Origin of the sequence: Bremerella sp. JC817, from assembly GCF_040718835.1 — a bacterium.
Classification (GTDB): domain Bacteria; phylum Planctomycetota; class Planctomycetia; order Pirellulales; family Pirellulaceae; genus Bremerella.
The window spans coordinates 57,672-154,598 of sequence record NZ_JBFEFG010000240.1; the positions used below are offsets into that span (position 1 = coordinate 57,672).

The following is a 96,927-nucleotide window of genomic DNA, read 5'->3' on the forward strand; positions in this document are numbered from 1 at the left end:
AACTGGGTGTGGCATGGTGTCTCGATGCTGCGGCCAGACTATACCCACGCGATCGTGAAGTTGTCGCGAGGTGGTGCCGATGCCGACATCAAACGCGAATTCAATGTCGAGACGCGTGAGTTCGTCGAAGATGGTTTCTACCTGCCCGAAGCGAAGAGCCGCATCTCGTGGAAAGATAAAGACACGCTACTGGTCGGCACCGATTTCGGCGAAGGTTCGCTCACCGACTCGGGCTATCCACGCATCGTCAAAGAATGGAAGCGTGGCACGCCCCTGACTGAAGCCAAAACGATCTTCGAAGGCGAAAAGACCGACGTCAGTGTCAGCGGTGTTTACGACGACACTCCTGGCTTTGAACGTGAGTTCGTTAGCCGTGGCATGACCTTCTGGACCAGCAAGTTGTACCTGGTCGAAGATGGCAAGCTGATCGAGATCGAAAAGCCAGACGACGCCGAGGTGAACGTCCATCGGGATTGGATCTTCGTGCAGCCTCGCAGTACGTGGGAAGTCGGCGGCAAGACCTACGAGCCAGGCGCGCTGCTGGTCGGAAACTTCGACGACTACATGCAAGGGAAGCGTGACTTCACCGTCTTGTTCGAGCCAACCGATCGTAAGTCCATGGAAGGCTACAGCCCGACCAAGAACTTTCTGCTGGTCAACGAACTCGACAACGTCCGCAACAAGGTTTATCAGTGGACACCGAACAAAGATGGCACTTGGGAGCGTAAGCCACTGCCAGGCGTGCCTGAGTTTGGTTCGGTTTCGGTTGGTGCGGTCGATGAAGAAGAGTCGGACGAGTTCTTCCTGACGGTGACCGACTACACGACGCCGACCACGCTGTTCCTGGGGACCGCAGGCGATCCGGCGATCGAAAAGCTGAAGTCGCTGCCAGCCTTCTACGATGCGACTGGTATCGTGGTCGAGCAGTACGAAGCGACCTCGAAGGATGGCACCAAGGTTCCTTACTTCCAGGTTTCGCACAAGGACATCAAGCTCGACGGCACCAATCCGACGCTCCTGTATGGCTACGGTGGCTTTGAAGTTCCGCTGACGCCGAACTACTCCGCCACAACCGGCACTGCCTGGTTGACTTCTGGCGGCGTGTTCGTGGTGGCCAACATTCGTGGTGGTGGCGAGTTCGGTCCGAAGTGGCATCAGGCCGCGTTGAAGGAAAACCGTCACAAGGCTTACGAAGACTTCATCGCCGTTGGCGAAGACCTGATCGCCCGCAAGGTGACCTCGTCGGAACATCTCGGCGTGATGGGGGGCAGCAATGGTGGTTTGCTGACCGGCAACATGCTGGTGCTGCGACCCGACTTGTTTGGTGCCGTCGTCAGCCAGGTTCCGCTGCTGGATATGAAGCGTTTTCATCTGCTGTTGGCAGGGGCAAGTTGGATGGGTGAGTACGGCAACCCAGACGATCCAGAGCAGTGGGAGTTCATCCAGACCTTCTCGCCTTATCACTTGGTGAAGAAGGATGTGAAGTATCCCAAGACGCTGTTCACCACCAGCACCCGCGACGACCGCGTCCACCCAGGCCACGCTCGCAAGATGGTTGCCCGGATGAAGGACATGGGGCACGATGTTCTATACTATGAAAACATCGAAGGTGGCCACGCCGGCGCCGCCGACAACAAACAGCGAGCCTTCATGACCGCGCTGACCTACGAGTTTCTCAAGCAGCAGTTGATGAACAAGTAAGGCCGGTTGTCGGACTCACTTATTGTTGTGCATTAAAGCACTTAGCTAACGTTTTTGTTTGGCTAGGTGCTTTTTTTGTAACTGAATTGTATGACTAATGCTGATTTCTTTAGAGCCAGTCGCCTTTGATGGAAGTGTGGAGGCAGTCTGGTATTCCAGCGATTTTAAGCCAGTTCATAGATTTGGAGAAGGCAGAGCCAGGCTTCGCCTATTAGATCTTCTAATTAGGCCCGCATTCCTAGTGCTGGAGGAGAATCTTCCACAATAAATATGCTCGACTGAAGCAGGAATGTGTATGTAAAACGTTTGATACAAATGTCCCAGGTGGATGACGTTGCCCCTGCCTACATAGGGTGAACCAATGGTTAAAGATACACGCGAATCTCAATCGGAATTTGTAAAGAAGTCAATAGCTCAAAGTATCGTTGTTGCAATCGCAGTAGTCGGTGTTCTATACCTGCTCAAAGCCTACTTTCTGGCAATCAAGGGAATTAGCTTTCTAGAAATTGCAGAAAATCTCAACGAGGTTGGCGACTCTTTTGGGGTAGTTAATGCAATGGTTTCGAGCATTGCAATTCTTTTTATTGTGCAGTCACTTCAGGAGCAGGTGACTGCAAATCGAATTAGCAAAGAAGAAGCAGAGACGAATCGAATCGACGCCGAAATCGCCAAGTTGCAAGCTGAAAAGGAGCACCAAGATTTGCTCCTAAACAGGGAGTCGACTTCACGAATGGTTCGACTTCAGGAGTTTTCGATGCGTATGCAATGGCTAAGTACAGTGAATAGGCTGAGCCGTGAACTCGATGAGATCATGGATTGCGACAGTCCCGTGGGCGATTTCAACTCACTTGAAAGCGAAAAGTTGTTCTCATGGTATCGACGTGGTTTGGCAATATGCGCTGAAAGACTAATTGCAAATCGATTCATGGAAAGCGACGGAAAAGTTGTTCAGATCGTTGGTGAGGAAAGCAAATTCGCTGAAGATTGTTTGTTTGTGGGCAATCATGTTTTAGACGAGTGGGTGGAGGTGCATCGCCGGCGAAGTGATCCTGCTTTGCATGAACCAATGGAAAATTTGGGGACCGTAATTTCGGAGCGGATAAGCGATCTCGATCAGAAATGGTCTTCTGTCGTAAGGGTCCAGAACGGTCTGCAGACGATTTCAAGACTTTCCAAGAGTTGTGAAGAAGTGGAGAGGAATGAAGAGCGTGAATCGGAGATTTGTAGAGGACTATTTCGGGCAATCTTTCAGGTGTGTTCTATTCAAACTCGTCGTTTAACTGAGGCCGTAGTGTTCTTGTCCTAATGGTGACACTGCTCGGAGGATGTGATTAATGCGCGCATATATCGGGGTGACACGACGTCGTTATCCATCGAAACACTTTACAATGGCTGACGAGAATCTCGCTGACTGGGCTAATAGTCAGGACACTTCGAAGGGCTATCGAGTGAGGAAGGTGTGTACTCTCTACGGTCAGTACGATTTTATGATTGTGGTCGAAGCCAATGATCTTCACTTACTTCATCTTGTTGTCCAAGAAATTGGATCACAGAACGGTATTGGTGATACTGAAACGTTTATCGCGAGCTCGAAAGACGATGTAGGTAGAGAGACTTCGCTGATTAATGATCCAGGTTGTGTTGCTCTATGCTTCAATGTCGACTTCGGATACGCAGCAGAAGATGGGATCGACCGTATTAAAGAGCAACGCCTCGGTATGCCTGCAAGTCCAGAAGCTGCAATTCATCGCGGAAAATTAACTAAGTGTGAGCATTTGGCTGAAACGCTGCGGAATGAAGATCGCGTACTTTTTGCCGATGCCGTATTTGGCAAATTTGACGTGATAGCGATTATTAAAGAAGGTGTTCAGAAGAGCAGTTCGGGAGAGATGCAAACGCTTCATCAGTTTCTTGTGTATCAGGTGGATAACCTGGACCATATTTTGAAGACGGCAACTCTGATGAACTGCCCAAAGATGACGAACAAGTCGTAGTGAGCGTCGTCACTTGTTTTATGACCAAAAGAGATATCGTTACTTAGCTGTACGGTGTGTTTTTGCTTAGAAATGCAAATGATTGAGTTAACTGATTGTTGTGGAAGATAGAAAACCTGCCGAAGATCGCCAGAAAACCCAACCCGAGATCGACACCAAAGTGCGGATTTTCGGGGCGGCCCTGGTCGTGATTGTTATCGTTACAGGGGTCCTGTTTTGGTCGGTGATGCTGATGGTGGTTTCGTCGGTGAAATCAAAGCCTTCCTCGTCCAGCGGGAAGCTGACCCCGGCCGAGGCTCTTTTTCTGGAGCAGACCACACGCGATTGATCGCTTTGGTGACTTCTGATTGAAGGCGGTCCATAAAAAAGTGCGTGCCCTGGGATAGAGCACGCACTTTCGTTGTTGGTCGGATTGGCGTTTCGCTTAGTGCAGTTCGACTGGTTGGCCAGGAACGGGGAACGATTCGCACAGCGAAGCAACTTCGCCGCGGATGCGGGCATGAACGGAAGCGTCCTCGGGAGCCTTGAGGGCTTCGAGGATCCAGCCGCCGATCATCTTCATTTCTTCGGTTTTCATGCCGCGAGTCGTCAACGCTGGCGTACCAATGCGGATCCCGCTTGGGTCCATTGGCTTGCGTTCGTCGAACGGGATCATGTTCTTGTTGACCGTGATGCCGCAAGCGCCCAGGGCGTTTTCGGCTGGCGTGCCGGTCGTGCCGACAGCGGTCACGTCGACCAGCATCAAGTGGTTTTCGGTGCCGCCCGAGACAAGCTTCAAGCCGCCTGACATCAGGGTGTCGGCCAAGGTCTTAGCGTTGTCGACCACCTGCTGAGCGTATTGCTTGAACTCTGGCTGCAAGGCTTCGTGGAAGCAGATCGCTTTGCCGGCGATCACGTGCATCAACGGACCGCCCTGGGTGCCAGGGAAGACGTTGCGATTGATCATCTTCGCGTTCTCTTCCTTGCACAGGATCAGACCCGAGCGAGGGCCACGCAGCGTCTTGTGACATGTCGTCGTCACGTAGTCGGCGTAAGGAACCGGGCTGTTGTGGATGCCACCGGCAACCAGGCCAGCGTAGTGAGCCATATCGACGAACAGCTTAGCACCGACGTCGTTGGCAATTTCGGCAAACTTTTCGTGCGGGATTTCACGCGGGTAAGCGGAAGCACCAGCGACGATCAGCTTTGGCTTGTGTTCTTTGGCCAGCTTGGCGATCGCATCGAAGTCGAGGCGATGCGTTTCGCGATCGACGCCGTAGCTAATGAAGTTGTAGAGGATGCCGCTGACGTTCAGCTTCATGCCGTGGGTCAAGTGACCACCATGGGCCAGATCGAGCCCCAGGATCGTATCGCCTGGTTCGACAGCCGTCAGGTAGACCGCGAAGTTGGCTTGCGAGCCAGCGTGGGGCTGAACGTTGGCATGCTCGGCACCAAACAGTTGCTTGGCTCGGTCGATCGCCACTTGTTCGATCACGTCGACATGTTCGCAGCCGCCATAGTAGCGACGGCCTGGGTAACCTTCGGCGTACTTATTGGTCAGCACGCTGCCGACGGCCTGTTGAATGGCCGCGCTGGTGTAGTTTTCCGAGGCAATCATTTCCAGGCCGTCTGCCTGACGAACCTGTTCCGCCTTGATGGCTGCCCAAATTTCGGGATCGTTTTGCTTGATTAAGTTCATGCCAACGTCGTGGTTGTAACCATGTGGGGACCCCAGAGCGAACCAATGCCCCGGAAAGAATATTGAATTGTCGGAAAGCGTGTAGGGTTCGTCAACGGGCACAGATGCCCCCAGATTTAAGGCATACAGATATCGCAATTTGCAGGGAAATATCGGAGAATTACTCCCCTGCCCCCCGCACCATTTCGATACCGTGGCATTGCGAACCAGGAAACACCGACGATGAGCCAGCCCAACCCGTTTGAAGCTCCCCGGCCAGATGCCCCGCTGATCCCTGCGGATCGGCCGCCATTGGATACCTCGGGCGATGCCACGGGAGGCTTGATTCCTTATAAAAATCCATCCGCGTTGGCGGCGTATTACCTGGGGATTATCGGGATGTTCCCGGTGATTGGGATCTTCGCTTCGATTCCGGCGTTCGTCCTGGGAATCATGGGGCTGCGAGCCCGTAAGAGAAACCCGGCGATCAAAGGCTCCGTCCATGCATGGATCGGAATCGTGCTCGGGTTCTTGGCGACGTTGGCCAACTTGTCATGCATCAGCCTGATGGTGATTGGCCTGGTCGGCGGGGCTGTGCGATAAAGCCTGCGGGAACTGGTTAGTCGATCGGTTCTGCCAGATAGTCTACGAAGCCTTGCTTGGCTTGCTCTTCGGTCGGGCGTACCAACTGAGCGACTAACTCGCCATCGAGTAGAAATACAAACGTTGGCCAGAGCTTCACGCGGAAGGTCCTTCCCAGGCGTTTTCCGCGACCATCGGCGACCCGAATATGGTTGATCTCGGGGTGTTCGGTGAGCAGAGCCTGAACGGTATCAGAAAGCTTCTGGCAATGCTCACACCAGTTCTGGCCGAATTCGATCACCAGGCGTCCTTGCGACTGGTCGATCTCTTGCCGCGACGGGACAACTTCCCGGTATTCACAGTCAAAAGGCATGGGGCGAAACTCGATATCAAAGCTAGGCGGAAACCACGGGTAGTCCATGGTCAGTGTAGCATATTTGCGCCCAGCTCTTCCGATTTCGTGCGAGGATCGTCTCGAGTTCGCCCCCCAGACCAACGATGCCGTTACTCGGCACCCATTTGCGTTTCCGCCGAATCGACCGACTTGGGTTTGCTCTTGGGCGGGTTGCTCGAGATGTCGACATCGATCACCGATGTCGGTTGAGTGGGATCGATGGTGACCGACTTGTAGCCAGATCGGCTGTAGACCTCGGGGATCTCGGTGGTCGTTCCCTTGCCATTGTTGGCGTTGGCGGGCACCGGATGAATCTTCAGCATGTACGTACCAGGGACCGCGCCCAAACCATAGCGACGCGTGCCGAGTTCGTAATAGCCATTCTCGTCAGTGATGCCGAACGCGTTGGGATGGGTCTCCGATTCGAAGGCGACTTCGACAAACGGAACCGGTTTCCCTTCCATTCGCACGACACCACTCACGTTGACAGTTTTTAACGTGTAGCCGCCGCATCCCAGAGAACTGGCCAGCACGATGGCCAGAATAGTCAACAGGCTGGATCGAATCATGACGTTTCTTACGCCTCGTGTTGGAACGGAACTAAATCAGCACGTGGTGAAGATTGTGAAGTTGGCGTGAACCAAGATCGACCGCCTGCCTGAAGCCTCGGCAGGCGATCGCTTCGCAAGGAAAGATCGGCGATTAATACTCAGGAATGACCTGACCATCGTCACGCTGGCCAATGTTGCCCAGCACGGCCCGGTCGATCGTTTCTGGAATCATCCGTACGCTACCGTCGCCATAGACGAACATCGCACCGCCAACATGGTGCGAGCCGAAGCTGTAGATGCTTTGGCCATTGATCAGGTAAAGATCGTTGGCGATGCCGCTACGTTCCTGTCCACGCAGTGTCGACATTAGGTTGTAAGCCGTCGGCGAACCGGAGGTCGAAGCGCCGTTGCGAGTCTGACCGACCCAGACGCTGCCGTTGTAGTCCATGAAATCGCCGGTACTTTCGTCGATGGTACCGTTCGGGCCATAAGCCGTTTCGCCGACCATTACCGTATTGGAAAGGCCATCGGTGGCATCGCGGAACTTGACGTTGCTATTCGCGCCGAACATGCCGTTGTTAGCATGTGGGCAACTGCCGGCAACGATGCCGGAGCAAGCGTCGTCGGTGTAGGTGATCTGCATGTTGCGTTCGCCGAAGACGGCTTTATACGTGTTAATCGCGTGAGCAGGAGCGGTCGACGAACTCGGGATTGTTTCGTTCAAGTTACCGCCAGGGGCACTCGGGCAGCGATAGGCCGAGATGAAGGTCTGCGAGTACAGCACGATGTCGGGATCGTCCGAGCAGTGTTGTTCATTCATTCGCAGGCCTTCAAACACGTTGTTCTGTTCGATCTGTGGCAGAATCATCGCTGCCCACGACCAGCCAGGTCCAGACAAAGCTGTGCCAGAGTTCGAGGGAGATCGCGAGAAGGCCATCGGCAAGCAGCCGCGGCTGTCGTGATAGGTGTGCATCGCGAGACCAATCTGCTTCAGATTGTTGGTGCATTGCATTCGGCGGGCAGCTTCACGAGCCTGTTGCACAGCCGGCAACAATAAGGCGATCAAAACACCAATGATGGCGATCACCACGAGTAGCTCTACCAGCGTGAAGCCCCGGGTGTGATTGGAACGAGGTGACATGACAACTCCATCGTATAACCGGATCGGATAAAAACAGAGGGTTCCTGCGCACGATGGAGATGTCTTTTTTCGTTGGGTTTGTGGGGGTAGCCTTACTCTAGAAAACGCCTTGTTGGTTCGAAATGACTAAAAGCGCAAGTTTCTTAATCGTTTACGCAATTAGACTTCCAGGGGACCGTAATCACCGCAGAAATGAGGCTCAGATAGCCTGATGGCCCAGATAAAGCCCCTTGGCAGGTGGGGGGCGATGGGCGAAGCGTAACCGCCGTGGCGTGCCATATCTTAGAGAGCCACGGCGGAGATTTCTTCGTGATCGAAGCGAGGAATTAGGTGTATTCCTGCTTCGTTGGCTTGATGATCAATTCTGCAACGTGCGCTCGCGGTGGAAGGTGACAGATCGCCAGAACCACTTCACTGAAGTCTTCCGGCTGCAGCATGCGGGCACGGTGCTCTTCGGTGACTGGGTTGGGTCGCTGAGCGAGGATCGGCGTGTCGACTTCACCTGGGTAGATGTTCGTGATGCGAACACCATCAACGGCGACTTCGTTGCCGGCCGCGGTGCCGAGAGCGGTCATGGCGAACTTCGAAGCACAATAGGCGATGCCGCCGAGGGCATAGGCCCGTTTGCCCGAGATCGACGAGATGTTGATGATCAGGCCATCCTTCTTTTCACGCATCGAAGGCAACGCTGCGTACATCAGGTTGTAGCCACCGGTGGCGTTGATCTGCATGACCTGGTCCCACTGCTCTGGCGTCATCTCGGCCATGCTGCGGGTCTTGATATTCACACCGGCGGCGTTCACCAGGATATCGACTGGGCCGAGCGTCTTGGTGACGAAGTCGAACAGTCCGTTCACGCTGGCTCGATCGGCGACGTCGACGCTGTGGCAATGGATTTCCGCTTCGCTTTCGCCAGCGACTTGTTCCAGTACTTCAAAGCGACGGCCAGCGATGGCGACCTGGGCCCCATCGGCGGCGAGAGCCAGGGCAATGGCCTTGCCGATACCACTTCCACCACCAACAACCAGGGCAACTTTACCTTCTAACGACATCAGCGACCGCCTTCCAATATTTGACTTCCAGGGATGCGAAACGGGGATTTGAGGGTCGAAGCATGGGTGAAATCGACCCGTTTCCCACGGAGCCAGACGCACGAAGGTCCATTTTGTGGACAAAGACCCGTCGGATGGGGCCGGAGGGGTCGCCTTTTGCGGCTGGCGGTTTGCCGTTATCCTAAACGCTGCGCAATCGTTAGAAAATCGGTTGTGTGAACGTCATCAATTCGACCAAGACTTATTTCCCCCAGGGTTAAGAGCAATGGGACTATTCACGGGTAAGAAGGGCCTGATCGTCGGCGTCGCGAACGATCGATCGATCGCATGGGGAATCGCGCAGAAGATCATGGAAGAAGGTGGTGAATGTGGCTTCACCCATCTGCCCGATAAACCAGAAGACGAACGCCAGAAGAATCGCCGTCGCGTCTCGAAGCTGACCGATGAGTACGATAACGCCAAGTTCCTGGTCCCGCTCGACGTTCAGTCGGACGAAAACATCGCCGAAGTGATGAAGACCACTGAAAGCGAACTGGGCAAGATCGACTTCCTGTTGCATTCGGTTGCTTTCGCCACGATCGAAGACATCCGCGTGCCAACGGTTCAGTGCAGCCGCGATGGTTTCAAGCTGGCCATGGATATCAGCGCTTACAGCCTGATCGCCCTGACTAACGCCGCTCGCCCACTGTTCAACGAAGGGGCTTCGGTTTGTGCGATGACCTACTTCGGTGGCGAAAAGGCCGTGCCCGGCTACAACATGATGGGTGTCTGCAAGGCAGCCTTGGACAGTATCGTGAAGTATCTGTCGTTTGATATGGGTGCCTACAGTGTTCGTGTCAACGCGATCAGTGCCGGTCCTTTGAAGACGCTGGCCGCCAGTGCCGTCGGGTCGAAGGAAATGGAAGATCTGTACGCCGCTGTTTCGCCGCTCAACCGTAATATCTCGATGGAAGAAGTGAGCAACTCCGGTGCGTTCCTGCTGTCGGACATGGCCAGTGGTATCACCGGCGAAATCCTGCACGTCGATGCTGGTTACAACATCATGGGCAGCCCAGGCCGTATGGCGGGCGAGTACATGAAGCTGAAGAAGGAAGCGGAGGGGAAATAGTCCCCCCGCCCTGCACCAGTCGATTCAAAACGAAAAACGCCGCGAGATCTCGCGGCGTTTTTTTATGATCAGATATCGCTCAAGCGGGAGATGGAAAGCGGCTTCGCATGAATAACTTCTCCCACAAGTTCGCCGGCCGCAGTCGAGGATCATCGGGTGCGATCAGATGCGTCTTGCCGCGCCGCGTTCGGCAGTGGATGCCTTCCGCATCGACTTCGGTCACCAGCCAGTACTTGTCTACGGCGTAGGTATAGTACTCCCCCCGCGATTCCGGTTCGACATCGTGCGCCCTGGGGCCAGGGCTCGTCGTGTGTTTGGTCTTCGTATAGACGACCACATCGCCGGGGCGGAACATCAACAACTCTCCGAGTTTACGCGTTGGATCAGGGCCATTTTTCGAGAGAAATGCCCCTGATTTCAGAGTATCGCTTGCCCTGAGTTTCGTCAATCTGAAGCCGCTTTCAGGAGGTATTTCCACAAAAGGCATAGCAGTTGCACCGTTAGGGGGAGGCCCCTTTTTGTTGGATAAACCTGGAATTCGTGAAAAAATTGCTTGGCAATTCCGTAGAATGAAGGTCTTGTCTTAACAAACTGCGTGGTTCTTTACCCCACTTCTCGCAGGAGGATTTCGTATGTCGATACCGACTTCGACGACCGTGCCAACGGCTCCAGCACTCACGGCACGTCAGATTATGGCTACCAAGCTCGTCACGCTGAGCCCGGACGAAGATGCTTTGGCTGCCGTACGTAAGCTGCTTCAGTACCGGATCTCTGGTGCTCCTGTGGTCGACAGCGAAGGGAATTTCCTGGGGATCTTTTCGGAAAAGACTTCCATGCGATTCCTGCTCGACGCCGCCTACTCGCAGCTTCCTTCCAATCGCGTCAGCGCGTTTATGAATACCGACATCGCTCGGTTGATCACCGCCGATACCGATTGGCTCACGTGTGCTCAGATCTTCTTGTCGACCCCTTACCGGCGGTTGCCGGTGCTAGAAGGGACCAAATTGATCGGCCAGGTAAGCCGCCGGGATCTGCTGAACGCCGCCATTCAAATGATTGATAAGCCTGATCGACGGAATGGCAAATTTGTGATGTATTTCAGCGCCCTCGTTGAATTAAACGACAATCCGGTCGAATAAGCTTCGATCGGAGCCAGCGCATTCCACGCAGGTCGCCGAGTGACCACTATTCGACGGCTGCGTGGAATTACCATAATGACGGCTCCTTCCCCCATTCACTGGATGAAAGAGCGTTATGTTGGTCGCGGCCGGTTTGATTTTGATTGGTCTCGTGGCGTTGGTCATTGGGGGCGAACTGCTGGTACGCGGAGCCTCGCAACTGGCTTCGTTGATCGGCGTTTCTCCGCTGGTCATCGGTCTGACGGTGGTGGCCTTCGGTACCAGTGCCCCGGAACTGGCAGTCTCTTTAAAGGCCGGTTTCGCTGGCAATGCCGACATCGCCGTGGGCAATGTGATCGGCAGCAATATCTTCAATGTTTTGCTGATTCTCGGGCTTTCTGCCCTGGTGGCACCTCTCGCGGTGAATTCGCAACTGATTCGCCTCGAACTCCCTTTAATGATCGGTGTTTCTGTCCTGGTCTGGGTAATGGGGCTCAATGGCAATATTGGCCGGATCGAGGGCGGTTTACTATTTGCCGGGCTGGCGGCCTACATCGTCTGGTCGGTGGTCCAAAGCCGGCGTGAATCCAAAGCGATTAAGGAAGAGTTCGCCGAGGAGTTCGCTAAGGCCCCTTCGTCGACTGCCGGAACGATTTTGCAGTTGGTTTGGATCGCCCTGGGGCTGGTTGGGCTGGCCTTCGGCTCGAAATGGCTGGTTGACGGTGCGGTGATGATTGCCCGGCAGCTTGGAATGAGCGAACTGCTGATCGGTCTGACCATCGTGGCAGCCGGAACCTCGCTGCCAGAAGTGGTCGCCTCGGTGATGGCCTCGCTGAAAGGCGAGCGTGATATCGCTGTCGGAAATGTGGTCGGCAGCAATCTTTTCAACCTGATGTGCGTCCTGGGGCTGACTTCGGTCATAATGCCCGACGGAGTTCCAGTCGCGTCGACGGCAATCTGGCAGGATATGCCCATCATGATCGGGGCGAGTTTGCTCTGCTTACCAATCTTCTTCACGGCCCGTCGCATCGATCGCTGGGAAGGAGGAATCTTTTTAGGTTGGTACGTTCTTTACACCACCTACCTCGTGTTGAAGGCGACGAATCCGACGTTGGCCTATGGGTTCGGGCTGGTGGCGGTTTGGGGACTGATCCCGCTGACAGTGGTCGTGCTGCTGGTCTCAGTGGTCCTGACTCGTCCTGCCGAGCCTGAATTGCCACAAAATGAAGGTGCAAGTGGCTAGTTCTGCCGGATGGTGCCTCATTGCCGCTGGGACTAACGTCTAGTAAAATCCGCGGTTTACCCTAACTTGCCGTCCCGACCTGGTAGTAGGAAGGGACTGTCGGTCTCCCATACGGTTTCGGTGGAAAGCATGAGCACCAAGAAGAACTTGATTGTTGCCCAAAGCGGTGGCCCCAGTCCGGTAATTAACAACACACTTCGCGGCCTGGTCGAAGCGGCCCTGCAGACCGACAACATCGGTACGGTGTACGGTGCTCATCACGGGATTGAAGGGGTTCTGAAAGAAGAACTGATCAATCTGACCAATCAGCCTGCCGAAGAGATCTCGCTGCTGCGATACACGCCAGCCGCCGGTTCGATCGGTACCTGTCGCTATAAGCTTAAGGACTGGCAGAACGAAGACTTCGATCGCTGCATTGAAGTGTTCAAGGCCCACAACATTGGGTACTTCGTCTACATCGGCGGCAACGACTCGATGGACACCGCCAATAAGATCGCCAAGATGGCCCAGGATCGTGGCCTCGATCTGGTCGGCATCGGTGGTCCCAAGACGATCGACAACGACGTCGGCGACAGCGAATTCAAGCTGATCGACCATACGCCTGGTTATGCTTCGACCGCCAAGTACTGGATGCACATGATTCAGTACGCCAACGAAGAAAACCGCGGTAGCTGCCCAGCCGACCCGGTTCTGGTCATGCAGGCCATGGGCCGCAAGATCGGCTACATTCCGGCTGCTGCCCGTCTGGCCGACCCGAAGCGTGAAATGCCGCTTCAGATCTACATGGCCGAATCGCCTTGCTCGCTGGAAGAGCTGCACGAAAACGTCAACAAGCAGCTTCGCGAAGATGGCCGCTGCATCGTGGTTCTCAGCGAAGGCTTCGACGTCGGCGATATTGGTGCCCGTAAAGACTCGTTCGGTCATACCAGCTTCAGCGCCAGTAGCATCACCGTGGCTCAGATCGTCACGAACTACCTCAACGAAAACGGTCTCGCCGTGAAGGGTGCGGCTCGCTGCAATGTGAGTGGTACCGATCAGCGTCACGCGATGGCCTACGCCTCGTCGGTTGACTTGGACGAAGCTTACCACGCCGGCGAGATGGCCGCTGTCTTGGCCTCGACCGGTCAGTCGGGCTACATGTCGACCATCCTTCGTAACGAAGGGGACGTCTACAGCGTTCGCTACGACAAGGCTCCATTGTCGGAAGTCGCCAACAGCGAACGTACCTTCCCGAAAGAATGGATTACGGCCAATGGCTACGACGTTACCGACGAGTTTGTAAAGTACGCCAAACCGCTGCTGGGCGAAGGTATGGTCAGCTTGCCGATGATCGACGGTCGTCAGCGGATGACCCGCTTGGAGCCAATGTTCGCCGAGCAGAAACTGCCGGCCTACGTGCCTCAGGCCGACCGTCAGGAAGCTCCGAAGAAGTAACCGACGCCTCGCGTTCCTCTCAGCCAGCAACGAATCCATTTAAGAGCGAGATCCAACAACATGGTCTACCAGATTGAACCGAAGAACGAATTTCTCGTCGGTATCGACTCGGATGGTTGCGTGTTCGATACGATGGAGCTGAAGCACAAAGAATGCTTCATCCCGAACATCATCAACTACTACGAGTTGCAGGGCGTCAGCAAGTATGCCCGCGAAGCCGCCGAGTTTGTGAACCTGTACTCGAAGAGCCGCGGTATCAACCGTTTTCCTGCCCTGGTCGAAGCGCTCGAATGGTTGCAGAAGCGTCCCGAAGTGATCGAACGTGGTGCCAAGATCACCATTCCTCCATCGCTGACCAAGTGGATCGCCGAAGAAACCAAGCTTGGCAATCCAGCCCTGGAAGCCAAGGTTGCTGAATCGGGCGACGCCGATCTGGCCCACTGCTTAAAATGGTCGAAGGCAGTCAACGAAACGGTTGCCGGCATGGTCCGTGGCGTGGCTCCTTTCCCTTCGGTTCGCAAGTGCCTGGAAAAGCTGACCGGCAAGGCCGACATGCTGGTCGTTTCGGCGACGCCAAACGATGCTCTGAACGATGAATGGGAAGAGCACGACATCCGCAAGTTCGTGACCGAAATCTGCGGTCAGGAAGCGGGCAACAAGAAGGAAACGCTGACCAACGCCACCAAGTACAAGCCAAATCAGACCCTGATGATTGGCGATGCTCCCGGTGACTACAAAGCAGCCGTGGCCAACGATTGCCTCTTCTACCCGATCAATCCAGGCGACGAAGAAAACAGCTGGAAGCGATTCTACGACGAAGGAATCGATAAGTTCCTGAACCTTGAATTCGCTGGCGATTATCAGAAGGCATTGCTGGAAGAATTCGACCGCTACCTGCCCGAAAAGCCAAGCTGGCCTGTCGTCGGTTAGGTTGCCTGCTGGCTTCGGTCAGCGCTCCATTTCAAGCGAGCCCCTCGCAATCGAGGCCGAGGGGACGAACGGTTTCGAGTCGACTGCCTACGAAACACGACCCGCGAATACACAACTGACCCGTTAATTCTCGAGAGGAACGAAACATCATGTCCGATGCTTCCTGCGATTTTGGTTTGATCGGTCTCGCCGTGATGGGCGAAAACCTGGCCCTGAACGTCGAAAGCCGCGGCTACAAAGTGGCCGTCTACAATCGAACCACCGAGAAGACCGACGAGTTCATTCAAGGCCGTGCTGCTGGCAAGCAGTTCATTGGCTGCCATGACCTGAAAACGCTGGTCAAGTCGCTCAAGCGTCCTCGTAAGGTCATGATGCTGATCAAGGCTGGGCCAGCCGTCGACGCCGTGATCGAAGAACTGCTTCCGCTGATGGAACCAGGCGACATCATCATCGACGGTGGTAACACCCACTACGCCGACACGGAACGTCGTACCAAGTACGTCGAAGAAAAGGGCCTGCTGTTCGTTGGCTCGGGCGTTTCCGGTGGTGAAGAAGGTGCCTTAAAGGGCCCCAGCCTGATGCCAGGCGGTAGCAAGGCAGCCTGGCCATACATCAAGGAAATCTTCCAGGCCATCTCGGCCAAGGTTGGTCCCAATAACGACATCCCATGCTGTGAATGGGTTGGTCCTCGTGGTGCCGGTCACTACGTGAAGATGGTCCACAACGGCATCGAATACGGCGACATGCAGTTGATCTGCGAAGCCTACTTCCTGCTGAAGCACGGCCTGGGGCTGACCAACGACGAACTGTACGACGTGTTCGATCAGTGGAACAGCGGCGACCTGCAAAGCTACCTGATCGAAATCACCCGCGACATCTTCAGCGTGAAAGATGACGAAGGGGATGGCTACCTGGTCGACAAGATCCTGGACGTCGCTGGTGCCAAGGGTACCGGTAAGTGGATGAGCCAATTGGCTCTGGATCTGGGCGTGCCAAGCACCCTGGTGACCACCGCTGTTTACGCTCGTGCTTTGTCGGCTGCCAAGGAAGCTCGCGTTCGTGCCAGCAAGGTTCTGACCGGCCCAAGCGGCAAGACCACGACCGAACGGACCAAGTTCATCGAACAGGTTCGCGAAGCGTTGTACGCCTCGAAGCTGTGCAGCTACGCTCAGGGCTTCGTGCAGTTGCAAGCCGCTTCGGCCGAACATGATTGGGACTTGAACTACGGCGATTGTGCCCTGTTGTGGCGTGGTGGCTGTATCATTCGTGCCCAGTTCCTCGATCGCATCAAGGAAGCCTTCGACAAGGACGCCAACCTGGAAAACTTGCTGTTGGATCCGTACTTCACCGAAGCCGTCACCAAGGGCCAGGCCGGATGGCGAGAAGTGGTCAAGACCGCCATCGAACTCGGTATCCCAACGCCAGCGTTTGCCGGTGCTTTGGCTTACTACGATGGCTACCGCAACGATCGCCTGCCAGCCAACTTGCTGCAGGCCCAGCGCGATTACTTTGGTGCTCACACCTTCCAACGCACCGACAAGGAAGGTACTTTCCACGCCGAATGGCTGCACCGTCGCCGCGAGCCAAAGGCTTAGTCCTTTACGCTCTTTGCGTCTGATACCTCACCCACCCTGCCACAAACCCTTGGGCCAGCCTGGCCCGAGGGTGCTTTCTGGAAGATCGACCACCGAATGGCCGCTGATTACTTAACCAAACTGTTCGGGCTCGATGGGCAAGTCGCCATCGTTATCGGTGCTTCTGGTGTTCTGGGTGGGGCAATTGCAGAAGGTTTGGCCCTGGCCGGAGCGACGGTTGTTGTCAGTGGCTTAAATCCGGAACGGGGCGAAAGCCGCGCCGAACGGATCCAGGCAGCCGGCGGCAAGGCAGAGTTCATCTCGGCCGATACCCTCTCGCGGGAATCGCTCGCCGAACTTCGTGATCAGTGTCTCGAAAAGTTCGGCCGGATCGACATGCTGGTCAACTGTGCCGGCGTGAACTCGTCGGTCCCTTACGAAGAGATTAGCGACGACGATTGGCAACGGGTAATGGATACCAACCTGACCGGTACCCATCTGGCTTGCCAGGTCTTTGCACCTTACTTTGCTTCGCGCGAAGAAGGTGGCGCGGTGCTGAATATCGGCAGCGTGACCGCTCATCTGCCTCTTTCCCGCGTGTTCGCCTATTCCGCCTCGAAGGCGGCTGTGTTGAACCTGACCAAGAACCTGGCTCGGGAATATGCCACCAAGGGTGTTCGCTTCAATGTCTTATGCCCCGGATTCTTTCCGGCTGAGCAGAATCGCAAGATTCTGGACAAAGAGCGAGTCGATAACATCATCGGTCAAACGCCGATGGCCCGGTTCGGTGAACCGGAAGAGTTGGTTGGGGCATCCATTCTTTTGTTGTCCCGTGCTGCGGGCAGCTTTATTACCGGAGCGACGGTTTACGTCGACGGTGGTTTCACGGCCATGCGATTTTAAGCCGCCGCTGCTTCGGGGGGAGTTCTCCCAACTTTTTTGCGCAGGCATAATTGGCCGTCAGAGTCTTTGCCGTTAGGTTGGCTAGTGAGGAAGTGAACGCGCACGTTCAGACTCGCTGCGAAAACCTCAATGCGCTGCGCTAGGAAGCAGGAAAAGCCAATGTCTCACACGATTGTCATCTTCGGTGCCTCTGGCGACTTGACCAGCCGGAAGCTGATTCCCGCCCTCTATCTGCTCTCCCGCAAGGGACGGCTGCCTGAGAACACCCGGATTGTCGGGATGTCTCGAACCGAGTTCTCGCATGATGCGTGGCGGGCCGATCTGAAAGAAACCACTGCCAAGTTTACCGACAACAAGTTCGACGAAGAGACATGGGCCAAGTTTGCCGCCAATGTCTACTATCACCCGGGCGACTTGACCAAGCTGGAAGATCTGAAGGGACTGAAATCGTTCCTGGAAGAAGTCGAAGCCGGCCCAGCGGAACGCGTCTATTACCTGTCGACGGCACCTCGCTTGTACATCTCGGCGATCGATTGCCTCGGCGAATCGGGCCTGGCCAACCAGGAAGAAGGTTCACGGCGAATCGTTCTGGAAAAGCCATTTGGCTACGACCTGAACACCGCCAAGCAGTTGAACAAAGATGTGAACCGTGTTTTCCCGGAAGACACCGTTTACCGCATTGACCATTACCTTGGCAAAGAAACCGTGCAGAACCTGTTGGTGATGCGGTTTGCCAACTCGATCTTCGAGCCGCTCTGGAATCGTAACTACATCGATCACGTCCAGATCACGGTGGCCGAAGAAGTGGTCGTCGGGCGCCGTGGTGGCTACTACGATCAAGCGGGTGTGCTGCGAGACATGTTCCAGAATCACTTGCTGCAGCTGCTGATGGTGACCGCCATGGAAGCTCCGGTGAAGTTCGATGCCGACATGGTCCGCGACGAAAAGGTGAAGGTCCTTCGCTCCATTCGTCCGATGACGCACGACGAGATCGTCAAAGAAACGGTTCGTGGCCAATACGCCGGATACCGCAAAGAAGAAGGCGTTCCGGCCGACAGCCAGACCGAGACCTTCGCCGCGATGCGTTTGTGGGTCGACAACTGGCGTTGGAATGGCGTGCCGTTCTATCTGCGAAGCGGCAAAGGAATGTCGTGCCGCACGACGCAGATCGTCATCCAGTACAACCAGGCCCCGCACACGCTGTTCGATAAAAAGAAGTGTCACCTCGATGCGTGCCGCCTCGTGATGCAGATTCAGCCTGCCGAAGGGATCCAGCTCCAGATTCAGAGCAAGGTCCCTGACGAAGGCATGGTCACGCGAATGACTCCCCTCGCCTTCCGCTTCCGGCAAGAGTTCCAAGGCGAACTGCCCGACGCCTACCAGCGTCTGCTGCTGGATGCCTTGCAAGGAGATGCCAGCTTGTTTGCACGCAGCGACGAAGTCGAACTGGCCTGGGGGATCATCGATCCGATCATCGAAACATGGCGTTCCGAGAAGCCACCGACCCTGCACACCTACGAGACCGGTTATTGGGGGCCAAACGAGTCAAACGACTGGATGGCCGAGCATGGCCGGCTGTGGTTCGACGTCTGCCCGGTGTTGCACTAAGCACCGGCGGGCCAAGAAATAAAAACGGGGTCGAACGGTTGGGGCAGGTAACCGGTCGACCCCTTAAGCATCGCTGGTGATCTCAGGAACCAGCGATGCAGGCTGAGTCATTAAGGTGATTTTGAAGGTTGTTAATCGGAGATAAACAACTTTATAGGAGCAGTTATCGACCACCCATATTCGGGACTTAAGCGAAGTTCGGAAATTTTCTCGGTCCGTTTTCGCCTGGGCTTGATGGAAAAATGATTTCCCGTGGGAAGTCGCACTTTTCACGCAAGCGGATGTGGTTATTCTGGGTTGAAATTGCGACAGAACTAATAGAATCTGAGGTTTTCTCGATCCATGCCCCTACGACTTGGCAATTTAGAGCTCGATTTTCCGCTGGTTCAGGCCGCTCTCTCAGGCTACAGCGATATGTCGATGCGGGTGATTGCCCGCCGCATGGGGGCCCCTTACACAATCTGTGAGGTGATGCTCGACAAGTTCCTGGTCGAGCTGAACGATCGCAAAAAGAACAAGCACTTCCTGGCGATCGCCGATGAAGAGCACCCCGTAGGTGGACAATTGATGGGGGCCGAGCCCGAGCAGTTCGCTGCGGGGGCGGCACGTCTGGTCGAAGCGGGTTTCGACGTGATCGATATCAACTTCGGCTGTCCGGTCAAAAAGGTGCTGGGGCGGTGCCGTGGCGGCTTTCACTTGAGTCAGCCAGAGGTGGCCTTGGATATCGTCCGTCGCACGCGCGATGTCGTTCCTGCGGATATGCCACTGACGGTCAAAATGCGTCGCGGGATCGACGACACCCAAGAGAGCCGCGACAAGTTCTTCGAGATCCTGGACGGGGCCTTCGAGATCGGCGTCGACGCGATCACCGTGCATGGTCGCACCGTGCAGCAGCGCTACATTGGCCCAAGCCGGTGGGAATTCCTCTCGGAAGTCAAACGGCACGTCGGCGACAAGACCATCCTGGGAAGCGGTGACTTGTTCTCGGCTCAGGACTGCTTCGACATGATGAATCAGACCGGCGTCGATGGCGTGACGGTCGCTCGTGGGGCGATCGGCAATCCGTGGATCTTCCAGCAAGCCCGGGCGCTGGCCGCGGGCGAACCGTTGCCGCCGCCACCGACCACGTTCGAGCAGTTGGAAATCATCGACGAACATCTGCGATTAGTCGTCGAACTGTATGGCGAAGCGAAGGCGATGACCAACTTCCGCAAGTTCGGCGTGAAGTATTCGTTCCTGCATCCGCAGATGGAAGAACTGCGAGCCCGCTTCGTTCGCATTCGAGAGATGGCGGACTGGTTGGCTCTTCGCGAAGAGTTCTACAGCGAAGATCAGCCAGGGAAATATCTCTCGGCCGAAATTCACAACGGCCAGGTCAACTGCTCGGCAGGTTAGCGATCGCACGCTTCAGTTCTGCCTGAACATTGTCGTGCGGCTCGACGGGTAAACGTTCCTTCAGCGTTCGCGGAACCTGGGGAAAATCGTGCTGGCCTAACGCCCACGCGGAAGCTCCCCGGACAAGCCATTCTTCGTCGGTTAGTCCCAACTGAAGTGCGGGCAGATTGTCTTCGTGCGGCTGATTACCGAGCACGATCGCGGCGTTGCGTAAAACACCTCGGCGACGCGTTCGCCAGAGCGGCGTTTTGCGAAAGCGTTCGCGAAAGTGTTCTTCGGTCATCGTGAACAAGCTGCGCAGTTCGAGCGGTGCCCGATCGCTTGCCGGAAAGAACGCGTCGTGCGTCGAGACCGGCGACTTGTTGTTCCATGGGCAAACGTCCTGGCAGACATCACAGCCGAACACCCAGTCGCGCATCCCGGGCCGCAGATCGGCCGGGATTTCGTCGCGAAGCTCGATCGTCAAATACGAGATGCAGCGTGTCGCATCGAGTTGTCCTGGGCCAACAAACGCATCGGTCGGACATGCATCGAGGCAGGCCGTACACGTTCCGCAGTGACTGGCGTTGAATGGCTCGTCGTAGGTCAGTGGCTGGTCGATCAAGATCGCGGCGAGAAAGAACAAACTGCCAAGTTGCTTGTTGAGCAGCATCGTGTTCTTGCCGAACCAACCAAGCCCTGCCTGTTGCGCGAACTCCCGTTCCAACAGGGGCGCCGTATCGACCACGCCACGAATCTGGGCCTCGGGCGCCCACTCGGCGATGGCTCGTTTCAACTGCTTGAGGCGGGCATGAATCCAGTCGTGATAATCGAGTTCGCCAAAGGCATACCGCGATACCCTACCCTGCCCGGCTGCCAAGGGCGGGATCGCTTCGCTTTTGTAGTTGAGGGCCAGCATGACAATGCTTTGGGCCCCATCCAGTACGTAGCTCGGGTGGGAATACGCTTCGCGGCGTTCTTCCAGATACTGCATTTCACCGGCGTAACCGGCGTCGAGCCACTCGTGAAATCTATGCAGCCCCGTCGGCGTCACGGCTGGGCAGACCCCCACCGCGGAGAAGCCTATCTGATAGGCCTCCTGACGGATCAACGAGGTTAAATCATCCATCGAAGCTGACACGTGTACAAAAGCGGCAAATGAATTTGCGTTCGTTCGGAAGCGTAATTAGGGTGAGATTATAGGGACTGAATCACCAAGGAGGGGTTCGACAGTATGGTTACGCAAGGTGTTCTGAGATGCGCAAGGTATTTTTGGTGTTGTTGGCTGCGGCGATCTCCGCAGGCTTGTTTTCGGCTCGCGAGGCGATGGCGGACGGCAACATCATCGTCCATCGTACTTCATCGGTTGCCTTTGGTAACAACGGCGGCATGGGCTACGGCGGGAATTGGGGCTGGGGACCGTTCAATGTGAACCGTTCGCTCGGCTACATTCCGGTTCCTCCGTACTATGCACTGCACCCCCCGGTGTATTACTCGCACAACGTCGCTGTTCCTTACGGCGTGAGCCCCTACGCGATCTCGGCGATCAGCTCCGGCTCGTCGGCAAGTGCCAGCGTCAGTGGCGGCTCGTACTCGGCTCCAGAGCCCAAGATGGTGATCAATCCGTATTACGAAGCGGAAGAAACCGCGGAGGCCCCAGCCGCCGAAGAGCAGCCAGTCACCAAGGTTATCGATGCGAAGGGCTCGGAACTCTCGCATCAGCCACAAGTCGTGCACAACGCTTCCTAAGCGATTGCCGGCCAACAAGACGTCTTACGCCCTGCCAGCGGCCTCGCTAGCGGGGCGTTCTTATTTCTTGGTCGGCTTGGTTGCGGCAAAGGGTGGCGGGAACTTGAGAGATTCTTGATTCGTTTCCCCGATTCGTCTTGTCGCTGGCTAGCAGTCTTTGGTAACTTCCCCCCGCCGTCCGCCAAAGCGAGCGTGACGGGCACGATCTATCGATTTCGGGAGGATAGCCGTTCTGCTTGGCATTGGCCGGCGAAGAAGGCTGTATCCGGAAAAGGATTTCCCATGAGAAGCCTCGTTACAGCAAGTGTGTTGCTGCTTTTGTTTGTCGGCTGCCAGAATCGGCAATCGCAGGTGAATCCGTTCGCGGTCTATGGTCCGCAGCGGTTGCCACCTCCCGGTACGCAGACCTACGGGCAGCCTGCGCAGACCGCCCCTTATTACCAGGGACCAGCCGCCAATACGGCTCCGACGCTCAACGGTGGCTATCCTCAGCAGAATGCTCCGGCGCAATTCAGCCCGCCTGCGAACACCTATCCGGCTCCGACCGGGCCATCGTCCTATCAACAGGGGCAGTGGCAGAGCGTTAGCCAAAGCGGAGGAACGACCGGCGGGGTGGTTCAAGCGACACATACCGAGGCGGTCAGCAGTTCTTCGGCGACCACTCCGTCGGTTCAAGCGACGACCAATGGCAATGTTGGCGTGACATCAGAGGACTCGAATCCCTATCTGCGTGGCATGCGTGTGAACGAGGTTTCGACCACCGCCGAGCCTATCTCGACGCCGATTGCCCCGCCAGCGACCTCGACTTTGCCGAGCAACGCCGGTTGGGCGACCAATCCGGCGATGACCAGCGGAAGCACGACTGTCAGCCAGCCGACGCCAAGCCGTATCCCCTAACTGGGGATAAGCTTGCCGATTGCCACTTGACGATTTCGGTCGTACGGGAAACCATGGAGCCCATGGATACACTGCAAAACCCCGCACAAGCCGGCGATCAGCCGACGATGACCGACCTGAAGGTTCCTCCTCTGCGCATTGGCGATCTCGTTATCGATCCGCCGATTCTGCAAGCGCCGATGGCTGGTTTCACCAACTTTGCCTTCCGTCAGATCGTTCGCGAATACGGCGGTGTCGGCCTTTTGGCGACAGAAATGGTCAATGCCCGTGGGTTCCATTGGCTGGACGAGAACGAAGCCGAATTCCCCGATCGCTTGTGGGGTGTCGAAGACGAGCCTCGTCCGTTGGCCGTTCAAATCTGGGACAATCAGCCCGACGTGATGGCGAAGGTTGGCCGTCGTCTGGTCGAAGAGTTCCAGGTCAGCGTCGTCGACATCAACTTCGGCTGCCCGGTCAAGCAAGTCACTGAGAAGGCCCACAGCGGGTCTTACCTGTTGCGGGTGCCCGATCGAATGGGGCAGATTATCTCGCGACTGGTAGAAGCATGTGCCCCGACTCCGGTGACCGCCAAGATTCGCTTGGGCTGCAGCGAGAACACGATCAACGCCAACGAAATTGCCCAGGTCGTCGAAGAGAGTGGCGCTTCCGCCCTTACCGTTCATGGCCGCGTGGCAGAGCAGTACTTCAAAGGGGAAGCCGACTGGGAGCGGATCTCAGAGATCAAATCGTATCTGAAGAAGATCCCTCTGATTGGCAACGGCGACCTCGATTCGGCCGAGAAGGTTTATCGTGCCTTCCGCGACTACAATGTCGACGGCGTGATGATCGCTCGGGCGTGCCTCGGTCGCCCGTGGCTCTTTGCCCAGGCCGCTGCCGCGATCCAGGGCCGACCAATTCCGGCCGAACCGACATTGGTCGAGCAGCGCGATTGCATGCTGCGGCATTACGACCTGGTGGTCGACCGCTTCGGTCCGAGCAAGGGAACGCTGCTGATGCGGAAGTTCGCTTGCTGCTATGCCCAGGCCAAGCCAGGGGCACGCCATTTCCGTTCGGCCGTCGGCAATGTTTCAACGCCGGCCGAGTTCTATGAAGTCGTCGAGAAGCACTTCCCGATCAGCCCGGTCCCGTTGCCGGTCTAAGTCCGATCGGGCTGTCGATTACCAGTGGCATGTCCGTTGGCAGCTCCAACTGGCATGACGATGGAAAGTCTCGTGCGTTTCGATCGGCTCGGCCAAGCCTCGCTGCGAACTAAGCATGCGAATGTCGTCGGGCGTATCGAAGTCGCCATCAGGACCGGCACTGCGAATGGCAAACTGGTTGCCATCTTCTGGCTCGTAGCGAACGGCGTTGCCAAACGCGTCTTCGATTTCGATCACCAGCTTGTTCCCTTCGATCCCTTCGGGAAGCTGGCCGTTCTCTTGACGGTACGATTCGACCACAACGCAGGCATGATCCAAAATCTGCTGCGTTTTCGCGATCTTAGGGGCTTTGACGCTGTAGTAGTGGGCCGCCGAGGCTGCCATGGCGATCGAACCGACACCGACGGCAACGATCATCGTACCCACGCCGCCAATAATCAGACCGGCGATGGCCATACCGCGGCGACGCGAGAACAGCCCTAGAAAGCTAAGCAGCAGGCCCAGCGGGCAGAGCAGGCCGAACGTAGCGATCAGCCCAAACAACGAAATCCCAAAGCCCCAGGCCCCCAGCACGTTGGCTTTGGGCTTTTGATAGTGGTGGCATTGGGACGAATGGTTTTGCGGATGAGAACACATCGGACGGCTTCCTTTTTCCGGGGGGAACAGCGGGAGATCGGTACGGATCTCCCGCTTGGGAAGTCATTCGCCGACTAGTGGAATTTCTTGAACTCCCCAGCCTTATATTTTCTCCAGTATTCGTTCACCGCTCGCTTGACCGTTGGTGCTAAGAGTAGGCATCCCATAATGTTAGGGAAGGCCATCGAGAGGATCATGAAGTCGGAAAAATCAAGCACGTTGTTCATCGTGAAGATCGGTCCGAGGAAAACAGCCACGATAAAGATGATCTTATAGAGCACCACGCTGCGGGCACCGAAGAGCCGTTCCCAGGCCCGTTCGCCGTAGTAGCTCCACGAAATGATCGTCGAGAAAGCGAACAGCACCACCGCCAGGGTCAGCACCCATGGGAACCAGGAGATCTGGCTTTGGAATGCTTCCGAGGTCAGCTCAACCCCTTGGTACCCCTTCTCGTAGACCCAGGTATGGTTGTCCCAGGCACCGGTGATCAAGATCACCAACGCGGTCATCGAGCAAACCACGATGGTATCGATAAACGGTTCCAGCAGCGCGACGAAACCTTCGCGGACAGGTTCGTCGGTCTTCGCGGCACTGTGGGCAATGGCGGCACTACCGACACCAGCTTCATTGCTGAACGCAGCTCGGCGAACACCCAGCACGATCACGCCCAAGATCCCGCCTCGCACGGCGTGCGGATTGAAGGCCTCGGTGAAGATCATCGAAACCAGGTCCGGGATCTGCGTGAAGTTCGTGAAGATGATGTAGAGACACGCGAGCATGTACATGACGCACATGGTCGGCACGATCTTGCTCGCCGCGGCACCGATGCGTTTGATACCGCCGATGATCACCAGGCCAACCAGCACGGCCATTACCAGCCCGAAGCCAACCTTGAAGTTGGTGCCGAAGTCGTCGACTTCTTTCTGCAGGCGGGTGCGTTCCGCCATCAGCTCGGGCAGGCTATCGAGATCGTCCGCAGCGGCGGCCTCTTGAAGCTTGGTTTGCACCACCGAGAGCTGTTCAGCACTCGAGTTGGGAACCATCTTCAGAACCTGCGACGCGGCCTGATTTCCCTGGAACATGTTGCCACCGCCGAAGCTGGCCATGACGCACATGATCGCGAAAATCACCGAGAAAATCACACCAACCGGCTTCAAACCGAACTGGTCGAAGGCATTCACGAGGTAGTTCATCGGACCGCCCTGGACGGTGCCGTCGGGCTTCACTTCACGGTACATCTGACCGAGGGTGCACTCGATGAACTTGCTGGTCATCCCGAAGAAGCCGCACAAGATCATCCAGAAGAACGCCCCTGGTCCCCCTTCGGTCATCGCGACGGTAACGCCTGCGATGTTCCCCAGGCCGACCGTGGCGGACAAGGCGGAAGCCAAGGCCTGGAAGTGAGTCACTTCGCCTGGCTCGGCGGGATCGTCATAGGTACCGCGAACCACGTTGATGGCATGCGGCACGCCCCAGAAGTTGACGAACAAGAAGTAGAAGGTGAAGAAGACCGCCCCGCCTGACAGCCAGATCACCACCAGCGGCACGCCGCCGATGTATTCGGTGAACAGGTACGGGGTTTCGTCACCGTTGGAAGCGAAGTCGAGCTTCAACTCGCCTGCCATGGCCATTTCGCGGATCTGTTGTGGCGTCTTCCAGTCGTCTGGATTGGTGCTGAGCGCGGTCCGAACCTTCAAAACAGGTCGGAACGTCGCCTCTTCTCCCTTGGTGCCGGGAATGCGGACGTACTTCGTCGAGTCGTTGATGACGTACTTCAGATACTGGACGTCTTCCGATTCAACCTCTCCGTCAGCTTCAGTGTGCTGCAAAATGCCGAGCCGGTAAGGAATGTCTGGATTGGCCGAGCCGACCACTTTACCCGTTTCTGCCCAGGCCATTGCCTCGGTTGGGCTTACTTCGTCCGGCATATCGGCTGGTTTGCGAAGCTTGCTGTTCTCGGCAATGACGAAGGGACCCTTGCTGCCACGCGGACGCACGTAATACAGAACGTGCGATTCCTGGGCGTATTGGCGTTTTTCCGGGATGACTTCGTAAAAGAGGGTCGCCTGCATCTTGCCGACTATCCAGCCGAAGATGTTGTCGACACGCTGGGTCAGCGGAACCGGTTCCTGATCTTCCAGCTTGACCGGGGGAGGATACGCCGCGGGACCGGAAGGTTGATTCTCGGTCGTGGTTTCTTCGGCAGATGTTTCAGCAGGCTGACTGTCCTGACCCACCAACACGACGGTGGTCAGGCTCATTACCAGGAAAAAGAGGGCAATAATGGACCACGGAAAGGCCCTACGAGTTGCGATCATGCAAACTTCCCAAGTTGTCAACTTTCCTGCACGAGACTGGGGCTGCCTCAAGGATCGGTTGAATCAAAAAATCGTTCCAAATTGGATGAGCTGGGGCGATTAGGGTGGTGTTGCTGCCGTAGATTCTAAAGCGTTTTGCTGAAACAGGTTACGGCTTCCTCTGTCAGGGAATCGCTAATTAACGAATATATACTTGTCAAAAATGCGATAATCCCTAACATTAGTGTACTGACACAACTTAGCGACGTGGCTAGCAGATTGCCAGTCGTGCCACCCTGATTTTAATCAATGAACAGCAATTCCGCGCAAAATGAAACACGCTGGGCCAACGAGGTCTTTCCGACCGATTTGGTCGTGTTGGATCTTTTGCGAAAGACGCCATCCCTGACCACGGCTGAAATGGCCGAGGCAATGGATGTCACGGCAACCGCTGTTCGCCAACGACTTAATCGTCTGATGGGCCAAGGGTACGTCGAGCGGCTGGCATCCAAAGCCGGACGGGGCAGACCGACGCACAAGTACCGTCTGACGACCAAGGGAGAGCGGAAAGCCGGGGCTAATTATGCCGATCTGGCGATGGCCCTGTGGGATGAAATCCGCTCGATCGAAGATCCCGACGTCAAGCGTGGCTTGATCTCGCGAATCGCCAAGCGATTGGTCGAGATGTACGCCAGTGAAGTGCGTGGGGAAGATGCCGAACAACGCATCCGCGAGCTGATGGCATTGTTCCTCGGTCGACAAATCCCTTTGGAATACGAGCCGGGTGAGGAAGGTAAGCCAGTCTTGAACGTCTTGGCATGCCCCTACCCTGACCTGGCAGAGCAAGACCGTGCGGTTTGTGCTCTCGAGAAAGCGATGTTCGCCGAGCTACTCGGTCAGAACATGACGCTCAGTCATTGCCGTTTAGACGGCGAAAGTTGTTGCACTTACGAGCTGACGCAGCTTGGCTCGGATACGGAGAGTGTGTGACATGACCAAGCCATGGATTGAAGGTCGGTTTGAAGAGAACGTCATCACGACGACCATCGAACAAGCCATCAACTGGGGACAGCAGGCAAGCATCTGGCCGATGACGTTTGGCCTGGCCTGCTGTGCGATCGAGATGATGGCGGTCGGGGCAAGTCGTTATGACGTCGACCGTTTCGGAGCGGGTGCGTTCCGGGCGTCGCCTCGTCAGGCAGACCTGATGATTGTGGCTGGGACCGTAACGTACAAAATGGCCAGCCGCGTCCGACGGCTTTACAACATGATGCCGGATCCGAAGTATGTCATTGCCATGGGTGCCTGCACCGTGGGTGGTGGTCCTTACTTCAAGTACGGCTATCACGTGGTAAAGGGTGTCGACCTGGTGGTGCCAGTCGATGTCTATGTTCCTGGTTGCCCTCCGCGTCCTGAGGCCCTGCTGGAAGGCCTGATGCGGATTCAGGACAAGATTCGTGGCCATCGCATGAATCGTCGTGGCGGCGTACGCGTCGACGACGAGTTGCCGGTGCCACACCATTCCGGTTATGTCGAAACAACCGGAGCTGAAAACCCGCTAACGCAGCACCAGAAGCTGACTGGCAAATAGAACATTCCTGACGCCCTCCCGGCGTTGCATCCGTTGAGATTTCGTAGAAGCGATAGTCACGTAATGTCCGACGTATTGAAGATTGAGAATTTACACGTTTCGGTGGAAGGTAAGCCGATCCTCAATGGGGTGAACCTGGAGCTCCGCCGCGGAGAAACCCACGCTTTGATGGGGCCGAACGGCTCGGGCAAAAGCACCCTGGGCTTCGCCATCATGGGCCATCCCAAGTACGAAGTGACCGAAGGTCGCATCCTGGTGAACGATGTCGATGTCACCGAAATGGAAGCTGACGAACGAGCCCGACTTGGTTTGTTCATGGCTTTCCAGCGTCCGATTTCGATCCCGGGCGTTCGCATGGCCGACTTCCTGCGACATGCCACGACCAACGTGCGGAACCCAGAACGGAAAGAAGGCGAAGACCTGATTCCGATGCGGGAATTCCGTCGCGAAATCGTCGACAAGATGAAGCAACTGCAGATGGATACCGAGTTCGCCAAGCGTTATGTCAACGAAGGCTTCTCGGGGGGCGAAATGAAGCGTGCCGAGATTCTGCAGCTTGCCATGCTGCAGCCAAAGTTCGCCATCCTGGACGAAACCGATAGCGGTCTGGATGCCGACGCCGTGCGTTTGGCCAGCCAAAGTATCGCTCAGATCGGTGGTGCCGAAATGGGCCTTCTGATCATCACGCACCACGACAAGCTGTTGGAACACAATCCACCATCGCACGCTCACGTGATGCTAGGTGGACGCATTGTAGAAAGTGGCAGCGTCGAGCTGGCTCACGAACTGCATGCCAACGGTTATCAGCGCATCCGCGAGGCGTACCCGGAAGCGGCCGCCATGGAACGCGAGATGCAAGACGAAGAACAAACGGTTTAGTCAAAGCAACGCGAACGTTCGCTGCCTGAAACTGCGACCAGGCATACACGCGAACGACCCTGCTAGTTGCCACCGACGAATTTCAAAAGTTTGGAGAGATAATGGCCACCGATATTACCGCCACCCCGCCTGCGGAAAGCCCGATCGGCGAAATCAACAAGTATGATTTCCGCACGAATAGCAAAGGCGTCTTCAAGGCGAAGAAGGGGCTCAACGCCGAGGTGGTGAATCAGATCTCGGACATCAAGAACGAACCAGATTGGATGCGTAAGTTCCGTCTGGAATCGCTCGAGATCTTCAACTCGAAGCCAATGCCTGAATGGGGCGGCGACATCGATCTCGATTTTCAGGACATCTACTATTACCTGAAGCCGACCGAGAAGCAGGGTAAGACCTGGGACGACGTGCCGGCTGAGATCAAAGAAACCTTCGAGAAGCTCGGTATTCCGGAAGCGGAACGTCAGTTCCTCGCCGGTGTGAAGGCTCAGTTTGAAAGCGAAGTCGTTTACGGCTCGCTGCAGGAAGACCTCGCCCAGAAGGGTGTGATCTTCACCGACACCGACACGGCTTTACGTGAACACGAAGACCTGCTGAAGGAATACTTCGGCACCGTCATTCCTGCCCACGACAACAAGTTCGCCGCACTCAACTCGGCGGTCTGGTCGGGCGGTTCGTTCATCTACGTGCCACCAGGCGTGCAGATCGAATTCCCACTGCAGACTTACTTCCGTATCAACGAAGAAAGCATGGGGCAGTTCGAGCGTACTCTGATCATCGTCGATGAAGGGGCGAAGATTCACTACGTCGAAGGTTGCACCGCTCCGATGTACTCGTCGGAAAGCTTGCACTCGGCCGTGGTCGAAGTGATCTGCAAGAAGGGTTCGCGTTGCCGTTACAGCACCATCCAGAACTGGGCGAACAACATCTTCAACCTGGTGACCAAGCGGGCCATGGCCTACGCCGACGCCACCATGGAATGGGTCGACGGTAACCTCGGCAGCCACCTGACGATGAAGTACCCGGCTGTTTACCTGATGGAGCCGGGCGCTCGTGGCGAGATCCTCTCGATCGCGTTTGCCGGCAAGCATCAGCACCAGGACACCGGTGCCAAGTTGGTTCACTGTGCTCCGAACACTTCGGGTCAGATCATCTCGAAATCGATCTCGAAGGATGGTGGTCGCGGTAGCTATCGCGGTCTGGTGCGTGTCGAAGAAGGTGCCAAGAACACCAAGTGCAGCGTCGTGTGCGATGCCTTGATTCTCGATCCGGAAAGCCAGACCGACACCTATCCATATATCGAAATCATGGAACCTGACGTGGCCATCGGTCACGAAGCCAGTGTTTCGCGAATCGGCGAAGAGCAGCTCTTCTACCTGATGAGCCGCGGTTTGACCGAAGCGGAAGCCAGCACGATGATCGTCAACGGTTTCATCGAACCGCTGGTCAAAGAGCTGCCGATGGAATATGCCCTGGAATTGAATCGGCTGATCGAGCTGCAAATGGAAGGTTCGGTCGGCTAAGCCACCGTACATTCCCCTTGGGAACCTTGGCCAAGCCGCGTCGAATCAAGCAGGCGTGCTTGGCCCTTTTTCTTTGACCGACATAAGAACCAAACATAGCGAAATCATGAGCGTGGGAACCGCTGCCTCGATCGAAAACTGGGATGCCGAGGCCTTCAACCAGTACGTCAAAAAACTCGGCGAGCCTGAATGGCTTGTCAATCTCCGCCAGGAAGCCTTCGAAACATTCGAGGGAATGGATTGGCCGACTCGCAAGGAAGAAGAGTGGATGCGAACCGACATCCGCGGCTTCCAGCTGAAGAAGTTCAATCCGCCGAACCTGGACGCTCCGATCGATCCGGCTTCGTTGACGCGTGGTTTGCTGGCGGAAGGCGTCGACATCGGCGGCCAAGTCGTCTCGCTCAATGGGAAGACGGCGGTCAGCTCGCTCAGCGAAGAACTGAAAGCCCAGGGCGTCATCTTTGGGGACTTCGAATCGGTACTCGCCGAACATGGAGACCTGGTTCAGAAGTACTTGTTCCAGGGCGAATTCGACCCGAACTTCGACAAGTTCAGTGCTCTGCATGCTGCCTTCTTCAGCAACGGCATGTTTTTGTACGTGCCCCGCAACGTGATCGTCGAGCAGCCGCTGCACTTCCTCAACTTGCTGGGAGATAACGGCGTCGATCTGGCTCATACGCTGATCGTGCTGGAAGAAGGTGCCCAGGCCACCGTGCTGACCGAGTCGGCTTCGCTCGACGACGAAAAGCCCGGCATGCACTGCGGTGCGATCGAAGTGATTGTTGGTGATCGTGCCAATCTGCGATTCGTGAATCTGCAGAACTGGGGCGAGAAGGTCTGGCACTTTGCCCAGCAAAAGGGATGTGTTGGTCGCGATGCCAACTTGTTCTGGACGCTCGGCGCACTGGGCAGCCGCCTCTCGAAGGTCAACCAGCACGTTGCCCTCGACAAGCCAGGGGCTCACTGCGAAGTGAACGGCGTGCTTTTCACCGAAGGCAAACAGCACCTTTCGTATCACACGCAGCAGTACCACCGGGCACCAAGCTGTACCAGCAACTTCCTATACAAGGCTGCTCTGCAAGATCAGTCGCGTACGGTTTGGCGTGGCATGATTAAGGTCGCCCCAGGGGCTCAGAAGACCGACGGCTACCAGCGTATCGACAACTTGCTGCTGACCGAGCATAGCCGAGCCGACTCGATTCCTGGACTGGAAATCGAAGCGGACGACGTTCGCTGCACGCATGGTGCCACCACCGGCCGCGTTGACGAAGAACAGGTCTTCTACGCGATGGCTCGTGGCTTCACCCGCAAAGAAGCAACCCGCATGATTGTGACCGGCTTCTTCCAACAGGTGTTCGATCGTATCACCCTGGAAACGGTCCGCGAGGCGTTGGGGCACGCGATTGCCACCCGTGTTCGTGAATACGAATAAACGCTCGGTCCCGCTTGTTGCCAGCCCGGTATTTGACGAACAACCACCCTCCCCTGCGAGATGATCCCGCGAATGTCCGACTTTGTGCGAGTTGCCGCTTTAAGCGAAATCCCCGATCCTGGTAAGAACGTTTACGAAGTGGACGATCGATTTGTGATCGTCATTCATGCCGGCGGGCAGGTCTTCTGCCTGGACGATGTTTGCACGCACGACGACGGGCCACTCGGAGAGGGTGAATTGTTAGGAAACGAGATCGAATGTCCTCGGCATGGAGCCCGGTTTGATATCAAAACGGGCAAAGCCACCATGATGCCGGCCACTCAGCCGACGCAAGTCCACGAAGCAAAGATTGAAGGCGACGACATTTACGTTCGCCTCGTTGATTGAGAAGGAACCCAGCGCATGGAACTTTCTGAAGATAGCGTCCGCGAACAACTGAAGAACGTGATCGACCCTGAACTGTTCGTAAACATTGTCGATCTCGGGTTGATCTACAACGTCGACTTCGCCGAGATGGAAGAGTCGGAGGGCAAGAAGGTCCTGATCGACATGACGATGACCAGCCCCGCCTGTCCGGCCGGTCCGCAACTGGTCGGCAGTGCCAAGCAGTTCGTCGGGCAGATGGAAGGGGTCGGGGAAGTCGAAGTGAAGATCGTGATGGATCCTCCTTGGACGCCGGACCGCATGACCGAAGATGCCCGCGATCAGCTTGGAATCTTCTAAACAGTCGACGACGACTCAAGCCCCTGGCGCGATCTTACTGCGACGGGGCCACCAATCAGCACGACACCATGCTATGGCGTCGTGCTTTTTTATTTGCTGAGCAGCTTGAAATCGATCGAGTTCGGGCCCTTCTCTACGACCGCCGTTAGTTCCGATCGCCGGTTATATTGGGCCGGAATCGGATCTTTGAACGCTGGCCCGCGATAAGAAGGATCGCGGAGCGGAGGCGTCGTTTCGATTCTTACCCGATGCTCGCCAGGCACCGCTCCCATGGTCGTCCGAATGTATCGCAATTCGTAACGACCTTGTTCGTCGGTCAGTCCGCTGGAAGGTCTTCCTTCCTGCGGAGCAAAAGTGACTTCCGCGTTAGGATACGGCTTGCCATCCAACGTGACCGTTCCGCTGACCAGACCCATGTCTCCGTATTGGTTGGCAGAGCAGCCCGCGAGAAACAACGCCAGGGCCAGCGATGGGAGCGCCATGGCGTTTCTCAGATACATCCGCATTTCGCAATCTCCTGAGGCTAGATTCTGAGCGTCGTGGAATGTCGTGCGATTCCCCAAGAACTAGAAACTTCCCAGGACGTTGCCATCCTGCCGGTCGGCCAGGCCATTCAAGATGGCGAAGTCCATCGTTTCCGATAGAAAGCGAACCGAGCCATCGGTCAAAGCGGCTTCGACTCCACCAGGATGGGCCGAGACGAGCGAGATGTTGCCGAAGTAATTCTCCGTCGTTCCAGCCCCGCCGTAGGCCGCGATCGGGTAGCGAATGGTGGTGACGTTAGCTTCCCAGTTATCGGCGGAGTAGCCGCTGCTCCAGGTACGCCCGGCATGGCCGCCGCTACGTTTGGCGACTTTGTTGCCCGAAGCGTCGATGAAGAAGTCGCTCTGCTCGCTCACGATCATCGTGTTGCTGGTACCGTCGGTGGCACTTTCCAGGCCGATCGCGTTGACCGAGCTGCTGATCGGCAGCATCATCCCGTTGAAACTGGCCCGACCATATCCCCACGGATTCTCGTAATAATTGAAGGTCGAATCGACCGAGGTCGTGCCTCCCTGATAGTAAGAGCCCTCGATCCCCACATAGCTGGTGACCTGCAGGCTGACGGTGCCATTGGCCGTTGTGTTCTGGCTTTCGACTTGCGGCAGCGGACTCGAAGGACACCACAGGCCATCAACGCGAAGCTGATTCAAAATGGGGGCCGACGCACATGCATCGTCTTGCATCTTCCAGTCGCCCGAGAACTTGGTCGCGGCAATTTGCTGATAGGCGGCATTCTGTTCGATGAAAGGCAGAATCCTCACGAACCATGATGGGCCGTGTTCATTGCCTACCAGGTGGGGCGCGGCATTGTAGGGAAGCTTGCGATAGGTGTCGTGATAGTTGTGCAGTGCCAGGCCGAGTTGCTTCAGATTGTTGCTGCACTGCATTCGCCGAGCAGCCTCACGCGCTTGTTGAACGGCAGGCAAAAGCAATGCAATTAAAACACCAATGATCGCGATCACGACCAACAATTCGACGAGAGTGAACGCCGAGCGCAACGAAGATTTGAGACGCATACGATTTGTGCTCCGGAATAAACAACGCGATAGATATCTGGCGAAATCCTTCGCCAAGCGCGGGAGCATGAGGGGGCATTAGGGAGGTGGATTGCCCATTTGGTGGCTAGAAGGAAACCATTGTGGGGAAATGGATTCCACAGTCTCAATATAACAACACATCGAAGGGATACGACTAAACGGGATGCATTTTGTAGCGAATTTGTTCAAGACGTTTATCTGAGTTTCCTGCAAAAAGCGTTTGCTGCCGCTGGGGCTGTTATCCGCGAGAACCTACGGCTAGGCTGCGGTTTTGGATTCATGATGTCAGGAACCAGCATGGGTGCTGTTTTCATTTACGAGCTGATTACTGGCGGTGGTTTGCACGCGATCGACGGCGCGCCAGAGCCAAGCGGGTCTTTGCTGCACGAAGGAATGGTGATGCTCTCCGCGATTGTCGCAGACTTCGCGGCCATTGAAGGGATGGAAGTCACCGTGCTTCGCGATGCTCGGTTGAGCCCGCTCGATATCGCCGCATCGCATCAGATCGTGGTGAATGATTCGGAAGAAGAACGCACTGCCTTCGATCAGGCCGCCACGGCGACGGACGCGACCCTTGTGATTGCTCCGGAGTTTGCAGGCTTACATCTCGAGCGAACGCGCTGGGCGGAACAGGCCGGCGCCGCCTTGCTGAGTCCTGGCTCCGATTTCGTTGCGATCGCCAGCAACAAGTGGCACACCTTTCAGAAGTGGCGAGAGGCCAAGGTACCGACCGTCGATACCTTTCGCATCGTCGATCAGGCCAGTTGGCGTCATCTGCTCGAGCTGCCGGTGATCACCAAACCGGTCGATGGAGCAGGCTCCGAGGGAGTTCTTTCTTGGAATGCGGGAAAAGAGATCGACCCGGCCCTTTGGGAGGACGAAACATTTCTCATTCAGCCCAAGATGTGTGGCGATTCCATTAGTTGCTCGGCGCTGGGAAGTGATAACGGTTTAAGTTTGCTTCCGGCCTCGATTCAGCGGTTGGATAAAGATTTCAAATATCTTGGAGGTACGTTGCCCCTCCCTTCGGAGATGAATGAGAGAGCGCATCGCCTTATGTCACAAGCAATTAGGACGTTGCCCCCTTTTCGGGGATATGTTGGGCTTGATATGATTCTGGGGCTTTGTCCCGAGGGTACAAACGATGTCGCGGTTGATTTAAACCCCCGGCTGACAAGCTCTTATGTGGGCCTGCGTCGACATCTTCGAGACAATCTGGCACAAGCCATGCTCGATGTCGTCGCTGGACGCCCCTACCAACCGAATGCGGGAAGCAGTCGAGTTGATTTTGAGGTTCTTTGATTAGAGGAAACGGGAAGTCTATGACCGTTCTGGGCGTCGACATTGGAGGAGCCAATATCAAAATTGCCACGGGCGACGGGTTTGCCCACTCGTTCCCCTTCGCCATCTGGAAGAAGAAACACGAGTTGGTTGTCAACCTGAAGCATGTGCTGGGCATGACGCCGGTCTTCGATCGTGTCGCGGTGACGATGACGGCCGAGTTGGCCGACTGCTTTGGCTCGAAGGCGGAAGGTGTCCGCTTCGTACTGGCCGCCATTCGCGAAGTCTTCGCCGAATATCCCGTGAAGGTCTATACAGTGACCGGCAAGATGGTGACGCTCGAGGAAGGGATCCTCGATCCGATGTCGGTCGCAGCCGCCAACTGGCATGCCTTGGGAAGCTTCGGCGGGCATTGGTTCAAAGGCAAGAACGGCCTGGTTGTTGACGTTGGTTCGACGACCACCGATATCATCCCCGTGGTGGGCGGTCAGGTTGCCAGCAAGTCGCAGTCAGACGTGCAGCGTCTGTTGGCCGGCGAACTGGTTTACTTGGGCGTCGAGCGAACTCCGATCTGTGGCATCACCGATCATGTCACCTTCCGCGGCAAGCGTTGCCCGACGGCGAACGAATGGTTTGCCACGTCGATCGACGTGCTGCTGGCCCTGGGGCTTTTCGACGAAGAGCCGGAAAATCATGGCACCGCCGACGGACGTCCGGCCACGCGTGAGTTCGCCAAGACGCGACTGGCTCGCATGATTTGTGCCGACGGCGACGAAGTGACTTGGACCGAAATCAACGAGATGGCTCGCGAGCTGAACTCGATTATGGTCAAGAAGATCGCGGCCGGTATTCGCCAGGTGGTCGAAGAGCAGAAGATGGAAGTCGAGTTGACGGTCATCAGTGGCCATGGCGATTTCCTCGCCGAAGCGGCCCTGGATGCTGCCGGCGTCGTGACCCATCGCGAGTACCTCACCGACTTGATCGGTGCCAACGCGGCTCGCTGTGCGCCGGCGTATGCCTTGGCAATTCTCGCCGAGAAGATGTGGGACTAACGCCTCCCAGCGCCACCCAGAAATGATATCTTGAAAGACGCCCAGGCAATGGTTTGGCCTGGGCGTTTTCGTTGCGCCCTGCCCTGCTGATATCGCTTTCGCAGAAGGGATGACGCACGTTTCGCTGGAACGAATGAGGCGGGATCTGGACGAATGACACTCAGCGTATGGAAGCTTGGCGGAAGTTGTTTCGACCTGCCAGATCTGAAGCAGCGGCTGTTGCGACTGCACGCCAGCGGCGACGCCGGTCAGCAAGTGATCGTGATCGCAGGGGGAGGCTTGTTCGCCGACGCGGTTCGCCAGGTCGATCAACTCCATTCGCTGCCTGGCGAATGTTCCCACCGCATGGCATTGGATGCGATGCGAATGTCGGCCGCCATGGTCGCGGCTCTGCTTGGCCAAAGTGGTCCGGTCGTCGATCCCGCCGAACAACGGGCAAGGCTTTTGCAGTCGGCGGATGACGGCGAGGGAGAGTCCTCGATTCAGGTTTGGGATGTGATCGATCTTTGGCACACGCTGGTGCCCGAGCTGGAAGATCGATTTGGCAAGTTGCCTGCCAACTGGCGTTTGACGAGTGATTCGATCGCGGCTGCTGTGGCTGCGTATGGCAACGCCGAGCGACTGGTACTGTGCAAATCGATCGATCGGCCCACTGGTGAGCCGGGAGCAAGCTGGGCAGAAGTAGATGCGATCGATCCGACGCTGCCACAACTGGTTCCGTTTCTGAAGCAGATTCAGTGGGTGAACTTGCGAAGCACACCTTAAGCGACGAGCGCAATAAAAAAGGGCCTCCCAATCGGAAGGCCCTTCTCTTTGCCGGAGATCTGGTCGAGCGAAGTTAGTTCCACCACCAGACGTTGGTCGTGGCGGAAGCGAGCTGCTCGGTTCGCAGCTTGTCCATGCCAGCAACGTTTTCGCTGTGGCTGGCGACTTCCCACGAGTTGATGTCGACGCCGCCCGAAGCGGTGATCACCCACTGGCGACCCTTCTTCATGGCACTGAAGAAAGTCGGCACGGTGTCTGGCACTGGGAAGGCTTCCAGTTTGACTGGGCTCGAATCGCTCTGGATCATGTCCAGTTCCAGGTTGGCCTTCTTCAGCAGTTGTTCTTTCTGCAGCAGAGCGGCGATAACGCACATGTCCATCACGTTTCGCAGATCGCCGAAGACCTTGTCTTCAGCCGACAGCTCTTCGTAGTTCTTGGTCATGGCATCAGCCCACTTCTGTGGGATCGCGCTGGTCTTGCCGGTCTGCGCGACCGAACCATCTTCGGCGACGATTTCGTCTTCGGTCATGGCCTTCACCCCAGGACCACGCAGCTGCCAGGCGAGGCCGTCTTCGCTCTGGGCGAGTGGCTGGTAGTTGCAAGCCAACCACCAACGTGGCATGGCGTTCTGCACCGCACGAGCCGAAGGGAGCATGTCGAGGTAGCTAGGCAGGCCACGGACTGGGCTTGGGTCAAGGTGCATGGCGATACGCTTCATGCGGAAGTCAGCAGCGACCAGCACGCGGGCGAAGTGGCTATCCTTGGGCACACCGGTGATGGTGATGACCTGCGAACCCATCGCACGTTCGACACCATCTTTGACGCTGGCGTCCATACGGGTCAGGCTGGCCAGGTAGTTGTCCAGGTTCTGGCGACCTTCGGCGGTTGGATCGATCGAGCAGGTGATGCCACCACGACGGGCTTCTTCGGTGGTTTGCATGGCGACGATGAAATCGTCCAGCAACAGAACCGGACGACCGGTGGTCACACCGACGACGTTACCCGATTCGTCAACCGTCCAACCTTCGGCTGGACCGGCGATGACGACGTCGTTGTTGGCTTCGTCGACGAAGACATATTCAATTCGCTGCAGACCCGCCATGTACTTCACGGCGTCTGGCAGCTTGCCGCCATTGTTCTGGACCGAAGCCTTGATGGCGTCGTTCAGACCGCGGAGCGAAACCTTTCGCATCTTGACCGGCATGGTCATGTCGCCGGGGACCTTTTCCATCGAATCGAGCATCAACTGGCGAAGTTGACGCTTCACTTCGGGCGGAGCCGAAGTGAGCTGACCATCGACGTTGATCGAGACACCACCCACGGCGTTTCGATTGTTGTTCAGGAATTGACCTGCCTGGACCAGCGTCGCGGTCATGGCAACGCCAAGGATCATCACCAGGGCAAAGCGAAAGCGCAGGTGCAAAAGGGCCTTCATTCGAGAGATCTCCGGTTTTATCGCGAAGGGGCGTCACGAAGTTCCAAATGCAGGAAGTCGCGGGAAGCCCACAAAGAGCACGTGATATGCTGGGTAACGACAGGAACGCATGCAGGTCGAAATTGCCCACATCCGCTAGTCCGACAAGGAAAGAAAATCCGCGCAAGTTGGGATTTCCATTCAATCTACAATAGTTCGCCTCGGAATTGGTTGCAAGGATTCAGCACGAATCCCGTTTTCCCAATCTTCCCCAACCGATCGTACCGGTTAAAGGAATCAGTCCGGCACCATGGCCGATACCTATCTTACCTAGATGTCCCAGGACGATCGACTACGCCCAGCCCGGGGGAAATCGACGTAACTGACGCAAAATTAACCATCCCCCGTTTTGCGTCGAACCTTCATGTGCATATAAGTGTATTATTACGATACACGTCGGCACGACCGGTGTTGGATATCAGGGGTGGTGTTACTTTCGCGAAACGGGTCAGCAAAAAAACGGAATGATCGCATATTTGATTATTCGAGAAGGTTCCAAGTGGACCGATGTCTTTCGCCTCGTCGAAGGGCAAAACGTGACGATCGGCCGTGCGCCCACCAACCAGATTGTGATCAAGGATGATCGCTGCAGCCGTTATCACGCAGAAATCTTCCTATCGCAGGGGGTATGGACCATCCGTGATCTCGATTCGCGGAATGGGACCACTGTAGAAGACTCCCCCATTCGTGGTGATCAGGCACTGACGCCAGGCAATATTATTCGCGTCGCCAACACCCAACTCGCCTTCGTCAACGATCTGTCTGCCGCTTTCCCCGATGGTTCTTCCAGCAGCAGTCATTTGTTCGACTCGAACGCGGCCGTCGATCAGACGATGGTTGGATACGACAGCGAACATGTACTGGATATCGCCGAACCAACGAACATCACCCACCGCCGGCAGCAGACCCGATTCTTGAAGCCGGAACGCGAAGACGCCAAAGAAGGCTCGGTCGTACCGCGTGTTGGTCGTGCTGCGGCTCGATTGTGCCAATTGGCCTTCGAGTTGGCTCAACAGGCCGACATCATTGCCGTGGCAAACCTGGCCCTGGAAGGTCTCTTCGAGAGCACCCAGGTCGACTCAGGCGCCGTCTTGCTTCTGCCGCGTGGGTTCAAAGGACCGTCGACGGAAAAAGACCTGGAACTGATCAGCTCTCGAACCGATAAGCTTCCGGTTTACCATCGCATTTCTCGCTTTCTGGCCAATACGGTGCTCCGTGAAGGGGAAGCAGTCTTGGCCCGCAACGTCACCGACGACAGCCGTTTCGGTAGCCGCGACAGCAAAGGGGATATCCATGCGACCAGTGTTTTGGCGGCCCCGATCCGGCAGAACGGCAAGGTCATTGGCCTGATTCATCTTTACTCGACCGATGCCGGCAGAATCCCGGATCCGGAAGACCTTGAGTTCACCTTGGCCGTCGCCGAGAACGTTGCCCTCGCACTGAAAAACCTGGAACGCCAGCAGGAACTGACCGAGACCATTTCGCAGTCGATGGTCGAGATCGACGAGCTGCGGCAGAAGCTGGGGGCGGAAAGCAATATCGTCGGCAGCAGTCCGCTGATCCTCGACGTACAGAAGCAGATTGCCCGCGTCGCTCCGAGCCGGGCCACGATTTTGATCACCGGCGAAAGTGGAGTCGGTAAAGAACTGGTTGCACGTGCGGTACACTTCGCGAGCACTCGCAAGAAAGGGCCGTTCGTCTGTTTGAACTGTGCTGCGCTGACCGAGTCGCTGCTTGAGAGCGAACTGTTCGGCCACGAGAAAGGTGCGTTCACCGGAGCAACCGATCGCAAGGTCGGCAAGTTCGAGGCGGCCCATCGCGGAACGCTGATGCTCGACGAAATTGGCGAGATGAGCGAAGCGATTCAGGCCAAGTTCCTCCGCGTTTTGGAAGGCCATCCTTTTGAACGGGTCGGTGGGAACGAAGCGGTTCAAGTCGATGTTCGCGTGACTGCGGCGACCAATCGCGACCTGGAGAAAGAAGTCGAACGGGGACGCTTCCGTCGCGACTTGTTCTTCCGATTGCGGGTGGTGGAAATCAATGTGCCTCCCCTGCGAAAGCGGCCGGAAGACATTCTCGATCTAGCTTCCTACTTCGTGCAAAAATACAACGCGGAAACAGGACGCCGTATCCTGGGGTTCACCCAGTCTGCGATCGATGACTTGAAGAAGTACCGTTGGCCTGGCAACGTGCGCGAGATGAAGAATGTCATCGAACGCGCGGTGGTTCTTTCGCAGACCGAACGCATCAGTTCGGACGATCTGGCGTTGTCGAACCTGACCGCCAGCAGCGATACGGCGGAACTAAGTGCCGTGAAGAGTGGGTACGAACCCCTCTCGCTCGCCGATCTGGAAAAACGGCACATCGGTGCCACGCTACGGGCAACCGGCTGGAACAAGAGCCGGACTGCGGGAATCCTGGGGATCGAACGTTCGACGCTCGATCGAAAGATCCGCCGCTATCATATTCAGCCCCCTGCCGAGGCCTAGCGGCGGTTGCTGGCGTTCAGATGGTAACGGTCGTAGTGATTGCGACCGTTTGGTTGTCTTGCAGAGTACCTCGTTCTTGGCGGACCATGAAGTGTGCGCGCTGCACTATCCCATACTTAGGTGATCAATTTATGACTAATTCTGGGTTTCAAAATCCCCTAATTGAGTGCACGCTATGTCTTCTGTCATGGAATCCTTTGCGAACTTGTCGGGTGCCAACAGTGTTCTGGCTGATGCCGTTGTTCATTCTGTCCAGAAGGCATTAACGATGTGCGGTGCGTCGGCCCGTTGTGTTGGTGTCGCGACGGTTCCTTTGCGAGACAAAGGCCTGGTGACGGGCATCATCGGTGTGCATGGCCGCGTGTCGGGCTTCATCACGGTGAACATGTCGGAGGTGATGGCGATCTCGGTGGTTGAAGGCCTGCTGCAAGAAGACTTCGGCAAGCTCACCAGCCAGGTGGTCGATGGTGCCGGTGAAGTCACCAACATGATTTGTGGTGGCATCAAGTCGCAACTGGCCAAGACGAACTTCTCGTTCCAGGGAATCACGGTGCCTTCGATCATCGTCGGCGAAGGCTACTCGATGGCGTTTGCCCGCGGGTTGGACTTCGTCAGCGCGACATTCGAGCACGACAATCCAGAGGCGGTGATGCTGGACGATCGATTGTTGTCGGTCAGCATGTGCTTTTTGAAACTGTAAACTCGGAATAACTTTCCGGTAGGCAACCAACCTCGCTTAGAAGTGGCTCGCCCAGTCGTCTTAAAATCAGGGCAAGCGAATCGGTTGGTTTGTCGAGAGAACGACGAATTGCATCCTTGCTGTCACACCGTTCCTGGGCGGGACTTCGTCGGTTCCATCCTCTCTCAGGCGAAGCGGAAGAATGCCTGAGAGATTATCGCTTCCTTACGGAAAACGTTACTGCGAAACGGGCAGCACTTCCAGCTTGCCAGCGTCTTCTTTCTGAGCAGCAACGGCACGCTCTACGATGGTCTGGATCGTCGATTCCGACTGGACGCCGATCAGGATCTGGCGACGCCAGCCATCCTTCGTCTTGCGGTACAAAGCCAACTGAGGATAGCCACCGCCTGACATGATGCGCTGTGCAATCCGAGGCTGAGCATCCGCGTCGACTTCCGTGTAAACGACACCGCTCAAGCGGCCTGCTCGCTTCAGACGTGGCATGATCGATTGCTTCATCGTCACGCACGCTGGGCACCAATCGGTACCAACCAAAACGAGCATTGGTTTGCCGGTTTCCATTGCGGTCTTGAATGCGTCGTCGTACTGTGCGGGTTGGTCACCGACGGCGGAAACTTGCAACAGAATGGCCAGGGTAATGCCGAGCATACACTAAGTTCCTTACTTAATTTTTGCCCCGGGAGGGCGAGTTGGGCCTGCGTTCTGGGTCACAGGTAATTCACAGACCACATAATCCAGAAAAATTGGGTGGGGTGTGATTGTTGGGGGCAGATCCCAGTCAGAGGTCGTGGATCAGGTCGCCTTCACATGAGACGCCTTCCAGCGTGCGGGTACGCTGGATCCAGTGTGTGGATACACGGTCGAACCCCCTTGTGTCGTCCACCAACCGTGGTTGAAGCGACGCCTGGGCCTGCGGGTTGGGCCAAGTTTAACGATTCAAGGGGACATGACAAGTGTCCAATTTGAGAACTTGCGGGAGACTTTTCTGATTGCCGCGGCAAGTCTTCTGAGAACCACATCTTGGAACTGGAGAAAAGATTTCTCATTTTCCACTAGAGTTGTGCTAGCGGAAATGCTTCAATAGTCGATAGTTACAGCAAGGCTGCCGCGTGGCCGCTCGGCAGTAGTCTCAAGGATGTCACCCGATATGGTGCTACATATTGGCGTGGTTGGATTGGGCTGTGATTGGGAATCACGACACCGCCCTGCCCTTCACTCGCTGCAAGATCGATTTAAGGTCGAATTCATTTGTGATGAAGTTGCGCTTCGAGCGCGCAACGCCGCTTCGCAGTTCAATGCGATGGCCCCAAACGGATTTCGACGAGCGATTTCCGCCGATCATATCGACGCGGTGTTTTTGCTCGATCAGCAATGGTCTGGCTTGCTGCCGATGCAATCCGCTTGCGCTGCGGGTAAAGCCGTTTATCTGAATACCGCCCTCGAAATGGACGCGGATTCTCAAAGCGAACTGGTCCGTTTGATCGAGACGACCAAAGTTCCTTTCATGATCGAATTTCCGCGGCGGTTCGCCCCCGCCACGATTCGTCTGAAAGAGTTGATCGCAACGCAGTTGGGCCAACCTAAGCTGATCTTCTGTCATCATCGCATCACGCCGGCGAATGGCAGCAACAGTCCGCGTTCGCTGATCATTCAGCGTTACCTGGCCGAGATCTTCGATTGGTGTCGTTACATCGTTGATGGCAAGCCTGAGTCGCTATTTAGCGTTAGTTATCCTCGCGCTGAACAGCCCAGCGACATCGAATATCAGATGCTCAGCGTTGACTTCCAATCGAAGGAAGACCCGGCCCGTCGCGTGGTCGCTCAGATCAGCGCCGGGACCTATCTGCGAAGTGATTGGCCTGAAGCCGTTTCTTTCCGTCCGCCCGCCGCGATGCAGGTTTGCTGCGAGAATGGCATCGCCTTCATCGATCTGCCCAATACGTTGATCTGGTTCAACGGTGCCGGCCGGCATATGGAATCGCTGGAAGGGGAACGCCCTGTCGGCGAACGCTTGCTGGCGTCGTTTCATCGACTGTTGGAGAATGGCAATCATCACTTCGATTGCCTGAATGAATTTCGCGAGTCAACTCGCGTGATTCAGGCGGCTCGGCAAAGCATCGCCGAAAACCGCCGAATTGTTTTCTAGCAGACCGCCTAGCGAACTTCTTCGGTCTGCTGCAGTTCTTCGATCCAAAGACGGATCTCGTTTTCATATTCCACGGCCAGGTCCCCCTTCACCAGTTGGCGATGGAACGAAGCCGCGCCTCCGCTTCGCAGATCGGCGTCTTCGGCCGAAGGAAAGCGACGCGACGGATCGGGGGCAATCAGCCGGCGACAGAAGTTCATCAGCAGTTCGTTGCAGGTGACTTCGTTCGGAAGGATGTCGAGCAACCGCTGAGCGAGGAAACGTTTGGTTTCCAGCAGTTCGCGGAAGTTCTGGATATGCCCGAACAGCGAACGCCCCGAGAGCATCTCGATTAACACGTAGCCCAGGCTGGCCAGATCGCTGCGTGGGGTCGCTTCGGCACCTTCCAGCACCTCAGGAGCCGCGTACGCAGGCGTACAGGTTCGCGTGTCGGGGGCGTTCTCGATCTCGAAGGCCGAGCCGATATCGATCAGCTTACCGGTCCCGGTACGCTTGAGCATGATGTTCGACGGCTTCACGTCGGCATGCACGATCCCTTCGCGATGCAGCGCCGCCAAAGCAGCGAGACAGTCACGCGCGATCGCCACCGCCACGCCCGGCTTGAAACGAGGCTGCTGCGGTCCCTTGGTCACCACCACCTGATTGATGTAGTTCCACCGTTCGTCCGAGACGCGCGGGCGGATTCGTTCGACCATGCCCGGTGTTGAAAGCTGCTGCAGGTCGTAACCATCGACCCATTCCATCACCATGATGCGAATGGAGCTTGAGTCGAGAAAGTTATGGATTTCAAGCAGGTTGTGCTGTTGGATCTGGGCAACTCGCGACGCAACCCGAGCATTGCGGGCCATTGCCTCGTTGTACTGCGTGGCGCTCTCGAAACGCTCGGGTGAGAAGACCTTAATAGCCAAAGGAAGCGTGAAGCCATTGGCACCACGCCGCTCGGTCAAAAAGACGAGACCTTGTCCGCCTGAACCAAGCAGGCGACGCAACGCGTAATGTTCCGTCCAACTGGAACGCTTGGCGTGGATTAGCGACTCGTACCGCTGGAGCAGTTCAACCGGGCACTTCCGCTCCGAGGCACCGCCAGTGATCGAAAGCGTCGGCTGAAGGTTCTGTTGGGTGGTAGTCAGCATAAGTGGCGACTTCCTGTCGGCGTCTTCGGGGTTCAAAACGCTCAATTTCCTTTTGCATGATAGGGGGAGGCGAATCGATGGGTAAAGATTCTTTCCCGTAAATAAATGAAAATCGGATGAAAGTAAATATCCCCTCGATTAACTGTGCTTTATCGGGGACTCGCAGCGTATTGGGGGGACGCCTACGAAGGCTTTCGAACCGGGAATCCAAGTTGCTTATCTACTAGATTAATTGGAGGTTGTCCGTCCAGGTAGCGTTTCAGGTTGGTACAAAACAGGGCAGTCGCATCGGCGTTGCGGGTGGCCCCTTGGGCACCGACGTGTGGTGTGATGATGACGTTCGACATCTCCCACAGAGGGCTGTCGTGTGGCAACGGTTCGATTTCGGCGACATCGATCCCTGCCCCAGCCAACTTGCCCGACTGCAAGGCTTCGATCAGGCAGACTTCTTTGACGACCTGACCGCGGGCCACGTTGATGAACCAGGCATCCTGCTTCATGGCGGCAAATCGGCCTTCATCGATGATGTGATAGGTGCTCGCGTTCAGCGGCAGAGTCAGGATGACAACATCTGATTCCGCCAACAGGTCGTCCAGGCGATCGGCCGGCCAAAGTTCTTCGACATGGTCCGGTTTGTCGTACGGAAACAAGTCAGTAGCGATGATCCGGGTTTGGAATGCCGACAGGATCTCGGCGATCCGGCGGCCATTTCCGCCGAGACCGACGATCCCAACCGTCTTGCCATGTAGGTCGTTGGTGGGGCGTCGGGTGTAATCTTTCACGTTCTGGGCCCGGAAGAAGACCGGCAGCGATCGGATCAAACCCAATAATAGAGAGAACGTTTGTTCGGCCACCTGGTTCGCGAAGAGGCCCGAGGCGCTCGAAACGATGATGTCCGAAGCGATGACTTCTGGCACCAGGCAGTGGTCCATGCCGGCCGCGGAAGACTGGATCCACTTCAGTTTTCCCTGCTTCACGACCTCAGGCCATGGCATCGGGACTTTGGCGTGTCCACAGAAGATGTCGGCTTCGAGGATTGCTTCGGCAATCCGCTCTTGCCCGGCGTCGATGATTTCGGCGTCTGGGGCGACCTGGGCGATGGCCTCGATGAATTCCGGCTGGGTCTGGTAACAGAGAGCGATTTTCATGGTGTTTATTCTTTATCGAGACGGCATCCAGGCAAGTGAAGGGGAACTATCGTAATCCAACCTGAGAATAGCGGCTATTGGTCTAGTTTGCCGAAGAAAAAAACGAACCTCAATGGTTTGCGATTGTCTGGCTTTTGCGACGGCGAATAATGGAGGCTCGCTTCACCGTACGTACCTCTCCCCAGGGCAACATGCTAGATACATTAGAACGCACTGATTCGTCGTCTCCTACCGACGAACATAGCTGGTGGAGTCGCCCTTGCGGGATCCGCGAATTGCTGTGGATTGCCCTCCCCCTGATCGCATCGACGGCATCTTGGTCGATGACTAGTTTTGTCGATCGGATGTTCCTCTTCTGGTACTCGCCCGAGTCGATGGCGGCTGCACTTCCTGCGGGAATGCTGCACTTTACGCTGCTTTGCTTCCCGATTGGTCTCGCTTCGTACTTGAACACGTTCGTCGCCCAGTACGACGGAGCTGGCAGGCCCGAGCAGATCGGCGCGGTGATCCGTAAGGGGGTGCAGTTTGGTGCCGTGATGGTGCCGCTTTACTTCCTAACCATTCCATTGGCCGCGTGGGCGTTTCAAATGGTGGGGCATGCGCCCGAGGTGCAGGTCCTGGAAGTCCGCTATTTCCAGATTCTTTCCTTTGGTGCCGGAGCTTCCGTCGTTTCGGCGGCCATGTCCTGCTTTTTCACCGGACGAGGCAAGACGACGCTGGTGATGTTCGTCGAGATTGGCTCGTGCGTTTTGAACGTTGTGCTGGACGGTTTGTTCGTCTTTGGCTTTTGCGGCGAGTGGCTCGAAGGGATCACTGGGGCGGCAGTCGCCACCACGGCCAGCCAATGGTTCAAGGTGATTGCCTACTTCATCTTGCTCTGGAAGCCAGCTCGCGGAGGCGAGTTCGGCTTGCTCGATTGGTCTCGGGACGAACCGGGCTTGCTGGGACGTATCTTCCGCTATGGATCGGCGAGCGGGTTTCAGGTGCTTCTGGAAGTCGGAACGTTCACCGGGTTCACTTTCTTGATGGGGCGGATGGGCCTGACGGCGATGACCGCGTCGACCTTAGCCGTCGATATTAATGCCCTCACGTTTGTGCCGATGATTGGGCTGGGGACCGGCATTGCCACATTGGTGGGGCGAGAGATCGGCCACGCCGACCCCCGGCGGGCGGCAACCGCCACATGGTCCGGGCTGGTGATCGCCGTGCTCTACGCCGGCACGATGGGAATGACCTATTTCCTGGTCCCTGACTTCTTCCTGGCGGCCCATGCGATGGGTATGGAGCCGACCGAGTTCGAAGAGATCCGCGTTTTGAGTATCTTTTTGCTCCGATTCGTGGCGTTCTTTTGCGTGTTTGACGCATTGAATGTGGTCGCGGTGAGCACCCTGAAAGGGGCTGGCGACGTCCGGTTCATCATGACCGTCGGGATTGTTTTCAGCCTAATTCTGGCAAGTGTGGGCTTCGCGTTCCTGTCGCTGGGCCAGATTCATGTTGCCGGCCTGTGGGTTGTCATGACCAGTTGGGTGATTCTGTTAGCCATTACGCACTGGGTGCGGTTCTTTACCGGGCAATGGCGTCAAAAGAATGTCATTGATCCCGCCTAAAATGGCGTATTGGGGCGTAGTTTCGGGGAATTACGCCGCTGGTTCTTGGCGAATTGGTCGGTTGTGGCAATAATTAATACTGGATGGATATTCATACACACCCGGCGCATCTGCCATACAAACGTGCCATCCCATCATTGATCTGCCACCCCCGAAAGAATCTTTTGAGGAGCTAGTTCCCTGTCTACCTCGAAATACCAGATTGGCTGGACTGCCATCGTTATTTTAGTCGTGCTCCGGTTATTGACCGGCTGGCATTTCTTCATGGAAGGATCGAAGAAAGTCAAATCTGGCGACTTCTCGTCGGCTGGATTCCTGCGGAATGCCAAAGGCCCCCTCGCCGATAACTTCCGGAACATGACCTTCGACTTGTACGGAGCCGAGCGTCTTAACAAGGACAACATTGCTGGCCGCGCGGCTGGCTATCGCGATCTGGCGATCGGCGAGTTCGGCGACAACATCGCACCGAAGGCGCAGAAGTCGCTCGAACGCTACCTCGGTCGTATCAATTACTACTTTGAAGAGAACGCCGAAGACATCGACAAGTACTTCAACGAAGTCCAGGTCTATGAAAAGAAGCGTCAGGATGAACGTTACCGTGGTGTGGCCCACTACGAGGATCGTTTGGCCGACAAAGACAAAGAGCTGTACAAGAGTCTGAGCAAGTGGACAAAAGAAATTGCCACTGCTGAAGCCGATTACATCGACGATCTGAACCGCATCGGCCAGGCCGAAACGCAGTCGAATCAAGCGATCTATCAGATCAACCCAAACATGGGAACTGTCGACCGTTTGGTGACTTGGGTGCTTTTTAGCTGCGGTATCCTGTTGATTCTGGGACTGTGTACGCGGTTAGCTGCTTTGGCGGTTGCCGGCTTCCTGGCTCAGGTGATGTTAGCTCAGTGGCCATTTGCCCACGGGGCCGACCTTACCTACGTTTACTATCAATCGGTCGAGTTCACCGCATTGCTGTTCATCGCAGCGATCGGTGCAGGCAAGTTTGCCGGGCTGGACTATATCGTTTGGAACTCTATTACCCAGTGCTGCAGCCGCGGTGCATCTAAATAAGGTGGAGTAAATCATGAATTTGAAACCAGAAGAACTCGCCGTCGGCAAGGAAAACTTCAACGAAGCTTTGGGGGTCAACCGTCGTGACTTCCTGAAAGGCGTTGTCGCGGCTGGAGCCGTGTCGGGTGCTGGCCTGGGGGCCATGTATTTCGGCTACTCGAAGGTCAAAGATCCGGTTCGCATCGGTGTCATCGGTACCGGTGACGAAGGTAGCGTGCTGATCGGTGCCTTGAATCCAGAATACGTCGACGTCGTCGCCATTTCGGACATTCGTCCTTACAACGTGCATCGTGCCTTCCACGGCGACCATTCGAGCCCAGCGGCCTTGGATGCTCGTAAGGGTTTGATGTCGGTCTACGACTGGAAGACCGAAGACGAAGCCAAGAAGCACGTGAAGGTCTATGCAGACTACAAAGAACTGCTCGCCGACCCGAACGTCGAAGCCGTTATTTGTGCTCTGCCGCTGTTCATCCACAAGCAAGTCGCTATGGATGCCATGGCCGCCGGCAAGCACGTGCTGACCGAGAAGCTGATGGCCCATACGGTCATGCAGTGTAAGGAAATGGCACGTATGGCCGAGGAACAGAACCTGTACCTCGCCACCGGTCACCAACGTCATTACAGCGTGCTTTACGACAATGCAGTGAACCTGATCCAGTGGGGCGTGTTGGGTGAAATCCATCACATCCGCGCTCAGTGGCACCGTGGTAATCTGCCAGGTGGCGATAGCTGGCAACAGCCACTGCCAGGCGGCGAAAAGCTGGCCGATGGCAAGGTAGTCGACGAAATCAAGGCGAGGATGGGTGCCTACAAGAAGCGTGCTGAATCGGAAAGTGATCCAGCACTGAGAGCTCAATACAAGGCGTTGTTCGCCCAGTACGAAGCTTGGAACGAAGACCGCAACATCGACCCAACCAAGTACGGTTACAACGACTTCAACATCACCAACCGCCAAGGCGAAGATCGCAAGATCTCGGCGATGGAAGAACTGTGCCGTTGGCGTTTGTGGGATCGTACCGGTGGTGGTCTGATGGCCGAACTGGGGAGCCACCAGTTGGACGCCGCGTCGATCTTCATCAGTGCCCTGCGTAAGGATGGCAAGAAGGCTCATCCACTCGCCGTCAGTGCGACCGGTGGCCGTCACATCTTTGGTTACGACCGCGATGCCGACGATCACGTCTACTGCATGTTCGAGTTCCCAGGCAGTGGCTACGACCCCGAATTCCCAGTCGGTTACTACGACAACGTCACCAACTGGCCGCCTAAGGGCAAGGGTGTTCCTTCGTACGACGAAGATCCACACAAGAAGGTTGTGGTGACCTACTCGTCCATCAACGGTAACGGCTTTGGTGGTTACGGCGAAGTGGTCATGGGTACCAAGGGTTCGCTCGTCCTGCACAATGAAAAGGACGTCGCTCTCTATAAGAACGGCGTTTCGGCCGACACCAAGCTGAGCGTTAAGAAAGACGCTGGCGGTCCAACCATGGACACCCAGGCCAGCGGTGGTCAGACGAAGGCAGCTTCGCTCGCCAACGCTGCGACTCAGGGCCCTGTCAGCCGTGGTTACACCGAAGAGATCGAACACTGGGCTTACTGCATCCGCAACCAAGATGCCGAGAACAAGCCGAAGTGTCATCCAGAAGTTGCCATGGCCGACGCCGTCATCGCTTTGACCGCACGTCTGGCGATTCAGCGATCGAACCAGGGCAAGGGCAGCTACGTTGCCTTCAAGGAAGAATGGTTCGACGTCCACAACGACGCGACGCCAGAGCAAGATCTGGCTTAATTGCCATCGCTTCCCAAGCTTAAAAAAAACGAAAAGGCTCAGTGAATTACTAACTGGGCCTTTTTTCATGGATGGGTCGCGACGCACGGTTGCGACCGGTCCAGCGGCGGTTTAAATTCCGCTTCTGCGAATTCTTTTACCCTGCCTTGAAGGAGATTGACTGTGGAACCATGGGCCATTGGCGTATTCGCCAGTATCGATGCCGGACTTGGAGTAAACCTGGATGTGGCCCAGGAGTTGGGTATCAAAACGATCCAACTGCACGCTCCCCATCAATCGTCGCGTACCCAGGAAAAGGTCGACGCCTTCAAGGCTCGCTTGAATGAACTCGGCATCACGCCAACGGTCGTCTTCGGCGGCTTCGACGGCGAAAGCTACGCCGACATTCCTACCACGCAAAAGACGGTTGGCCTGGTGCCTCCAGAAACGCGTGCGGCTCGTGTCGCCGAGATGAAAGAGATCGCCGATTTCGCCAATATGCTCGGCTGCAAGTGCGTTGGCCTGCACATCGGTTTCATCCCGCACGACACCAGCGATCCACAGTACGGCGAAGTTGTCGCGGTGGCTCAAGAGCTGTGTGATTACTCGGCCAAGATGGGCCAGAATGTTCACCTGGAAACCGGACAGGAATCTGCCGATGGCCTGCTGCAGTTCATCGGTGATGTTGGTCGTGAGAACCTGAAGGTCAACTTCGACCCTGCCAACATGATTCTGTACGGGACCGGCGAGCCGATCGAAGCGGTTAAGAAGGTTGGTAAGTACCTCGGCAGTGTGCACTGCAAAGACGCCAAGTGGGCCGCCAACCCAGGCCAGGAATGGGGCCAGGAAGTGCCTCTGGGCGAAGGGGACGTTGGAATGGAAGATTATCTGCGTGCCCTGAAAGAAGTCGGCTACGATGGTCCTCTGACGATTGAACGCGAGATCCCACAGGAACCGGAGCGTCAAAAAAGCGAAGTCGGCCAGGCCGTCACTTTGCTCACCGGTCTGAAGACGAAGATCCTCGGCTAATCGAGTTGGCCTGTTTGGCAGGCCGTGGTCGCAAAAACCAGATCAAAATTAAAAGCGGGATCACAATGATCGCCGCTTTTTTTAATACCAAGATGGCCAGCACCGAGCCGATGCCGATGGTCGCCAACCAGATCGGCAGCTTGCTGATTTGTGGGAACGCCAGCCAGACGACCGCCATCACCACGCCAATCCGCAGCAGAGCGGCCTGAAACGGTCCCAGATTCGACGTTTCGCCTCCCAAGAGCCACATTCCGCCCGCCAGCCCTAGCGTCAACAGCGCGACGATACCGATTTGTGATCGTTTCGAGAGCATGGGGCCAGTGCGGATTCAGGGAGGAAGAACGAGGCGGGGTGGCGTAGCTCGATCGCCGGGCGGTTAGATACGATCGAGCGTGTTCAGCCAGTTGGCCAGCATCTTGATTTCGGCCGGCGAGAGCTTGGTAGCTTCTTTGCTGGTCAGTTCTGACTCGATGACCGGGTACTTCATCTTCTGCAGAGCTTCGACTTGGCTCTTCAAGGCCTTGGCAGAATCAGATTCGGCTGCTGCCATGAAGACGATTTCCAGTTGGTCGAGCGGTTCGTTGTCTGGAATGTTGGTGCCGCGTGGAATGCCAGCTTCGATGGCGACCGAACCGTTCTGCACGTCGCGGTTCTCGAAGCCATGAATCAGGGCCAAGGCCCCGCCGGACTTGCCACCCAGAACAATCGTGCGGTTGGCGTCGATTGGGTAGTTGTCTCGCACCCGATCAATCATCTTGCGAACAACCGAAGCTTCCGGGCGCGTCCAACGCGAGTCGTTGGCAGGCGAAACCTCGAGGACGGCGAAACCAAACGCCTCGGCTTCTTCCTTCCAACTGTCTCGCTGCGGCTCGAATTTGAACTCGGCATCGTTCAGCAGCACAACCAGGCCTAGCGAAGGGAGCTTCTTGGCGATCTCAGGCACAAATAGCTTGGCGGCATTCTTTTCTTCGGCGAGTTGGAATTCGCTTTCCCCGGTGACCACCCCTTCCTGGGCCTCGGCATCTGCGGCGGCCGTTTGGGGCGGAGCGTCGCTTAAGAATTTCGACGGCACACTCTTGGGAGTCACCTCGATTGTTTCTTCCTTGCCATCCCGCAGAACGACCAACTCGTGGGCGACTTCGGGTTCGGCCGTGGCGACTGCCGTCCGAAGCGAGAGTGGTGTCGAGATCTCGGCATCGTCGTACTTCACAATCTGATCGCCAGCCTTCAGTCCGGCGGTCGCTGCTGCCGTGTCGCCGAACACATGGTAAACGATGGCAACGTCACTTTGATTGCGATCGAGCAGCACACCTAGCAGCGGGCGATCGTAGGGAATCAGTTCGGCTGCCAAGGTCACGCTCAGGTCGAGCGTTTCTTCGCCACGTTTCACTTTGAAGTCGATCGTATCGCCTGCATACGCTACGCCCAGAATGTGTTTCAGTTGAGCCTGACGTTCGATTGGAAGGCCGTTCGCACCGACCAGAATGTCTTTCTCTTGAATACCAGCGACCTGAGCAGGGCTGTTGTAGCGAACCGCCGCGATCTCGGCCTGATCGGCGACGATGTCGTTCCCTTTCAGGTTGATCCCCAGCAGGCCTGGTTTCAGGTCGGTGCCTTCTTTCAGCGTGTCGACACGCTGCAGAATTTCGGCCAGCGGGACCGCAAAGCCAATCCCGGAGTCGTACCATTCTGCGCCGCCAGTGGTGCCAGGATCTTGCGGGGAAAGAGGCGTCAGGATACCGATCACGTGGCCATGAATATCGATCAGCGGACCGCCATAGTTATTCGGCGAGATTTTGGCATCGGTCTGCACCGCCTTGCCCCACACGCGATGGGTGGCGCTGACGATCCCGACCGAGACCGAGGGAGAATCGGCGGCGAACGTTTTGCCTAAAGCAATCGCCCATTGCCCTGGCCGCAACTCGGTACGTTCGGTCGTTTCAGGCACTGGCAGTTCCATTTCGGTCTCGACCTTTAGCAAGGCGAGGTTCCGACTGGTGTCTTTTGCGATCAGTTTCGCGGCGACGCGTTTGCCATTGGGCAACGTCACCAGGATGCCGCTGGGCTGCTGGATGAACCCGATGTAGCTCGAAATGATAAAGCCGTCGGGCGAGATGATCGTGCCGCTGGTTCGGCTGGCACCTTCCAGCGGTCCGCCACCTTCGACCAGGCCGCCAACCGTTTCGATCTGGACGACGCTATCGGCGACCTTATCGACGGCGTTTTTAATGGCGACCTGTTCCGCGACATTCACTTCCTGAGCGGACAGCGGAGCGAGAACCAGGCAAACGCTTTGCACGATTGCGAGTGTCAGGATGGAGAGCGACTTCGACATTATTGCAATTCGTTGAGAGTGAGTTCGACCAGTTGTCCGTCCCGTAAAACGGTCAAAGAAACGATGTCGTCCCGATCCATGTAGCTAAGCTTTTCGATCAACGCCTTCTGGGACGGAATGAGCGTTCCATCGGCGTACAAAATCAAGTCGTCAGGCTGCAGCTTGGCCGATTCCGCCAGCGAACCTTTCTCGATGCGTTCGACGTAAGGTGGCGTCTTGTCGAGAACATCGGGCACCAGCACCAAACCGGCATGCTTCAAGGTGAGCGGCGTTAGCGGCTTTTCCATTTCTGGATCGACGATCGGACGCGAGCGGCCAGCCAGAAGGTCTTCGATTGGTTCGCGAAGCTGAGCAATCGGAATGGCATAGTTCAGCCAGATGTCGTTTCGCGAGCTGCGGAGTTCTTTGCCGAGCAGACCGGCGAAGTTGCCTTGTTGATCAGTCAGCACGCCACCGGCGGCACCTGGGTTGTTGACGATCGCGTCGACAATCAGCACTGGGCCATGATAGGCGGAAGGAAACGCACTGCGGCGAGCTTCCAGGGGCGTCACGGCGGAAACATAACCGCTGAGAACGCTGGCCGCTTCATCACCCGCTGCGATACCAAACAGGTTACTAAAGGAAAGGATACGATCGCCTGCTTGCGGCGAGACCCCTTCGTCGAGGTTGAAATAAGGCAGGTTCTGGGCATCGATCTTCAGCAGGGCAATGCCGAAGCGAGGATCGGCCGCGGAAAGTTCCGCCACGAAGTGGCGGCCATCGTCGAGCACAATCGTAATGACGCTGGAATCGAGAACGTAGCTCCATGCCGTCAGGATATGTCCTTCCGGAGAAATCAGGCTGCCCGACTGATAGGACTCGAGCCCACGCAGCCCCCCTGCCCCGTAGATCTTGACGATCTTCCGCTGGACGTCCTGGGTAACCTCTCGCAAGGTCGATTCTGCGTTGAGCGAGCCAACAGGCAGTGCGACACAACAGGCCGCGACGATCAGTAGTCCCAGTTTGGCAAACGCGTTCCGTTGCATCTTAGGCCCCCTTCTCGCTGGCTGGCTTGTTGTCTTTCGGGGCGACGGTCCATTTCTTGATCGTCACGATATCGAAAGGATCGTCGCCAAAGCGAACGACCATCCGATGTGGCAACGTGTAGCCATCCGATTCGCGGTAGTCGCTGAACTCGATCTCGCACGGATCGGAGTCCGATTCCGGGAACATCTCCAGCACCATCAGTTGGCCAGTCTTCTGATCGAAGTAGGCTCGTATTTCCAACGCATCGTACAGGCCGACCAGAACATCGTACTGCACGTCGAAATCACGTCGTGGTGCGGTGCCCAGGTAATAGACTTCGCCGAAGGTCTCGAACTTTTCTTTCAGCAGACGCTTCCAGGTGTAAAGCGTCAGGAACAAACCGCCACTACCGGCAGGTTCCAGTTTCTGAGTCAGGTCGCCGGTCATTTCCAGGTTGTGATTCACCCCGGCCATCTTGCCTTCGACGGTCATCGGGCCGATGTGGATGGTGCCGCTGTCGTTATCGACCAGCGTATATTCCATCGACCAGGTCTCGCCAGACTGGGCCCAATCGCCCAAAGCATCCAACGCCTTGCGTAATCGCTGCTGATGGGCTTCGTTGAACTGATAGTTGGCGTAGCCCGTCTTTTCGGCGTGCAGGTGCTTCCACTCTTCAGGCGGCTTCGCTTCTTCGGTTCCAGGATGCCCGGGCGGCTTCGTCGGACGATTTGGCTTATCGTCTCCCTCTTTCTCTTCGCCTTCCTTCGGAGCCGGAGATTCTTCCGGGCTTGGCGGAATCGGAGCGTTGCCCGACTTCTCGAGCAGTTCCCTTCTAGAGTGAACGCCTGCCAGACGAACGACCGTATCGAAGCGTTTTCCTTCGCGGCGGTACGAAAGCGGAATGCTCCAGCCTCGTGGATAGATACCCAGGATGTTTTTGAAACCGTTGACGGTCGTGATCTCGCGATTGCCGAAGCTAACGATCTCGTCACCGTAACGGAGCCCGCGTCGATAGGCATCGGACGAGGAAAGAATGTTCGTGACGACGACGCGGCCCTCGGTGTCGGTGCTGACGGTCGCGCCCAGCGTGGCATGGTCGACGATGCGGCCACTCTTCAAATAACCAAGGAAGTTCATCACTTGGTTGATCGAGATGGCGTAGCCGACGCCGACGTTCACGCGGCCACGTTTTTCAAACGAACCACGGCCATTGATGCCGATGAGTTGGCCCTTGTCGTTGAACAGCGGTCCGCCAGAGTTGCCCGGATTGATGGCCGCATTGGTCTGGATACAGTCGGTGTATTCCAGCAGTGTGCCGGCCGGGTATTGGTAACGATGCACGCCCGAGACAATGCCCCAGGTCACCGTTGGCTGCAGATCAGTCGCCAGCAGAAAGGGGTTGCCGACGGCGAAGCACCAGTCGCCTGCTTGAACGGAGTTGCTATCGACGATTTCGGCTGCGGGAAAGTCGTCTCGACCGAGTAGCTTGATCACGGCAACGTCGCCGACAGGATCGACACCGACGATCACGGCGTCGTACACCTTGCCGCCATCTTCCGGCATGCTGCACTTCATGAAGTTGCCAGCCGGATCGGCGACGTGAAAGTTGGTAACCGCATAGCCATCGGGGCTGATGATCACGCCACTACCGCCACCTGCCGCACCTGCGAAGACCGAGATCGTCGAAGCGGAAGCTTTGGCGACGGCGTCGATACGAGCCTGTTCGGCCTTCAGGACGACGTCCATCTCGGCGGCCTCGGCATGCAGCCAAGGCAACGAAGCGAGAGTCAGGCAGATTAATAGTTGGGTAACGCGATGCATGCGGATTCTCTTGGATTACTTGATCAGGCGTGCCTGGCAAAGGTGCAGCACGTCGCCCCAATCTTCACCATCTGCCGCATCGACGATGATCTTCATTCGGCGAACGCCTGAGATATTCAATGCAATGTCTTCCGGCTGAGTGTCGCCGGAGAATTCTTTCTCGAACAAAATCTTCTGGTCGCCCACGATCTGCAGCTTGGCCGTGCACGAACCGAGGCTGGCCGGGTCGATCCCGACTCGCATCTGAAGCTGGCGGAACCCGGTTGGCAGGTCGTACAGCAGTTCCGAAGTCGCGTGGACGGCCATGCCGCGGGAATAAGCGACCGGCTCGCCATCCTCTTCCAGCGTCAACGTCGTGCCGCGGAACGAGGTGTTCATCTTCGGAGCATATACCATCGCGAAGTCATCGATCGCGATGCCTGACTGCAGAACCGAAGTCCACGTGACGCGGGCCGGCTTCATTTCGTCAAGGAATTGAATGTTGCCAGCAGCAAAGTCTAGCTTGGTAATCTGGTCGAAGGCGACCGGGATTTCGGTTCCGGTCAGCGTGGTGACCTGGGTATGACCGTTGTTGAGCTGGACCGAACGGGCCAACAGCTTCGAGCGATCGTTCAGTTCGACCAGGCAAAGTGGCGATGGAAACGTCCGTGCCCCACGCTGATAGAACAGCAGGCCGTACAGCTTCGACAAATCGACCGTTGTGGTCAGGTCGTCGAGTTGGATCTTCACTCCTTTGGAAGAGACGCCGTGGATGACCACTTCCTGAATGGTGAGGTCCCCTTCGCGTATCAGCACGATTGCGTCGGCTCCGGTGTACTCGCTGACGATCTCGTACCACCGCTGCTTGAAAGGGTCGTCGTCCGCCAGGCTGGCATCGGCTTCGGGGTGCAGAAAGCGGATGCCTTTCATGGCACTCTTGCCGAGTGAGATCTTATTGCCGCCGGGCGATTTGAGATCGGCCGTGCGAGAAGAAATGTTCAGGTTCGCAATCAGAAGCTGCGAGCCATCCGCCAGCGAAACATCGAAGACAGGTGGCGCCTGCGGCTCGAACGGCGCCGGTGAAGTGGGCACCACATTGATGATGTCTTTGGTTGAAAGCGTGCTGGAAGTTCCATCGGCCAAGCCCAACGAAATGGAATCGGCCGTCATCTGAACCAGGTTGCCTTCAGTTTTGGATCCATCCAATTGCTGCACCTCGACCGCAGGTGGTGCGGCGAGGAGCGAGAGCATGATCAAGCAAAACGTCTTCATGAAGCTTTGGGGTGCGAGGCGTCGGTGGTGGGAACTTAGTTATTGCCGGACGAAGGTTCCCGTGCGATTTTGCGGAAGTACTCTTCAATCGCGCGGCGATAATGCGAGGGGTATTCGTTCGAGATTTGCTGCAAAGCTTCCTGGCGTTCCTTCGGTGGAAGGTCGCCCCACTCGCCTTTGTTCTTCATCTCTTTTTCGTCGATTTCGCCAGGACCGCTTTCGGTGCCAGGGCGACTATCTTGCATCGGTTGCGAGCCTTGCCCACCCCCTTGCGATTGCTGTTGTTGCTGCTGCTGTTGACGCTGCTTTTCCAGATCTTCGATCATCTTGTCGAGCTTGGCGACCACGTCTTCTTCAGTCTGGCGAACCTTCTTGCCGGCACGACCGAGATCTAAGCGGCGTTCGATGTCTCGCATCAGGCGAGCCACTTCGTCCAGCGAATCGGTTTCGAGCGGTTCGATATCCTTCAGCATCATCTGCGACAAGGCGAGGTAGCGAGCTGGCAAACCTTCCGAACGAGCCAGAAGCTGCTGCAGCGTAGCGACGCATTCGTCTTTCTGAAGCAAGTAGTGCTGACAAGCAGCCTCGAAGAACAGCAAGGCAGCCGGGTCGACGACCTGGTCTGGCGTTGGTTCGTCGAGCTCGGTGAGGGCTTCATCGTAGAAGCCTTTTTCCGCCAGCCATTTGCCGTAAACGAACTTGGCATGATGCACCAGAAACGCTGGCGGCCACGCATCGGGCTTGGCAGGATCGAGTTCGATCGGGCCTTGATAAATGCCGGTGTCCTGAAACGCTTGAAGTTGCTGCCAGATATCGACGGACGTGATTTCCAGCGATTGATCGAGCAGTTGTCGCAGGTCGAGCGTGGTGTCGCCATCTTCGGCCCACAGGCTCAACAGGCGATCCTTGGTTTCATTCGGAGCATGCGTGGTTTGGGACCACGCGGTGAGTTCTTCGGACAACTGTTGGCGGGAAGGAGGCGTCCAGCGATTGGATACCGACAGACCCGATTCAGCGTGTACCAGACACGCAGAGCTGAGCAGTCCGGCAAGAGCCGCGAAACCGGTCAGGCTGCTGGCAATTCGGCGAAAACTCATTGGTTCTTCCCCTGAACGTTGTCCCGAGTGATGTCGTAAATCCGGCTTTGACGTTCGGCCAAATCCCGTAACAGGTTTTTCAGATCTTCGCTGGTGGCTTGACCGACTTCGTCGTCGGCGTTGTCCAGCATCTGAGCGTATCGATTGGTTCGTTGGTTGACGCGAACTTGCATCGACTTGATCAACCGCAGTTCAGCGATCTGGTCGACCAGTGGTTCTTCACCTTGTTGTTGTTGCTGCTGTTGTTGCTGTTGCTGCTGCTGACGACGTTCTTCCTGTTCCTGCTGGGCTTGCTTTAGCGCTTCCAGCAGTTCTTCCAGGCCCGCCACAATGTCTTCTTCGATGGTGATGGTCAGGCTGTCGAGCTTGGACTGGCCCAGGCGATTGGCGACTTCCTGCATGTCTTCCCGCACCATCTGCAGGGACTCAGGGAAGGCGATCGACGAGCCTTCTTCTTTGAGCAGTTCGAGGCATTTGTCGGCTTCGACCATGATTTGCTTTTCAGCGAAGCTCAGTTTGCCGGCTTCCGCGTCTTCGGCCGAGCCACGCTGGTCGAGCGGGATCTGCGAGAGGCGTTCGGTGTCGTCGTTCACGCGAAGCTGCATTTCGAGCATCTTGGTGAAACGGACTTCGAGGCGAGCAAGCACGCGTTCGATTTCTTCTTCACGAAGCTGACGCAAGATTTCTTCCAGCTCGGCGATGGCCTGGGCGAGTTCGTCGCGGGCCGCTTGCTGTTCCTGGACGGCACCTTCTTTGTCCGCTTCGTCAAGCTTCTTTTGAGCCTGTTCCATGCGGCGCTGGGCTTCTTCGATACGTTTACGTGGCGAGAACTCTTCCTGCTGCTGTTGCTGCTGGCCTTGTTCGCCCTGCTCGCCTTGTTCTCCGGGTTGGCCTTGCTGGCCCTGTTGTCCTTGCTGTTGGCTTTGTTGCCCTGGTTGGCCAGGCTTACTTTCCTGGCTTTCCCCTTCTTGGGACTCGCCTTCTTTCGATTCGCCAGATTCGCTCGGTTCGCCCATCTCGCCGGGCTTCGATTCCGACTCGCCAGACTTCGACTCTTTGTCCGAGGGGGCACCCTCTTTCATGTCACCTTCCGGCTTGTCTGACTCACCTTCGGATGGCTCGCCTGATTGGTTTTCACCAGACTTTTCTTCCCCTGGTTTGTTTTCGCCTTCGCCTGACTTGCCTTCGGCGTTCTCCCCTGACTTCTCGCCAGATGGTTTGCCTTCTTGGCCTTCCTCGCCAGGCTTCCCTTCGGTCGATTCCCCTTCTTCGCCCGATTTTGATTCGCCTTCGTTCTCTTCGCCTGGCTTCATCTCACCTTCGGACGAATCGCCTTGATCTCCGTTTTGGGAATCGCCAGACTCGCCGTTCTCGCCTTGAGGACGGTCGCTGGGGCGACCTCCTTCTTCTTGTTCGGCGATCATATCAGAGAGCGACTTGGCGTCGTCGGCCAGACGGGCTTGTTCGTCACTGAGCGGTTTGGGAGAGCTTCCCCCTTCGGTGCGACCTTGGATACTGCGTTGGCGATTGAGCAGTTTCTGAGCTGACTTGATGTAGCTCTTGATGCGCGCTTCTTCATCTTTCAGCTGTTCGTCGCGGTTTTCGCTCTGCAATAGCTTCAAGAGAGAACGGAGATCGTTCTCGATCAATGTCTGCTGATCGCTGGCTCGCTTGAGCTGACCGCCGCTAAGGGAATCGGTGGTCTCTTGCATCCGCGATTGGACACGCAGGTTACGGCTGTTGCGGACCGCTTCGCGCAGCAGATTGGAACGCTGAGGATTGTTGGCCTCGTCGATATCAGCCATTTTGAGCATCAGCTTTTCGAGCTCGTCGAAATTCGTGCTCAGTTGCCGTTGGCGATCAGACAGGCCATCTTTTGTGGCGACTTCCTGGGCAAGCAGAAACGAAGGGCCCAGGACGATGCAAGTCAGGAGAATCAGCCCTCGCAGTCCAAACCGCGCACCAGTTTTCGCAGGACATTCAGGCATTAGGTTCTCCCTACTCTCTCAGAAAAGGGGATGGCCATTATTTGGCCACCGGTTCTTTTACTTTAACAGATCCAGGATCTGCTTCTTCCGCAAATCTTCCGTTTCTTCGCGAAGTTCGGTCTGAGCGTCGATCAGCTGACGCATCTTTTCCATAAGTTCGTTGAAGTTCTCCAAATCGAACATCTTCTCTAGGATACGTTCCATTTCGAGAATGATTGCGTCGGTCTGCTGTATGGCAACCTCTACAACCGGCAGAAACGGCTCAGGCTGGTCGTACAGTGCCTCCAATTCTTGCGTCGTGCTTTGTAATTGAGCATGCATCGGATCGGACAGCTTTTGGATCGGCTCGATAATCATTTTCTCGAGTCGTTCCTTGCGAGCGGTCGTATCCATCCGATTAGACGTCAATTCGACCCGGATTTCTTCGAAACCTACCCGAATACCTACAAGTTCTCCATCGGCTTTCTTACTCGCCTGCTGGGCTCGTTGGATCCGCAAACGTTGCAGATCGAGTGCCTTTCGGAACAATTCTTGTGGATCGGTTGGCGTTTCTCCCTCTCGCGGGGTAGTTTCCGCGGCGGCGAACTTCTCGGCTCCCTGGGCGAAACGCTTGGCGTCGATCTGAATTCGGGCGTATTCCTCGCGAAGGCGGATCGTTTCTTCCCGGATCTGCTCAAAGCGGCGACGCAGGTCGAGCTCGCGTCCTTCCAGCAGTGATAGCAGCTTGTCCGGGGTAACCACATCGAGTTGCAGTCGGTCAGCCGTGCCGATGTTTCCTTCGCCGTCCAGGTCACACTTGTCCTGGGCGAACAACGAAATCGTAACCTTGTCGTCCGGTTCGACCCGCAAAATGCCATCGGGCGTCTGCTGATCTTTCAAGTCGATCAGGGTCGAGAACAGCCCGTCGATATCGGTGGTAACCGGGATTTCCATCTTCGCGCCACCAACGACCTGAACTTCGATCCAAGAGCGAGCCACGCCGAAGTCGTCTTGAATGCGACCTTCCAGCCGGATCTGGGCATCTTTGGTGATGGCCGAACCAATGCCGACCGGACGCATCTCGACCGCCGGTGGCGAGTCAGGCACAGCCGTAATCTTTAAACGGTATGGAATCTCGTTCGAGACGCCGTCGATGTCGGTGAGCGAGACCTCCAGCGGAAGATCGCGTGACAAGCTGGCGAACGTTTCCTGGATTTCGGTGATCGGCGTATCGAAGGTCAGCTCTTTGGTTTCCTTCGTTCCCAGGTCAAACAGCGTGGCCGAGACAATTGGCTTGCTGGAAACCATCGACAAGGTGACCTGCGAGCCAACGGGAAGCTGCGTCGCCCCAGAGACCGCTTCCTTACGTGGAAGCAATTCGGTGTATCCCGGCAGGACGGCGTCGACTTCGCTGCGAGTGATGAACGGTCGATCGACCACTTCAATGCGATAGTCCGACAACTTGTGGTCGTAGCCAATCACATCGAAGCCGAGTGACGTGGTCATGCTGATCAGCGGCTTACGGTCGTAAACGAACGAGACCTTGCCATCGTCGTCGGCATTGCCCATTCGCTGCATCCGGACCGAGTCCGACACGCCATCGCCGGTGCGATAGACGAGCGAGCAGTAACGAGGCGTGTACGGGGCGTTCGCATCGGCGGCAACCAACAGTCGCACCGAACTGCCACGGGCAATTTTCACGACCCCATCGGTGAACGGCAGCACGACCGTGGTCGAACCTTCTTCGTCCCCGGCGTCGCTCCGCTGAAGGACTTCGACCCCCACCACTTCGATTCGGGCCAAACGTGGCCAGGTCGTATCGCTGAGCATCACCAGGCGGCTCATCCAGGTTTGGAACGCTGGCAGAGCGACCAGGGCGAACAAGCCAATGCTGAGCAACGCCCCCACCGCCAACGAGCCTTTACGCCAGAGCGGGGTTGGATCGAACAACTCGGTGACGTTCGCTTCCGGCAACGTGGCCAACGCATCGCGACGTGTCTGGGCGAGCATCTCTTGCTCGTAGGCATCCATCTCGGAAGTCGATTCCGCGGCTTCGACCGTCGTCAGCAGGCTTTCGCCAAACTGCGGATAACGGCGTTCGATCAGCAGGGCCATGCTTCGATTGGGAAGCTTCACCCAGACGCGGCGGAGGATCAACTGAAACAGCAGCCAGGCCGAGCCGAGGCCGGCGATCCCCAGCACAACGGTCCGTGCTTCGACCGGCATTTCGCTGGCCCCGAAGGTGACCGGCAAATAGTCGAGAGCCAGTCCAACCCAGAAGACGATCCCCAACCAAATCAGAATGGTGGCGATTCCTTCCAAGATCACGTAGCGGCGAATGCCACTGCGGAGCTTGTCGAGAAGCTGCAGGATCGAATCAGGAATGGGGTCACGAGAAGTGCTCATGCCAGTTTCGCGAACCTCCGTTGAATCCATTCCACACTCAACGCCAGGACAATGAACGCCATCAGCCAGCCTCGCAGTTGAAGCTGGAAAGTTCGGTCGGTCAGGTCAGGGAGAGCCGTAAACATATCTCGTGGTGGAAGAGCCTCGGGGCCAACCAGGGCCGCCAGGTTCTCTTGTTTCATCAGGTCATTAATGCCGACGATCGACTTGCCGCCTGTTTCCCCACTAAGCGCGGTCAGCACGGCATCGTCGCGGCGAGGGTTCGCGATTTCGCGATCGGGGATTCGAGCCCTAACTTCGCGAGTCAGCAGGCTATCGTCGCCACCGCCCGGCAGCATTACTTCAACGCGATATTCGCCATCTTGCAGCGGCGTAAATTGTCCGGCGTACTGACCTTCCTCGAACTCTGGAAGTTGTCGCAGCATCAACGATTCTTCAGTACCGTCTGGCTTCACCAGGCGGGCTTCCAGTTGCGGATCGGTCAGCGGGTTGTGCTGGGCATCGGTGAGGAAGGCCCGCACGTCGACTGTTTCGCCCAGCGAGACACGATCGGCGCTGACCAGCAGCAAACCACGGCTCGAGTCGCGAGCCAACCGGCCCTGCGAAGCGTAACGAATCAGCTTGGTGTAGAAGGCCTCGAAGTAGCCGACACCCATCGAGCGCAGTCGCCAGATTTCGCCACTTCCCAGGAAGATGACGCGGCCGGCTCCGTAGAAGTGCGAAGCCATGTAAACCGGCGACTTGCCGGTCGAATCGCCGTCGATCTCGGCCCACACCGCGGCACCTGGCTTCACGCCACTGACGGTGAAGTAGCCATAGACACCGGGAAACTGTTGCCAGATCCGGGCACTTACGTCGGCGTCGGAATCGAGTCGTAGCGCTTCCGACTTCTGCCCTTCGGACGAGAGCAGAATCTTATGAGGTGTCTCGGAACCAAATCGCCCCAGACCGATTCCGGTACCGCGGCTGAAGAAGGTCACCGGGTGAAGGTCTTTCACGATGTCGATCGCGTCATTGCCGCGTTTCTGGCTCGCCCACACCGGCGTGAAGATCGGACCAGCGACCACAATCAGGCCGCCAGCCTTCTCGCCGACCCAGCGTTCCAGCAGTTGGATTTGATCGTACGAGAATTTCGACCAATCGGGATCGAACGCCACGATGCAGTCGTACTCTTCAAACAGCACGGTCGGATCGTCAGGGAACTCGAACAGCAGTTCGTCCGACTCTTGCGAGATCCCTGGTTCGCCGGTCTGCAGCAGAACATGCAGCTCGACATCTTTATCGCGGAACAGTTGATTGCGGAGGAAGCGATATTCACGCGTTGGCCCACCGGCGACCAGCAGAACGCGGTTACGCTGCTGAACGATCTGAACCTTGACCGTCTTTTGGTTGTCGCTCGGGTCGATGTCCGATTCGGACGCGGAAACAATCCGAAGCTGATAGGCCCGGGTACCGATGTTCTCTGGCGTGATTTGGAAATCGACCGGAATCACTTCGCCATCCTCGCCGAGGCGAATTGGCTCGGAAGCCATGTCGATCGATTGTTCCTGAAATTTTCCTTCGTCGTCCATCACGCCGGAGGCAACTTGAAGCGTGACAAACTTGTTGGGCATGCCGAAGCCTTGAAGGTAGCCCCGGAGTTGGAACTGATCGCCTGGGTATGCTTTGGAAGGTGCTTCCAGGTCGACAATCCGCACGTTCTGCGGCTGCTGATCGGAACCAAGGCCGACTGTCACAATCCGGGCGCCGATCTCGCGGGCCATGCGTGCCGCTTCGATCGGCTGCGTACCTTCGTTGTTGGCACCATCCGAGACCAGCAAGATGCCGGCAAACGGACCACCACGTTCACGGTTGACCAGTTGAATGACGGCATCGCCGATACGGGTCTCAAGGCCGGTTGGCTGCAGTGACTTGGCCCAGTCGACGCTTGCCAATTCGTCCGACTTAGTTTCGTCTTCGGTCGAGAGAATATCGGTTTGTGTGTCGGCTGGCTTCTGCGAAGACTTGCCGAACACGATCTCCCACGGACGAACCTGATCGTTTCGCAGGTCCCCTGCCCCGACCAGCACAAAGGCGGCGAGCAGGCAGATGGCACTGACGAAGTTCATGTACGCGGCGCTGGCCGAGGTCGCGAAGATGCCGGCGGCGAGCAGCGTCACCACGCCGACCGCCATCAGGCTGATGCCGGTCCAGGTGATCCAGGTCATCTCGGACCACTGTTGTTCATACGATTCGCTTGGCTGATCGTCAGCGATATCGGCGGCCTCGCCGGTACGACCGAAGAACGCGACGTTCCGGGGTGGCGAGGAGTCGTCGAAGGTCAGCACGCTGACGTCATGATCTTTGCGAAGTTCGCTGACCAGATCACTTTGCGAAAGGAGGGCAATCGCTTTGTCGGCCCGGGAGGTCGGATCGGATCCGGTGCCAGGGGCATCGTCGGAAAGCCCCATGCTTTGACTCGTATCGACCAGCACGGCGACACGGGAGTTCTCGCGAACTTCACGCTGCGTTTTCTTTTCGAGGTTGAAGAAGAAGAGCAGCAGTCCAAGCAGTGCGGCGGTTCGCAGGCCGAACAAAACCAGTCGGCTGAGGCCTGGCAATGCGTGCGTATCGCGACGCGACCACCACCAGACGAACACCATGATGGCGACGACAACAGCAACCAAGGCTGCCCATTGCGACCAGTTGGGAAGTTCGGCTAGCCGGCTGAACTGATAGGCGGTTACGGTGTTGGTGGCCTGATTCACGCGGCGGTCGCTCCTGGAGCCACCGGATGGTAACTCGCGTAAAAGGCCAGCACTTGTTCCAAGAGCAACGCTCCGATCACCAGCATCAGCAAGATCGATTGCCAGTTGGTACCTTGGTTGGCGGCATTGTCATACTGCCAGGCATCCGCGGCGAAGTAGTTGAACATGACCGATGGGTAAAGCTGTCGCAGGTCGGTTTCGGTCAGTCCCAGCAAATCGCTTTCGGCGATCTCTGGAGCGAGCGAGTAACGGCGGACTTCGTTCGATCCGTCGACCTTCGTCATCCAGGCCTCGTACACGCCGGCCGAACCGGTAATGAAACGACCGGTGACCGAATCAATGCCGGCCAGGGTGGCCTCGCTGTTGAGTGTGCCCGGGATGGCTTGCATCGTGACCGACTCGCTGCGATCGGTTGGCAAGCGAGTCGAACCGGGCGTGTAGAACTGAACCGATTCGCGGTAGTCGGACGAAGGAGCGGTCACCGAGATCGGCGAACCGACAGGCTTGGCGGCCGCGGCGAACTTCCCTTTCCCGGCGTAGTTCCGCAGTTCGAGCACCATCACGATAAAGCTTGGGTTGGTCGCCCAACTGTTCCACTGCGGACCGAGCGAAGTGAGGAAGGTCACCACTTTGCCTTGGCCTACCGGATGTTCGAGAACCAGCGGAGCACCGTTGCGGAGCGAGCCAAGGACTTGAACTTCGTCAGGCTTGGATAGCTCGAAATCAGGGACAACCGGGAAGTAGTTATTCACCACCAGGCGTCGCAGGAAGGGATTCTTCTCGCCGGCGAAGACCCGGAAGATCGGATTGTCGCCTGGGGCGAAATCGGAAGGTCCGTCTGGAATGTTTTGTGGAAGTTCGTCAGCAGCTTCCAGCGAGGTCGGCAGCAAGTTGGCTGCGGCCAGTTCGGCCAAACCAATCTCGCTGGAACCAGGCCCGCAATACCAAACGATGCCACCCCCTGCTTCGGCGTACTGCTTGAGCGTTTTGATGACACGTTCGTCAAACTGCGGCGGATCGATGATGAAGATCGTCTCGAACTTCTCGAGATCCTTCGCCTCGGCCGTCGTTAGAAAGCTGTTGCTGGCGGTTGTTGGGCTGACACCAGTCGACACGTTCGGGCCAGGATTGAAGACCGATTGCAAGTAAAACGCGCTGGTCAGTTTCGGATCGCCATCAACGATCAGCACGGGAATGTTGGCCTGGACATCGGTCGAGGCAAAACGCTGATTGTCGAGCGGCAGTGGATCTTCCGGCAGGCGGAACGCGAGGACGTGCGAGCCATCGGTTGGGAAGATGACCTGAGTCTGGCGTGTGACCTGGTCGCCCGGCGGAATGTCGTCGAAGGTGATCGGAAGCTGATCGTATAAACGTTCCAGTGAGTTGCCGGCCTGCGAGATGTCGGTCTTGCCATCTTTCGGGCCGAACATTTCGATGTTCACCGGCACGTCGACCGCCGATTGCTGGCCGAAGTTGCGGATCGAAACTTTCACGATCGTCGGGATACCGGCGACCACGGTTCCGTTGCCGATGGTGACGTCGGTGATGGCAAGGTTGTCTTGAGGAAGCCGGGCACAGTTGATCCAGTTCAGCTCGGTGGCCCGTTCTTCGATTCGCGAGATTGGATCGAGCAATGTCGCTTCCGAGCCCCAGTCTTTCTCGCGGAAGTCAGATACTACGTAAACGGTCGCCGCTTCCGATTGCTCGAACTGGTCGACCACTTCGCTGGTTCGCTGGAGCACTTCCGGCAAGGCGATCGACTGTTCGGTCGGTGTCAGGTTTGCCAGTAATTCCTGTAGCTTGGCAATGCTGGTCGAGTCCATGTCGACTCGCATCCGGGCTTCCAGGTTCGGAGCCTTAGTGCCGGCATCGCCGCGGAGAATGTCGGAGTACAGCATCACCGAAATGCGTTGCGGCCGATCCTGGTTGGCCAGGTTCTCGATGATGCGGTTGGTGGTTTGAACGGCCGATTGAAAGGCGGTGTCGCCTCCCAGTCGTTCCTGCATCGAGAACGTGTCATCGACCAAAATCAGATGGTGCGTGACTTGATCGCTGAGAACGCTCGATAAGCTTTGCGTGGTGATCAGACCAGCCAGCATCGCCACAATCAGGGCGATCGCTGCCATGCGGGTCAGCAGCAGCAGCAACTGCCGCAGCATCACCCAATGTTTCATCCGGCGATGACTCTGCATCAAGAAGTCCATCGCCGCCCACTTCACGCGCCGGTGCCGCATCATGTTGATCAGGTGGATCAACACGGGAAGTGAAACGAGGGCAAATGCCCAAGCCAGGGCTGGATAAACGAAAAGCATTACGCCTCAGACTAACTTAGTTGCGGTGGTGCATGCCGAGTCGATTGGAAAGGTAGGTCGTCAACACAGTCGCCAAGGAATCGCGGGTACGAACCAGGGCGTAATCGACCGTGTTCTTGCTACATTCGCGACGCATCGAGGCGGTAAACTCGTTGACGGCCGCCAGGTAACCTTCCCGCAATGCTCGTGGATTGCAGGTCAGATGATCCGGCAGTTCCAATCCTTCAAACCGGGTCGAGCCGGTGAACGGGAAGTCGAGTTCGTCGTCGTCCATCACGTGGAAGACCATCACGTCGTGACCTCGCTGACGCAGAATCCGCAGCCCCTTCGAGGTTGCTTCGACATCGCCGAACAGGTCCGAGATAACAATCACCAGGCCACGGCTCGTATAGGTCTCGGCGAACTGCTTGCAGATGGTCTGCATGTCGGTCTTTTCGCGTGGAGACTGGTTGGCTAAGGCCTCGACGATGGTGTTGAGATGGGTCCGTTTGCTGAGGACCGGCACTCGGTAACGCATCGAGTCGTCGAACACGGCACAGCCGACTGCGTCCTGCTGTTTCAAAATCAAGTACGCCAGCGAAGCCGCAATGGTGCACGCATAGTCGTACTTGGTCATCGGTCCGTCGCCGTAGCTCATACTGGCCGAGGCATCGACCATCAGCATGCAGCGAAGATTGGTGTACTCTTCGTACTGCTTGATAACGTAGCGGTCGTGCTTGCCGAGCACTTTCCAGTCGATATGGCGCAGATCGTCCCCCACGGCATACTCGCGATGCTGGAGGAACTCGATCGACTGACCAAAGTATGGGCTACGATGAGTACCGGACAGAAAGCCTTCGACCACATGCCGAGCGCGAAGTTCCAGTTTGGAAATCCGCCCGAGGGTCTCAGGATGCAAATATTTTTTGGAATCGGGCATCGCTGGTTAGCTGATCCTCTTTGGCGGGCGTTTCCTGCAGAATCCGATCGATCACATCGTCGGCCGACACTCCTTCACTTTCCGCGCCGTAGTTCAGCACAATGCGGTGCCGCAAAACGGGTTTGGCCAGCGCTTGGATGTCATCGGTCGAGACATGCGTGCGGCCATTGAGCAGAGCCCGGGCTTTGCCGCCCAGGATAAGGAACTGAACGCTACGCGGACCAGCACCCCAAGACAGCATTTCCTTGACGAACTCAGGAATGCCGGGTTCGCCGACACGGGTCTGACGAACGAGGGTGATCGCATAGCGAATCACGTGATCGGAAACAGGAACATCGCGAACCAGGCTTTGCAGTTCGATCAGTTCTTCCGCTGTCAGCACTGGTTCCAGTTTGACCGACTGCTTGGCGGTGGTGCGACGAGCGATCTCGAATTCGTCGTCGAAGGTTGGATACTTCACGAACACCTTGAACATAAAGCGGTCCTGCTGCGCTTCCGGCAGCGGGTAAGTCCCTTCCTGTTCGATCGGGTTCTGGGTGGCCAGCACGAAGAATGGATCGGCCAGTTCGTGACGGACACGGCCGACGGTGACGGTCCGTTCCTGCATCGCTTCCAGCAGCGCGGCTTGCGTCTTCGGAGGCGTACGGTTGATTTCGTCCGCCAGGATCACGTGCGAAAACAGCGGACCCTGCAGAAAGCGGAACTCGCGAGAACCGGTCGATTTGTTCTCTTCGATGATTTCGGTACCGGTGATATCGGCCGGCATCAGGTCAGGCGTGAACTGGATGCGGCTGAAGCTCAGCTCGAGCACCTTCGATAAGGTGCTGATCATCAGCGTCTTGGCCAGACCTGGGGCGCCTTCCAACAGACAATGGCCGCGGCTCATCAAGCAGATCAGGAGCTCTTCGATGACGTCCGACTGGCCGACGATCACCTGCCCCAACTGTTCGAGGATTCGCGCACGCGCGACAGATATTTTCTCGATCGCCGATGCGGCGAACTCAGATTCGGACATCCAGGCTCTTTCTGTTGAATTGGAGACATCTTGATGAGCAGCCTGTCAAGTTTCTGCGACTCGGACCAACTGCCCAATCCGCTTAACTTTAACACCTGTTATGGTAACCGGGGCTGCGCATTTTCACAACTTATTAAGGAACCACTCTTCTCGGGGAGGTGGCCCTTAATTAGACGTTTCATCCGCTTGAGGGGGGTAGGAAAAGTCAATCTCCGTGGCTGCCGGTGGGGCCGGGACATTCGGTTGGTCGGGATCGAACTTCAAGTTGACCTCGAGTGCGGCCAATTCTACCTGAACGCTCAGGTCACTGGGATTCCCGGTCAAGGCGAAGGTCACGCTCAGCTCACTGAACTCTTGGCGGAACAGGACACGTCCGTCACGCTTGTCGAGCAGCAGGACTTCCAGGGCCGAGTTCATTTGCGGGGTCCGCGCATCGGGGCGATGCAATCGAGCCACCATGGCAACCACTGGCAAGCCACTCGACTGGAAGGTTTCCAGCAAGTAGTTGTCGTGCACCAAGGCCGGCTGGTTCCACAGCATCTTTCCCGTTTCGGTTTCAATCGCATAGACCTCGCCTCGCAGCAACGTCTCGCTATTGTCATACGGAATACTGCGGAAATGAGGTCGCGGATTGATGTCGCGATAAACGGCCAGCAGGAACTGATCGTCTGATTCCACCGCTTTCAATTGAATGGCTTCGCCGTCGCGTGGAAGCTGGTTCGCGTAGACCACTTTGCCATCGAGGATGTTGATGACCTGCATCTTGCCTGATTTGTCGAGCGTGGCAAACCATGGCTTACGGTTGAGCAGGACACCTTTCGGGGACGACCCTGCCTCGAAGGTTTGCGTCCAGAGCAGCTTGCCAGTTGCGGCTTCGTACCCTTCCAGGCCTTGAGGACCATCGCCGGTTGCCTTCTGCCAGACCACGACCACCCCTTCGCGAACCGTCCAGATCCGATCGGAACTAGGTAGTTCAACTGTCGAAAGCAGTTCGCCGTTGTCGGCAGAGATGACCTGGGCGGTGACGACGTCGCCGAGTTCGCCTCGTTCGCGTTCGTCGTCTTCCGGAATGGCAATGATGTGCTTGTCGGTCACCACCAGTTCGCTTCCCATCGGAACTCCCATGCGTTCCCAATAGGTCACTCCGGAAAGTGGATCGCGGCAGATCAGCCGGCCGCCGATCTGGTAGCAAATCAGATCATGGTCGCCGGCGAACTGGCCGATCGCTTTATGCGTGGTCACATCCCGGGCAGTCCGGTCCATTTCAGCGAACGGGTTCGATTTCTTCGTATAGACATCGAATTCACGCGTACGGCGATTCGCCCCACCCATGCCATTTTGCAGGTCGGCGTTCCACAGCAGACGCGACGAGTCATCGCTCGGGAGGTTGGGCATCATGTTGAAGGCCTGCAGTTCGCTTCCCAGCGACATCACCAGCAGGTGACCAAACTGTTGGGCATGCAACGCACCAATCTGCGGCTGGTACAACTTCCGGCCACTTTGCGTGGTGAACGGAATGCGAACCGTTGGGTTGCCGAATTCATCGCGCACGATGATCAAGTTCGCTTCGCTATCCAAGAGCAGCGAATAGTTCGTGCGGTATTGGTCGTTTTGTTCTTTCAGGCGGATCGGATAATCGACCCGGCTGAAGCCCTGATTCTGATGTTCTTTCACTTCCACTTCGGCGGAAGCATACGGCCAGAGCGGTTTGTCGCGAACGATATCGGCGGCGACCGGATCCCACTGCTGCAAGGCTGCGACCTGGCGACCGGTGCGACTGCCATCGACAGCGACGCCACTGAACGGACCGGAGATCTGCTTGAACCATTGGGCTGATTCGTTCTCCAGGCCCGACTTCTTCAGACCAGAGGCTTGCTGATAAACGAGCGGGCCAAGCTTATCGAGCTCGATGCCTTGATCCATCAGCGTCCGGACGACCGCTTCACCCTGCAGAATCAGACCCTTCGCGTAAAGCTCTTCGGCCAGTTTCAAACGGGCCTCGCTCGCGGCGGGGAAACGTGGGAAGCGGTTGACGAAGCGGGCCAACTGCGAACGGTTTCCGGCATCGGCCGCCAAGATCTTCTTTAGGCGTTCTTGCACGGCGGCGTCGGCACGCTTCCGCTCTTCTTCGGTCATCTTGTCACGCAGCATGCTGATCTTGCCACGGGCCCAGCGATCGGCGCTGGCTTCGACCATTGGATCGAAGTCATGGATCAGCAGTTCGTTGGGAACGACCTGCGAGCTGAGGTATTCGTCGGTCAGATCGAGGAAGGCGAAGTAACGCGTCAACGCTTCGTCATTCAAGCCTTCCGCGTCCATTCCACGGGCCGTCAAACGTGCCAGGGCGATCTTTTCGTCCAGCGATTCGACGAGGCCTTCCAGTTGCGGCACGACGTCTTGGAACTTCGAGAAGTCTTGGCCCAAGGCTGCCAGTCCGGTTGAGACGAGCTGGGTACGGGTTTCCTCAGAAGGTTCGATATCGATCGAACTTTGCAGCGAGGCCAACGCCCCTGCCAGGTCGCCATCATGCTTTTGCAGCTTGCCCAGCATTCGCAGGGCTTCGGCGTCGTTGCCGTTCTTCGCCAAGCGAACCGTCACCTCGCGGCGGAGGGCATCGATCTGCTTGTACGCGGTGACAAACTCTGGGCTGACCGAGATCACGTAATCTTTGTAGCAGACCAGATTGCCGAGTTCGCCGACCGCTTCGATCGGTTCGCCCAGCTTGCCGTCGGCAAGGGTGATCGGGATGATCTGATTCTGCGAGGTCGGCAGGTAGTACTTTTCATCAAGGCGGAAACCATAACCGCTTGGAAGCGACTGGTCCGGTAGGCTGACGTCACCGGAACTCCACAGCGAGTCGCCGGTTTCGATATCAACGCCGGTGACCGAGGTCTTACCGACCACCAAAGCGAGTTTGTCGGTGACCGTAGCCAAAGCCACGTTATCGCGACGTGGGCGTTCCCACAGCTTCTCGCCGGTGAGCAGGTCGATGCAGTAGAGGTAGTCGGCATCGGTTGGCGTGACGAGGACCTTCCCCTGATGAATCAGCGGCGTGCCATCGTTCCAGCGGTCGGCCAGGGCCATGAAGTCGCTCGACTGATCGCGTCGCGAGTTGCGAATGCCAGGACGGTTGCGATCGGGTTCTTTGTACTGAAAACCCCACAGCAAAGTACGGTTCGACAAGTCGACCGCCACCACCGAGCCCGAGTTCGTCGGACATACCAGGATGCCACCCTTGTGCGAAGGGGATGCGGCCTGAAGATAGGTTTCAAACACGTCAGCACCGCCGCTGCTGGTCTGACGAGCCAGTTGCTGCGTCCAGTTCACCTTGCCCGTTTCGGCATCGAGGCAAAGCAGACGAATTTCGTCGATCACGCCTGCCAGGATCAGCAGGTCTTTGCCTAGCGGAAGTGGCGGACCGAGGAAACGCGTTTCAGATAGCTGATCATCAGGGTTGTCTTCTTCGCTGGAGGCACCGCCAATCTGCCAGAGAACGGCTCCTTCGCGCTCGATGTCGAAGCAGTAGAGGTGATTCTGCTGACCGGAGAACAGCCCCGACATCGGCTGCAAGCCACGGTTGGCCAGCAGGACACTCAGGTTGTCGCCAGGTGGCTGTTCGTCGTGAACGTAGAACAACCGCTTGCCGTCCGACGAAAGGTGGCCAGAGCGGGCATCAGCCCAAATGGCTCGTTCAAATTCGCGACCGAGGCCTGGGAAGATGTTTGTCAGCAGGTCTTGTTCTTGCTGCGGCAAGTCGAGGTCGATGTTATCCCAGGGATACTTCCACAGCACTTTGCCGCTTTGGATATCGGTGGCCAATAAGCCGGCCGGTGTGCGGAAGATCACCTGGTTGGCGACCACCACCGGATGGATTGCTGGGAAGACCGACACGCGATTGTCCTGGAATCGCTGCATCGACTGCCGGATCTCGTCTTGCTGCTGCCGGCTTTGCGCCATGCGGGCGATCCACTGGATCTCTTGCAGCGGTTCGCTACCGCGGGAAGGTGCAGTGCGCGATTCCGAGCCTTGGAACATCGTCCAGGCGTACGGAGGGAACTCAGACGAAGCCGTGACCTGGGAAAGCTGATCCAGAATTTGTTCCGGCGAAGTGCTGCCGACAATCTTCATGCCAGGAAGCAGCTTGCGGAGCGACTGATCGTCTTTCAACTGAGCAACGATCGCTTTGGCTTCTTCTTTGTCGCCCACCTCTCGCAGGCAAACGGCCCGCATCAGGTCGGTTTCGTTTTTGTATTTGCGAGACTTTTCAGGCTTGAAATCAAGGCGTTTCAGCTCGAGCAGCGCCCCTTCCCACTGCCGGGAGTCCATCGCTTTGCGGGCCAGGATAATCGAGGCCTTCTCGCCCGCCGGTGTGAACAAGAACCGTCGCGAGACTTCCGACAGCCTACGCGGGTCGTTCGTGATCAGTGCCTCTTGCAGCAAGGCGTCAGGCTCGCCGCCGACCAGCAGGTCGTACGCTTCGAGAACTTGCGGCGGCAGTTTGCGGACCATCTCGAGCGTGGCGGTCTTGATGCTGCTGGAAGTGGTTTGTTTCTTTTCGGTCAGTGGAACCAGAAAGTCCTCCGAGCTTTCGCCCGCCAGAATCGCGATCAGGTTCTGGGCGGCATCGGTCCACTGTTCTTTTTGAGCCGCCTCTTGGATCCGCTCCATCTGCAGGCGAGCTTCTCGTGGGATCGGCAGAAAGAACGACGACTCGAGGTCGATCTGCTCTTGGCCGGGCGTCGAGAACTGGGCGTGGGCCAGTTGAGGCGACGCTACGAGGGCTGCCAACGATAAAGGGATCGAGCAGCAGAAAAAGAGTTTCGGACAGATCGAAGTGAAGCGAGGGAGAGGTGATACATTCCGAAACATGAACATGCCCTGCATTTCCGTTGAAGGGAGGAGCGCGGTGATGAACGGCAATCCTGCCACGCGTTGTTCTGGCAACGCTTAATGTACTCTATTCCAATTTCTCTCAGGAAAACAAGTTTTGACATTCTTGGACAGAGAAATTGAGCCCTGGAAAGCGAGAAAATCGTGCGGGTTTACGTTACGGACATCTCGTCGATGGCGAATCGAGGCCCAATGACCCGGTAAAAGGCAGTGATTTTCGTGTGAACGGGGTACCTAAACATGCATGCAAGGCTGGGAAAAGCAGGACTAAAACCCTGAAAAACAGGTGCGACGCCCGGTTTTCCGGCAAATTTCTTGCTATTTCCCGGGAAAACGGGCTTTTTGTGGTTTGGCTGTCTTGAAAAACCGTGGCAAACTTCTTTAATCGACGCGTTCCGGAAATCGGATATTAGTGACCCATTTTTACATTGGATAGCCTTTCTAGTAGGGAAACCCCATGGCAAAGAAAGCTGCAGCTGCAACCGTCAAGAAACCCCTCACCAAGACCCAACTGCTGGCTAACATCGCAGAGTCCACGGGCGTTGCGAAGAAGGACGTCAGTGCGGTCATGGACGCGCTGTCCGCCGAAATCGGCAAGGCTCTGGGTCGTAGCGGTGCTGGTGCGATCGCCATCCCTGGCATCGTGAAGATTGAAAAGAAGAAGGTTCCTGCTCGTCCAGCCAAGAAGGGCGTGCCGAACCCATTCAAGCCAGGCGAACTGATGGACGTTCCAGCCAAGCCAGCCTCGACGAAGGTCAAGGTTCGTCCTTTAAAGAACCTGAAGGAAATGGTCTAAACCATTGCCCTGCAGGGTCTTGCGTTTAACGTAAGAATCATAAAAGGCTCTCGAAATCAAAGATTTCGGGGGCCTTTTTTGTGCGCTGATGGAAGAGAAAGGGTTCTCAAACTACCCTCCTCTGCCGAGGGGGTGGTGGGGCGGCTTATTGCGCCCGGCCTCAAGCGAAACCATTCTAAAGGGACGCCATTGCGTGGGCGCACAAAAAAAGCACGCTGGAAGCGTGCTTGAAAGGTGGTCAGAGCCGGGATCGAACCGGCGACACATGGATTTTCAGTCCATTGCTCTACCAACTGAGCTACCTGACCTCATTTGGAAGGAGCTAAGTCTAGATGTCTGCTGGTGGGTTGTCAACTGGGGGGCGTTGAGGTGACTCTACTTACGTCATTTCTTGGCAAAACTCATCAGACGTTGATCCGAATTGCACACCGTTTGAACAATCCCACGAAAGGATACGAGACGCCTTGAAGTTTGCGGATACCTGGAAAGTATGGAATTATCTACGGGCCTGCGCAATTATTCACAGATTGCTTGACAAGGTGTTTCAACATTCCTAGTTTGAACGGCATTGCGGATTACAGGGCCGGAAGAGGCAAAGAACGGCCCTTTTTTGGGGGAATAACGCCCCCACGTAGTTTTCATTCGCGAATCTTCGGCTGGCAATCTGGGTCATCGACGCAGGCCGGTCGGTCAAGGTTCTCGCAATGACCTACGCGCAACTCATCTTGGGAACAGAGTTACAATCCGATGACAATGTCAACGAAACCCGCGCGTCTGGTTGTCGTTTGCTGCGCCATGGCCCTTCTTTGGACTGTGAGCACCATTCGGCCTGCCTTCGCGCTGGGACCGAAATCGCCGGAAGTGCAGCAGATCGTCAAAGCTGCCAATGCCTATCTTGTAAGAGAGGGATCTCATCCGCGAATCGGTGGAAAGTCTGTCATCGCTCTCGCCTTGATGAAGTCTGGCACCGCAAAAGATCACCCCAAGATCAAAGAGGCAATCGCCGCTTGCCAGCAGTTCGCTCAGAAGGTGCCGGAATACAAGCACGATGTGGTTTACGACGCAGGCCTGGCGTTGATCTTCCTGTGCGAACTCGATCCCGATACCTACCACCAAGAGATCGACAATCTAGTCAAGTTCTTCGTCCAGATCCAAAAGCCGCACGGTGGTTATGGTTATCAAGAGAAGGAAACGGGCGATAACTCGATGACCCAATACGCGGCCCTAGGGTTGTGGCTGGCGAATGAGAATCACTTCGAGGTCCCAATCGAAAGCATCGCAGGTCTGACGAACTGGATCATGGCGGTCCAGGACCCGTCGGGGGCCTTCGGTTACCAGGGAAATATCTCGCCTGTGGGCCGACCCCGGGTGAATCAAGCGGAGATTCGCCCTAGTTTGACGACGGCGGGGCTCTGTTCTTTGTACGTTTCCGCCGACGCGCTCGATATGAGCAACCGCCGGAAGAATGTCGACTCGGAATTGCCCTCAGGCTTTGTCGAAGTGACCGCAGACGAACGAGCCGAACGCATCAAGAAGGCACGCTCGCTGGTCAATCGCGAGGCGCTCGCTTCGGTCAAGAAAATGGGCAATGCGTGGATCGATGCGAATATCAAGTTCGAGGGGAACCGCTGGCCGTTCTACTTTTTGTACGCGTTAGAGCGTTACAAGGCATTTTACGAGCTTGATCTTGGCCAGCCTGATCCGAACCCCGTTTGGTACAACGAAGGCTTCAAGTACATCAAATCGATGGTGCACGAAAACGGTTCGGTCCGAGCGACCGACGAAGGTCCGCCGGTAGGGACCGCGTTCGCCATTCTGTTTCTGGTGCGTGGTACGGCAGAAACGATCAAGAAGCATGTGAAGACCTTCGACAATGGTCTTCTAGCTGGTGGTCGTGGTCTTCCCGATGATCTGTCGGCAGCCGAACTTCGAAACGGAAAGATCGTCAACACAAAAGAGATTCCGGAAACGCAGAAGTTTCTCGAGATGCTTCAGCAAGACGACGGCTCGCTCGACGATCTGGTCGATGCCGATATGACCTTCGATTTGAGCCTGACCGGCAGAGATCGCGAGATTGCCTTGCAAGCGGTCCGGCGAAAGTTACGTAATGGAAGTTACGCGGCTCGCCTGATGGCTGTGCGGGCCATCCGCGATGCGAAAGATTTCGAGAGCGTGCCCGCTTTGATCTTCGCGTTGTCAGATCCAGACCCACGCATCGCGATCGAAGCCCGCGACACCTTGCGGTTCATCAGTCGTAAGATCGATGGCTTTGGGATGTCGAGTGACATGAACCCCATGAAGCGAGATGCCGCCATTTCGCAGTGGAAAGATTGGTACAAATCGCTGCGACCCAATGCTCGGTTTATCGACTAGTCGCCTCCTTTCCTAGAAAGCCTTTTCTTCTCTCATGGCATCGATCGCCTCCGACAAAAAGAAAAAACATAAGCCGGCCCACAAAGACCTGGCTCGAGTTTCGGCGTACGACCAGGTCTCCGGCTTGTTGGTCACCTTGCTGTTAATGGTGGGGACTGGCGTGGGGGTGCTGTTCGTCATCTACCTCACGACACGAAACTGGGAAACCAACGTTTCGATTCCGGTGATCATTGAACCTGCCCCAGGCCGCGGAGACCATGCGATGGGTGTGGCTCAAGATCTAGAACCGCCAGGTCTTGAAGAACTGGAAGAAGTGCTCGAACCGCAAATCGAAGCGAGCTACGAAGCGGTCACCGATGCGGTCACCTCGCAAGAGGCTGCCCTGGAAAACGTCGATGGTGCAGCCGTTTCGACCGACAGTGGTAACGGACAAGGGGATAGTCGTCCGCTCGGTCCCGAAGGCAACGGCCCTGACGTCGTGCCCCGCTGGGAACGCTGGCAGATCGAGTTCTCCGGTTCCGATATCAACAACTACGCCAAGCAGCTCGACCACTTCAAGATCGAGCTCGGCATGGCGGGCGGTGGCCAGCAGACAATCGACTATGCGTCGAAGTTTTCTGCCGGTGGTCCGACGCGTCGGACCGCATCCGGCAAGGAAGAAGACCGACTCTACTTCACCTGGCAGTCAGGATCTTTGCGAGAAGCCGACCTGGAACTTCTCAAGCGAGCCGGAGTCGACACGCGTGGTCGCATTCCGATGCAGTTCTACCCTGCCGACACCGAAAACCTGCTCGCATTTATAGAGCAGCAGTACATGGGGGAACGTCCCCTCACCACGATTCAAAAGACAGTCTTCGGCATCAAGCCCGCATCGGGCGGATACGAGTTCTTTGTCATTCGTCAGATGTATCGTCAACCGAGATAGCCCAAAGCGAATTCAGCGGTAACCAGATATGGACATTTCCGGACTTACAAACATTTTCGCCACGTCGATGTACGGGGCGTTGGCTCTTGTTGCACTCTGGGGCATCTATTGCGTGACCATGGTTTGGGCACGCGTCGCTCAGAAGCGGTTTCGTAGCGAAGCCCAGCAAGATGCTTTTCTGGAAGCGGTGGAAGAACCGCTGGAGCGTGGCGACTTCGAAGAAGCCTCGGAGCTTTGCGAGTCGGACCCGCGTGCCCTTCCCCAGTTGGCTTACCTGGCGATCGAGAACCGCGAGATCGGTTACTCGCAGGTCAAGCAGTTGGTGGTCGAACGCTTCCAACGCGATGTGCTGGCCGACCTCGACCATCGCATCAGTTGGATCAACACGGTCATCAAAGGTGCTCCGATGGTCGGTCTGCTCGGTACGGTGACCGGTATGATGGGGGCGTTCGCCAAGCTGGCCACTGCCGACAAAGTCGATGCCGGGGCGATGGCGAACGACATCAGTCTCGCGCTGATCACCACCGCCCTTGGTCTGGTGATCGCAATTCCTCTGACGTTCGCTTTGAACAGCATCAACATCCGCATTCGCAAGATGGAAGACCTGGTTGCTGTCGGTCTGACACGGTTCATGGGTTCGCTTCGTGAAGCAATCGCCACCGAAACGATGCACGAACTTGAAGAGGTCGGGGTCATCTCCGAGTAATCTCAGAGGAACAGAGCCATGTCGAACGAACTGGTCGAACTGGAAGAAGGCGAGATCATGCCGGCTCGCCGGAAGCCGGAAGAAGGCGATCTCGACATCACCCCGATGATCGATATCACGTTTCTTTTGCTGATCTTCTTCATCGTCACGTCGAACCTGCAGCAGCAAACGGCTGCTCAGATGCCTGAAGCGAAGAATGGGACGACGGTCTCGTCGCTCGACTCGGCGGTCATCACGTTGACGCCAAGCGGAAGCAATGGTCGCGCGACGGTTTACTTGGGGGATGGCATCACGGCCGAAACCATGGCCGACGGTGCCGACCTGAACCGGCAAGAAGAACTGATCGCCGACTACATCGAGCGATCGTTTGCCGGCACGATCGAAAGCGGCGTCCCCAAGCGGCACTTGCTGATCAAAGCGGATGGCAAGGTGACCTATGGCGAAGTCGAACGCATTGCGTTGGCCGCTTCGCGCGGAGGGCTGGTCGATACGATCGAACGCCTTTACCTGGGGGTTCAAGATAAGTAATGAGCAATGGCGTCTTTCGATTTCGATGCCCAGCGTGCGGCGACTTGCTTTCGGCAAGCGTCGACATGGTGGGCGGCACGACGTATTGCTCGAATTGCGATACCCGTCTGGAAGTTCCCAAGCCTGCCCGGTTGAGTGACGAGCACAACCAGGAAGAGTTGATGGAACTGACCACCGAAGACGTGGTGGTGGCCCCCAAGCCGAAGCCACGCGAGATGGAAAATGTGGTTGCCCAGGAACAGCCGGTCGTCTTCAAGAAGGAACGCGATGGCCAGGATGGCGAGCTCGACCTGACGCCGATGGTCGACGTGACGTTCCTGCTGCTGATCTTCTTCATGGTGACCGCTTCGTTCCAGATGCAGAAGTCGATGGAAGTTCCGGCTCCCAAAGACAACGCTCCTAGCGCGGCTGCCCAAGAACAAGAAGATCCTGAAGACGATCCCGATACCATCACGGTGCGGATCGATTCCTTCAATACCTACTTCGTCAGTTGTGCGGGGTGGGATCAGGAACGCGAAGCACCGAGCGAGCAGGAAATGTATCGCCAGATTCGCGAAGCTCGCGCATCCAACCCAGCACAGCCACCGCGCACGCTGCTGGTTATCGCTCATGTCGAGGCTTTGCACGAAAAGGTCGTCGCCGCTCTCGATGCTGGTGCTGACGCCGGCGTCGACTCGATTCGGCTGACATCGACCGAGGAAGACATATGACGTCTGCCTAGCATCCTGCTCCTCACCAGATACGTTCACTAGCAAAGAAATCATAAGCAACGATGAACATTTCGGACTTTATCGATCTGATCGAAGCCCACGACTACATGGCGGACAATCAAATTGCCTCCATTCGTCGTCAGCTCAGCACGGGCACTCTCGACATGTCGATCGAGGAGTTGGTGCGGTTTCTGCTCGAGAAGCAGCGGCTGACCAAGTATCAGGCCAAAAAGCTGCTGGCCGAAGCCCGCTCGGGCGTGACCGCCGACTCGCTACCGGTCAGCGATGCTCGTCGACGTGCTCAAGAGAAATGGGTTTCTGCCGATCCGGTGGAAGACGAAATCGCCGAGATCGGTGCCGACGACATGGTCGCGCTCGACGACTTTCCGACTTCGGAAGGTGGCTTGGGAGGCGATCCGTTTGGCCTGGGTGGTGCTGACGAAGCAGCCGCGGAAGATGACCCGTTCGGCGAAAAAGGTGACGGCGAACCGGAAGACAAGAAAAAGAAGGGTCACAAAAAGAAGACCAGCCGAGCCAATCCGTGGGATTCGCCCCTGCTGCTGATCGGTGGAAGCAGCTTGATCTTGATGCTGCTGGTCGGTGCCCTGCTCTACTTCTGGCTGGCATTCGATAGCGGCGACGAAATGTTCCAGGCCGCCGAAAAGAGTTACCGCGGTGGCTCGTACGTGCAAGCCGCTGCCGAGTACGACAAGTTCGTCAAACGCTTCCCCGACCACCCCAGTGCACCGCTGGCGGAAGTTCGCCTTGGGATGGCTGCCCTGTGGAATGCCGTGGAAGGTGGCAGCAACTGGGAATCGGCCTTAACCACGACACAAACCGTGTTGCCGGAAATCAATCAGCTTCCGGCGTTCGAGGAAGCTCGACCGGAGTTGGCTTCGATCTTGCCGGAGATTGCCACCGGCTTGGCCGAAAACGCTCAGAAGAGTGGCGCCGTCGACGAGAAAGAACGTCTTGCTAACCTGGCGGACGAAGCGATGGCGTTGGTCAACGATCCGGTTTACATGCCGACCTCGATGCGTGAAACGCAGCAGCAGAAGATCGAAACGATCGCCATGAACCTGGTGCGTGTCCGCCGCGATGTCGATCGCGACCGAGCCCGCAACGAAGCACTCACGCAAATTGAAGCCAACACGGCCAATGGCAAGTTCCAGGAAGTGTATCAACTTCGTCGAACTTTGCTCGATTCGTACCCTGCCCTGCGAACTGACGAAGGTTTGGTCGCGGCGGTGTCGAAAGCGGCAATGACACTGGCAGATCAGGTCAAGCCAATCGAAACCTTCCCGATGGCGATCGCCGGCGACGCCGATATGGCCAATCCGTTGGCTCAAGTCACGTACGTTCAACGAGAGCCGATGCTGCCTGCCTCGGAAGACTCGGAAGTAGTTACCTTCCGTCTCGATGGTGCGGCTTATGCCATCGAACTCGATTCGGGACGCATGCTGTGGCGACGCTACGTGGGCATGGCCGAGAACGCTCAAGCGGTTTCGTGGGTGGCCGACGATGGCCAACCGATGGTCGCTTTGATCGACGCTGCCGAAGGGCAACTGCTGGCGATCAACGCTCGCACCGGCAAAGTGGCATGGCGGCAAGAGTTCGCCAGCACACTCTTCCGCCCCAAGGTGTTCGAGAACGCATTGCTGGCGGTCGAAGCGGACGGCAAGGTCTGGAAGCTCTCGAAAGAGACCGGCGAAGTGATGAAGGCGGTCCAGTTGCCGCAGAAAGTTTCGGCTCCGCTGGGGATGCTGGCCGATGTCAGCGCCGTGTTTGCCGTCGCCGAGCATTCGAACTTGTTCGTGCTTTCGCCTGATGATTTGAGCTGCACCGAAGTGGTGCCGATCGGTCACGAAACAGGGGCGATTCCCGTCGAACCCACCGGCACGCTGCGGCATATGTTCCTGTTCGAGAACGCCGGGCTGGAATACAGCTTCGTGCATGTCTTCAATGTGAACGCCGCCGGTGGCGAGGCAAAGCTGGTTCAAGATGTCGTTCGCCAGTCGGGACAGATCCTCGTTCCTCCGATCATTTCCGATTCGCGATTGATCGCGACCAACGATCGCGGCGAAGTGCTCGTTTACGAAGTGAACACCGCTGCCAAGGAGGTTCCGGCTCGATTGGTCGCGGCCACGAAGTCGGATAGTTCGGAACCAATCATCGGTTTCGCTGCGGTCGATCGCGGCATGCTGTGGGTGTGCGGTCGCCGCATGACCCGTTACGTGATGCAGCTCTCGCGAGGTTCGGTCGTCCGAAAGATGGTCGATCACGACGGCGACACGTTCGTTGCTCCGCCGCTGATTCGTGGCGATCAGATTATCTCGGCTCGACGTAACCCCGACGCCGATGGCTTCGTGGTGCAGGCTCAACGGATCGGAGGCAATCGGCTCGATAAGATCTGGAAGACCACTGTCGGCGCTCCAACGGCTGGCCAAGCCTTCGAGCTGAAGGGAGCCCCAACCCCGCTGGTCGTCACGACCCGGGGAAGTGTTTTCCCGCTGCCAAAAGGTAAGCTCGGATCGATTGAGATCCTCGATAATCCAGAGCTGAAGCTGGACGTCACCACGCAGAACTATCAGTTTGCTTCCGGTGACAAAGTCGACGACACAACCCACGTCTTCTATCCGCCTGATGGCCAGAACCGAGCGTTAACCATCGGCATGGGTGGTGGCAAAGTGATTTCGCGAATCGTGAGCTGGGAGATCCCGGTTACGCCGCGAGCCACGGTCCCCTCGGTTTGGAATCAACAAGTGTTGGTGCCTACCAAAATGGGACAGATCATGGTGGTCGATCCAAAGACCGGCGCTGCCGACGTGCAGCCGTTCCAGCCGAAGCTGGAGTTCGGCGAACTCATTCAATGGTCGTCGCCAGCGAATGTGGCCGGCTCGGTTCCTTCGGTCGTGCTGAGTGACGGTAAAGCGAGAATGTTCCGCCTCGGCGTCGAGACGAGCCCCGAGCCTTACCTGACCGCGCTCGATCAGATTGAACTGGAAGAGCCGATGACCGGGCCGATCGCCGCCGCCGGACTGATGCTGGTGGGCGTCGGAGCGAAGGATGGCCAAGAGTATCTGCGGTTGTTCCAACTGCCGGAACTCGCCGAACAAGAGCCGATCGCCATCGCGGGCGACGTTGTCTGGGCACCCCATGCCGTCGATGGTCGCGTTTACTGTGCGACCTCGGAAGATGGCCTGGTCGCGATCCGAGATGACTTCTCGGTCGCTTGGAAATGTCCGCTGGAAGGTCGCACGATGGCCAGCACCCCGATCATGGTCGGCAATATGCTGGCCGTTTCGTTCAGCCAGGGAGAGCTTTGGTTGATCAACGCGGAAACGGGGCAGCCAACCTCGCAGTTCGATATCGGCGAACCGCTGGGCGAAGGCATTTCGTACTTCAACGGCGAACTGTGGGCACACGGTTTCGACGGAACCCTTCACGGCATTCCAGTGGAGGATCTGATCCAGTGAAATCGCTCACCCAACAAACAAGCGTTCTCACCTGGCTGGCTCTGTTCGGGCTGCTGGGGACCAGCATGGTCTTCGCCCAGGAAGAGAAGCCGAAAGAAGAGAAGATCCCGGTCGAAATGACCAAGCCGCTACTCGAACGCCAGCCGTACGATCTGGTGCTGGTCGACACGGCTAAAGATGGTAAGCCGGTGCGGATCAAACCGCAGGTCTTTCCTGGCGGTCGCCCTCCAAGCGGAACCCCAACCGGCAACCTGACGATCGAATTGGTCGATGTTCCTGGACGTCAGTTCGCGATCTCGTGGCGAAACGTCAAACGCTATCAGCAGTTCCCGCAGTTGCTGCTCGACGAAGCACGTTCGCAACTTCAGGCAAAGGACTTCGACCTTAGCTTTCGCTATTTGCAGCGGCTGAAGAACGAATACGCCAACTACCCAGGCATCGATGCGATCTTGGAAGAGTTGCTCGTGCAGAATGCCCTCGAACGATTCCAGTCTGGGGCACTCGATGAAGCGCTCGGCATGCTGGAGGAAGCTCGCCGAAAGTATCCGAATCGACGTAATCTCGACACGTCGATTCAAAGTGTTGGCCAACGTCTCGTTCAAGGGCAGATCGATGCCGAGAACTGGGAATCGGCCCGGCAATTGATCGACCGGTTCGAGAAGCTTTACGGCAAGGCGTTTGAGGAGAGCATCAACAAGTGGCGGGCCGAAATCGCTCAGCGAGCCGAGTCCGAAATGAAGATCGCTCGCCAACAGATCCAGCAAAAAGATTACCGCTCGGCCTTGAGTGCGACGGAAATGGCACTCTCGATCGATCCGGAGATTCCTAACGGTAAAGAGCAACTCAACGAGTTGATCCGGCGTTATCCGCAAGTCCGAATCGCCACGCTTGCTCCTGGGGAAGCGACCCCACCGCACTCGACGTTAACGCTCAGTGGTCGCCGCAACAAACGGCTGATCTATCGCGATCTTTCCGAGATCGTCGGCTATGGACCGGAAGGTGGTGAATACATCTCGCCATTCGGAACGATGCTGCGGCCGACCGATCGTTTCGAGATGACGGTGGTCATGCGTGATCGTTTGACGCCGGTCACCGGCTTCGATCTTTCGCGACAACTGCAAGATCCCGCCTCGCAAAACGATCCGATCGTCGCGCGACTGACGCCACTGATCGAAGACCTTGCCGTGCGTGAGGTTCGCCAGGTCGATCTGCGATTGCGATTGCCGCACGTTCGCCCGGAAGCGTTGTTCGGGTTCGTCCCTCGCAAGGGAGATGTCTCGAAGTTCCCGGTGCCGCAGAACGGACCGTTTCGCGAAGCGACCTTCCAAGATGAAGGGCATGCCTTTGTGCCGGCTGAAGATTTCAAAGCTTCCGCCAAGTTGCCGCCGAGCGAGATCCAGATGCTCCCCTTTGCATCTTCAGCCGATGCCATGTCGGCGCTCAACGCGGGCGAAGTTCACATGGTCGACCGACTCGATCCGGCGACCGCCAAGCAGTTGCTGGTCGAAACGCCGGATGACCTGGTGGTCGATCACTACCGGGCACCAACCATGCATATTCTGGTGCCGAACCTCGATAACCCTTACCTACAGAATCGCGACTTCCGCCGTGGTGTGCTGTACGGAATCAATCGGCAAGACATCCTGCATTCGCGATTGCTGGCCGGCGAAGATCTGGAAGGATGTGCCGTGGTGAGTGCACCGATCCCGGTCGGGATGAACCTGGAGGACCCGGTCGCGTATGGTTACGATCCGTCGATCGAACCTCGCGAATACGCACCGCAGATGAGTATCGCCCTCCGCGCGATTGCATCCGGCGAGATGCGAAAGCAGGCCGAAGAGCTCAAGCAAGCGTTGATCCCGCTCGACAAACTGGTGATTGGTCACCCGAACTCCGAGATTTCGAGCCAAACCTGCTTGTCGATTGCTCAGTACCTGAAACGGATCGGTCTGCCATGCGAACTGAAGGTGGTTAGCCCTGAAATCACCAGCCCGGCCGAAGCAGGCGTCGATCTGCTGTACGCAGAAATTCAAATCGCCGAGCCACTGATCGATGTGCCGCGGATGTTTGATCAGTACGTGCCATTGGTGCATCAACGACAATACTTCCAACTGGCACTTCGCCAACTTGGCGAATCGCAAAGTTGGCAGGAAGTTCGCGAGCGTTTCTGGTCTTTGCATCGATTGGCTCACGACGACTTGTTGATCCTGCCACTGTTTCAAACGCAAGATTACTTCGTCTACCGGCGCTCGCTGGGGGGCGTTGGTTATCAACCCATCAGTCTGTTCCAGCAGGTCGAACGCTGGGATGTCGCCCCTGCACTGGACGTGGTGAAGAATTGAAGTTTCCCACTATGAACGCACCGTTGAAAACTCGAGTTCGTTGCGCGTGGGCATGCGTGCTGCTGCTGTGTGGAACGAGCATGGCCGTCGGGGCGGATCCGCTTCCCTGGGAAATTGATCCGTATCGAACCCAGGTCTGGATCGAACCGGATGCGTCGTGCCACGTCGACGATGGCTTCGTCACGCGACTGGGCGATCGCCTGCAGCAGCAAGGTTATGCCACCAGCGGCGCCGTGATGCGGACCAGTTATCAAATGGCTCCCCTCCCCTTACGCCGCTGGATGAGCGAATCGGCCGATCCGGCTCGGTTCGCCGAGCAACTGAAAGAACTGGGGATCGAACCTTACCAGTGCGATCGCGTGCATCTGATTTCACTGGAACTGGATGGGGACTGGAAGATTCGCTTTCGCGAGTTCGATAGCCTGACCCAGTCGTTTGGTGCTGTGCACGAGGCATCGGTCCAACAGCGAGAATTGGTTTCGTCCGCGATCCTGCGTTTGAGCTACGCCAAGTTTGCTCCGCTGGCTCGGGTTAACGAAGTGCAGAAATCGAACATCACGTTGACCGCTCGCGGAGCGACGTTGGTCGAAGAAGAGGCAATCAGCCGAACGCAGCGCTGGAGCGAAGCGGTCGGTCAGATTCCACCTGCGGAAGATACCGAGGTCGATTGGGAAGCGTTGCCGGCGGCGGCTCCTTCGGAAAGCCCACTTCCCGAAACGGTGCCTGGAATGATTGGTCCTGGCGAAGCTTTGCAGCCGGTGCTGCGCCGTAACGATCGCCAGGGAAACCTGGTTGCCAATGGCATCGTGTTCATGCCATGGACTTATATCCGCTGCGAAGAAAACGATGGCCTGCAACTGAAGGGCTCGATGGTGTCGGGATACAGTCAGGCGATGCCAGGTCGGCGCAACGTGCGAACGCAGCGTCTGGCGATTGGCATCCGGCCGCTGTTCGACGCGACGACGTTGAAGCTGGTCGACAAGACTTCCGAAGACACACCGCTCGCCGGTTACGAAATCTACGCCAAGAACGCCGATGGCCCGGAACTGGTCGGGGCCTCGGATGCTAACGGCAAAGTGGTCATTCCCAACGACCCGAAGAACAGCGTACGCTTGCTGTACGTTCGGAGTGGTGGCAATCTGCTGGCTCGTTTACCGGTTGTGCCTGGCTTCGAGCAGTCGACCACGGCCCGGATCACGAACGATGGTCCGCGGTTGTTGGCGGAAGGTTTTGTCGAAGGTTGGCGTGATCAGCTGATCGATACGATGGCTCGCCGGCAGATTCTGTCGCAGCGTGTCGAACGCAAGATTGAAGAAGGGGAAATCGAAGAAGCCGAACGCTGGCTGGCAGCACTGCGGTCAGGCCGCACGGTCAACGAGTTGGCCTTCGATCTGCGAACCGCCAAGGGGCAATTCCTGAAAGACAACAAGCTCGATCCAACGATCAAGCGGCGAATCGATCAGTTGTTCGAGAAAGGACAACGTCTGGTGGCTCAGGACAAGTCGCTGCTGGTCGAAGGCAAGCTGGCCCGCGATCTGGAAGCCGCGAAAAAGAACGCGACGCAGCCCTAGAGGCCGCGACGATCGGCTATTGGCTGATAATCGTCGCGACGTAAGCGACGATTGCCCCAAAGATGGCCGAGGCTGGCAGCCCAAATACGAGCGCCATGATCAATTGCTTCTCGCGACGGGTATACCGCGTGACGATCGGAATTGGTGGCGGAATGGTGCCCGATCTTCGTGAATCACGAATCGTCTTCGTGTCTTGATCGGCCATCAACGATTGAACCGTCGACTGCGAATACTGACTCGGTTGTTCCGAACCCGATTCCGACAATTCGTAGACGTTCGAGCCAACTTCGGTATCGTTCAATCGCGCCGATTCGACTCCGGTATAAACGGGCGGCGGCGGCTGCCAGGCCGATTTGATCGGTTGCCCGGTGAAGTCGGTCGCGCGATGATCGGAAGCCCACGGTTCGAGCCGGGCCACTACTTCGCTGGCGGACGCAATACGACGGAGAGGATCTTTCTCCATCATCTCGGCGATGATTTCGACCAGCTCGCGATCGATGTTCGGATTGAACCGATGCGGATGGAGCGGCGGCTCTTCACAGTGACGTCGTGCCTTGTCCTTCACATTGCCGCCCGGGAAAGGAACCTTGCCGGTCAGTGCGTAATAGAAGGTACAGCCGAGCGAGTAGATGTCCCACTTGGCCGAAACGTCGTGCGGGTCTCGAATTTGTTCGGGGGCGAGGTAATCGATCGTGCCGACAATCTTGCCAAGCTTCGATTCCTCGGAATTGTCATTCATGAAGTCGGCCAGCCCAAGGTCCGAAACCTTCGAGGTGCCGTCACGAGTCACCAGGATGTTGCCTGGTTTGACGTCGCGGTGAATGAGCTTCTTTTCATGGGCATAGGCCAAACCGCGAGCTGCCTGGGATACGATGCTGGCTGCCTGGTGCTGATTCAAATGCCCTTTGGCACGTACCAGCCGGCGAAGGTCGGTCCCGGGAACATATTCGGTCACCAGAAAATGAACGTTACCATCCTGACCGGCGTCGTAAGCACGCACCAGGTTGGCATGATCCAGCTGGGCCTGCATGCGAATCTCGCGGAGAAACCGCCCGATCGCTTCTGGCGTCGATCGCTGTTGGGGAAGCACCTTGATGGCGACTTCGCGACCCATGAAGTTATGTTCGGCTTTGAAGACCTGACCCATGCCCCCCTGGCCAATCCAGTCGGTGATGACGTAAGGGCCAAGGGTCAATTTGCTCAAGCCTTTCGAGAGTTGATCGGCCTGGTATTGGGTGAGCAGCTTCGAGTTGACCATGAACTCGGAAAGCTCGTCGTCCGAGAACTCGTGCTTCAGCGAGCCTTCGCGCAGCGTCTTCATGGCGTCCTCGAGCTGCTTTGCAGTCACAAGGCCACTGGCAAGCGCGGAATCTCGGAATTTCTTCGTTTGAGAGCTGGGCACCGTACAGATCGATAGAAGAGGCTTGAGGCTTTGTTATTTTAGCTTTCGAGCGTGGTTTTAGGGGAGGCTTCGCTAGCCATAATTTCGTCAAAATACGAAATTCCCCTGCGTATCGTTGTCATTCGGCAGCCCGTAAGCATAGGTTTCACAGGAACTTCCGCCAGCTACTGGGAATCGGGCTGCTGATGGTCAGGTTTTGTCGAGTAACCGGATGTTGAAGGACCAGTTGGGCGGCATGTAGGGCAATTCCCTCTGGAAACGGGTCGGGACTGCCATATTTTCGGTCACCTAATATAGGGAGGCGGCGGCTGGCCAGCTGCACGCGAATCTGGTGCTTTCGCCCGGTGATCAATTTGATTTTCAGCAAATAGCCGCGCTGGGCTTCTTCGACCGAATCGATCTCGAGCTCCGCTTTTTGCCCGTCGCCAACCTGATTTCGCGAGGCAACCATGCGATGGTTCTTTTCGTCTTTACGAATCCAATCGCGAAGGGTTCCCGTTTCGACGACTCCCGTACCGGAAACGATCGCGCGATAGGTCTTCTCGGTCGAGCGAGCCCGGAACTGTTCGCTGAGACGCTTGGCTGCCTTCGAAGTTCGCGCGAAAATCAACACGCCGGTCACCATCCGGTCCAATCGGCTAACGACGCCTAAGAACACGTTGCCAGGTTTGTCATACTTCTCCTTCAAGTAAGCTTTGACCTGGGTGACCGCGCTCTCTTCGCCATCGCTGACCCCCATGGTGGGCAGGTCCGCTGGTTTCGCAATCGCGATGAGGTGGTTATCTTCGTAAAGGACTTCTAAGGGAGGCAACGCAGATCTTTCTGGTGAATCGATGATGGCGAACTTCGCAGGCTCTCTCATTTTGGCCAGCCAATCTCCTCGACGACAACTCCTGTTAAAGGAGGCAGGCTACGATGTTACGGTAATCGTTCCGAACGATCATGCTGAAACGCCTCCTCGGGCAGACGAATCACCGCGGGAATCGGTTTTACGAATCGCTCAGGAAAAGGCGGCCGACGTCGCACCGCGGGTCGAGTCAGGCCTTATTCTAGCAGGCGATACGTTGGCAGAACTTAACGGCCAGCCGTTGGGCAAACCTCGCGATCGAGACCATGCTCGCGAAATCTTGCAGACCCTTCGCGGCCAGGATCATTACGTCTGGTCCGCCATTTGTTTGTGGCGACGCCCCGAAAACCATGTATTGGTCGACGTCGATCAAACCGTGGTGCGGATGGCAGCACTGTCGGACGAAGCGATTGAAGAGTATCTCGATTCTGGCTTGTGGGAAGGCAAGGCAGGTGCCTTCGGCATTCAAGATCGGACCGGCTGGGTGCAAATCGACGAAGGAAGTTTGTCGAATGTCGTTGGCTTGCCGATGGAACTTCTTTCGCGGATGCTGATTCAAATGGGCGAATCTGTTTGACTTGACCCCTGCGGCGCGTGAGGATCGATCCAACACAGGAGGTCGACTCATGAAAATTACCCAACTGGCTCAACCGTTTCTGGTTCGCGGTATCGATGCGGTCGTGTTCGTTTCTCTCGGACTGTCTGGCTATTGGGAATTGATCGGCCTGGCAATTATCTGGGGTGCCGTCGTCGCCCTTGCCATTCGCGGCGGAATCGAAAATGCCCCCGCCGCCAACTGGCAACGATCGCCGACGCGTAAATCGCAAGTTTCCACCGGGCTTGTGCTACTTGGCCTGGCGATGAGTCCTTGCATTGTGTTTGCCATCGGTTGGGGAATCTTTCCGGCGCTCGCATGTTGCTGGCTGGTTTGGTTCGGCATGGGATTGATGATGACCATCCTGCGACATCTTCGCGGACCGATTGTGATTCCGCCGCAAGAGACTTGGTCTGCCGCGGCTGCGGTGCGTGAGACTTGAAAAATGAGCGAGGCCGAAGGAAATTCGCCGATAACGATTCACGAATCGTGGCGATGGGCCGCCGCAGCCGTGGTAATCGTGCCAATTCTCTATGTGCTGAGCGTCGGCCCTGTCTTGGGAATCGCGTTTTGGCTTCGCGAGTTAACCGGCTGGAATTTTTTCTACGGCGCGATTTATCTGTATTACCCGCTTTTGGCGTGGGGACATTGGAGCCCCATGGAAGAATACATCGAGTGGTGGGTCTCCGATGTCTTTCAAACGGTCGGACCTGGCTAAAACCGATCGGTCAGTCGCAAGAAATCGAAAACTTGTCTGTAATGAAATCGAAAGTCAGGCGACCAGAGTCGTAAGGAGCCTGATTCGTGAACGATCCACCCCCTTCAATCACCGCTGAGAATTCAATTTTGACGCAGCATGCCCAAGCGGTGTGGGGCGTCATCGTGCGAATTCTAGGAAATGATGGCCACGACGCGGCCGATTGTTTGCAGCAAACATTTCTCGAATACGTCGAACACGAGCGAAAAGAATCGGTTCGTTCGGCGGCAGCTCTCTTAAAACGCATCGCCACAAGCCGCGCGATCGATCTCGTCCGCCGCAGGATTCGGGAGCGAAATCGCACGGATTTAGCCGACCTCGACGAAACCATCGCGACGAAGAGCTTGCTTCCAGGTCGTCAGCTAGAAGCGGAAGAACTTCGTGAAGCGTTACGCGAGGCAATTACCCACCTGACCAACGACCAGGCCAGCGTTTTTATTTTGACGGCGATCGAAGATCTTTCTCACCAAGAAGCGGCCGAAGTGATGGGGATCACCGTTAATCACCTCGGCGTGCTGCTTCATCGGGCGCGAATCATGTTGCGGGAACAGCTTTCGGAATATGCCCCCCGGAAAAGGAGCGTGTCATGAACCACGATATTGAATCGAAGCCTGATCGCGACCTGCTGGAGCTGGCAACCCAGGCCATGAAGGACGCTCCGGTGAGTTCGGTGCCGATCGGAGTGCTCGAAAAAATTGAGAACAATCGAAGCGAACTCCCCTTCCCCGCATCGCAACAGCACGAAGAGCAAAGAATCTTTCGCTTCATCTTGGCCGCCAGCGTGTTGGTCTTGTTGGGATTCTTTGTTTGGCGATCGATGGAAGCACCCAAAGTGGCTTTGGCGGACGTGTTGAAGAAGATCGTTGCCACGAAAACTTTTCAAGCAAAAGTTGATTTCGACGAAGCCCAAGGCCTTTTGACGTCGGTCGAAGGCAAACAGCGTTTCATTTCGACCGATGGCAGAAGCGAATTGTTTGGCGAAGTGGGATCGGCCAAAGCAGTCCAACTCGATCACGCCAACAAAATTGCTTACGTGCTTTCAGCCAGCAACACCCTGGTTTCGACCGACATCGTCTCGTTGATCCAAAAATTGGCGGACTCAGGAACCGAACCGATCGAAGATTACGTCACGCTGACCGGAAAACATTTTTCCGGTTTGTCAGGCAAGTTTCTTTGGGGAATGAAGCCTGACGACCAGGTTCCGGCCAAAGTACAGGTCTGGTCCGATGCCGAGACCGAATTGCCGGTCCGATTGAAAGTTGTTTTAGAAACCAACCCGGAGTCGATCTTTGTATTCGACGAGATCAAGTTTGATACTTCGATCGACGCTTCGACTGTAGTTGCGAAGATTCCTGAGGGATATCAGAGGTTAGGAGACCAGCAGCTTGCGCCTCCGATCTCTTCCGACGCGGCGGAAGAAATGGATTTGGTCTTGAAGCCAGGGATAGGAATCGGGAAAATTCAATTCGGAGCGACCCGCGCCGAGATTGTCGCGGAATTTGGCGAGCCAGAATTCACGCTATTGAACGACTACCTTTGCTACCCTTCGCTGGGGATGCAATTAGTTTTAACCGGCCGTGAGCCCGACAAGTTGGGGATGATCATTGCGAACCCGGCCGACGCAGCGAACTTGCAAAAGAATCCATTCCCTGGCCGAACCGAAGAAGGAATTCGAATCGATTCGACGCGCGAGCAAGTCATCGCAGCGTATGGCGAGCCTGACGCACCTCAAAAAAATTCGCCGCAGCATCCGGTCCTGCAGGATTTGGGCTACGCCGCGAAGAGAATCAGATTCATCTTGCTGGAAGACAAGGTCGCCCAGATTATTTTGGCTCGGCCTTAATTAGCAACCGACCGCTTGCTTAGAAGCCGCCTTGGTAGTCCGAGAGTAGTTCTCGATCGGACAAAATGATTGGGCTTTTTCTTCCCAGGAAGAAAAATGCCGAGGCGGCATCGAGTGCCTGCTTTTTGCGGGCGAGGTAGTAGTCGAAGTACTTCAGCCAGAAGAACGAAATCCGCGAACCGAAGCTGACGATTCCTCGCATCCGCTGCGAAGAAAAGAAGCTGAGCAAAAAGTAGCGCAGCGACCAGGCCAACGCGACGCCAGGGCCGCAGCTAATCCCGCTATCGATTTCTTCAAAATGGCGGAACAGGCGTCGATGTCCCAAACGGGTGAACCGAGTGAAATCGTACTGCCGGCCATGGACCTGTTGAATGAAAGGGGTGTCGGCATAGACGACGCCGTCATCTTTCAGCACGCGATAAATCTCGTTGACGCAACGAAGCGGATCAACGACATGTTCGAGCACGGCCTGGACGATGACCGCATCGAACGAGCCATCATGAAATGGCAAGTCGTGGGCATCGCAGATGATTTGGGTTTGCGGTCCCCAAGAAACGTCGGTCTCGACCCATTCAATATTGGCATCGTGAAGCGCGTCCCCGAGTCCAGCACCGATCACACCCCCGCCCACCACCAAAACGCGGGCTTTGCCTGGTCGGTTTTTGAGTAGATCGAGCAGCTTCCGGGCATTCTTCTCCGCGTTGACGTTCAGCGACACATCCGGAATGTTGTGGCTGATCCATTCCCGCCATTTGGGGATCGAACGGAAGAAGGTGTCTTCTTTTCGCAAGAATTGCTGGGTATCGAAGATACTATTGTCTTCGCGGACCAGGATCGGAACACCCTCGGTTGTCGGGAACTGCGTATGGCAATCTTCTCCCGTGCAAACTGCTGTTTCGCCACGTAACTCCATATCGCTATGGCATTTAGGGCAAGCAATAATCTGCCAATCGAGGGTAGCGGCCATTTTCGGCAAGTCCTTGGGCGACGGGGGCGATGAAGATCTAGAGATCGCCACAAGGATAGGTCGCAATTAATGGTCAGGCGGCCATTTTCGCCTAGTCGAGATCGAACTCCTCGCCGTTTTCGGTACGGAGAATCGCGCCACTGAAGCCTTTGGTGCCTCGTTGGCGTTCGATGATCATTTCGCCACTTCCCTTCGGACCGGAGATGTCGAACAGAAGAACGTCATCATTACCGTACTCTTCACGAGCTTGCTGGCTCTTGGTGAAGTTCATGCTGAAGCCTTCGATTTCGCCGATGTGTTCCTGAATCGCTGGGTTGTCCCCATATTTGGAACGGACCTCGGTCGCGATCGCTTCCATACCGGCGCTCCAGCCGAACCAAGCCAGTCCGCCGCACGAAAGACATCCGACCAACGCCAAGCCACCGACGGCGGCCAAGACAATCAGGACAACTTTCTGCGCGCCGCCGAATCGGGCCTGGCGATGTTGAGGCGAAAACATGGATGCGAATCCTTAAGCGTGAACAGCAAACCTTCCAGATCACTCATCGACATTCCCCATTCAGAATCGGGATCGATTTCTGTCTGTTGTACTGGCCCGAAGAACCGGAAGAAACCCCTGGCGGAGAGATGTTGCGCAGATTTAAAAGCGATCTCAAATCGCCGGAGCTGGATTGACCTCGCCGAAGGCGATTCGAGCGAAAAGAATCGGTTTGAACACCCATCAGCGCAACAAAAAAGCCCCGTTCGTATGAACGGGGCTTTGAAGTGTAAATGAATCCGGCGATACCTACTTTCGCACTGGTGGGCACTATCATCGGCTGGTTGTGCTTAACTGCTGTGTTCGGAAAGGGAACAGGTGT

The 96,927-nt window shown here is 56.6% G+C and carries 80 protein-coding genes and 1 tRNA gene (1 of these 81 cut by a window edge); 47 read left to right on the forward strand and 34 right to left on the reverse strand.

The features are described from left to right. The 3 genes from AB1L30_RS01865 to AB1L30_RS01875 all read left to right on the forward strand — a co-directional run. Window positions 1-1,701, forward strand: partial view of a prolyl oligopeptidase family serine peptidase gene (locus AB1L30_RS01865; RefSeq protein ID WP_367011622.1) — the 3' portion only. Its footprint begins 351 nt before the window's first position; 1,701 of the gene's 2,052 nt are visible here — the last part of the coding sequence; its start codon lies beyond the left edge, outside the window; the stop codon is at window positions 1,699-1,701. Window positions 1,702-2,062: 361 nt separating this feature from the next. Further along, complete coding sequence (locus tag AB1L30_RS01870) at window positions 2,063-3,007, forward strand: hypothetical protein (protein ID WP_367011623.1); 945 nt, start codon at window positions 2,063-2,065, stop codon at window positions 3,005-3,007. A gap of 28 nt (window positions 3,008-3,035) precedes the next feature. Further along, complete coding sequence (locus AB1L30_RS01875) at window positions 3,036-3,695, forward strand: Lrp/AsnC ligand binding domain-containing protein (protein ID WP_367011624.1); 660 nt, start codon at window positions 3,036-3,038, stop codon at window positions 3,693-3,695. A 424-nt stretch (window positions 3,696-4,119) separates the two neighbouring features. Here the strand turns inward: AB1L30_RS01875 and glyA are convergent, their stop codons facing one another. Then, entirely contained in the window at window positions 4,120-5,373 is a 1,254-nt protein-coding gene (gene glyA / locus AB1L30_RS01880) for a serine hydroxymethyltransferase (RefSeq protein WP_367011626.1), read from the reverse strand. A gap of 222 nt (window positions 5,374-5,595) precedes the next feature. Here glyA and AB1L30_RS01885 point away from each other — a divergent pair, with 222 nt between their 5' ends. Next, a complete protein-coding gene (locus tag AB1L30_RS01885) occupies window positions 5,596-5,955 on the forward strand; it encodes a DUF4190 domain-containing protein (protein ID WP_367011628.1) in 360 nt (119 codons plus the stop codon). A gap of 16 nt (window positions 5,956-5,971) precedes the next feature. Here the strand turns inward: AB1L30_RS01885 and AB1L30_RS01890 are convergent, their stop codons facing one another. The 4 genes from AB1L30_RS01890 to AB1L30_RS01905 all read right to left on the reverse strand — a co-directional run bounded on the left by AB1L30_RS01890 (window position 5,972) and on the right by AB1L30_RS01905 (window position 9,072). Beyond that, window positions 5,972-6,307, reverse strand: a complete 336-nt coding sequence (locus AB1L30_RS01890) for a thioredoxin family protein (protein ID WP_367011629.1) — start codon at window positions 6,305-6,307, stop codon at window positions 5,972-5,974. 131 nt (window positions 6,308-6,438) lie between these two features. Then, on the reverse strand, window positions 6,439-6,897 hold the full coding sequence (locus tag AB1L30_RS01895; protein ID WP_367011630.1) for a hypothetical protein: 459 nt from the start codon (window positions 6,895-6,897) through the stop codon (window positions 6,439-6,441). A gap of 133 nt (window positions 6,898-7,030) precedes the next feature. After that, the gene (locus AB1L30_RS01900) at window positions 7,031-8,020 is read right to left on the reverse strand and encodes a DUF1559 domain-containing protein (protein ID WP_367011632.1); all 990 of its coding nucleotides are present in this window, start codon (window positions 8,018-8,020) and stop codon (window positions 7,031-7,033) included. Between the two features lie 326 nt (window positions 8,021-8,346). Then, window positions 8,347-9,072 carry an SDR family oxidoreductase gene (locus tag AB1L30_RS01905; RefSeq protein ID WP_367011634.1) on the reverse strand — a complete coding sequence of 242 codons (726 nt, stop codon included), beginning with the start codon at window positions 9,070-9,072 and terminating at the stop codon, window positions 8,347-8,349. A 265-nt stretch (window positions 9,073-9,337) separates the two neighbouring features. On the opposite strand from AB1L30_RS01905, the gene AB1L30_RS01910 reads away from it, so the two are divergent. Then, window positions 9,338-10,180: an enoyl-ACP reductase gene (locus AB1L30_RS01910; protein ID WP_367011635.1), complete on the forward strand. Its 843-nt coding sequence runs from the start codon at window positions 9,338-9,340 to the stop codon at window positions 10,178-10,180. Between the two features lie 79 nt (window positions 10,181-10,259). Here AB1L30_RS01910 and AB1L30_RS01915 read toward each other — a convergent pair whose 3' ends face one another. Continuing rightward, on the reverse strand, window positions 10,260-10,535 hold the full coding sequence (locus AB1L30_RS01915; protein ID WP_367011636.1) for a hypothetical protein: 276 nt from the start codon (window positions 10,533-10,535) through the stop codon (window positions 10,260-10,262). Between the two features lie 277 nt (window positions 10,536-10,812). Here AB1L30_RS01915 and AB1L30_RS01920 point away from each other — a divergent pair, with 277 nt between their 5' ends. From AB1L30_RS01920 to AB1L30_RS01955, 8 genes are all read left to right on the forward strand, one after another. Beyond that, window positions 10,813-11,319 carry a CBS domain-containing protein gene (locus tag AB1L30_RS01920; RefSeq protein ID WP_345085507.1) on the forward strand — a complete coding sequence of 169 codons (507 nt, stop codon included), beginning with the start codon at window positions 10,813-10,815 and terminating at the stop codon, window positions 11,317-11,319. A 115-nt stretch (window positions 11,320-11,434) separates the two neighbouring features. Next, a complete protein-coding gene (locus AB1L30_RS01925; protein ID WP_367011638.1) occupies window positions 11,435-12,541 on the forward strand; it encodes a calcium/sodium antiporter in 1,107 nt (368 codons plus the stop codon). Window positions 12,542-12,670: 129 nt separating this feature from the next. Then, window positions 12,671-13,975, forward strand: a complete 1,305-nt coding sequence (locus tag AB1L30_RS01930; protein WP_367011639.1) for a diphosphate--fructose-6-phosphate 1-phosphotransferase — start codon at window positions 12,671-12,673, stop codon at window positions 13,973-13,975. A 60-nt stretch (window positions 13,976-14,035) separates the two neighbouring features. After that, the gene (locus AB1L30_RS01935; RefSeq protein ID WP_345085498.1) at window positions 14,036-14,905 is read left to right on the forward strand and encodes an HAD hydrolase-like protein; all 870 of its coding nucleotides are present in this window, start codon (window positions 14,036-14,038) and stop codon (window positions 14,903-14,905) included. Between the two features lie 149 nt (window positions 14,906-15,054). After that, window positions 15,055-16,500 (forward strand): decarboxylating NADP(+)-dependent phosphogluconate dehydrogenase, encoded by a 1,446-nt coding sequence (gene gnd / locus AB1L30_RS01940; protein ID WP_367011640.1) that lies wholly within the window; start codon window positions 15,055-15,057, stop codon window positions 16,498-16,500. 96 nt (window positions 16,501-16,596) lie between these two features. Continuing rightward, complete coding sequence (locus AB1L30_RS01945; protein ID WP_367011641.1) at window positions 16,597-17,382, forward strand: SDR family oxidoreductase; 786 nt, start codon at window positions 16,597-16,599, stop codon at window positions 17,380-17,382. Between the two features lie 159 nt (window positions 17,383-17,541). Then, window positions 17,542-18,990 (forward strand): glucose-6-phosphate dehydrogenase, encoded by a 1,449-nt coding sequence (gene zwf, locus AB1L30_RS01950; protein ID WP_367011643.1) that lies wholly within the window; start codon window positions 17,542-17,544, stop codon window positions 18,988-18,990. A 342-nt stretch (window positions 18,991-19,332) separates the two neighbouring features. Continuing rightward, window positions 19,333-20,385 (forward strand): tRNA-dihydrouridine synthase, encoded by a 1,053-nt coding sequence (locus AB1L30_RS01955; protein ID WP_367011644.1) that lies wholly within the window; start codon window positions 19,333-19,335, stop codon window positions 20,383-20,385. On the opposite strand, the gene queG is transcribed toward AB1L30_RS01955, so the two are convergent. Further along, a complete protein-coding gene (gene queG / locus AB1L30_RS01960) occupies window positions 20,366-21,493 on the reverse strand; it encodes a tRNA epoxyqueuosine(34) reductase QueG (RefSeq protein ID WP_367011645.1) in 1,128 nt (375 codons plus the stop codon). The two genes, AB1L30_RS01955 and queG, sit on opposite strands and share 20 nt — an antisense overlap. A 128-nt stretch (window positions 21,494-21,621) precedes the next feature. Here queG and AB1L30_RS01965 point away from each other — a divergent pair, with 128 nt between their 5' ends. From AB1L30_RS01965 to dusB, 3 genes are all read left to right on the forward strand, one after another. Next, entirely contained in the window at window positions 21,622-22,113 is a 492-nt protein-coding gene (locus AB1L30_RS01965; RefSeq protein WP_367011646.1) for a hypothetical protein, read from the forward strand. 282 nt (window positions 22,114-22,395) lie between these two features. After that, complete coding sequence (locus AB1L30_RS01970; RefSeq protein ID WP_367011647.1) at window positions 22,396-23,010, forward strand: hypothetical protein; 615 nt, start codon at window positions 22,396-22,398, stop codon at window positions 23,008-23,010. 107 nt (window positions 23,011-23,117) lie between these two features. Then, the gene (dusB, locus tag AB1L30_RS01975; RefSeq protein ID WP_367011711.1) at window positions 23,118-24,149 is read left to right on the forward strand and encodes a tRNA dihydrouridine synthase DusB; all 1,032 of its coding nucleotides are present in this window, start codon (window positions 23,118-23,120) and stop codon (window positions 24,147-24,149) included. An 18-nt stretch (window positions 24,150-24,167) separates the two neighbouring features. On the opposite strand, the gene AB1L30_RS01980 is transcribed toward dusB, so the two are convergent. Continuing rightward, window positions 24,168-24,785 (reverse strand): hypothetical protein, encoded by a 618-nt coding sequence (locus tag AB1L30_RS01980; protein ID WP_367011649.1) that lies wholly within the window; start codon window positions 24,783-24,785, stop codon window positions 24,168-24,170. Between the two features lie 74 nt (window positions 24,786-24,859). After that, a complete protein-coding gene (locus AB1L30_RS01985) occupies window positions 24,860-27,103 on the reverse strand; it encodes an alanine/glycine:cation symporter family protein (RefSeq protein ID WP_367011650.1) in 2,244 nt (747 codons plus the stop codon). A gap of 288 nt (window positions 27,104-27,391) precedes the next feature. Between AB1L30_RS01985 and AB1L30_RS01990 the strand changes: the two genes are divergently transcribed. The 7 genes from AB1L30_RS01990 (at window position 27,392) to AB1L30_RS02020 (ending at window position 33,227) form a co-directional block, all read left to right on the forward strand. Further along, on the forward strand, window positions 27,392-28,072 hold the full coding sequence (locus AB1L30_RS01990; RefSeq protein ID WP_345085468.1) for a winged helix-turn-helix transcriptional regulator: 681 nt from the start codon (window positions 27,392-27,394) through the stop codon (window positions 28,070-28,072). Between the two features lies 1 nt (window position 28,073). Then, entirely contained in the window at window positions 28,074-28,673 is a 600-nt protein-coding gene (locus AB1L30_RS01995) for an NADH-quinone oxidoreductase subunit B family protein (protein WP_367011651.1), read from the forward strand. 63 nt (window positions 28,674-28,736) lie between these two features. Beyond that, on the forward strand, window positions 28,737-29,552 hold the full coding sequence (sufC, locus tag AB1L30_RS02000) for a Fe-S cluster assembly ATPase SufC (protein WP_345085462.1): 816 nt from the start codon (window positions 28,737-28,739) through the stop codon (window positions 29,550-29,552). A 101-nt stretch (window positions 29,553-29,653) separates the two neighbouring features. Further along, window positions 29,654-31,072, forward strand: coding sequence for a Fe-S cluster assembly protein SufB (gene sufB / locus AB1L30_RS02005; RefSeq protein WP_367011652.1), 1,419 nt, complete (start codon window positions 29,654-29,656; stop codon window positions 31,070-31,072). A gap of 106 nt (window positions 31,073-31,178) precedes the next feature. Next, window positions 31,179-32,504, forward strand: coding sequence for a Fe-S cluster assembly protein SufD (sufD, locus tag AB1L30_RS02010; protein ID WP_367011653.1), 1,326 nt, complete (start codon window positions 31,179-31,181; stop codon window positions 32,502-32,504). Between the two features lie 72 nt (window positions 32,505-32,576). Beyond that, window positions 32,577-32,891, forward strand: coding sequence for a non-heme iron oxygenase ferredoxin subunit (locus AB1L30_RS02015; protein WP_345085453.1), 315 nt, complete (start codon window positions 32,577-32,579; stop codon window positions 32,889-32,891). 15 nt (window positions 32,892-32,906) lie between these two features. Further along, window positions 32,907-33,227 (forward strand): metal-sulfur cluster assembly factor, encoded by a 321-nt coding sequence (locus AB1L30_RS02020; RefSeq protein WP_367011655.1) that lies wholly within the window; start codon window positions 32,907-32,909, stop codon window positions 33,225-33,227. Window positions 33,228-33,316: 89 nt separating this feature from the next. Here AB1L30_RS02020 and AB1L30_RS02025 read toward each other — a convergent pair whose 3' ends face one another. After that, on the reverse strand, window positions 33,317-33,709 hold the full coding sequence (locus AB1L30_RS02025; RefSeq protein WP_367011656.1) for a carboxypeptidase-like regulatory domain-containing protein: 393 nt from the start codon (window positions 33,707-33,709) through the stop codon (window positions 33,317-33,319). An 84-nt stretch (window positions 33,710-33,793) separates the two neighbouring features. After that, window positions 33,794-34,786 (reverse strand): DUF1559 domain-containing protein, encoded by a 993-nt coding sequence (locus AB1L30_RS02030; RefSeq protein ID WP_367011657.1) that lies wholly within the window; start codon window positions 34,784-34,786, stop codon window positions 33,794-33,796. A gap of 120 nt (window positions 34,787-34,906) precedes the next feature. On the opposite strand from AB1L30_RS02030, the gene AB1L30_RS02035 reads away from it, so the two are divergent. From AB1L30_RS02035 to AB1L30_RS02045, 3 genes are all read left to right on the forward strand, one after another. After that, the gene (locus tag AB1L30_RS02035; RefSeq protein WP_367011658.1) at window positions 34,907-36,109 is read left to right on the forward strand and encodes an ATP-grasp domain-containing protein; all 1,203 of its coding nucleotides are present in this window, start codon (window positions 34,907-34,909) and stop codon (window positions 36,107-36,109) included. A 20-nt stretch (window positions 36,110-36,129) separates the two neighbouring features. Next, a complete protein-coding gene (locus AB1L30_RS02040) occupies window positions 36,130-37,140 on the forward strand; it encodes a hydantoinase/oxoprolinase family protein (RefSeq protein ID WP_367011659.1) in 1,011 nt (336 codons plus the stop codon). A gap of 153 nt (window positions 37,141-37,293) precedes the next feature. Further along, on the forward strand, window positions 37,294-37,905 hold the full coding sequence (locus AB1L30_RS02045; protein WP_367011660.1) for a hypothetical protein: 612 nt from the start codon (window positions 37,294-37,296) through the stop codon (window positions 37,903-37,905). Window positions 37,906-37,978: 73 nt separating this feature from the next. On the opposite strand, the gene AB1L30_RS02050 is transcribed toward AB1L30_RS02045, so the two are convergent. Next, window positions 37,979-39,340 (reverse strand): DUF1598 domain-containing protein, encoded by a 1,362-nt coding sequence (locus AB1L30_RS02050; protein WP_367011661.1) that lies wholly within the window; start codon window positions 39,338-39,340, stop codon window positions 37,979-37,981. A 503-nt stretch (window positions 39,341-39,843) separates the two neighbouring features. Here AB1L30_RS02050 and AB1L30_RS02055 point away from each other — a divergent pair. Continuing rightward, complete coding sequence (locus tag AB1L30_RS02055; protein ID WP_367011662.1) at window positions 39,844-41,868, forward strand: sigma 54-interacting transcriptional regulator; 2,025 nt, start codon at window positions 39,844-39,846, stop codon at window positions 41,866-41,868. 175 nt (window positions 41,869-42,043) lie between these two features. After that, complete coding sequence (locus AB1L30_RS02060; protein ID WP_367011663.1) at window positions 42,044-42,568, forward strand: chemotaxis protein CheX; 525 nt, start codon at window positions 42,044-42,046, stop codon at window positions 42,566-42,568. A gap of 216 nt (window positions 42,569-42,784) precedes the next feature. On the opposite strand, the gene AB1L30_RS02065 is transcribed toward AB1L30_RS02060, so the two are convergent. Beyond that, window positions 42,785-43,216 (reverse strand): thioredoxin family protein, encoded by a 432-nt coding sequence (locus AB1L30_RS02065; protein ID WP_367011665.1) that lies wholly within the window; start codon window positions 43,214-43,216, stop codon window positions 42,785-42,787. 499 nt (window positions 43,217-43,715) lie between these two features. On the opposite strand from AB1L30_RS02065, the gene AB1L30_RS02070 reads away from it, so the two are divergent. After that, the gene (locus AB1L30_RS02070; RefSeq protein WP_367011666.1) at window positions 43,716-44,714 is read left to right on the forward strand and encodes a Gfo/Idh/MocA family oxidoreductase; all 999 of its coding nucleotides are present in this window, start codon (window positions 43,716-43,718) and stop codon (window positions 44,712-44,714) included. Between the two features lie 8 nt (window positions 44,715-44,722). Here AB1L30_RS02070 and AB1L30_RS02075 read toward each other — a convergent pair whose 3' ends face one another. Next, window positions 44,723-45,847: a serine/threonine-protein kinase gene (locus AB1L30_RS02075; protein ID WP_367011668.1), complete on the reverse strand. Its 1,125-nt coding sequence runs from the start codon at window positions 45,845-45,847 to the stop codon at window positions 44,723-44,725. A gap of 182 nt (window positions 45,848-46,029) precedes the next feature. Next, window positions 46,030-46,995: a D-2-hydroxyacid dehydrogenase gene (locus tag AB1L30_RS02080; RefSeq protein WP_367011669.1), complete on the reverse strand. Its 966-nt coding sequence runs from the start codon at window positions 46,993-46,995 to the stop codon at window positions 46,030-46,032. A gap of 191 nt (window positions 46,996-47,186) precedes the next feature. Here AB1L30_RS02080 and AB1L30_RS02085 point away from each other — a divergent pair, with 191 nt between their 5' ends. The 4 genes from AB1L30_RS02085 (at window position 47,187) to AB1L30_RS02100 (ending at window position 52,464) form a co-directional block, all read left to right on the forward strand. Continuing rightward, window positions 47,187-48,602: an MATE family efflux transporter gene (locus AB1L30_RS02085; RefSeq protein ID WP_367011671.1), complete on the forward strand. Its 1,416-nt coding sequence runs from the start codon at window positions 47,187-47,189 to the stop codon at window positions 48,600-48,602. A gap of 264 nt (window positions 48,603-48,866) precedes the next feature. Further along, complete coding sequence (locus tag AB1L30_RS02090; RefSeq protein WP_367011672.1) at window positions 48,867-49,670, forward strand: DoxX family membrane protein; 804 nt, start codon at window positions 48,867-48,869, stop codon at window positions 49,668-49,670. A 13-nt stretch (window positions 49,671-49,683) separates the two neighbouring features. Then, window positions 49,684-51,456, forward strand: a complete 1,773-nt coding sequence (locus AB1L30_RS02095) for a Gfo/Idh/MocA family oxidoreductase (RefSeq protein WP_367011673.1) — start codon at window positions 49,684-49,686, stop codon at window positions 51,454-51,456. A 162-nt stretch (window positions 51,457-51,618) separates the two neighbouring features. Further along, window positions 51,619-52,464, forward strand: a complete 846-nt coding sequence (locus AB1L30_RS02100) for a sugar phosphate isomerase/epimerase family protein (protein WP_345085404.1) — start codon at window positions 51,619-51,621, stop codon at window positions 52,462-52,464. On the opposite strand, the gene AB1L30_RS02105 is transcribed toward AB1L30_RS02100, so the two are convergent. The 13 genes from AB1L30_RS02105 to AB1L30_RS02165 form a co-directional block, all read right to left on the reverse strand. Then, window positions 52,433-52,777: a hypothetical protein gene (locus AB1L30_RS02105; protein WP_367011674.1), complete on the reverse strand. Its 345-nt coding sequence runs from the start codon at window positions 52,775-52,777 to the stop codon at window positions 52,433-52,435. The two genes, AB1L30_RS02100 and AB1L30_RS02105, sit on opposite strands and share 32 nt — an antisense overlap. 63 nt (window positions 52,778-52,840) lie before the next feature. Further along, window positions 52,841-54,799, reverse strand: a complete 1,959-nt coding sequence (locus AB1L30_RS02110; protein ID WP_367011675.1) for a PDZ domain-containing protein — start codon at window positions 54,797-54,799, stop codon at window positions 52,841-52,843. After that, window positions 54,799-55,824: a trypsin-like peptidase domain-containing protein gene (locus tag AB1L30_RS02115; RefSeq protein ID WP_367011676.1), complete on the reverse strand. Its 1,026-nt coding sequence runs from the start codon at window positions 55,822-55,824 to the stop codon at window positions 54,799-54,801. The genes AB1L30_RS02110 and AB1L30_RS02115 overlap by 1 nt, the downstream gene beginning before the upstream one ends. Before the next feature lies 1 nt (window position 55,825). Next, on the reverse strand, window positions 55,826-57,625 hold the full coding sequence (locus AB1L30_RS02120) for a trypsin-like peptidase domain-containing protein (protein WP_367011677.1): 1,800 nt from the start codon (window positions 57,623-57,625) through the stop codon (window positions 55,826-55,828). Window positions 57,626-57,640: 15 nt separating this feature from the next. Next, window positions 57,641-58,876: an NPCBM/NEW2 domain-containing protein gene (locus AB1L30_RS02125; RefSeq protein ID WP_367011678.1), complete on the reverse strand. Its 1,236-nt coding sequence runs from the start codon at window positions 58,874-58,876 to the stop codon at window positions 57,641-57,643. A gap of 35 nt (window positions 58,877-58,911) precedes the next feature. Continuing rightward, window positions 58,912-59,973, reverse strand: coding sequence for a hypothetical protein (locus tag AB1L30_RS02130; protein WP_367011679.1), 1,062 nt, complete (start codon window positions 59,971-59,973; stop codon window positions 58,912-58,914). Further along, window positions 59,970-61,961, reverse strand: a complete 1,992-nt coding sequence (locus tag AB1L30_RS02135) for a hypothetical protein (protein WP_367011680.1) — start codon at window positions 61,959-61,961, stop codon at window positions 59,970-59,972. Before AB1L30_RS02135 ends, AB1L30_RS02130 begins: the two co-directional genes overlap by 4 nt. A gap of 57 nt (window positions 61,962-62,018) precedes the next feature. Beyond that, window positions 62,019-64,346 (reverse strand): hypothetical protein, encoded by a 2,328-nt coding sequence (locus AB1L30_RS02140; RefSeq protein WP_367011681.1) that lies wholly within the window; start codon window positions 64,344-64,346, stop codon window positions 62,019-62,021. Beyond that, complete coding sequence (locus tag AB1L30_RS02145) at window positions 64,343-67,093, reverse strand: hypothetical protein (RefSeq protein WP_367011683.1); 2,751 nt, start codon at window positions 67,091-67,093, stop codon at window positions 64,343-64,345. Before AB1L30_RS02145 ends, AB1L30_RS02140 begins: the two co-directional genes overlap by 4 nt. Beyond that, window positions 67,090-69,405, reverse strand: a complete 2,316-nt coding sequence (locus AB1L30_RS02150) for a BatA and WFA domain-containing protein (protein ID WP_367011684.1) — start codon at window positions 69,403-69,405, stop codon at window positions 67,090-67,092. The genes AB1L30_RS02145 and AB1L30_RS02150 overlap by 4 nt, the downstream gene beginning before the upstream one ends. 16 nt (window positions 69,406-69,421) lie before the next feature. Then, on the reverse strand, window positions 69,422-70,324 hold the full coding sequence (locus tag AB1L30_RS02155; protein WP_367011685.1) for a DUF58 domain-containing protein: 903 nt from the start codon (window positions 70,322-70,324) through the stop codon (window positions 69,422-69,424). Next, window positions 70,293-71,339, reverse strand: a complete 1,047-nt coding sequence (locus AB1L30_RS02160; RefSeq protein ID WP_367011686.1) for a MoxR family ATPase — start codon at window positions 71,337-71,339, stop codon at window positions 70,293-70,295. The genes AB1L30_RS02155 and AB1L30_RS02160 overlap by 32 nt, the downstream gene beginning before the upstream one ends. A 165-nt stretch (window positions 71,340-71,504) precedes the next feature. Beyond that, window positions 71,505-76,127 carry a PQQ-binding-like beta-propeller repeat protein gene (locus AB1L30_RS02165; protein ID WP_367011687.1) on the reverse strand — a complete coding sequence of 1,541 codons (4,623 nt, stop codon included), beginning with the start codon at window positions 76,125-76,127 and terminating at the stop codon, window positions 71,505-71,507. Between the two features lie 559 nt (window positions 76,128-76,686). Between AB1L30_RS02165 and AB1L30_RS02170 the strand changes: the two genes are divergently transcribed. Continuing rightward, window positions 76,687-77,025: an HU family DNA-binding protein gene (locus tag AB1L30_RS02170; RefSeq protein WP_367011688.1), complete on the forward strand. Its 339-nt coding sequence runs from the start codon at window positions 76,687-76,689 to the stop codon at window positions 77,023-77,025. A 235-nt stretch (window positions 77,026-77,260) separates the two neighbouring features. On the opposite strand, the gene AB1L30_RS02175 is transcribed toward AB1L30_RS02170, so the two are convergent. Continuing rightward, window positions 77,261-77,333: transfer RNA gene (locus tag AB1L30_RS02175), tRNA-Phe, on the reverse strand. Window positions 77,334-77,778: 445 nt separating this feature from the next. On the opposite strand from AB1L30_RS02175, the gene AB1L30_RS02180 reads away from it, so the two are divergent. The 8 genes from AB1L30_RS02180 to AB1L30_RS02215 all read left to right on the forward strand — a co-directional run bounded on the left by AB1L30_RS02180 (window position 77,779) and on the right by AB1L30_RS02215 (window position 89,656). After that, the gene (locus tag AB1L30_RS02180) at window positions 77,779-79,398 is read left to right on the forward strand and encodes a hypothetical protein (RefSeq protein WP_367011689.1); all 1,620 of its coding nucleotides are present in this window, start codon (window positions 77,779-77,781) and stop codon (window positions 79,396-79,398) included. 34 nt (window positions 79,399-79,432) lie between these two features. Continuing rightward, window positions 79,433-80,323 (forward strand): hypothetical protein, encoded by an 891-nt coding sequence (locus tag AB1L30_RS02185; RefSeq protein ID WP_367011691.1) that lies wholly within the window; start codon window positions 79,433-79,435, stop codon window positions 80,321-80,323. A 28-nt stretch (window positions 80,324-80,351) separates the two neighbouring features. Beyond that, entirely contained in the window at window positions 80,352-81,029 is a 678-nt protein-coding gene (locus AB1L30_RS02190; RefSeq protein WP_345085358.1) for a MotA/TolQ/ExbB proton channel family protein, read from the forward strand. Between the two features lie 18 nt (window positions 81,030-81,047). After that, window positions 81,048-81,557: a biopolymer transporter ExbD gene (locus AB1L30_RS02195; RefSeq protein ID WP_345085356.1), complete on the forward strand. Its 510-nt coding sequence runs from the start codon at window positions 81,048-81,050 to the stop codon at window positions 81,555-81,557. After that, window positions 81,557-82,267, forward strand: a complete 711-nt coding sequence (locus AB1L30_RS02200) for a biopolymer transporter ExbD (RefSeq protein WP_367011693.1) — start codon at window positions 81,557-81,559, stop codon at window positions 82,265-82,267. The genes AB1L30_RS02195 and AB1L30_RS02200 overlap by 1 nt, the downstream gene beginning before the upstream one ends. 62 nt (window positions 82,268-82,329) lie before the next feature. Beyond that, window positions 82,330-85,743 (forward strand): PQQ-binding-like beta-propeller repeat protein, encoded by a 3,414-nt coding sequence (locus tag AB1L30_RS02205; RefSeq protein WP_367011695.1) that lies wholly within the window; start codon window positions 82,330-82,332, stop codon window positions 85,741-85,743. Beyond that, window positions 85,740-88,085 carry an ABC transporter substrate-binding protein gene (locus AB1L30_RS02210; protein WP_367011696.1) on the forward strand — a complete coding sequence of 782 codons (2,346 nt, stop codon included), beginning with the start codon at window positions 85,740-85,742 and terminating at the stop codon, window positions 88,083-88,085. Before AB1L30_RS02205 ends, AB1L30_RS02210 begins: the two co-directional genes overlap by 4 nt. Window positions 88,086-88,165: 80 nt before the next feature. Further along, a complete protein-coding gene (locus tag AB1L30_RS02215; protein WP_367011697.1) occupies window positions 88,166-89,656 on the forward strand; it encodes a hypothetical protein in 1,491 nt (496 codons plus the stop codon). A gap of 16 nt (window positions 89,657-89,672) precedes the next feature. On the opposite strand, the gene AB1L30_RS02220 is transcribed toward AB1L30_RS02215, so the two are convergent. Both AB1L30_RS02220 and AB1L30_RS02225 read right to left on the reverse strand, forming a co-directional pair. Continuing rightward, entirely contained in the window at window positions 89,673-90,977 is a 1,305-nt protein-coding gene (locus tag AB1L30_RS02220) for a serine/threonine-protein kinase (RefSeq protein WP_345085341.1), read from the reverse strand. A gap of 226 nt (window positions 90,978-91,203) precedes the next feature. Beyond that, a complete protein-coding gene (locus AB1L30_RS02225) occupies window positions 91,204-91,869 on the reverse strand; it encodes an RluA family pseudouridine synthase (protein ID WP_367011698.1) in 666 nt (221 codons plus the stop codon). Window positions 91,870-91,891: 22 nt separating this feature from the next. Between AB1L30_RS02225 and AB1L30_RS02230 the strand changes: the two genes are divergently transcribed. The 5 genes from AB1L30_RS02230 to AB1L30_RS02250 all read left to right on the forward strand — a co-directional run bounded on the left by AB1L30_RS02230 (window position 91,892) and on the right by AB1L30_RS02250 (window position 95,100). Then, complete coding sequence (locus AB1L30_RS02230; RefSeq protein ID WP_367011700.1) at window positions 91,892-92,482, forward strand: nucleoside triphosphate pyrophosphatase; 591 nt, start codon at window positions 91,892-91,894, stop codon at window positions 92,480-92,482. A 49-nt stretch (window positions 92,483-92,531) separates the two neighbouring features. Then, complete coding sequence (locus AB1L30_RS02235) at window positions 92,532-92,942, forward strand: hypothetical protein (protein WP_367011701.1); 411 nt, start codon at window positions 92,532-92,534, stop codon at window positions 92,940-92,942. 3 nt (window positions 92,943-92,945) lie between these two features. After that, window positions 92,946-93,218 carry a hypothetical protein gene (locus AB1L30_RS02240; protein WP_367011703.1) on the forward strand — a complete coding sequence of 91 codons (273 nt, stop codon included), beginning with the start codon at window positions 92,946-92,948 and terminating at the stop codon, window positions 93,216-93,218. A gap of 86 nt (window positions 93,219-93,304) precedes the next feature. Further along, window positions 93,305-93,847 (forward strand): RNA polymerase sigma factor, encoded by a 543-nt coding sequence (locus tag AB1L30_RS02245; RefSeq protein ID WP_367011704.1) that lies wholly within the window; start codon window positions 93,305-93,307, stop codon window positions 93,845-93,847. After that, a complete protein-coding gene (locus tag AB1L30_RS02250; protein WP_367011705.1) occupies window positions 93,844-95,100 on the forward strand; it encodes a hypothetical protein in 1,257 nt (418 codons plus the stop codon). Before AB1L30_RS02245 ends, AB1L30_RS02250 begins: the two co-directional genes overlap by 4 nt. 19 nt (window positions 95,101-95,119) lie before the next feature. Here the strand turns inward: AB1L30_RS02250 and AB1L30_RS02255 are convergent, their stop codons facing one another. The 3 genes from AB1L30_RS02255 to AB1L30_RS02265 form a co-directional block, all read right to left on the reverse strand. Next, entirely contained in the window at window positions 95,120-96,067 is a 948-nt protein-coding gene (locus tag AB1L30_RS02255; RefSeq protein ID WP_367011706.1) for a class I SAM-dependent methyltransferase, read from the reverse strand. A gap of 91 nt (window positions 96,068-96,158) precedes the next feature. Beyond that, window positions 96,159-96,566 (reverse strand): hypothetical protein, encoded by a 408-nt coding sequence (locus tag AB1L30_RS02260; RefSeq protein ID WP_367011708.1) that lies wholly within the window; start codon window positions 96,564-96,566, stop codon window positions 96,159-96,161. 43 nt (window positions 96,567-96,609) lie between these two features. After that, window positions 96,610-96,927, reverse strand: a 318-nt coding sequence (locus tag AB1L30_RS02265; RefSeq protein ID WP_367011709.1) for a hypothetical protein, incomplete at its 5' end; no start/stop codon positions are given.

Bases quoted from the DNA above. Each gene is read 5' to 3' on its own strand.
- AB1L30_RS01870 (WP_367011623.1), top strand. From the start codon at position 2,063: ATGGTTAAAGATACACGCGAATCTCAATCGGAATTTGTAAAGAAGTCA.
- AB1L30_RS01875 (WP_367011624.1), top strand. From the start codon at position 3,036: ATGCGCGCATATATCGGGGTGACACGACGTCGTTATCCATCGAAACAC.
- glyA (WP_367011626.1), bottom strand. From the start codon at position 5,373: ATGAACTTAATCAAGCAAAACGATCCCGAAATTTGGGCAGCCATCAAG.
- AB1L30_RS01885 (WP_367011628.1), top strand. From the start codon at position 5,596: ATGAGCCAGCCCAACCCGTTTGAAGCTCCCCGGCCAGATGCCCCGCTG.
- AB1L30_RS01890 (WP_367011629.1), bottom strand. From the start codon at position 6,307: ATGCCTTTTGACTGTGAATACCGGGAAGTTGTCCCGTCGCGGCAAGAG.
- AB1L30_RS01895 (WP_367011630.1), bottom strand. From the start codon at position 6,897: ATGATTCGATCCAGCCTGTTGACTATTCTGGCCATCGTGCTGGCCAGT.
- AB1L30_RS01900 (WP_367011632.1), bottom strand. From the start codon at position 8,020: ATGTCACCTCGTTCCAATCACACCCGGGGCTTCACGCTGGTAGAGCTA.
- AB1L30_RS01905 (WP_367011634.1), bottom strand. From the start codon at position 9,072: ATGTCGTTAGAAGGTAAAGTTGCCCTGGTTGTTGGTGGTGGAAGTGGT.
- AB1L30_RS01910 (WP_367011635.1), top strand. From the start codon at position 9,338: ATGGGACTATTCACGGGTAAGAAGGGCCTGATCGTCGGCGTCGCGAAC.
- AB1L30_RS01915 (WP_367011636.1), bottom strand. From the start codon at position 10,535: ATGTTCCGCCCCGGCGATGTGGTCGTCTATACGAAGACCAAACACACG.
- AB1L30_RS01920 (WP_345085507.1), top strand. From the start codon at position 10,813: ATGTCGATACCGACTTCGACGACCGTGCCAACGGCTCCAGCACTCACG.
- AB1L30_RS01925 (WP_367011638.1), top strand. From the start codon at position 11,435: ATGTTGGTCGCGGCCGGTTTGATTTTGATTGGTCTCGTGGCGTTGGTC.
- AB1L30_RS01930 (WP_367011639.1), top strand. From the start codon at position 12,671: ATGAGCACCAAGAAGAACTTGATTGTTGCCCAAAGCGGTGGCCCCAGT.
- AB1L30_RS01935 (WP_345085498.1), top strand. From the start codon at position 14,036: ATGGTCTACCAGATTGAACCGAAGAACGAATTTCTCGTCGGTATCGAC.
- gnd (WP_367011640.1), top strand. From the start codon at position 15,055: ATGTCCGATGCTTCCTGCGATTTTGGTTTGATCGGTCTCGCCGTGATG.
- AB1L30_RS01945 (WP_367011641.1), top strand. From the start codon at position 16,597: ATGGCCGCTGATTACTTAACCAAACTGTTCGGGCTCGATGGGCAAGTC.
- zwf (WP_367011643.1), top strand. From the start codon at position 17,542: ATGTCTCACACGATTGTCATCTTCGGTGCCTCTGGCGACTTGACCAGC.
- AB1L30_RS01955 (WP_367011644.1), top strand. From the start codon at position 19,333: ATGCCCCTACGACTTGGCAATTTAGAGCTCGATTTTCCGCTGGTTCAG.
- queG (WP_367011645.1), bottom strand. From the start codon at position 21,493: ATGGATGATTTAACCTCGTTGATCCGTCAGGAGGCCTATCAGATAGGC.
- AB1L30_RS01965 (WP_367011646.1), top strand. From the start codon at position 21,622: ATGCGCAAGGTATTTTTGGTGTTGTTGGCTGCGGCGATCTCCGCAGGC.
- AB1L30_RS01970 (WP_367011647.1), top strand. From the start codon at position 22,396: ATGAGAAGCCTCGTTACAGCAAGTGTGTTGCTGCTTTTGTTTGTCGGC.
- dusB (WP_367011711.1), top strand. From the start codon at position 23,118: ATGACCGACCTGAAGGTTCCTCCTCTGCGCATTGGCGATCTCGTTATC.
- AB1L30_RS01980 (WP_367011649.1), bottom strand. From the start codon at position 24,785: ATGTGTTCTCATCCGCAAAACCATTCGTCCCAATGCCACCACTATCAA.
- AB1L30_RS01985 (WP_367011650.1), bottom strand. From the start codon at position 27,103: ATGATCGCAACTCGTAGGGCCTTTCCGTGGTCCATTATTGCCCTCTTT.
- AB1L30_RS01990 (WP_345085468.1), top strand. From the start codon at position 27,392: ATGAACAGCAATTCCGCGCAAAATGAAACACGCTGGGCCAACGAGGTC.
- AB1L30_RS01995 (WP_367011651.1), top strand. From the start codon at position 28,074: ATGACCAAGCCATGGATTGAAGGTCGGTTTGAAGAGAACGTCATCACG.
- sufC (WP_345085462.1), top strand. From the start codon at position 28,737: ATGTCCGACGTATTGAAGATTGAGAATTTACACGTTTCGGTGGAAGGT.
- sufB (WP_367011652.1), top strand. From the start codon at position 29,654: ATGGCCACCGATATTACCGCCACCCCGCCTGCGGAAAGCCCGATCGGC.
- sufD (WP_367011653.1), top strand. From the start codon at position 31,179: ATGAGCGTGGGAACCGCTGCCTCGATCGAAAACTGGGATGCCGAGGCC.
- AB1L30_RS02015 (WP_345085453.1), top strand. From the start codon at position 32,577: ATGTCCGACTTTGTGCGAGTTGCCGCTTTAAGCGAAATCCCCGATCCT.
- AB1L30_RS02020 (WP_367011655.1), top strand. From the start codon at position 32,907: ATGGAACTTTCTGAAGATAGCGTCCGCGAACAACTGAAGAACGTGATC.
- AB1L30_RS02025 (WP_367011656.1), bottom strand. From the start codon at position 33,709: ATGGCGCTCCCATCGCTGGCCCTGGCGTTGTTTCTCGCGGGCTGCTCT.
- AB1L30_RS02030 (WP_367011657.1), bottom strand. From the start codon at position 34,786: ATGCGTCTCAAATCTTCGTTGCGCTCGGCGTTCACTCTCGTCGAATTG.
- AB1L30_RS02040 (WP_367011659.1), top strand. From the start codon at position 36,130: ATGACCGTTCTGGGCGTCGACATTGGAGGAGCCAATATCAAAATTGCC.
- AB1L30_RS02045 (WP_367011660.1), top strand. From the start codon at position 37,294: ATGACACTCAGCGTATGGAAGCTTGGCGGAAGTTGTTTCGACCTGCCA.
- AB1L30_RS02050 (WP_367011661.1), bottom strand. From the start codon at position 39,340: ATGAAGGCCCTTTTGCACCTGCGCTTTCGCTTTGCCCTGGTGATGATC.
- AB1L30_RS02055 (WP_367011662.1), top strand. From the start codon at position 39,844: ATGATCGCATATTTGATTATTCGAGAAGGTTCCAAGTGGACCGATGTC.
- AB1L30_RS02060 (WP_367011663.1), top strand. From the start codon at position 42,044: ATGTCTTCTGTCATGGAATCCTTTGCGAACTTGTCGGGTGCCAACAGT.
- AB1L30_RS02065 (WP_367011665.1), bottom strand. From the start codon at position 43,216: ATGCTCGGCATTACCCTGGCCATTCTGTTGCAAGTTTCCGCCGTCGGT.
- AB1L30_RS02070 (WP_367011666.1), top strand. From the start codon at position 43,716: ATGGTGCTACATATTGGCGTGGTTGGATTGGGCTGTGATTGGGAATCA.
- AB1L30_RS02075 (WP_367011668.1), bottom strand. From the start codon at position 45,847: ATGCTGACTACCACCCAACAGAACCTTCAGCCGACGCTTTCGATCACT.
- AB1L30_RS02080 (WP_367011669.1), bottom strand. From the start codon at position 46,995: ATGAAAATCGCTCTCTGTTACCAGACCCAGCCGGAATTCATCGAGGCC.
- AB1L30_RS02085 (WP_367011671.1), top strand. From the start codon at position 47,187: ATGCTAGATACATTAGAACGCACTGATTCGTCGTCTCCTACCGACGAA.
- AB1L30_RS02090 (WP_367011672.1), top strand. From the start codon at position 48,867: ATGGAAGGATCGAAGAAAGTCAAATCTGGCGACTTCTCGTCGGCTGGA.
- AB1L30_RS02095 (WP_367011673.1), top strand. From the start codon at position 49,684: ATGAATTTGAAACCAGAAGAACTCGCCGTCGGCAAGGAAAACTTCAAC.
- AB1L30_RS02105 (WP_367011674.1), bottom strand. From the start codon at position 52,777: ATGCTCTCGAAACGATCACAAATCGGTATCGTCGCGCTGTTGACGCTA.
- AB1L30_RS02110 (WP_367011675.1), bottom strand. From the start codon at position 54,799: ATGTCGAAGTCGCTCTCCATCCTGACACTCGCAATCGTGCAAAGCGTT.
- AB1L30_RS02115 (WP_367011676.1), bottom strand. From the start codon at position 55,824: ATGCAACGGAACGCGTTTGCCAAACTGGGACTACTGATCGTCGCGGCC.
- AB1L30_RS02120 (WP_367011677.1), bottom strand. From the start codon at position 57,625: ATGCATCGCGTTACCCAACTATTAATCTGCCTGACTCTCGCTTCGTTG.
- AB1L30_RS02125 (WP_367011678.1), bottom strand. From the start codon at position 58,876: ATGAAGACGTTTTGCTTGATCATGCTCTCGCTCCTCGCCGCACCACCT.
- AB1L30_RS02130 (WP_367011679.1), bottom strand. From the start codon at position 59,973: ATGAGTTTTCGCCGAATTGCCAGCAGCCTGACCGGTTTCGCGGCTCTT.
- AB1L30_RS02135 (WP_367011680.1), bottom strand. From the start codon at position 61,961: ATGCCTGAATGTCCTGCGAAAACTGGTGCGCGGTTTGGACTGCGAGGG.
- AB1L30_RS02140 (WP_367011681.1), bottom strand. From the start codon at position 64,346: ATGAGCACTTCTCGTGACCCCATTCCTGATTCGATCCTGCAGCTTCTC.
- AB1L30_RS02150 (WP_367011684.1), bottom strand. From the start codon at position 69,405: ATGCTTTTCGTTTATCCAGCCCTGGCTTGGGCATTTGCCCTCGTTTCA.
- AB1L30_RS02155 (WP_367011685.1), bottom strand. From the start codon at position 70,324: ATGCCCGATTCCAAAAAATATTTGCATCCTGAGACCCTCGGGCGGATT.
- AB1L30_RS02160 (WP_367011686.1), bottom strand. From the start codon at position 71,339: ATGTCCGAATCTGAGTTCGCCGCATCGGCGATCGAGAAAATATCTGTC.
- AB1L30_RS02170 (WP_367011688.1), top strand. From the start codon at position 76,687: ATGGCAAAGAAAGCTGCAGCTGCAACCGTCAAGAAACCCCTCACCAAG.
- AB1L30_RS02180 (WP_367011689.1), top strand. From the start codon at position 77,779: ATGTCAACGAAACCCGCGCGTCTGGTTGTCGTTTGCTGCGCCATGGCC.
- AB1L30_RS02185 (WP_367011691.1), top strand. From the start codon at position 79,433: ATGGCATCGATCGCCTCCGACAAAAAGAAAAAACATAAGCCGGCCCAC.
- AB1L30_RS02190 (WP_345085358.1), top strand. From the start codon at position 80,352: ATGGACATTTCCGGACTTACAAACATTTTCGCCACGTCGATGTACGGG.
- AB1L30_RS02195 (WP_345085356.1), top strand. From the start codon at position 81,048: ATGTCGAACGAACTGGTCGAACTGGAAGAAGGCGAGATCATGCCGGCT.
- AB1L30_RS02200 (WP_367011693.1), top strand. From the start codon at position 81,557: ATGAGCAATGGCGTCTTTCGATTTCGATGCCCAGCGTGCGGCGACTTG.
- AB1L30_RS02205 (WP_367011695.1), top strand. From the start codon at position 82,330: ATGAACATTTCGGACTTTATCGATCTGATCGAAGCCCACGACTACATG.
- AB1L30_RS02215 (WP_367011697.1), top strand. From the start codon at position 88,166: ATGGCCGTCGGGGCGGATCCGCTTCCCTGGGAAATTGATCCGTATCGA.
- AB1L30_RS02220 (WP_345085341.1), bottom strand. From the start codon at position 90,977: ATGAAGACGCTGCGCGAAGGCTCGCTGAAGCACGAGTTCTCGGACGAC.
- AB1L30_RS02230 (WP_367011700.1), top strand. From the start codon at position 91,892: ATGATGGCGAACTTCGCAGGCTCTCTCATTTTGGCCAGCCAATCTCCT.
- AB1L30_RS02235 (WP_367011701.1), top strand. From the start codon at position 92,532: ATGAAAATTACCCAACTGGCTCAACCGTTTCTGGTTCGCGGTATCGAT.
- AB1L30_RS02240 (WP_367011703.1), top strand. From the start codon at position 92,946: ATGAGCGAGGCCGAAGGAAATTCGCCGATAACGATTCACGAATCGTGG.
- AB1L30_RS02250 (WP_367011705.1), top strand. From the start codon at position 93,844: ATGAACCACGATATTGAATCGAAGCCTGATCGCGACCTGCTGGAGCTG.
- AB1L30_RS02255 (WP_367011706.1), bottom strand. From the start codon at position 96,067: ATGGCCGCTACCCTCGATTGGCAGATTATTGCTTGCCCTAAATGCCAT.
- AB1L30_RS02260 (WP_367011708.1), bottom strand. From the start codon at position 96,566: ATGTTTTCGCCTCAACATCGCCAGGCCCGATTCGGCGGCGCGCAGAAA.